Raw genomic sequence first — 115,343 nt, forward strand, 5'->3', positions numbered from 1 at the left:
GTGTCCCTATCAGCTGTCATCGAAAGTCCTGGCACCCGGCGGCAACACCCCCCGGATTATGGAAACTACAGGGCAGGCAAGCCATACCGGGACCAGCGACTATCCCCATTATCGGGGACACTCACAAGGTAACGGGGGGGCGGTGGGGAGACCGCAGTGGAGCTAACCCGAGCGCCCCAGCGGAGCCTAGAAGGTCGAAATCCGCACCGTGTCGCCCTTCTGTGCCTTCCGACCGGTGTTCGGCGACTGGCTCCACACCAGGCCGTCCTCCGAGCCCGAAATCTCGACCTCGAAGCCCGCGTCTTCCAGCTTCTCTCGGGCCTTCTCCGCCCGCATCCCCAACACGAAGGGGACCGACTCGGCGTTGGAGACCCTGAACTTCACCTGCGTGTCCCGGGACGGGTCGACGACCGTGCCCGCCTCCGGCGACTGGGAGGCGACGTCGCCGCCGGAGACGTCCTCGTCAAAAACCTCGCCATCATCGACCGGGTCCAGACCCGCATCGCGCAGCTCGGCGATGGCCTCAGACTTGCTCAGCCCCGTGATGTCCGGGACCTCCGTGGCATTGTTGACCACGATGGTGACCTCGGACTTGCTCGGCACCTCCGTGCCCTTCGAGGGCGTGGTGCGCAGGACGGTGCCCGGGTCGGCGTCGGGGTCGAACTCCTTGATCGTCTTGCCCACCTTCAGGCCGGCGGATTCCAGGGTCTTCTTCGCCCGGTCCAGCTTCTGACCCGCCACACCTGGAACCCGGACCGGCTTTGGCCCGCGGGAGACGTGGATCGTCACCGTGGACCCGGTGCGGACCTCGCTGCCGGGAGAGGGGGAGACCTCGGCGACGGTGCCCTTCTTGGCGTCGTCGGAGTAGACCTCCTCGCCGATCTCGGCGACGAGGGTGCGGGACGTCAGCTTGGCGGAATAGGTCTCCGCCGTATCCGTCTCACCAGGGATCGGGACGGTCGGCGCCCCGAGGCTGACGAGCACCGAAACCTGGCTTCCCTTCGGTGCCCGTTCACCAAAAGGGGGATCGGTCCCCATCACTTTCTTCGCCGGGTGGTCGTCGGAGAATTGCTCATCCACCTGGGAGACGAAGCCTGCGTCCTCCACCTTGACGATCGCCGCCTCCCGGTCGAGGCCGACGACCGAAGGGATCTGGCCGTAGCGGCCGGAGGTCAGCCACCAGCCGCCGAGCCCGATGGCGATCACCAGCGCGGTGATGATCGCGGTCCACAGCAAACCCTTGATCGTGGAGCGGTTGCTGAGCTTCTTTGTCGGCGCCGGTGGGGGCGCGGGGCGGTGTTCGGGCGCTGGGTAGCCTGCGGACTGCTGCGCTGGGTAACCCGCTGGAGCAGCGGGGTAGTACTGCGGCTCCGCGTAGCCCGGCGCCTGCCCATACCCCTGGGGTTGGGCTGGCTCGGCCCACTGCTCGCCGGGCTCAGCCCATTGATGGCCTGGGTCTGCCCACTGGTCATAGCCCTGATCGGCTTCGGCGGGCGAGTAATCCCCGTAGGGGTCGACCAGTGCGGTCTCCGACGTCTCGTGAGCCTGGTCCGGAGCCGCGTAGCGGGTTTCCGCCGTGTTCCCGGCCTCATCGGTACCCGCTGCGGGGTCGAGCGTGACCGCACGGGTGGACATCGCCTCGTCGTCCCAGGCCAGGCGGTCTGTGAAACTCGAGCCAGCCAGGGCGTGCTGCACGGCGGAATCCGCGGGGACGGGTACCCGGAATGCCGGAAGCTGGAGTTCCGCAGCGGTCTGGCGGACCGCGGCGAGGAACTCAGAACCGTCCGCGAAACGATCCTCCGGTGCCCGCTGGCAGGCCCGCAGCACCAGGTCGTCGATCTCCGGCGGCACGCCGTCGATGATCTCGGAGGGGGCGGGGACATCCTGGGTGAGCCGGCTCAGCGCCGTCTCGACGGGGCTGCCACCGCTGAAGGGGGTCTCGCCGGTCAGCAGCTCGTAGAGCAGCACCCCGGCGGAGTAGACATCGGAGGTCGCACCCAGGGACTGGCCCTGGACCTGCTCCGGGGAAAGGTAAGCGACGGTGCCGATGACCTGCCCGGTGGCTGAGGTGCGCGCCGCCTCGCCCGAGCCCGTCGCAACCGCGCGGACCAGCCCGAAGTCCGCGAGCTTGACCTGGTGATTGGCGCTGATCAGCACGTTATCCGGCTTGATGTCCCGGTGGATCATGCCCGTGGTGTGGGCAACCGATAGGGCGGTGAGCACCGGCTCGATGACCGAGAGCGCTGCGTGCGGCGGCATCGGGCCACGCTCCCGGAGCAGCTCCCGTAGCGAACCGCCGTCTACGAGCTCCATGACGAGGAAGACGAACGGGCCATCCTCGCCCTGGTCGAAGACGTTGACCAGATCCGGGTGCGTGAGCTTTGCGACAGCCCGGGCCTCCCGCTCGAAACGGGTGCGGAAGGTCGGATCGGTCGCGAGCTCCGGGTTCATGATTTTCACCGCGACCTCACGGTCCAGGCGAGTGTCCACGGCGTGGTAGACCGTCGACATTCCGCCCTTGGCGATCTTGGCGCCCAGGTGGTAGCGGTCGTCGAGGTAGCTGCCGGGTTGCGGTTCCATCACTTTTACTGCCGATAATCCTTGCTTATTTTTTCTTACGCTCTTCCCCGTTGTCCATCTGTGCACGCTACGAAGGCCATTGGGCAGTACGCAGGGCACCGAACGCAGGGGAGGGGCGGGCCGGGTCCACACCGTGCCGGGCCGGGTCGCAGCCCGCGCCCTAAAGTCTCAAGTGTGCCTTGAAGGTGTCAACGATTCTAGCCTGTCACAGTCGAATACAATGGCAGCCATGAGCAACTCCACACAGCCGGATCCGCAGTCTTCCCACCTAGAAGCCACCCCAGCAGCCAAAAGCCGCTCCGATCGCGGCCGCGTGACCAGTGGCGTGTTGCAGGAGGCCGCGGGCGGCCTGCCCGCGGGCGAGGTGCTGCTGAGCATCCCTGAAGCTGCCGAGCGCATGGGGGTGGGGCAGAGCAAGATCCTGGATCTGGTGCAGAAGAAAAAGATCCTCGACACCAAGATCGACGGCGTGCGCTACCTCCCCGCCCGCTTCTTCGACGACGACGGCCAGGTCACCCGCTTCCTCCCCGGGGTGGTTGCCCTCCTTCTCGACGGCGGCTACCAGCCCACGGAGATCCTGGAGTACCTCTTTACCGAGGACGACTCCCTGCCTGGTCGGCCGGTTGATGCGCTGCACGGGCACTTGGCTCGCGAGGTTCGCCGCCGGGCGCAGGCGATGGCTCTGATTTAGCGGCCTTCGGCCACGGCTCGGCCTGCTCTTCCGGCATGCCGGGCGCGAAACCCAGGGTGGCGCGCAGCGCGAACCACATCACCACGCCGATGGCGATGACCCACCACAGAACGTAGAGCCGGTTGTTGCCGCCACCGTCGAACATGAAGCACAGCACCGCGCTCAACCAGGCCACGATGAAGACCGCCCGGCGGTCACGGATGCACACACCCACGATCACCAGCGGGGCGACGTAGTACCAGGGCAGCACCACCGAGTTGAACACGCAGGTCACCGCGTAGGCCAGGGTCGCACCCAGCAGGGCGCGGCGGACGTCGTGACGGAAGAGCCACCACACCACGACCAGACCGATCAGCATGATGACCATCGAGATCGGCCGGAAGATTCCGATCAGGACGTTGAACCCGATGTCGTCGTTGATGCGGGAGATGAAGGGCTCCAGGGTGCTGGCCAGCATCGTGGGGGCGGCCAGTGGGTTGATCACCTTCGAGTTGCCGGACATTTCCGCGATCCAGCCCCAGGTCTGCCCCGAGGCCCAGGTGATGGCGAACATCACGGCCACGACCACCGCCACGGAGCTGATCCCCGTCCACAGCAAGGTGACGAAACGGGCGGCAGTTTCCTTGAACCAGCCACGGGGTGCGGGCCCAGCGATGCGGGCGACGGCGATCCAAATTAGGAAGGGCAAGGCGATCGCGGCGGTGGCCTTCAACGCCACGCCAGCGGCGATCAGCACGCTGCCCAGCAGTAGCCCGGCGACCGGTCGCAGCCGCAGGCTCGCCAGAATGCCGAGCATCACGAGCGCCATCATCATCGACTCGGTGTGCAGTCCGCCGATGAGATGCACGATCACCAGGGGATTGGCCACGCCCAGCCACACCGCCAGGTCGGGGTCACTGCCGAGTTCGGCGGCCAGGCGGCGCACCACCCAGATCAGGGCCACGAAGGCCACGAGGGTCAGAAACTTGAATACGAAGATCCCGGCGGTGACGTTATCCCCGGTGATCGTGGTGACCCCCTTGCCCAGCCACAGATGGCCGGGGCCGTAGGGGGTGGTGGTGTTACGCCAGTCGGCAGAGACCTCGTAGAGCATCGGGCCCGGGTTGGCCGCCGCACCCACCCGGTAGGCATCCAGCCCCTCCTTCGCCAGCGCCCCCTGCATCAAATAGGAGTAAATATCGCGGCTCATCAACGGTGCAGCCAGCACCATCGGCCCGACCCACGCGGCGATCGCGCGCTGTGGCAAGGAGCGCCCGCCCCGGAGCACGAGCCCGCCGACGATCGTCCAACTGAGCACCAGCAGCGCAATACCCACCCACAGTACGACGGAGAAGATCCCCGCCATGTGCCCGAAGGTCAGCCAATCCAGGCCGAGGGCTTGCATGATGCCGCCGCGTTCGCGGGTAGCGCCCACCGTGTAGGAACACAGCGTGAGAACCACCGAGCCGATCAGCCCCATGCGGATCGCGCTGCTCATACTGTGGGCCCGCAACCACGCGGTGGGGCGGGCAACGACGGGGTGCTCAGTGAAAGGTCGGCTGGTCGCCGCGGACTTATCCTGCGACTCCTGCAACTGCGTGCTCATCGGATGGAACCTCCACCAATAATTCTGCGTGCTGCCAAAGAACCAGAGAGCAGCGTGGTCGGCACACCCACACCCGGGGTGGTGGAGGAGCCAGCCAGAATCACGTTCTCCAGGCCCGCCACCGGATAATTCCGTGGCCTAAAAGGACCGGTCTGTGCGACGGTGTGGGCCAGCCCGAACGGCGAGCCCCCGCCATGGCCCTGCTGCTGCCAGAACACAGGGGTATCGATCCGGGCCACCGACAGGTGATCCCGCAGACCAGTGAAGCCGCGACCCTCCAGCACCCCCAGCAATTCCTGGACGTAGTTCTCGGCGATCGCCTCCCAATCCAGGCCCGCCCGGTCCAGGTTCGGCACCGGGGCGAGGACGCTCACCGGCTCGACCGTGAGACCATCTTCGGTGCGGACCAGCCGCTCAGGGATCGTGACCGCCGGGCGGGTCAGTAGCAGCGATGGGTCCGACATCAGCCCCGCCCGACCGCGCGAGGCGGTGAGCTCGGCGAAGGTTTCGTTCCACGCCTCGCCGAAGCTGATGTTGTGGTGATAGCCGCCTGCGTCTGCACCAGGCCATGCCGCGGTGACGTCCACCGGGATACTGCCGTGCACCACGACTGCGGAGGGGGACCAATTCGGTTTCCGTCCCGCCAGCCGTGCCGGGGAGCCCAGTAGTTCCTCCACGACGGGCAAATCCGCGGTGACGACGACGGCATCCGCGGCCAGCTGCTCGCCGTCAGCGGTTCGGATCCCCGTGGCACGCGCACCATCATGGATGATGCGCTCCACCCGGGTGTTGCAGCGCAGCACCCCGCCGGCTAGGCGGAAGGCCCTGGTCAAGACCTCAGGCACGTCCCCCATGCCGAAACGCGGGTAAAACACACCCATGGTCGTGTCCATGTGGGAGATCACCCCATAGACCGCGCGGGCCTTCGCCGGGGCCACGCCGGCGTAGAGGGCCTGGAAGCTGAACACCCGGGCCAACTCTTCGTCCCCCAGGTGGCGGGAGGCGCGCTTACCCAGACTGCCGAACGCCCCGAGCTCCACGAGATCCGCCATGTCATTGGCGGTGGCGGGGGTCGCTACGGCGTCGAGGAGGGAATCGAAATCCGCGCCGATGAAGGACTCGAAGGAAGCATCGAAGATCCCGCCGATCCACTGGCGGTGCTGGCGGTATCCCCGGGCAAGCCGGTCAACATCTCCGCTGTCGGCACCGTACTTCTCGGCGGCGAAGCGGCGCACCTCGTGCTCCATGGTGTCGCCGTCCGAGTAGACATCCAGCTCGCGGCCACTGGCGAACATCGCGTGATAGGCCGGGCGCAACTTGCGGTAACCCCAGCCAACGTCCTCGGCACTCACCCCCAGGTGCAGCAGGAGGTTATCCACCAGATCCGGCATCGTCAGCACCGTCGCCCCGGTGTCGGCGTAGAACTCGCCGTGGTCGCTGCGCAGCTGCTCCGTCCGGCAGCGGCCCCCGACCTCGGGATTCGCCTCAACCAGCGTCACCTGCTTGCCAGCAGCCTGCAGCCGGCACGCAGCCGCCAAACCGGATAACCCCGCACCCACGACAACCACGGATTCGACATCCCCGGGGACCCGATCGCGGGTCGTTGGACGGGTGGTCGGAACCACCATCCGGCGCGTGGCCGCGAGTACCTGGCGAGGGGAGGGGATCGCGCTAAAAATCGGCATGCCCTAGAACCTCCGGTCGCTCAGCAAGCGTGCGAAGGCGACGAGCTCCTCGCTGATGCTGTCCTCCAGCCAGGAGTCCTCAACCAGCGAGATTGCCCGCTCGGACAGGGCGTTGATCGTGTCCTCGATCTGCTGCGCCGCCCCGCAATCTTGAATGATCTGGCGCATCCCGTCGATCTGCTCCGCAGTGTGCTCCGCCGCGCCGGGAAGCGGACCGAAATCTTCCCGCAGTCGGGCCAGCTGCTCCGGGCTGCACTCCGCGAAAGCGGTATTCACCAACACCGTTCGCTTCCCGGTGCGCAGATCATCCCCGCTCGGCTTGCCAGTCACGGCAGGGTCGCCGAAGACGCCCAGCTGGTCGTCCCGAAGCTGGAAAGCCTGCCCCACCAGTGTCCCGTACTCCAGGAGCAGCTCGATCGTCCGCTCATCAGCGCCTGCCAGGGCCGCGCCGATGTGCAGTGGACGGGCGACCGTGTAGCTAGCGGTCTTGAAGTTGATCACCTGCATGGCATCGGCGATCGACTCGCTCCCGTTGTTCTCCAAGGCGATGTCCAGCTGCTGGCCGGCGATCACCTCAGTACGCATCGCACGCCAAGGACCCCGCACCCGCTCGACAATCGCTGGGCTCAGTCCCGCGGTGGCGAGCAGGTCATCCGCCCAGCTCAACGCGAGGTCACCAGCCAGAATGGCCTGGCTGATGCCGTAGTGTTCCGGGGATCCAAACCAGTCGCGCTCGCGGTGTTGGCTTTCAAACACTCGGTGGGTGGTGGGGTTGCCTCGGCGGGTATCGGACTCGTCGATGATGTCATCGTGGATCAGCGCACACGCCTGAACAAACTCGAGAGCACTGAGAGCCAGCAGCACGGTCGCCGGGTCGACGTCCTGAATGCTGCGGCCATCGGCCCCGCCACCTTCCAGGCCGGCGCGGAAACCAGCCCAAGCGAAGGTCGGTCGGACGCGCTTGCCACCGCCCATGACGAAGCCCCGCAACACCGCCATGGCGTCGTTGAACTCGGGCGCGATCGCGGAAAACTCCGCCGCACTGTGGTCGAAATAGGCGTCCAGGGCACGGTCGACAGCAGCCGGAACGTCCTTCAGCGGTGAGCGCAGGTCCCAACCGGCCAGCTGGTTCGCAACCGGCGGCTGGGAGATCGTCGACAGGCCATGCGGGGAGGACGGAGTGGTCACAGGGAGCACACCTTTCGGGGCTGTGGGGCAGGGCGGGGCGTGGATGCTGAGTGAGCAGCGCACGAAGCGCCCTGCTTCGAAGGTTCGATCTTGTGCCTCATAGTCTAAAGGTCGCTGCAGACACCGGCGAACAGGCGCAACCGGGGTGGGTGCCGGATAGGTCAGTGGGGGTGGGGGAACCCGACGGCACGCGAGTGTTAGCCCGGAACGCGACCTAGACAGAGATGTCTACTATGATTTTCTTCATGTCTGCATCCAACCCCCACGGTCACCACGAGAAGGCCTCACCGCTGCCGGGCACACCACCACAGCCCACGCTGCAAGTTCCAGTGAGCGAAGCTATCCGTGGCTACAGCCCCGGTAAGATCCCGTTCTCCGTTGAATTCATGCCCCCGCGCGACGATGCCGCCCAAACCCGGCTGTGGAACGCTGCGGAGGCCTTCCACGACCTCGGCGTGAGCTTCGCGTCCATCACCTACGGGGCCGGTGGCTCCACCCGGGAGCGCACGATGGAGGTCGCCCAACAGCTGGCGGCCAAGCCACTGACCACCCTCATGCACCTCACCCTGGTGGACCACTCGGCCGACGAGCTGCGCGCCATGCTCCAGGACTACGCCCGCCGCGGCATGACGAACGTGCTCGCGCTTCGCGGCGACCCGCCCGGGGACCCGCTCGGGACATGGCAGGCCACGCCCGGCGGGCTGAACTATGCCTCCGACCTCATCGAGCTGATCCGCAACACCCCGGAGTGCGAAAACTTCGATATCGGTATCGCCAGCTTCCCGGAGGGGCACTACCGGGCCGAGGACCTGGAGCAGGACACGCAGGTGACCCTGCACAAGCTCCGGCTGGGGGCGGACTACTCGATTACCCAGATGTTCTTCGACGTGGAGAACTACCTCCGGCTGCGCGATAGGCTCGCCGCCGCCGATCCGATCCACGGGGCAAAGCCCGTGATTCCGGGACTCATGCCGATCACTTCGATCCGTTCCGTGCGCCGCCAAATGGAACTGGCGGGTGGCGAGGTTCCCGTGAAGATCCTGGAGCGCCTGGAGAAGGCCGCAGCTGGCGATGAGGTTGCCAACCGTGATGCGGTCCGCGAGGTCGGCATCGACATCACCACCGAGATGAGTGAGCGTCTCATCGCCGAGGGCGCGCCGAACCTGCACTTTATGACCATGAATAACGTGCGGGCGACCCAGGACGTGCTGCACAACCTGGGGATGGCGCCAGCATGGGGGCCGGGTTACGGCCAGGACATGGTTCGTTAGCTCACCGGCGACGCCTACCGGTGCGTTCGCCCCGTGGGGTGGGGCAGCTGCTGGGCAAGTCTGCCCCGGATCGGCGCGCGGGGGCTAGCGTGCCGCCCGGTCCGCGTCTGACGCTGGTTCCCTCACCGCGGCGGGGTCACCTGCGGAGTCGCGCAGGCGCTTGCGAAGGATGCCGAAGGGGCGGGGATCGCCAGGGAAGCGGTGTTCCCGCAGTAGATCGGTGAAGCCCAAGCTGCGGTAGAGGTGCCACGCGTGATTATTCTCGCCGGGCACCTCCGGGGTGGAGAGCATTGCGTCGCGGGTGGGCAGGATGCCCAGGACCTCCGTTAATAGCCGGGTGCCGATGCCGGAGCCCTGAAATCGCGGAAGAACATGGATCTCCGAAATCTCGGTGTAGCTCGACAGAGTCTCGGTGACGTCCTCCGGCGGCATGCCCGAAGCCAACAGGCCGTAGCTGACCTGCTGGTACCACCACGTTCCTCGGCTACCTTGGAAACCAAAGCAGACACCCACGATCTTCTGCGCAGGGTTGGCTGGATCCGGTTCTTCCGCCGGTGAGTGTAAGAGCGCTACCAGGCTCGTGAAGTGTGGGTGGTTGGCGTTGCTGAGCCACAGGCTGCGCCGTTGTCGAAATGCCTCCGGCGGATACCCCATGGCCTTGAGGTGCAAAGCAACGAGTTCATCGAGGCGTCGCAGGAAGACTGCGCGGCTGATGGGTGCGAGGGAGACGAGGTGATCCTGGTCGGGTTGCGCGATGGGCTGGCTCATAGGGATATCGTCCCACGTATCAAGCGCGAGGGTGTGCAACGGGAGATGCTAAAGCGTAATTGGAACACGTGTTCGAATAGTGGGCGGGGGTGTCTGCGCCGAGTTTTAACGTCAGGGGTGCAAATTGCGAAACGGAAGTTCTCGAAAGGTGGGAGTGGCGATGGCTGTGATGTCGAAGACAAGGGGGACGCTGCGTCCCAATCCAGCGGAATTTTTGATGCGCGCGGAAGCCCAACTCGTGTTGGCGAACGAGGCTTATGGTCAAGGGGATCTGCCGCGGGCTGTTGTCTACGCCTATCGCGCCGGGCTACGTGCTGCAGGTGCTGTTATCGACGCCGAGCGGCCGGCTCGTCGCAGGCTTCCGGCCGGTTCGGCGTGGCTGCGTCTCCGGGCGGTGCGACCTGACCTCGGCGGCTGGGCTGACTCTTTTGAGCAATACGCCAGGCTGGCGGAGCGGGCAGATATCGGCCTCGAGCGTGATGTAGCAGATTCTTCGTTTCAGGAGGTGTACTCGGATTCTGTCGAACTCCTGGAGCGTGTGCGAATGGAGCTGGGCCTTGGCCTACAGGCTGCCTAGGGCTTTGGGGCTGACTTAATCCTGCTCATTGGTTAGAGTGGGGAATCGAGTAGTGACTAAAGCATGGGGAAGCCTCGCTGCGGCGGGGTGGCTTCCAGCAGACTGCGGCGTTGGCGCGATCTTCCGCCGGAGTAAATGAAGATCTGAAGCGCGCTACAGTGGGTTATCAGGTCGCGTGCTGCGTTGTTGTGGCCACGCGGAGGATCAGTAGAGGGAAACGAGGACTGTCATGGCTCTCTCGGAACAAGAAAAGCAGATGCTCGCAGAGATCGAGCGGGCTTTGATCGCGGAGGATCCGCGCTTTGCTCAGGGCGGGGATGACTCGGCGCCGTCGGGGGTGCGCTTCGATATCCGTTCGATCTCGCTGATCATGCTCGGCATCTGTCTGCTGGTCGGCGGTGTCGCTCTGGCGCAGGTCTCCCTGTGGTTCGTGATCCTGAGCGTTGCGGGCTTCCTGGTCATGCTGGGTGGCGGAATGATCGCGCTGAATAACGGCGATTCCCCGGCTCCAGCGAAGAGCGCGAAGTCTCGTCGGGTTTCCGCTGGCGGAGCTGTCCGGCAGGGGGATGGCGGTCTGGGGGACCGCATGGAGGATAAGTTCCGCAAGCGTTTCGAGCGCTAAGCCCCGCGGTGAACTAGCGGGCCCCAGCCCGAGAGCCCTCGCCACATGGCGAGGGTTTTTTCGTGCCTTCTTCCGAATCCCCACTTTCACCCACTCTCGACCCACTGAGGTTCGAATTGGCGTTATTTAGAATCAAAGCCACCATGAACGGCGTCATTTTTGGGCCTTGTGGATCGGATTTCGATGGCGGAAAGTTCGCGCTCCCCACCGGTCTCTGTCGTGAACCTGCAGGTTGTTTCGCTGGCTTGAGAAAAAACACGCCTAAACACGCCAGCTGGGTGGTTAAGGTGGCGCAAGGTGGGGTAAAGTGGGGCATGTTGGTGATTGAGGGGGCTTCCTGAATGTAGGTAGCTCGCGGGTCCAGACCGGACGCACCGCAAGAGCCACGGATAACTTCACAGCGAAAACATGGCATGGCTGCACGAGAAAACGGCGAAAGGGGTCACAAGACATGTTCTTTGGCACCTTCACGCCGAAGCTCGACGACAAAGGGCGACTCACCCTTCCTGCGAAGTTCCGCGAGGAACTCAAGGACGGCCTGATGGTCGTTAAGGGGCAGGACCACAGCCTCGCGATCTACCCCCGCGAGGAGTTCCTCCTCCGGGCCCGCAAGGCTGCGGCCGCGAGCCGTAGCAACCCGCAAGCTCGCGCTTTCGTGCGAAACCTCGCGGCAAGCGCGGATGAGCAGGATCTCGACTCGCAGGGGCGCATCTCCGTCTCCGCAGCACACCGCGAATACGCGGGACTGAAGAAGGAGTGCGTCGTCATCGGCTCGGTGGACTTCCTCGAGATCTGGGATGCCCAGGCTTGGGAGGAGTACAGCGCAGCCCACGAGGCAGATTTCGCCGCAGGCGACGACGAAGCCTTCGCGAATTTCCTCTAGCCCGCCATGCCACATCGACCGGCCACGATCACGCCGGTGATGCCCGTGATGTGTGCAGGCCCTTGCCTGAGCGGAAGACGTGACCGTTTGATGCACTTCCCCAACATCAAGCCCACGCCCGCGCAGGTAAGGCCCTGTTCATATCAACCCAAGACAAAACCCAAGCAGTTTGACGGCGCCCGACCCACAGGCAGGCGCCCACCCCAAGTAACCCACCGACGAGCCCAGAGGAGCGTGACCGTGGCAACGAACACCCCCCACGATCCGAGCAGCCCAGGCCACGTTCCCGTCATGCGGCAGCGCATGGTGGAACTCGTCGGCATCGGTGTGACCGCAGACAGCGCCCCAGCTCAGCCCATCATCGTGGACGGCACCCTGGGGGCCGGAGGCCACACCGAAGCATTCCTTGAGGCCTACCCCAATGCCATCGTCATCGGGCTGGATCGCGATCCCAACGCGCTTGCTGAGGCCCGCGCCCGCCTCGAGCGCTTCGGTCAGCGATTCTTCAGCTACCAGACTCGCTTCGATGGCATCGGTGAGGCGCTGGAGCACTTCTCCGAGGACCCTGACTTCCCGGTCGACATCCGTGAGCAGGGGATCTCCGGGTTCCTGTTCGACCTCGGGGTGTCCTCCATGCAGCTGGACCAGGAGGATCGCGGTTTCGCCTACCGTGTCGACGCCCCACTGGACATGCGCATGGACCCCAGCAGCCGGCTGACTGCGGCGGAGATCCTCAACACCTACGAGCACGGCGAGCTTGCCCGCATCCTCAAGCGCTATGGCGATGAGAAGTTCGCGGGCAAGATCGCCTCCGCTGTCATCCGCGAGCGCGAGAAGCAACCCTTCGACAACTCCGCGCGCCTCGTGGACCTGCTCTACGCAACCATCCCAGCCGCGGCACGACGAACTGGCGGGCACCCCGCCAAGCGAACCTTCCAGGCGCTGCGGATCGAGGTTAACGCGGAGCTGGAAAGCCTCGAGCTCGTCATCCCGGCAGCCTTCAGCTGGCTCCGTGTCGACGGCGCCGGGGTCTTCATGAGCTACCAGTCCCTCGAGGACAAGATCGTCAAACAACAGCTCAAGGGCATGACCGAGTCCACAACGCCGCCCGGGCTGCCAGTCGAGCTGCCCGGCACCGAACCGGAGTTCGAGCTCCTCACTCGCGGGGCGGAGAAAGCCAGCGAGCAAGAGATCGCTGAAAACTCCAGATCCGCCCCCGTGAGGGTCCGGGCAGCGCGGCGAATAGGCGCCCACACCTCCGGAACAGACGGGCCACACTACCCGCTGGCGTCGCCACAGTAAGTGGAACGAATAGCCCGACAGAAACCTCAACAACAACCGCGCACCGCACCACGAAGCCCACAACGAGCCCGAAGAACCAGGCAAAGGACAGGATATGACCACTCCCGGAATGCTGAAGGAGCACCCCAGGACTGCCACCAAGGTCGAGCGAGCAGAGCTGCGCACCAGCGCACCCCGTTCGCTCAAGCGGCAGCCGGCCAAGCCCCGTCGCAGCCTGCACCGCGCTCCGGCCTACCGTGGCCGCCTCGGCTCGCAGCAGCGCGTCTCGGAACGCGGCCGCCGCCTGCAGCCCATCAAGCAGGAAAACTCCCGGGTCTTCCGCTTCGTGGCCTTCGCCGTTGCCGCGTGCATCATCGGCACCGCCGCCGTCATGCTGCTCGCCGGCATGACGACGGAGAAGACCTTCCAGATCACGGACGCAGAGGCCAAGTCCAAGACGCTGGCCAACGAGATCACCACGCTGGAGCGAGACGTCGAAAAGGCGAAGTCCGCGCAGAACCTGTCCGCGAAGGCCGCCGAGCTGGGCATGGTTGCCCCGGGGCAGGCAGGCATTCTGGAGACCAAGGGCGACAAGGTTGACCAGCGTCGCGAGGCGGATAACTCCAAGGATCGCCGGGTCGTCGACGTCACCGGGAATAAGCGAACTCGCGAGGCAACGTCCTCCCCGGAGGAGACCCGCAACGTCCCGGGGCTGGCGCCTTCTAGCCCGGCGGGCGCGGAAGCAGCCGGCAACATGAACTCCGGGGACCTGCCATATGCCAACCAGGGCCACGGCGCCCCAGCCCCCGCACCAGCTCCGGCCCCGGCCCCGGCCAACGGCGAGCAGCCGGCACCGCCGGCGCCACCAGCAGCACAGCCCGCACCGGCGGCACCCGCCGAAGCAAATCCGGCTCCGCCCGCCGCGCCGCGACCGTAACTGGCCGCACAGCGCCTAAGATTCTAAGCGCTAAAACTTCCGGGACACCGCCGCGTCCCGGCCAGTGAAGATCTGCGTCTCCAACCCAAGAACCATGCCGATCTTGCAACTGCGAAGACAAAGATCGAGGAGGACACACACCGTTGGCTCAGCAGTGGAACCGTCGGCCGGCAGACGGCTCGCGGAATACGCGAGCGCTGCTGCTCCTCGACAACAGCCCGCAGCGCTATAACAAGCGCCTGCGGCTCTCCCTGTTTGCCATCGTTATCGTCGTCCTCGCGCTCATCCTGCGCCTGACCTGGGTCCAGCTCATCGCGGGCCCAACGCTCGCGGAACACGCCGCTGCGCAGCGCACAGCCGTCATTGCTGAACCAGCCCACCGCGGCGCCATCGTCGACCGCGAGGGCCGCAACCTCGCCTACACGATGGAAGCCAAGTCGCTGTCGGTGCTGCCGAATAAGCTGCGCGGCTACATGGACGAACGCCACAAGGCGAACCCGGATGAGGTCCCGCCAGCCGACGAGCGCATCGAGCAGATCGTCGAAGAACTGCCCAACATGATCCCGGCATCCGAAGGCCGGGTGAAGAAGGAAGACCTCCGCAAGAAACTCACCGACGAGAAGGTCACCTACACCGTCCTCGTCCGCAACGTCGCCCCAGACGTGGCACAGAAGGTCACCGAAAAGTTCCCGGAGATCACCGCGGAACGCCAGGACATCCGCCAGTACCCCAACGGTGCGGTGGCCCAGAACATCATCGGCAAGATCAGCGCCGATAACCAGGGCCAATTCGGCCTGGAGCTCTCCCAGGACAGCCGACTGCAGGGTGTCAACGGCTCCAAGACCCTGGACATCGCTGGCGGCCTCACTATCCCAGGCTCCGCCCGCGACGAACACCCGCCGGTCAACGGCGATAACTTCGAGCTCACCCTCGACCTCGACGCGCAGGCATTCATCCAGCAGCAGGTGCAGCAGGCGAAGGATAACTCCAAGGCCGAGTCCGCTTCCGCCGTCGTGCTGGACGCCAAGTCCGCTGAGGTCATCGCGATGGCCAGCTCCGACACGATCGATCCCAACGGTGACCTGCAGAAGCAGCTGCGGGCCAACAAGGCCTTCGGCGACCGCAATACCGCGGAAACCTTCGAGCCGGGCTCCATCGCCAAGATCATGACGGCCGCGGCCGCCATCGAGGAGAAGAAGACCACCCCGGACGAGGTGCTGAAGGTGCCCGGCTCAATTGAAATGGCCGGCGTCACCGTCCGCGACGCGTGGGAGCACGGCGTGGCCCCGTACACCACCACCGGCGTGTTCGGGAAGTCCTCCAACGTCGGCACCCTGATGCTCGCCGAGCGCGTCGGTCAGGAGAAGATGTACGAATACTTCCGGAAGTTCGGTGTGGGCCAGGCTGCAGACGTGGGGATGCCACACGAGGCCGCGGGCTACATGCCGGAGCTCTCTCAGTGGTCGGGCGGTACCTTCGCCAACCTCCCCATCGGGCAGGGTATGTCCATGAACCTGCTGCAGATGGCCAGCATCTACCAGACGATCGCCAACGACGGCGTCCGCGTCCAGCCGCGCCTGATCAAGTCCATCACCAACTCGGACGGGGAGGACGTCCCGCAGCCGGTCCAGAGTGAGACGCGCGCCGTGTCCGCAGAGACGGCGAAGACCGTCCGTGCGATGTTCCAGTCCGTCACCCAGGATGACCCGAACGGTGTGCAAAACGGCACCGGTGCCGCGGCCGCAGTCGAGGGCTATCAGATCGCCGGCAAGACCGGCACCGCCCAGCAGATTGATCCGGACACCGGCGCGTACTCGAATTCCAACTACTGGATCACCTTCGGCGGCATCGCCCCGGCGGATAACCCCCGTTTCGTCGTCGCGATCATGCTGGACAACCCGCAGCGCGGCACCGAGGAAGGCGGTGGCGGCGGGGGCTCGGCTGCGCCGACCTTCCACAACATTGCATCCTGGTTGATGGATCACTACAACGTTCCGCCTTCCCCGAAGGCACCACGGCTCATGCTGGAGGCTCGATAACATGGCAACCCACCAGGCCACTGACAATTCCGACCGCAACACCAGCGGGGTAACCCTCCGCGCACTCGCGGCACTGACCGGCGGCACGGTCGCCGATACCCATCAGGACGTCACCGTCGACTCCGCCGCCATCGGTTCCGCAGACGTCCAGCCCGGCGGCCTGTTCTGCGCCGTTCCAGGTAGCCGCGTCCACGGCGCGACCTTCGCAGCCGACAGTGGGGCCGCTGCCGTCCTCACGGACGCCGAGGGCGCGGAGATCCTCGCCGATGCAGACCTCCCGCTGCTGGTCGTCGACGACGTCCGGCGCTGGATGGGGCCGGTCGCAGCGGCCGTCTACGGCCATCCGAGCCGCGACCTGCGCATCATCGGCATCACCGGAACCTCGGGTAAGACCACCACGACGTACCTCATCGAGCGCGCCCTGATGGCCAAGCACAGCGTCGGCATCATCGGTACCACCGGCACCCGGATCAATGGCGAGCAGATCCCCACGAAGCTCACCACCCCCGAGGCGCCGACCATGCAGGCCCTGCTGGCGCAGATGCGCGACCGCGGGGTCACCCACGTGGTCATGGAGGTCAGTTCGCATGCGCTCGCGCTGGGCCGGGTGACCGGCATCGATTTCGACGTCGTCGGCTTCACCAACTTGAGCCAGGACCACCTGGATTTCCACCCGACGATGGAGGACTACTTCGAGACGAAGGCTCAGCTGTTCCTCCAGGCTCAGGCCGAGGGCGCGGAACTGCCCGCCGCCGTTGTCTGCGTCGATGACGACTGGGGCCAGCGCCTCGCCGGCATGATTGCGGACTCCGGTCAGCAGGCCCTCACCGTGAGCACCAAGAAGCAGTCTGGCGCGGATTGGCAGGTCACTGACGTGCACGTCACCCCGGCCGGGCGCCAGGAGATCACCGTGGCCGCCGAGGGCGAAGAATTCAGCTACGACATCGGCCTGGTCGGCTCTTTCAACGTGGCCAACAGCCTGCTGGCGATCAGCTGCGTGGCGCAACTGGGCGAGGATCCGCAGGCCGCAGCAGCGGCCATCGCGGATGTGCAGGTGCCGGGCCGTATGCAAGCCGTGGACGCCGGGCAACCCTTCCTCGCGGTGGTGGACTACGCCCACAAGCCGGGCGCCGTCGCCGCCGTCGTCCGAACCTTGAGCGACTACCTGCCGTCCCCGACGGGACGCATCGGCATTGTGCTGGGCGCCGGCGGTAACCGCGACCACGACAAGCGCCCCATGATGGGCGAGGAGGCCGCGAAGGTCGCCGACGCCGTCTTCGTCACCGACGACAACCCGCGCGATGAGGAACCCGCCCCGATCCGGGCGATGATTCTGGACGGGGTCCGCAAGGCAGCCGAGGTCCGCGGGGCGAACGGCGAGAACGTCTTTTATGACGACGTCCCGGGCCGCGCGGACGCCATCCGCGCGGCGGTCGCATGGGCTCGCCCCGGCGATGCGATCGTGGTGGCAGGTAAGGGGCACGAGACCGGCCAGGAGGTCCGCGGGGAAATCCACCCGTTTTCCGACCTCGAGGAGCTCGCCGCAGCGCTTGAGCAGCGGGCGGGCGATGACCAGCAGGCAAGCACGAAGATCCGCGACTAACGAGAGGCGACGAAGCAATGATTGAGCTTTCAGCAGGTGAAATTGCCGCCATCACGGGTGGCGAATTGATTGACGGCGCTGCCGCGGAGACTATCGTGGCTGGGCCCGTGGAGTTCGACTCGCGCAAGGTAGCGCCGGGGAGCATCTTCATGGCGCTGCCCGGGGCCACCGTGGACGGGCACGACTACGTGGCCGCCGCGGGCGAGCAGGGCGCGGCGTTGGCCATCGTGGGCCGGCCCGTCGGCTTCCCGGCGCTGCTGGCGCCGGCCAGCGAGCGGGCTGAGGGCACCGATAATTCCGCGGTCTTCGGCGCAGATGAGGAGGGCTATGGGGCGGCGGTGCTCGCCGCAGTCGATAAGCTCGCGCGCCACAACACCGACGTCCTGGCCGATGAAGAGGGCATGGTCGTCGTTGGTGTGACCGGCTCGGCCGGGAAGACCTCCACGAAGGACCTGATCGGCGCGCTGCTGGGTGACCTGGGAGAGACCGTCGCCCCGCCGGGCAGCTTCAACAACGAGATCGGCCTGCCCTACACCGCGCTGCGCGCGGGCCGAGACACGAAGTTCCTGGTCTCCGAGATGTCCGCCCGCGGTGTGGGTCATATTGCCCACCTGACCACGGTCACCCCGCCGAAGATCGGCGTCGAGCTGAACGTGGGCAGCGCACATCTCGGCGAGTTCGGCTCCCGGGAGGCGATCGCACAGGCCAAGGGAGAGCTCGTCGAAGCGCTCCCTGCGGCGGAGGATGGCGGCATCGCGATCCTCAACGCGGACGACGACGCGGTGATCGCGATGCGGCACCGCACCCGCGCGCGGGTCGTGACCTTCGCGCTTGACGAGCGTTCCAAGACAGGGGAGCGGGCCGACTACTGGGCCAGCGATATCCGCCTGGACGAGGTTGCCCGGGCGTCCTTCCGCCTGCACCACCCCTACGGTGAGCCGGTGGACATCCGCCTGGGCGTGTTCGGTGCCCACCAGGTCTCCAACGCGCTCGCCGCCGCTGCGGTTGCGATCGAATCCGGCATGCTGCCGGCGTCGGCGGCCCGAGTGCTGGGCAACCACGTCGCCGCCAGCGCCAACCGCATGGATGTGCGAACCCGGCGCGATGGTGCGACTATTATCAACGATTCCTACAACGCCAACCCGGAGTCCATGCGCGCTGGCATCGACGCCCTGGCCTACACGGCCGGTGGTCGTCCGGAGGCCAGTAGCTGGGCTGTGCTGGGGCAGATGGGCGAGCTGGGTGAGGAATCCGCCGAGGAGCACACCGAGCTAGGCAAGTTCCTCGGCACCCGGGGCATCGATCACGCCGTGATCGTTGGCACCGGGGTCAATCAGCGTGCCATCGCCGATGCGGCGCGGGAGCACGGTGTGGATACCCGCAGCGTCGAGGATGTCGACGCGGCAGTGAATTTTGTGGATCAACATGTCAAACCCAAGGATGTTGTGCTCGTGAAGGCGTCATACTCTGATGGTCTCTGGGCGGTCGCCGAAGGGCTTTTGGCGGACGAAGGAGCATAAGGAAAACCCATGATGCAGATCTTCATCGCGGGCGCCGTGGCGTTCCTCGCGGCTGTACTTTTCACCCCGGTTCTCATCCGGAAGTTCTCGGACGAAGGCCTGGGCCAAGAGATCCGCGAGGAGGGGCCGAAGTCCCACCTGAAGAAGCGCGGCACTCCCACGATGGGTGGCATCGCCATCCTCGTGGGCATCACCCTTGGCTATATTGTCGCGGTGCTGGTCGGGGTTATCTTTACCGGCTCCGGCCCCGGCGTGTCCGGCTGGCTGGTGCTGGGCCTGACCCTCGCCCTGGGCGGGGTGGGCTTCGCCGATGACTACATCAAGCTGGTCAAGGGGCGGAACCTGGGGCTCAACGCCCGGGCGAAGCTCATCTGCCAGCTGGTGATCGCCATCGCCTTCGGCGTGCTGATTCTGCAGTTCCCGGATTCCAATGACATCACCCCGGGATCCACGTACCTCTCCTTCGTCCGGGAGATGCCGACGTTCAACATCGCCGTGGGCGGCGCCGTCATCGGCATGATCCTGTTCCTGATCTTCATCAATATCGTCATCTCCGCCTGGTCGAATGCCGTGAACCTCACGGACGGCCTGGACGGGCTGGCGTCCGGCGTGACGGCCATCGTGATGGGGGCGTATGTGCTCATCACCTTCTGGCAGTTCCGCAACTCCTGCGCCGATGGGGCGGCGGCTGGGTGCTACTTCGTGCGCGATCCGCTGGACTTGGCGATGCTCGCCTCCGCCGGCTTGGGCGCCTGCCTTGGCTTCCTGTGGTGGAACGCCGCCCCGGCGAAAATCTTCATGGGGGACACCGGCTCGCTGGCCCTGGGCGGCCTTGTCGCCGGCCTGTCCATCACCTCCCACACCGAGCTGCTGATGATCATCGTGGGCGCGATCTTCGTCCTGGAGACCGTCTCCGTGGTCATCCAGGTGACCTACTTCAAGACGACCGGCAAGCGCGTGTTCCGCATGGCACCGATCCACCACCACTTTGAGAACGGCGGTTGGGCCGAGACCACCGTCGTCGTCCGCTTCTGGCTGCTCGCAGCCCTGGCCGCGATGACCGGCTTCGGCCTGTTCTATGGCGAGTGGCTGACCGCCACGAGCTTCTAAAACCGCGAAAGAGGGCCCACCATGTCCACCGATTCGATCCTCAACCCCCAGTCCGCTGTCGACATCATGCGCTCGCGGACCGTCTTCGTCGCCGGCGCCGGCGTGGCGGGCAAGGGCATCGTCACCATGCTCGAGGGCATCGGTGGACGCTTCAAGGTTGTCGACGACCGTGCCCAGGCTGCGGATCTCAACACCGCCGAGGCTATTGCCGCGGTCTCTTCGGCTGAGACCGCGCCCGCGCTGCTGATCACCTCGCCGGGGTGGCGCCCGGACTCCGAGTTGCTGCTCGCAGCCCAGGCCGCGGGCGTGCCGGTGATCGGTGATATCGAGGCCGCCTGGCTCGCGGACCAGGCCGGGGCCTTCGGAACCCCGCGCACCTGGATTGCGATCACTGGCACGAACGGCAAGACCACCGCCACCGCGATGACCACGGCGATGCTGCAGGCAGCGGGCCTGGCCGCCGTGTCCGTCGGCAACATCGGCACCCCGCCTGGGGCCGCGTTGGTGGCCGACGAGCGGGCGGACTACCTCGTCGCCGAGGTGTCCAGCTTCCAGCTGCACTGGGCGCCCACCTTCACCCCGGACACCGGCGTGGTGCTCAACCTCGCGGAGGATCACCTGGATTGGCATGGCTCCATGGCCGGCTACGCCGGGGATAAGCTACGTGCCCTTCGGGGACCGCGCCCGGTGGTTGCAGTGGACGAGCAGCTCGTCCGCGAGCTCGCTGAGGACAACGGCGTCCCGAACGTGGTGGCCTGCAGTATGCAGGATCCTGCGGAGGTGCTCGCTCAGGCGCAGTTCCCCCTCGTCGTCGGGGTCGTGGAGTCCGAGGCGGGGGCGGTCATCACCGAGGTAGCCACCACCGAGGACGGTGAGCTGCAGGTCACCCCCATCGCCTCGGCGGAGGCGATTTCGCCGCCGGGGCCGGCGGGCATCGCCGATGCCGTGGCGGCCTGCGCCCTCGTGCGAGCCTTCGACGTGTCTCCAGTAGCCATTTCGCAGGCGCTGCACGGCTTCGAAGTGCAGGCGCACCGTGGCCAAGCCGTGCACCTGGCAGAAGGGGTGATCTGGATTGATAACTCCAAGGCCACGAACCCGCACGCAGCCATTGCCGCACTCGGCGGGCTAGAGAACATCGTGTGGGTCGCCGGCGGCCAGCTCAAGGGCGCGGAGGTTCACGACCTCATCGCTACCGTCGGACCTGGGCTGCGAGGCGCGGTCGTCCTCGGCTGTGACCGGGCGGAGATCATTCGCGAACTGGCAGCGCAGTTCCCAGACCTGCCCGTCACGGACATCGTGAACACCGACCCGGAGGGGGCCATGGCCGAGGCAGTGGCCGCCGCCCGTAGCCTCGCGGAACCGGGGGACAGCGTTGTCCTCGCGCCGGCGGCGGCGTCTCTGGATATGTACACAGGCATGGCACAGCGCGGCGAACTCTTCGCCGCCTACGCTAGGGGCACAGACGCCCAGGCAAGCGCCAGCGAACGGGAGGGCGAGAGCTCATGACTATGACTTCACACCACGGCTCAGGCCGTGATCGTGCCCGGCGCCAACCCGCCCGCACCGAGTACCCCCGCCGCAGCGCGGATCAAACGCGGCCGAAGCAGAGCGGTGACGGGCAGAACTCCACCGCCAAGGGCGTGGGTGCCAAGATCAGCGCGGTGCTGGACGCCCCGCAGCTGAACTACAAGGTGATCCTGAGCATCACCCTGATGCTCACCGCCATTGGTTTGACGATGGTGCTGTCCTCCTCGATGGTCACCGCGCGCACCCCGGATACCTCCGTGTGGTCCGTATTCCTCAACCAGGCCCTGTACGTCGTCCTCGGCCTCGTGGTTGCCTGGCTTGCCCTGCGGCTCCGGCCGGACACCATCAAGGCCATCTCCCCGTGGCTGCTCGGCCTCGCACTGTTCCTGCAGGTAGCACTGTTCATCCCGGGGGTTGGTGTTGGCGCGGAAATCGGTTCCCACTCGTGGATCCGCTTCGGCTCCTTCGGTATTCAGCCTTCCGAGCTGTCCAAGGTGGCGCTGGCTGTGTGGGGTGCGGCGGAGATCAGCTCCAAGACGCGCCAGACCGACGAATTCCGCCCCGCTCTTGGTCGATTCCTGGCCGTGGGCACGGCCATGGTGCTGCTGGTTCTGCTGCAGAAGGACCTCGGCATGATGCTCACCGTGGGCATCGTGTTGATGGCGCTGTTCTTCTTCTCCGGTGTCTCGGCTCGCCTCATCGCCCTCGTCGGCGGTGTCATCGCGCTGCTGGCCACTGGCGCGACCATCGCCCAGGCCTACCGAAGCGACCGCATCACGACGTGGAAGGACACCCTGTTCCTGAACTTCCGGGAGGGCAGCACCAGCGGGCCGTCCTACCAGTCCTATCAGGGGCTGCTGAGCCTCTCGGACGGCTCCCTGACCGGCACGGGGCTGGGGCAATCTCGCGCGAAGTGGTACTACCTGCCGGAGGCGAAGAATGACTTCATCTTCGCAATCATCGGGGAGGAGCTCGGCTGGGTGGGGGCCATCATCGTGGTCGCGCTCTTCGCCTTCCTCGGCTGGTTCGGCATCCGCACCGCCCTGGCGCAGGCAGACCCGTTCCTGTCCATGCTCGCCGCAACCCTGACCCTGGGCATCGTCGTGCAGGCGTTGTACAACATCTCCTACGTCGTGGGCCTGATGCCGATGACGGGTATCCAGCTGCCACTGATCTCCGCGGGCGGTACCTCTATGGTCATCACCCTGGGCTCGCTCGGTCTCCTCGCCAATTGCGCACGCCACGAGCCCAAGGCGATCTCCTCGATGCAGCACGAGGGTCGTAGCCTCTTCGACCGGATGTTCCTGCTGCCGGAGCCGCTGCCGTACCGGGCGGGGGAGGAGCGCCGCATCGAGCGTCGCAATACGACACAGCGCTACGGCCGACCGGTGACCCGCCGGGAGTCCACCGCGGGCACCGCGGGGCAGGATGTCCGCCGGGAACGTGACCGGAACCGTCGCGCGCAGGAGCGGCTGCCGCACCGCGATCGCGTGCCGGATTACGATGGCACTAATAGCTGGCACCGGCAGGAACCACTGCCGCAACGTCGACGCCGCAGTAGCGCGAACCGCTACTCGCCAAGGAGGAAGTAGAAACCCATGGGCCACAGCACACACCGGGAGGATCATCCAGCAGGCGGGCGTACCGATGCCGCGCCGTCGGTGGTCGTCGCAGGAGGCGGAACCGCTGGCCACATCGAGCCAGCGCTCGCGGTCGCCGAGGCTGTGAAGCGCCTGGCCCCGAACGCCCGGATCACCGCACTGGGTAGCCCCAAGGGATTGGAAGCCTCGATCGTGCCTGACCGCGGCTTTGACCTGCGCATGATCCCGCCGGTTCCGGTCCCGCGGAAGGTGAATAAGGACCTATTCACCCTGCCGCTGCGTTTGAAGCAGGCCATCGACGAGACCAAGGCCCACCTCCGTGACGTCCAGGCGGACGTCCTCATCGGCTTTGGTGGCTACGTCTCCGCTCCGGCCTATCTCGCCGCCCGCTCGCTGGGAATCCCGTTCTTCGTGCACGAGGCCAACGCCCGTGCCGGCATGTCTAACAAGCTGGGCGTTCGCCTCGGTGGGACTGCACTGGCCGCCGTGCCGGGCTCGGGCCTGAAGGACGAGAAGATCGTGGGCATCCCGGTCAAGGAATCCGTGTTGAACCTGGACCGCGCAGCGTTGCGCGCCGAGGCTCGCGAGTTCTTTGGCCTTGACCCCGAAGGACCGGTCCTCCTGGTCACCGGTGGTTCCCAGGGCGCGGCCAGCATCAACCGCGGGGTTGTTGACGCCGCCGATGCCCTCCACGAGGCGGGCGTGGGCGTCCTCCACGCCTTCGGCAAGAAGAACGAGATCACCGCACCCGAATTCGACACCGCACCCCGCTACCAGGCGGTGCCGTATATTGACCGCATGGATCTCGCGCTCGCCGCAGCCGACGCCGTACTGTGCCGCGCGGGTGCGATGACCGTCGCCGAGGTCTCCGCCGTCGGCCTGCCTGGCATCTACGTCCCGCTGCCGCACGGCAACGGGGAGCAGGAGCTCAACGCCCGCCCTGTTGTCGACGCCGGTGGCGGGGTGATTGTCCCCGATGCCGAGCTCGACGGCGCGCGCGTCGCCTCGGAGGTCACCGCACTGCTCGGCGACGAGCAGCGGCTGGCCCAGGCCAGCGCGGCAGCCGAGTCCGCCGGTCACCGCGATGCGGCGGACGAGATTGCTCGAGCTCTGCTTTCAGCAGCCCGCTAGGCGCCCAGACCCGCTTCAGCCGGACGCCGGGCCACAGCACCAGCAGGTGGCCTCTCCCGGCGCGACCACTACGACACCCCTTTCAAGGCAATAGCCCTTCCCACGAAGATTGAGGATCCCATGACCACGCAGCCTGAACAGATTGATCTGAGCCGCACCCACATGGTGGGCATCGGCGGGGCCGGGATGTCCGGCATCGCTCGAATCCTGCTTGCCCGGGGCTACAGCGTCACCGGCTCCGACATGAAGGATTCCCGCAGTGTTCTGGCGCTGCGTGCAGCCGGGGCGGAGGTTGCTATCGGACACGACGCCGCCAACGTCACCGGTGGCGCGGCACTTCCGACGGTTGTCGTGACCTCCTTCGCCGCGATTCCGCAGGATAATCCTGAGCTCACCGCTGCCCGCGAGGCCGGGATCCCCGTCGTCCGCCGCTCCGACGTGCTCGCCGCCCTCATGTCCGATCGCCGGGCGTTCCTACTGGCGGGCACCCACGGGAAGACCTCCACGACCTCGATGGCGGTGGTGGGCGTGCAGGCTGCCGGCCTCGATCCTTCGTTTGCCATCGGCGGGCAGTTGAACCGCGCGGGTACGAACGCCCACCACGGCACCGGGGAGATCTTCATCGCCGAGGCCGACGAATCCGATGGTTCGTTCCTCTCCTATAGCCCGGAAGTTGCGGTGATTACGAACATCGAGCCGGATCACCTCGACTACTACGGCACGGAACAGGCCTATGTGGCGATCTTTGATGAGTTCGCCACGAAGGTCACCCCGGGTGGCTACCTGGTGTGCTGCCTCGACGACCCGGGCGCTGCCGCGCTGGCAGCCCGGGTTCGCGCCGCGGGTTCGGCGCCCACGGTGTTGGGTTACGGCACCCGCGCGGCCGTCGACCAACACCCGGATATCCCGGCCGCCGCGATTATCGAGGAGATGCGCCCCGACGCACGTGGTACGGCTGCGAAGGTTCGGTTCACCCTGCCCGGCCAGGAGGAACGCTGTGAGGACATCCGCGTGGCCATCCCGGGGGCACACATGACGCTCAACGGGGTCGCCGCGATCACCGGCGGTGCGCTCCTGGACGCGGACCTGGAGAAGGTCATCGCTGGTGTGGCCGATTTCGACGGGGTGCGCCGCCGTTTCGAGTACCACGGTGAGGCCGGTGGTGTGCGGGTCTACGACGATTATGCGCACCACCCGACCGAGGTCACCGCGGTGCTCACCGCCGCTAAGGAGCTGGTCGAGGCGACCGACGCCGGACGCATCATCGCGGTATTCCAGCCCCACCTGTACAGCCGCACCATGAACTTCGCCGCTGAATTCGCCCGTGCCCTGTCCCTGGCGGACGAGGTTGTTCTGCTGGATATTTTCGGCGCGCGTGAGCAGCCGGTGGAGGGCGTGGATTCCCGCATCATCGGTGAGAAGCTGACCTGCGACTGGCACTTCCAGCCAAACTTCTCCGCTGTTGCGGAGCAGGTCATCGGCATCGCGAAGCCGGGGGACGTGGTGCTCACCATCGGTGCTGGCACGGTCACCATGCTCGCCGATGAGATCCTGCGCTGCGGCCGGGAAGCGCAGGGGGAGTAGGAGCCATGGCGGAAGAAAAGACCACACGCGATCGGCGCGGCCCCCGCAGCGCGGGAGCGCAGGCCCGGGAACGTCGCAGGCGAAGCAAGCACGCGCGGCGCCGGTGGGCGTTTGTGGCGGTGCTGGCCGTCGTTGTCGCGTGGGCGGTGCTCTTCTTCTTCCCGGTTCTTACCGTCAAGAACGTCGACGTCCAGGGCGCCACAAACGCTGATGTGCAGCAGGTCAGCGAAGCGAGCGGGGTGGGCCAGCAGAGCAACATGCTGCGCCTGGATACCGAGCAGGTCGCCCGGAACGTCGCCCCGACGCCGTGGGTGAAGAAGGTAACCGTCTCGCGCAGCTGGCCGAGCACCGTGACAATTCAAATCACCGAACACGAGGCCGTCGGCGTGCTCGACGAGGGTGGGGAGACATCCCTGATCGACCGGGACGGCAAGGTCTTCCTCAAGGGCCCGGCCCCGGAGGGTGCGGTGCCGTTTACCAAGGTCAAGGACGGCGACACCCGGGCACTGGCTGCCGGTGCGGCGGCGGTGAATGCGCTGCAGCCGGAGAACCGCAAGCAACTGGTGGAGGTCGCGGTGCCGAACGCTGAGGCGGTCGAGATGACCTTCGAGCTGCCCGCCCCTAAGGGGGAGGCCAAGCCCCGCAAGGTCGTGTACTTCGGTGCAGCCGAGCAGCTGACGGAGAAGGCCGAGGCGGTGCGCGTGGTGCTGCAGCGCGAGCAGCCCACGTGGAACGTGTCCAATCCCGCCATGCCGACAGCCCGGGATTAAGTGGGATTTTTCCGCCGCGTTGGGGTTGGCGCGGCGCTACTGAAGCGCGTGTGACTAGTGTGACTCATGTGCCGATAATTGCAGGTCGGAACCTTAAAGTAGAACTTTAAAGATACGACACGCTCCCGAAATGTGCGCCAAATCCTTGGCCCCACGGGTCAAGATGGAAGGCAACGAAAAGGCTCCACACATTAGCGCGGACCTTTCCCCGAAGGCTCGCGCACAAGGAAGGCGGAAAACTTTATGACAACTCCTGGAAACCACCTCGCAGAAATCAAGGTGGTTGGTGTCGGCGGCGGCGGAGTCAACGCCGTCAACCGCATGATCGACGAGAAGCTGCAGGGCGTGGAGTTCATCGCGATCAACACCGACGCGCAGGCTCTCATGCTCACCGATGCTGACGTGAAGCTCGACATCGGCCGCGAGGAAACCCGTGGTCTTGGCGCCGGCGCCAACCCGGATGTCGGCCGCAAGTCCGCCGAGGACCACAAGGACCAGATCGAGGAGATCCTCGCTGGTGCGGACATGGTCTTCGTCACCGCCGGTGAGGGCGGTGGCACCGGCACCGGTGCCGCCCCGGTCGTCGCAAACATCGCGAAGAAGCAGAACGCCCTGACCGTCGGTGTCGTCACCCGCCCGTTCACCTTCGAGGGGCCGCGCCGCACCAAGCAGGCTCTGGCGGGTATCGAGGAGCTCCGCGACGTCTGCGACACCCTCATCGTCATCCCGAACGACTCCCTGCTGAAGCTCTCCGACGAGCAGCTGTCCATGATGGACGCCTTCCGCAAGGCAGACGAGGTGCTGCTGTCCGGTGTCGAGGGCATCACCAAGCTGATCACCACCCCGGGCGTGATCAACGTGGACTTCGCGGACGTCCGCTCCGTCATGACCGACGCCGGCTCCGCCCTGATGGGCATCGGCACCTCCCGCGGTGAGCAGCGCGCCGTCAAGGCCACCGAGGCCGCGATCAACTCCCCGCTGCTGGAAAACACCATGCAGGGCGCCAAGGGCGTGCTGCTCTCCTTCGCGGGTGGCTCCGACCTGGGCCTGATGGAGGTCTCCGAGGCCGCATCCCTGGTCCAGACCATGGCCGACGAGGACGCCAACATCATCTTCGGCACCATCATCGACGACCAGCTCGGCGACGAGGTTCGCGTCACCGTCATCGCCACCGGCTTCGACGACTCCCCGTCGGCATCCTCCAGCGCCCAGCGCGGCGGGGCTGCCCACGCTGCCGAGAACCGCGGCGCCAGCATCTTCGGTGACTCCGAGGCCCCGCGCGTCGAGGCTGAGCCACTGCAGGAAGCCGCACCGGCCCAGCCAGCGACCCCAGCAAGCGAGCCGCGCCAGGAGCGCCAGAGCTCCTTCGCCGCCCGCGAGGGCCGCGCAGGCCAGAACCCCGCACGCGGCGGTGGCCTGTTCACCTCTGACGAGCCGGCTCGCCCGCGCCACGAGCGCACCGACGGCCCGGACGAGGGCGACGACCTCGACCTCCCGTCCTTCCTCTAACAGCGATGGCTACGGCACACCCGACCGAGCGCCCCGTCCGGATGGTGTTTACCACCCGTGACGGTGGCGTCTCCGAGGCTCCCTACGGCAGCTTTAACCTGGGAGATCACGTCGGGGACGACCCGGCGGCGGTCGCCGCCAACCGCGGACGACTCGCCGAGATCCTGGGGCTCGACGCGGAGCGCTTCATGTTCATGGAGCAGCTGCACACCCCGACGGTCACGGAGGTCACCGCGGACATGGTGGGGTCGGGTCCCGTGCCGGCCTCCGACGCTCTCGTCACGACGCTGCGGGACGTCCCGCTGGTCGTCCTGACTGCCGACTGCGTCCCCCTCCTGCTCGCCGATCAGGACGCCCGCGTCATCGCCGCGGTCCACGCCGGGCGGATCGGGGCCCGCAACGGCATCGTTGCCCGGGCCGTGGAGCGCATGGTGGAGCTTGGCGCCAACCCCGCCGCGATCCATGCGGTGATGGGGGCTGCGGCCAGCGGCGAAAACTACGAGGTTCCGGCCGACATGGCGGCGGACGTGGAGTCCCGCCTGCCTGGGGCGAAAACCCGTACGAAGCAGGGGACCACTGGGCTCGACATCCGGGCGGGCGTCGCCCGCCAGCTCGAAAGCCTCGGCGTGGGCGCGGTGGACATCGACCCACGTTGCACCATTGCCTCCGAGAACCTGTTCAGCTACCGCCGCGAGGGAACCACCGGTCGCCAAGCTGGCGTAATCTGGATGCCATCATGACAAGCCCAGATGGAGATAAGGCCCGCGCCCAGCGGGCAGAGCAGCTGGCGGAGAACCTCCGAGCCGTGCGGCAGCGCATCGCCGTGGCCGGGGGAGCAGACCTCCTGCCGATCACGAAGTTTCACCCGGTAGAAGACATCGAGCTCCTGCGCGCCGGCGGCATCCACGCGGTCGGGGAAAACCGCGAACAGGAAGCCAAGCGCAAGGCCGCTGACCTGGCGGGAAGCGTCGAGATCCACATGGTGGGTCAGATCCAGACCAACAAGGCCAACTCTGTGGCTCGGTGGGCCGCCGCTGTCCACACCGCGGACTCGGAGCGCCTCATTAACGCCCTCGAACGCGGCGCCGGCCTGGCGCTGGAGCGCGGCGACCGGGCGGAGAAGCTGCCGGTACTGGTGCAGTTCAGCGCCGACGGTGACCCCCAGCGCGGCGGTGCCCCGGAGGACCAGATCGACCAGCTCGCGGACCTGGTTGCGGGTTCGGAGCACCTCGAGCTGCGCGGCCTCATGACCGTCCCTCCTTTGGGCAGTGACCCGGCCGAGGTCTTCGCCCGCGGCCGCGCGCTGCTGGACGGCATCAGCGACCGCGTTCTGGGCGCGCCGGTGTACTCCGCGGGCATGAGCCACGACCTGGAGATCGCTATCGGCGAGGGCTCCACGTTGGTGCGTGTCGGTACGGACATCATGGGCCCGCGACCAGTACGTTAACGAACAACGAATACCCCAATAAACAGTGATTGCAGCAAGCGAAAGGAAACCCAAGCATGGCTGAGGGCTTTGGCGATAAGTTCAAGGAGTTCTTCGGGCTCGGGGGCGTAGAAAGCTACGAGGACCCTTACTACCGCGATAACTTCGAAGAGCGCACCGAGCGCCACGAGCGTGAGGACCGTTCGGCCGGACGCTACGACTCCGATCACTATGGTTCCTACCGCTCCAGCGAGCGACGCTCCGAGGCTGGCTCCTCTCACGGCTACGGTTCCGACCGGGAGCACGCGGCCCCGGCGCGTTCCCGCTACGGTGCTACCGAGCGTGAGGCTGCCCCGGCGCAGAAGAATCCGATGGTTATCCGCCTGGCGCTGAACGAGTACAACCAGGCGCGCGAGATCTCCGAGGCGCTGAAGACCGGCGACGTCGTCGTCTTCAACCTGGGCGGGATGGAGAAGTCCGCCGCAACCCGCGTGCTGGACTTCGCCGCAGGCCTGAGCCTGGGCCTGGATGCCGAGCTGAAGAAGCTGGGTGGGGTTCGTAACTTCGTGCTGATCCCGCACGGCATTGAGCTCGAGCAGTCCCAGCTGGATCAGCTGACGGAGGGCTGATCCCGAGTGGTCAACCTCATCGGAGCACTCATCCTGCTCGTCCGCCTTTTCACGCTGCTCCTCATCGTGCGGATCATCGTGGAGATGGTGCAGTCCTTCTCCCAGAATTGGCGCCCGCAGCGCTGGTTCATCATGCTTGCCGAGCCGATCTTCGCGATCACCGATCCGCCGGTCAAGGGGCTGCGTAAGCTCATCCCGCCGCTGAATATGGGCGGGGTTGCCCTCGACGTTTCTGTCTTGGTGCTGTTCTTTGGTTTGCAGATTCTCACGATGATTCTGTACTCCCTCCTCTAGCGAGGAATCCCGGGAGCACCCGGCCAGGGCGATGGTTTTTCAGAACTGGTGAAGAAAACCACCTCTTGATAGGAACAAAGCCTTTTCGCGCTGGTATGGTGGAATACAGTCTTTCTGAAGAATAAAACCATCCTGCAGACAGGCATTGCCGAAAATAACCGAGAGCGAAGGGAAGTATTGATGGCGCTCACACCAGCTGACGTTCACAATGTTGCGTTCAGTAAGCCCCCGATTGGTAAGCGTGGCTACAACGAGGACGAGGTCGATCAGTTCCTCGACCTCGTTGAGGACACCCTCGCCGAGCTCCAGGACGAGAACGCTGAACTTCGCAGCCAGGTGGGCGACGGCAGCCAGCCGGCCGCTGCCGCAGCGGACACCAAGGTCGACGAGGAGGCACTGCGCAAGCAGATCCGCTCCGAGGTTGAGGCCGAGGTCCGCGAGGAGGCTCGCCGCGAGGCTCAGAACACCCAGTCCAAGGGTGCTGCCGAGGTCTCTGGCCTGCAGTCCAAGCTGAAGGAGGCGGAGCAGCGCGCTGAGGCCGCTGAGCGCCGCGCTCAGGAGGCTGAGGAGAAGGCCAAGAAGGCTCAGCAGGATGCCGAGGCCGCGAAGTCCCAGGCTGGCAAGGCTGCCCCGCAGGCTTCCGGTGTCGCCGGTGGTGCAGCTGCCAAGGGCGCTGCCACCGAGGACACCCACATGCAGGCCGCCCGCGTGCTGTCCCTGGCTCAGGAGATGGCCGACCGCCTCACCAACGACGCGAAGACCGAGTCCAACGCCATGCTGGATGAGGCCCGCGCCGAGGCGAAGAAGACCCTGGACAACGCGGACTCCACCGCGAAGAACCAGCTGGCGGACTCCCAGAAGCGTTCCGAGGAGCAGCTCTCCGACGCGAAGACCCGCTCCGAGAAGATGCTGGCCGACGCGAAGCAGAAGTCCGAGACCCAGCTCTCCGACGCGAAGCAGAAGTCCGAGACCCTGGTCTCCGACGCCAACGCTCAGGCAGAGGCCACCGTGCGCCAGGCGCAGGAGAAGGCCAACGCCCTGCAGCAGGACGCCGAGCGCAAGCACACCGAGATCATGACCACGGTGAAGAAGCAGCAGACCGCTCTCGAGGCCCGCATCGAGGAGCTGCGCACCTACGAGCGCGAGTACCGCACCCGCCTGAAGACCTTCCTCGAGTCCCAGCTTGAGGACCTCAACAGCCGCGGCACCGCAGCGCCGAAGGCCGTCGAGGGCGAAGGCGAGCGAAACTAGCGATCATGCTCGTGGCCTCACTGGGCCTCGCGGTCCTCGGATTTGCGGCACTCCTGGTGGCGCTCTACCTGGGCTCAGTCACCTGGGCCTGGATCTGCGTGATCATCGCAGCCATCGGAGTCCTGCTCTCCATCGCAGAGGCCATCCAGCACCGGAAGAGCAAAAAATAACTACATAGCTTTACCCCTAGGGTTGGCAGCCACACCGAGCCAACCCACCGCGAGGACCCGGCCATCACCGGTGAGCGTCTCGGAAGAACAGCCCCCACGAGGGATGCCCAGTAGAACCGAGCGGAGTCGCGTTCCGTACAACAACGCAAGATAAGAGGAAGCCTTTCCAACGGGCGGGTGGCGCCCACGGAAGGCTTCAAGCAGGGTGGTACCGCGAATCCTCGTCCCTGTGCTTGAAAGAAATTTCATTTTAAGCACCAGAGACGAGGATTTTCTTATGGCTACACCAGCTGGCGGCGTCTACCCCCGCGTGGACATGAGCGGCGGGGGCAGCAACTTCCCGGCCATGGAAGAAGAGGTACTGAAGTACTGGAAGAAGGACAATACCTTCCAGGCCAGCCTCGATAACCGCAAGGACAACGAGGAGTACGTCTTCAACGACGGCCCGCCGTTCGCCAACGGCCTGCCGCACTACGGCCACCTGCTCACCGGCTACGTCAAGGACATCGTCCCGCGCTACCGCACCATGGCCGGCTACCACGTCCCGCGCGTCTTCGGCTGGGACTGCCACGGCCTGCCTGCCGAGCTGGAGGCGGAGAAGCAACTGGGCATCAAGGACAAGGGCGAGATCGAGTCCATGGGGCTCGACCGCTTCAACGAGTACTGCGCCAAGTCCGTCATGCACTACGCCGATGAGTGGGAGAACTACGTCACCCGTCAGGCTCGCTGGGTCGACTTCGAAAACGGCTACAAGACCATGGACCAGGACTACATGGAGTCCGTCATGTGGGCTTTCAAGGAGCTCTACGACAAGGGCCTGATCTACCAGGGCTTCCGCGTGCTGCCGTACTCCTGGGCCGAGCACACCCCGCTGTCCAACCAGGAGACCCGCCTCGACGACTCCTACCGCGACCGCCAGGACCCGACGGTCACCGTGACCATGCCGTTCACCGGCGCACGCGAGGGCTACCCAGCCACCAAGACTTGGGAGGCGCACCCCGAGCTGCACGACGCCGCGGCCATCGCCTGGACGACGACCCCGTGGACGCTGCCGTCCAACCTCGCCCTGGCCGTCGGCCCGGAGATCGAGTACTCCCTGGTTAAGGTCGGCGACGACGGTGCGGAGGGCTTCGTCGGCGCGAAGCTGCTGCTGGCTAGTGCACTGCTGGGTGCCTACGCCAAGGAGCTCGGCAAGGAGCCAGAGGTGCTGGCGACCTTCACCGGCGCTGAGCTTGAGGGCCTGGAGTACACCCCGGTCTTCGATCACTTCGCTGATCAGGACAACGCCTTCATGGTGCTCGTCGCGGACTACGTCTCTACCGAGGACGGCACCGGTGTCGTCCACCAGGCCCCGGCCTTCGGTGAGGACGATATGGACGTCTGTAAGGGCTACGGCATCGACCTGGTCATCCCGGTGGACGCCGACGGCAAGTTCACCTCCCTGGTGCCCGAGTACCAGGGCACGCTCGTCTTCGACGCCAACCGCGACATCATCCGTGATCTGAAGGCCAAGCAGCACGTCCTGCGCGACCAGACGATCGTCCACTCCTACCCGCACTCCTGGCGCTCCGGCGAGCCGCTGATCTACATGGCTCTGCCCGGCTGGTTCGTGAATGTGCTCGAGATCCGCGACCGCATGGTGGAGCTCAACCAGCAGATCGAGTGGATCCCGGAGCACATCCGCGACGGCCAGTTCGGTAAGTGGCTGGAGGGTGCCCGCGATTGGAACATCTCCCGCACCCGCTACTGGGGCTCCCCGGTCCCAGCGTGGGTTTCCGATGACCCGCAGTACCCACGCGTGGACGTCTACGGCTCCATCGAGGAGCTGGAGGCCGACTTCGGCGTCCGTCCGAAGTCCCTGCACCGCCCGGACATCGACGAGCTGGTCCGCCCGAACCCGGATGACCCGACCGGCAAGTCCATGATGCGTCGCGTCCCGGACGTCCTCGACTGCTGGTTCGAGTCTGGCTCCATGCCTTTCGCCCAGTACCACTACCCGTTTGAGAACGTGGCGGCCTTCGAGGAGGAGCAGCCGGCGGATTTCATCGTCGAGTACTCCGGCCAGTCCCGCGGCTGGTTCTACGTCCAGCACGTACTCTCCACCGCGCTGTTCGACCGCCCGGCGTTCAAGAAGGTCGTCGCCCACGGCATCGTCCTGGGCTCCGACGGGCTGAAGATGTCCAAGTCCAAGGGCAACTACCCGGACGTCAACGAGGTCTTCGACCGTGACGGCTCCGACGCGATGCGCTGGTTCCTCATGTCCAGCCCGATCCTGCGTGGCGGTAACCTGATCGTCACCGAGCAGGGCATCCGCGAGGGCGTGCGCCAGGCGCTGCTGCCGATCTGGAATGCGTACAGCTTCCTGCAGCTCTACGCCTCCGAGGAGGCGCGCTGGTCCGTGGACTCCGATAACGTGCTGGACCGCTACATTCTCGCCAAGACCCACGACCTGGTGGCCAACGTGGACAAGGCTCTGGCCGATACCCGCATCGCGGACGCCTGCGACGAGGTGCGTCAGTACGCCGACATCCTCACCAACTGGTACGTGCGCCGCTCCCGTGACCGTTTCTGGGCTGGCCAGGATGCTCACCCGGAGGCCTTCGACACCCTGTACACGGTGCTCGAGGTGGCCACCCGCGTGACCGCGCCGCTGCTGCCGTACATCTCCGAGGTCATCTGGCGTGGGCTCACCGGCGAGCGTTCCGTCCACCTGGCGGACTACCCGAAGGCCGAGGACTTCCCGGCCGACGCGGAGCTCGTCGACGCGATGGATGCCACCCGTGCGGTCTGCTCCTCGGCCAGCTCGGTGCGCAAGTCCAATAAGCTGCGCAACCGTCTGCCGCTGCCGAAGCTCACGGTCGCGTTGCCGGAGTCTGCACGGCTCGCGGACTTCGCCGCCACCATCCGCGACGAGGTCAATGTCAAGGACGTGGAGTTGACGGATGACGTCGACTCCGCGGGCAGCTTCGAGGTCGTCGTCAACGCGAAGGTCGCCGGCCCGACGCTCGGCCGTGACGTCCAGCGCGCGATCAAGAACGTCAAGGCGGGTAACTACGTCCGCGACGGCGAGAACGTCGTCGTCGACGGCGATATCGTCCTGACCCCGGAGCTGTACACCGAGCGCCTGGTGGCGGAGAACCCGGACTCCACCGCGCGCGTCGCGGGCCCGGGTGGGGTCGACGGCCTGGTGGTCCTCGACACGACCGTCACCCCCGAGCTGGAGGCCGAAGGCTGGGCAGCGGATGTTATCCGTGGCCTGCAGGACGCCCGCAAGAACGAGGGCTTCGAGGTCTCCGACCGCATCAGCCTGCGCCTGTCGGTGCCGGCGGAGAAGCAGGACTGGGCTAAGCAGCACATCGGCCACATCGCCGAGGAGGTCCTTGCGGTGGAGCACGAGGTGCTCACCGGCGAGAAGCTGGGCCACGAGATCGTGGCCGGCGTGACCGCCGAGGTGGCAAAGGTGGCTCGCTAAGCCGCCATGCGCTGGGTCGCCCACATCGACATGGACGCGTTCTACGCGTCCGTGGAGCAACTGACCCGGCCGACCCTGCGTGACCGGCCCGTCCTTGTGGGCGGGATGTCCGGGCGCGGGGTTGTGGCCGGGGCGAGCTACGAGGCGCGCGTGTACGGCGCGCGCTCAGCCATGCCGATGCACCAGGCGATCCGGCTGTGCCGCAACCGGGCGATCGTGGTCCAGCCCCGGTCGGTGCTGTATAAGACCATTTCCCGGCGAATCTTCCAGGTCATCGCCGAGCGCGCGGGCGTGGTCGAGCAGCTCTCGGTCGACGAGGGCTTCGCCGAACCACAGGGGTTGGCCGATGCCGCGGCCGCCCGGCGGTGGGCCGAGGGCCTCCAGCGCGCGGTGGAGGAGGCCACGGAGCTGCCATGCTCCATCGGGATTGCGAGCACCAAGCTGGACGCGAAGATGGCCAGCGACCTGGCCAAGCCCCACGGCATCTTCGTGGTGGAGGACCGGATGGCCACCTTCGGGCCGCGCCCCGTGGGCGACCTGTGGGGGATCGGTCGGGTCGCTCAGGCCAAGCTCGCCGACGTGGGCGTGTACACGATTCAGCAGTTCGTGGACATGGACCCCACCGACGTGAAATCACTGCTCGGCAAGGTCGGCCTGGAGGTTCAGGTCATGGCCGGCGGTGACGACCCCCGGCCCGTGGCCCCACGGGCGGAGGCGAAGCAGATCAGTGCCGAACAGACCCTGCCGGTGGACGCGCGGACCTACCGGGACGTGCTGAACATCATGGAACTCTCCGCCCGGCAGGCCTATCGGCGGCTGCGCAAGGACGGTCGGGCCGCACGCACTGTCACGGTGAAGATCCGTACCAGCGACTTCGCGTTGCACACCCGGTCAACCACGCTGCCCGCACCAACCGATGACTTCGAGCAGTTGTTGCGCGCCGCCCGCGCGGTACTGCCGCGCCCGGAGGACTCCGGCGCAGTGCGGCTGGTGGGCGTGGGATTTTCCGGACTCAGCCACGACCGGCAGGAGATGCTCTTCCCAGAGCTCAGCCACCCCGCGGTGCCGCACCTGAGTGCTACGACCGTTAGCGGCCCGGGGGTGATCCCGGCGGAGGCCGACGCAGCTGGCGAGTCACACCCCGGGGGTGCGGGGGAGCAGTCGGAAAACCGGTGGAAACAGACCCAGGACGTCTGGCATCCGGATTACGGGCATGGCTGGGTGCAGGGAAGTGGGGTGGGCGTGGTGACGGTGCGCTTTGAGACCCGCGAAACCGGTCCGGGACGCATCGCCACCTTCGGCACCGACGACCCGAAGCTCCAGCCCGCGGACCCGCTGGACAGCCTGGCCTGGGATACGGCTGCGGATGATGACGGCGGGCAGCTGGAGCTCGGTGGGGAAGACCCGACTGAGCCCCGCCCGGAATGAGATCCGGCGCACACCAACGCCTGCGGAAGCGGGCTTTGACACCCAGGCGAGTAGGATCAGGGCTTTGACACCCCCGCGTCGAAGGAGAATGTTGACCGTGAAGATCTGGAAGTCCGTGGCCGTGGCAACCGCTGCCGTCGCCGGCCTCACGCTGACCGCCTGCGGCTCGGAGGATGCGGATAACGCAGCCACCACCGAGCAGACCGCCGCCAGCAGCGCACCGTCCTCCACCGCACCGGAGGAGAAGTTGCCGACCCCGCAGGAACTGCAGGAGGTCCTCCTCAAGGCCGTTGACCCGCGCGTCCCAGCCGAGGAGAAGGTCAATTCCGTCGTGGATGGTGACCAGGCTCCGGAAATCTTCGAGGCGCTGACCCGCAGTCAGAACGAGGCTCAGGCGAAGCTCGAGGTCGTGGACCCGGTGCTGCCGGGCGTGCTGCCGGATATGGCCGAGGCCACCATCAAGCTGCAGGCGCCGGAGCGGGACCCGCAGGTCATCAGTGGAGTGGAGTTCGTCCACGAGGATGGCAAGTGGAAGCTGGACACCCGCTGGGCGTGCACCCTCGTCGAGACGGTTCTGCCGGAGCAGGTCCCGCCGATGTGTAAGGAGCTCTAAGCTCCCCATGCCCTGGGCTCTGCTCCCTGGGCCTTAGGCTGTCAACGGCCTACTTCCATTCGCTGCGCGACGTGATGGTCTGCAGTACGCGCAGCGGGGCGTCGTCCTTGCCGTAAGTGACGGTCGTTTCCACGCTGACCTTGCCCTCGGCGGGCAGCGGGCGGGTGAGGTCGACGGTGATCCGTCCCTCGGAGGTTGAATCCGCCTCCAGCACCTTCAGGTCCGTATCCGCCAGGCTCGCGACCGCCGGTCGGCGCTTGGCCGCGACGTCGAGGATGACCTTGTCGCCGTCCCGCTCCACGAGCGTGTACGTCAGCTCCTGGCGCAGCGAGACCCCCTCGTCCACGCGTCCGCTGACCGTCCACGTCGCGCCCGGGCCTACTTCCTCCTCAGGGAAGACGATCGGCAGGTCCGTCATCTGCGTTAGCGCCTGCTCCACGCTGGCCCGGGCCCCGTCCGTGGCACCTTCGGGAGCGCCGAAGGAGCGGGTCTTCACCCGGCCGCTGGGCTCCATCGTCTGGTGCATCTCGAAGCCCTCGGCGGAGGCCATGTCCTCGTTCAGCTCCGCGTTCGTCCCGTCCGGGCGCCCCACCACGACGGTCGTGGCGATCTCCTCGTCCGTTGCGCTCGCCGTGGCGTTCAGCGGCAGGTCCATCGTGACATCGCCGTAGGGGACGTCCTCGCCCTCGCCGTGGGCGGTTTTCTGCTCCAACCCCTGGGTCGCCGAATAGGTCAGCTCCTGGGATGTTTCCTCCTCGCCGATGCGGTAGGCGAGGGTCGCGCGGGGGCTGCTGCCGGGTTTAAGTAGTTGCACGCGCACACCCTCGACCGGCGCCTCGACGGCCTCTGGGCTCGACGAATCAGCAGAGCACGCGGCCGTGCCGAGGAGTCCGAGTGAGCACATCAGCGCGGCGATCGCGCGCCGACCGGTGCGGTGGGAACGGGTGCGTGAGGGAGTAAACACGGTCATAACCGTAGCAGTTTGGGCCTCAAGCTAGACTTGCTGGAGTGAAGCAGCAGAGTAACCGAGGAACCGTGACCGCCGTGGCCCTGGCGACCCTGGCGGTTGTGGTGATCATCGACCAGCTGAGCAAGTGGCTGGCCGTGGCCACCCTGCCACCGCGCGAACCCGTGCCGGTGCTGGGCGATTGGTTCCGCTTCTTGTTGGTCCGCAACCCGGGGGCGGCATTTTCGATGGGCACGGACGCCACCATCGTGCTGGCATTCATCCAGCTCATCGCGGTGGGCGTTGCGGTATTCCTGGCGTTTCGGGCCCGCACCGGGCTCAGTGCCCTGACCATCGGCCTGATCGGGGGAGGGGCGGCCGGCAACCTGATCGACCGCATCTTCCGGGAGCCGGGCGGCATGCACGGCCACGTCGTGGACTTCTTCAGCTTCTGGAACTTCGCGATCTTCAACGTGGCGGATATCGCTATTACCGTCGGGGTGGTCCTCTACCTCGCCATCGTTTTCATCGCCGAGCCCCGGGCAGAAAGGAAGGCAGCGCAATGACCGAACGTGAACAGCGGATGATGCCCGTGCCGGATGGCCTGGCGGGGATGCGCGTCGACGCAGGCCTATCCAAGCTGCTGGGTTTGTCCCGGACGGTGGTGGCCGACCTCGCGGCGGCGGGGGACATCACCTCCGAGGGCAAGGCGCTGGGCAAGTCCGACCGGCTTGTTGCCGGCCAGTGGCTGGACGTCACCCTTCCCGCCCCGGAACGCGACCTGGCTGCCGAACCACCCCAGCTCGTCGAGGGCATGGACATTCTCTATTCCGACGACGACGTCATCGCCGTGAATAAACCCGTCGGTGTGGCAGCACACCCGACCTTGGGCTGGGAGGGCCCCACCGTGACCGCGGGCCTGGCGGCCGCGGGTTTCCGCATCTCTACCTCCGGGCCCCCGGAGCGCAAGGGCATTGTCCAGCGGCTCGACGTGGGCACCTCCGGGGTGATGATCGTCGCCGCCAGCGAGCGGGCCTATACCCACTTGAAGCGCGCCTTCCGCAACCGCGAGGTGGAGAAGATCTACCACGCGCTGGTGCAGGGCCACCCCGACCCGACCTCCGGGACCATCGATGCCCCGATCGGGCGCCATCCCTCGGCGGGTTGGCGCTTCGCCGTGCGCGACGATGGCAAGCACGCGGTGACGCACTACGACACCCTGGAGGCCCACCGGCAGGCCAGCCTGCTGCGGGTGAACCTGGAGACCGGCCGGACCCACCAGATCCGCGTGCACTTTTCCTCCCTGCACCACCCGTTGTGCGGCGACCCCATGTATGGCTCGGACCCGGAGCTTGCCGAGAAGCTGGGGCTGATCCGCCAGTGGCTGCACGCGGTCTCCCTACGCTTCGAGCACCCCACGGGCCGAATGATGCAGATCGATAGCCCGTACCCGGCGGACCTCCAGCAGGCCCTGGATAGGCTGCGGGAGGCCAACGATGGAATCTAGGTCTCCGCAGGTGGTCAAGCCCAACCGCGCCCGCCAGCGGGAGCTGGACTGGGAGGATACCCGCCGACCCGCGTGGGTCGCGTGGCTCGGCGGGCTCTGCGCCATAGCCCTGCTCGTGGGGATCATGGTGATGGCCCAGTCGGACCGCACCAGTAAGCCGATGCACATTAATGGTGACCAGCTGGGGCCGTTCTACATGTCCGACCAGGCATACGAGGAACACTCCCGCCAGCTCCTTGACGAGGCCGAGGGGAACGAGCCGCGCTGGGCACTGGTCTCACCCGCCACGGCGATGGCGCCAAAGGACTTCGCCAAGGTCTTCGACATCCCGCACGCGGACCGGGTGCGTGTGTCCACGCTGCTGATCGGCCCGGTGGTCCAACGCCCAATCCCGGAGCCGGCCGCCGGGCTGCGCCGCGAGGACGTCTTCACCATCGCCACCGAAGGGCTGGAGGGGGAGAAGGTCGCCATCAACGGCGCCCTTGTCTACGCCGCGCCCGCCGAGCTCAAGGCGATCGCGGAGAACCCGAAAGTCATGGCCGTCGAACCGGCCCCGGTGGACGCAGCCTATGGTCGTATGGGTATCCGCGCCGTGACGCACGAGGAGGAGTAGCCCATGCTGTGGGGTTTTGCCGCGTACATCATGTGGGGATTCTTCCCCGCATTCTTCCCGCTGCTGGAACCGGCCGCGCCTGTGGAGATCCTGGCGCACCGCTTCATCTGGACCCTGGTCTTCGTGCTGCTGCTCCTGCTGGCGCTGCGCCGCATCAAGCTGCTGCGCGAGATCACGCCCCGCGAATGGATCCGGGTCGCGGTGGCTTCGCTGCTGATCTCCGTGAACTGGGGACTCTACATCTACGCGGTCAACAGCGGCCACGTCGCGGACGCCGCGTTGGGCTACTTCATTAACCCGCTGGTCTCCGTCGTGCTGGGCGTGCTCCTGCTGCGCGAGAGCCTGCGCCCGATGCAGAAGCTCTCGGTAGCCATCGCCGCCGTGGCGGTCGTGATCCTCACCATCGCGCTGGGCCAGCCGCCGATCATCTCCCTGGGCCTGGCCCTGAGCTTCGGCTTCTACGGTCTGGCGAAGAAGCGCATGCGGTTGGAACCACTGCAATCCCTGGCTGCCGAGACGATGGTGCTTGCCCCCATTGCCGTGATCTACCTGCTGTGGCTGGGGCCGGAATCGACCTTCACCACCGAGGGTGGCGGACACACGGCTCTGCTGATGGTCGCGGGTGTGGTCACCGCCCTGCCGCTGCTGGCCTTCGCCCGCGCCGCCCAGGAGATGTCCCTGACTTCGCTGGGCATGATCCAGTACCTCACCCCGGTCATGCAGATGCTCTGGGCCGTGTTCGTCACCAAGGAACATATCGAGCCGATGCGTTGGGTGGGCTTCTCCATCATCTGGGTGGCCGTGGTGATCTTCATCATCGACATGGTCATCCAGACCCGCGCCACCCGGCGCAACGCCTCCCTGGAGAAGATCGGCAAGGTCACTCCAGCAGCTGAGGAAGACTAGACGAAGGCCTGCCCCTCGCCCCGGTAGGTCGGCCACCGGTCCACGATCTGACCACCGGACACGACGATCACCTCGTCGAACCACTCCGCCTGCTCGCCGGCCTTCGCGTGGCGGAACCACACGTGATCTCCCAACTGCAGGCTTTTAGCCGCAGGCCCCCGCAGCGGGGTCTGTACCTCGCCAGGGCCCTCCAGTGGGGCCATGCGCAGGCCAGCGGGGTAGTCCACCGTCGGCAGCCGGTCCGACCCCGGCGGCCCGGAGGCCACCCGGCCACCACCCGCCACCGTCACCACATCGGCGGCGGGGCGGCGCACCACCGGCACCACAAACCACTGCGCCGGATCCGGTTGGAAGCTCTTATAACGGTCGAATAACCCGGGGGCCAGCACTCCCGAGCCCGCACCGATCTCCGTGATCACTGTTTCCGCCGAAGTGGTCTCGATCGACCCAGTGCCCCCGCCGTTGACGAACTCCAGCGGCGGTTGCCCCGCGCTCGCCAGGAGCTGCTCCACGGCTCGGACAATCTTCCCGCGCCGGGTGGCCAGCTCCCGGGTGGAGATCCCCTTCATCACCGAGATCGCCGGGGAACTATCCGTGGTCCCGGCGATCTGCCCCTCGTAAGCCATGAGACCCACCAGCCGGAACCCCGGCCGGGCGATGACGACCTCCGCCAGCCGCCGGACCTGCTCCACGGAGTGGGCCGGGGAACGCAGTGCCCCCACGTGCACCGGCCCCATGGCCAGGCTGGCGTCGACGTCGATGCACACCCGAATCTCCCCGCGTTCGGCACCGGAACCAACCTCCTCGGCCACTGCCTCGTCGATGAAGTCCAGGTGGGCCGGAGAATCCACCATCACGGTGATGGACTCCCGGAGCGTGCGGGACGCGGCGAGTGTGCGCAGCGCCTCGCGGTGGGTGGTGGGGTAGGCGACCAGGACGTCGTCGCTGACCCCGGTCTCGACCAACCAGATGGCCTCGGAGAGGTGGAAACCCAGCACCCCGGCGTAGCCGGGCAGCTCCAGCACGCGGCGCAGCATCTCGCGGATGCGCACCGACTTGCTCGCAAGCCGGATCGGGGTGCCATTCGCACGGCGGACCATATCGCGGGCGTTGGCGAGCGCGGCGTCGAGATCCATGACAGCGAACGGGGCGTCCAGATGGGCAACGGCAGACCTGGTTAAATACTTCACGGGGCAAAAGCTTAGCGCCCGAGTTTCGTGGTGTCCGGAAAACGATAGGATATCCAGTTATGAGCCGCTCGTCTTTCGTCCACCTGCATAATCACACGGAATACTCCATGCTCGACGGCATGGCGAAGGTAGACATGCTCGCCGAGGAGGTTTCCCGCCAGGGGATGCCCGCGGTGGGCATGACCGACCACGGCAACATGTTCGGCGCGGATGCCTTTTACCGCACCATGACGGCGGCCGGGATCAAACCGATCATCGGCATCGAGGCCTACATGGCCCCTGACTCCCGCTTCAACATGAACCGCGTGCGATGGGGTAACCCGGAGCAGAAGAAGGACGACGTCTCGGCTTCCGGCGCGTACCTGCACCAGACAATGCTCGCCGAGAACGCCACCGGCCTGCGCAACCTCTTCTACCTCTCCTCCATGGCCTCCTACGAGGGCCAGCTGGGCAAGTGGCCGCGCATGGACGCCGAGCTCATTGCCGAGCACGCCGAGGGCGTCATCGCGACCACCGGCTGTCCCTCCGGCGACGTGCAGACCCGCCTCCGCCTTGGCCAGTTCAACGAGGCCCTCGAGGCCGCGGCGATGTGGCAGGACATCTACGGCAAGGACAACTTCTTCCTCGAGCTCATGGACCACGGGCTGGAGATCGAGAAGCGCGTCCGCGACGAGCTGCTGGAGATCGGCCGCAAGCTGGACCTGCCGCCGCTGGTCACCAACGACTGCCACTACGTGCTGGAGAACCAGGCCGCCGCCCACGAGGTCATGCTGTGCGTGCAGACCGGCTCCACCATGGACGAACCCACCATCGACGAGGGCGGTAAGCGCTTCGCCTTCAGCGGTTCCTCCTACTACATCCGTACCGCGGAAGACATCCGCAACCAGTGGGACCATGTCGTCCCGGATGGCTGCGATAACACCCTGTGGATCGCCGAGCGCGTCCAGGACTACGGCGAGATCTGGGAAGAGCACCCCTACGACCGCATGCCGGTCGCCGAGGTGCCGGAGGGGCACACGCCGACGTCTTGGCTGACCCACGAGGTCATGCGGGGCCTGGAGGAGCGATTCAACGGCGGCCCGGTGCCACAGGAATACATTGACCGCGCTGAATACGAGATCAGCGTCATCGACATGAAGGGATACCCCTCCTACTTCCTCATCGTCGCCGAGCTGATCAAGTACGCCCGCTCCGTGGGCATCCGCGTCGGCCCCGGCCGTGGCTCCGCCGCCGGCGCCCTGGTGGCATACGCGCTGACGATCACGAACATCGACCCCATCGAGCACGGGCTGCTCTTCGAGCGCTTCCTCAACCCGGAGCGCCCGTCCGCACCCGATATCGATATCGACTTCGACGACCGCCGCCGTGGCGAGATGATCCGCTACGCCTCCGACCGCTGGGGCGAGGACAAGATCGCCCAGGTCATCACCTTCGGCACGGTGAAGACCAAGCAAGCGATTAAGGACTCCGCCCGAGCCTGGTACGGCCAGGCCGGCTTCCAGATGGCCGACCGGATCACCAAGGCCCTGCCGCCGGCAATCATGGCCAAGGACATCGAGCTCAAGGGCATCAAGGACCCGGAGCACCCGCGCTACGCGGAGGCCGCCGAAGTCCGCCAGCTCATCAACACCGACCCGCAAGTCAACAAGATCTACGAGGACGCCCTCGGCCTGGAGGGCGTGGTGCGCCAGGCGGGTGTGCACGCGTGTGCCGTGATTATGTCCAGCGTGCCACTGCTGGACTGCATCCCGATGTGGAAGCGCAAGCAGGACGGCGCGCTGATCACCGGCTGGCCGTACCCGGCCTGTGAGGCCATCGGCCTGCTGAAGATGGACTTCCTGGGGCTGCGCAACCTCACCGTCATCGGTGATGCGATCGACAACATCAAGAAGAACCGGGGCGAGGACTTCGACCTCGAGGGCCTGGCCACCGAGGACAAGTCCACCTACGAGCTGCTCGCCCGCGGCGACACCCTGGGCGTGTTCCAGCTGGACTCCGGCGGCATGCAGGAGCTGCTGAAGCGCATGCAGCCTACCGGCTTCAACGACATCGTCGCCGCACTCGCGCTCTACCGCCCGGGCCCGATGGGCGTGAAGGCGCACTGGGAGTACGCGGACCGCAAGAACGGGCGCAAGCCCATCACCCCGATCCACCCGGAGCTGGAGGAACCACTCCAGGAGATCCTGGAGGAGACCTACGGCCTCATCGTGTACCAGGAGCAGATCATGAGGATCTCGCAGAAGGTCGCGAACTACACCGCTGGCCAGGCAGATGGTTTCCGCAAGGCCATGGGTAAGAAGAAGCGTGAGGTGCTGGACCAGGAGTACGAGACCTTCTCCGGCGGCATGATCGACAATGGCTACTCCAAGGACGCCATCGACACGCTATGGAACACGATCCTGCCGTTCGCGGACTACGCGTTCAATAAGTCCCACGCCGCGGGCTACGGCCTGGTCTCCTTCTGGACGGCCTACCTCAAGGCCAACTACACCGCCGAGTACATGGCCGCCCTGCTGACCTCGGTGTCCAACCAGAAGGACAAGTCCGCGATCTACCTCGCCGACTGCCGCCACCTGGGCATCAAGGTGCTCTCCCCGGACGTCAACGAGTCCGCCTTCACCTTCCAGTCCGTCGGCGAGGACATCCGCTTCGGCCTGGGCGCGGTCCGCAACGTCGGCGAGGACGTCGTCGAGTCCATCATCGCCAGCCGCGAAGAGAAGGGCGACTTCAAGGACTTCTCCGACTACCTGGACAAGATCGACGCCGTCGCCGCCTCCAAGCGCGTCACCGAATCCCTGATCAAGGCCGGTGCCTTCGACTCCCTCGGGCACCCGCGCAAGGGCCTCGTCCTTGTCCACGAGGATGCCGTTGACGCCGTCGTCGCGACGAAGAAGGCCGCCGCCAAGGGACAGTTCGACCTCTTCGCCGGCCTGGGTGCCGAGGAGGCCGGGGACGTCTTCAAGGTCGAGGTCCCGGACCAGGAGTGGGAGCGCAAGCACGAGCTCGCCCTGGAGCGCGACATGCTGGGCCTGTACGTGTCCGGCCACCCCTTGGACGGCTTCGAGGACGCCCTGGACGCCCAGATCGACACCCCGCTGCCCACCGTGCTCTCCGGCGAGCTGCCGAATAACAAGGACGTTAAGATCGGCGGCATCATCTCCAGCGTCGAGCGGCGCGTGGACCGCAACGGTGCGCCCTGGGTCATCGCCACCCTGGAGGACCAGCACGGCGCACAGGTGGAACTGCTCGTCTTCGCGAAGACCTACCAGATGGTCGCCCCGCAGATCGTGGAGGACAACATCGTCCTCGCGAAGGCGAAGATCCGCTACCGCGACGACCGCATGAGCATCTTCTGCGAGGACCTGAAGTCCGCCGAGCTCTCCATCGGTGCTGGCACCGGCGTTCCGCTGCGGCTGAACATCCGCGTCGACCAGGCCACCCCGGAGAACATGCAGCGACTCAAGCAGGTGCTGAGCAACAACAAGGGCGACTCGGACGTCTACCTCACCCTCATCGACGGTGAGCAGGAGGTGCAGTTCCTCCTCGGCCCAGAGATGCGGGTGACCAAATCCCCGGCGCTGATGGGGGACCTGAAGGCCAGCACCTGGGAGGGTATCTTCGCCTAAACGCCCAGGTGGTCCCGGCCCTCACGGCTGCCCAACCACGAGCACACCACGAGCAGGAAAACAACACCCAGTGAGCAAGAAGAAGCAGACCCCCGAGTCGGAAGGCGCAGAAGAGTTCACCCGGCTTGCGCCCTACCGCCGCCCGACGGATAACGAGTGGCAGGCCGAGCTCGAGATCAAGCGCTCCACCTTCATCGGCCTGGTGCGGCAGACCCCCACCGAGGCCGAGGCACGGGTATTCATCGACGAGGTCCGGGAACGCTACCCGGATGCCCGCCACCACTGCAGCGCCTACCTCGTCCACCAGGACGGAGCCCAACCCATCGAGCGCTCCAGTGACGACGGCGAGCCCGCCGGCACCGCCGGCCAACCCATGCTCGAGGTGCTGCGCGGCAGCGGGGCCCTCGACGTCACCGCAGTGGTCGTCCGCTACTTCGGCGGCGTCCTGCTGGGTACCGGCGGCCTGGTCCGCGCCTACCACGACGCCACCAAGGCCGCGCTCGATAAGGTCACCTGGGTCACACGCACCCAGCTGGAGCTCTACCGCGTGGAGCTCAACCACGACGAGGCCGGGCGCGTGGAATCCGACATCCGCAATGCCGGCTACCAGATCCTGGAGACCGACTACGCCGCCCAGGTCGGCTTCCTCATCGCCGGGGACGATGCGCTAGCCACCCATCTGGCCAGCTGGACCCAAGGCCGCGTGGAACCCACCCGCGCGGGCCAACGTTGGGTAGATTTACCCACCGGAAGCTAAAACTTTTCCCAGGCACCCTGGCGACCCGGTGAACACCCGGGCCACAACACCAAGAACGTGATAGAGGAAGAAGCACCATGACCCTCAGCCCCTACGGAGACAACCCGATTGCCCAGCGCAAGGCCGCCGTGCGCAAGCACTCCAAGGCTATCCAGATCACCGCTGGCGTCGGCGGCGGACTCATCGTCCTGGGCGCCCTCACCGGCGCTGGCATGGGCTTCATCATCACCGTCCTGGTGATCTCCCTAATCGTGGCCGGATACAACGGCTGGCAGATCAACAAGATCATCAACCAGAAGGACAACTGGTAAACCATGGTCCGCGTCGACGCCTGGGTTTGGGCCGTCCGCCTCACCAAGACCCGCGCGCAGGCCGCGGCCGCATGCCGCGCCGGGCATGTGAAAATCAACGGCGAATCGGTCAAACCCGCCCAGCACGTGGCGGTGGGGGACCAGGTGCGGGTGTGGATCAATCACCGCGAACGCATCGTTGAGGTCACGGAGCTGCTGCGCAAGCGGGTGGGGGCGCCCGTGGCGCAGAAAGCCTATATCGACCACTCTCCGCCACCGCCGCCCAAGGAGATCATCGCCTCCATGCCACGGCGTGACCCCGGGGCCGGCCGGCCCACGAAGAAGGAGCGCCGCCAGCTGGATAAGTTCATGCGCAACCAGCGGCGCCGCTGAATGCGGTAGCACCGCGTTGGTGCGCCGCGGCGCTAAAGCTAGCGGCGATCACCGCTGGGCGTAGACGCCCAGCGGCAACAACTGGGAACCAGTGCGTTCAGTCGCGTGTGCCGGGGGAGTAGACCTTTTGGCCCAGCTGCTGCCAACGGTTGCCGAGGCGCCCCGGGCGGGTCTCGATATTCTCCCCGATGTGCACGGTGCGCCGAATATGATCCCGGCCGTAGGTAAACAGCAACAGGTCGTCGATGAGGCGCACCTGCCCGGGCTCGAAGGGATAGGCCATCGCCTCGTTGAGCGCGGCGATGCGCTCCGGGTCCAGCAGCTCCTTGAGCTCCGCGACGGTGGTGATGCCGTGGGCAGCCAGCATCGCGATCGCCCAGCCGTAATAATCCGCCCGCGAGGTGGGGTAGGAGTTGCCCAGCAGGCGGGTGAGCAGGCCCGGCAGCGAGCGGGTGTCGAGCTCGGTGGCGTCCTGTTCCTGCGTGCGGGCGTCGACGATGCGGGCGATCTTGTCGAACTGCTCGTCGGCGAGTTCGATGAGACCTGCGGCCAGCGTGAAGGCCCGGTCCACCTCCGGGTTGCCGGACATCTCCGGGTTCTTGTAGCGCATATCGTGCTCGAACTCGGCCCACGCGTGCTGCAGCACGGTGCGCAGCTGCACCTCCACTCGCCGGCCGAGTTGCTCTGAGTAGCCGATCACGTGGTGGGAGGCGTAACCGAAGCGCCCGCTCTTGGCGGTTTCGGCGGCCTTATCGACCACGGTGTCGATGGCGAAGATGGTGCTCACCGCCGCGAGCAGCTGCTCGATCTCACCGGAGTGGAAGGTGGTCACCCGGATGCCGACGATGTCGTGGGCGCTCGCGAAGTCCTGATATTCCGGGTAGTTGGGGTTCTTCAGCTTCGCGACGAAGCTGGAGCGGTCCTTCAGCCTCACCGAGACCTGGTCGAAGCTGATGCCCGCGTCGTCGAGCGCGGCGGCAACGAGCTCTTTCGTTTCGCGCTCGGCGGCGGGGTGCTCATCGAGCCAGGTGTCGTAGTCCTTCAGCGCCTGGGCGATGGTGCTGGCGGTTGGTGAGGTGGAGTTTCCCATGACCCAGAGTCTAAGCCACGGTTCGCGAGGCCGCGGAGAGCGGTTTCTAGAGGAAGTCGAAGGCCACGCAGAAACCGGTGCGCAGGTCGAAGGGGCCGTGCCAGTCTTGGCGATCGATAGCCAATGGCAGCGGGCAGACCTGCACGCGCTCGCCGGCGACGTAGAACGCCGCCACCCCGTCCAAGACCCTTTCCATCCGTTCCGCGAGCCCCTGAGCCAGCTTCGGGTGGGTCAGCATCGCGGTCGGCGGCGGGGCGCCCGCGGAACCGGTGAGCTCCACCCAGCCATAATCCCGGGAGTCGAGGCGGTGGACACGGTAGGCCTCGCCGGATTCGCCCACCACCTCGCTGATGCTGTCTGCAGTCTCACCCCACAGCTGCAGGAGCGTGTGATAATCCTTCTCCGAGAACTCCGGGAGCTCCGCGGTGAAGCCGGACCCCACCGGCACCCGCACCGGGCGGCTATAGCAGGCCTCCGGCAGGCGGGTCAGCCGAGCCACCCCGGGCAGGCTTTTGCTCGCAGGGCCCGCCGGCCCGGCCGTGCACTGCGTGGCCACCTCCGCGGCAGCCGTGATCGTGGTCCTGGTTCTGTGCGTTGTTCTACGCGTTGTCACTGTGCTCGTCATGACAGTGTTAGACAACGCGGGAGCCCATTTGGTTCCCGGAAACGGCGAAAACCCCAAAAATTCTTGGGGGAGTCGCACACCGCGCCGGGGAGCTAGCCCTGCACTCCCAGCTTGTGAAGCAGTTCCTCGAAGGTCCAGATCGCCAGCTCCTGGCCCTGTTCCTGCAGCTCCCGGGCGCGCTTTTCCTTGCTGGTCACCGTCGCCCATTCGCCGAGAATCAGCAGTGTGGTCTTCTTCGTCACGTTCTTCGCGACGATCGCACCAGCATCGGCCAGCATGTCCCAGACCTCGCCCTTGGAGTAGGGATCCACGTCCCCGGTGATGACGACCGTCTCGCCGAACACGGGGCCGTCCACGTCCGCTTCAGTGTTTTGCTCCGGCACCTTGTCTGGTGTGGCCACCCGGTCCCAGGGGGCGCGCCGGTTGCCGCTCTTCTTCGGTGTCTTCTTTGTCGACGACGACGTCGGCGCGGCCGCTGGTGCTGCGGAGCTGCCCGCCGCTGGGGCGTCCGACTCGAAGGAGGCCGACCACTCTGCGGCATCGATGGTCGCGACGTCGAGGTCGAAACCGGCCTGTAGGCGGGAAAGTTGCTCGTCGATCTCGGTCAGCATCTCCGCCTCGCCGGGGAAGAAGTGCACGGTGGCCGGGTTCAGGCGTGCCTCATCGAAGCTGCGGATGAAGCCGTTGGTGCTGGCCCCAGCAAGCAGGAAGTGCAACCACCCCGGCGAGCTGGCCGTCGGCGCCGAGACGCGCCAACCCAGCAGTTGCTCCGGTGCGATGGCCAGATCGGGGGAGAGGGAGCGGGCGAGCAGCGAACGGTGGACCTGAATGCCGTCGCTGGTGATGGTGATCGAGGAGTCCGTCATGGCTTCGACGCTACCCGATGGAGCTAGGCACAGGACACGCGAGCGACTAGGCTTCTAAAGCTATGAAGATCTCAGCAGTTTCCAGCTCTGGACGGCGCGCCCTCGCGGTGTGCCTGGCAGCAGGGCTCGCCCTGTCCGCTTGCTCGAAGGAAGAGGAAGCGTCGAAGGATGAGAAGTCCACCTCGACCACCGCCTCGCAGGCCGACGCGAAGAAGTCCGAGGACAAGGACAAGAAGAAGGCCGAAGAAAAGAAGGCTGAGGAGAAGAAGGCCGCCGAAAAGAAGAAGGCGGAGGAAAAAAAGAAGGCAGAAGCCGAGAAGAAGCGGGCTGAGGCCAAGAAGGAAGAGGCCAAGAAGGCAGAGGCCGCCAAGCAGGCCCAGCAGGAGCAGGCGAAGGAGCAGCCCAAGGCGCCGGGTGGTGCCCCGGCGCAGGGCAACGCGGGGAACGACGAGAAGGAGATCCGCGACCTCGTCATGGGCATGAACGCCCACGTCAACAACCCGCACGCCTACATGAACTACCGCCGTGACAACGCCTGCCAGCGCGTCCGCAACGAGGTTGGCGACGGCGCCTTCGACGAGGCAGCGAACAACCTCGCCGGGACCGGCCTGAACCTGATCCCGCGCATCGATAACATCAACAGCGTGCAGGTCAACGGCAACACCGCGCGCGTCGAGACCACCGCCAGCGCACAGGGGCAGTCCCAGCCAGCGCCGATTGACCTGGTCAAGGAAGACGGGCGCTGGAAGTTTTGCGGCTAGCTAGCATCGCACGCAAGGCGCAGCCGGTCTCGGCGGTATTCCTCTTCGCGATGCTGGCCTACGGCGTTGTCGGTGTGCTGTGGGGGCTGTGGCACCCGACCGTCGACGTCGAGGTGACCGCCAACGGTGCGCTCGACCCCGTGCCCGGTACCGAGGATGCCAGCTTCGTGGGCTTTGCGTGCTTCGTCATCGTCACCGGCCTGCTGGCCTTCGCCGTCGCCGGGTGGTCTTTCCTCACCACACCGCGCGGACCGGCCATGATGATCTGGACCACGCTCGTGGTGTTCTCCGGCACCTGGTGGGCCTACGCGATCGGTGCGCGAGTCACCAGCTGGATGAATACCCTGCCCGAGGGGCACCCCGCCCCGGGGGACGTTCTCCACTTGGCCAGCGCCGATATTTCGCTGACCGCGCTGCTGCTGCCGATGACCATCGCCCTGGTCTTCTACTGGTGCGCGTCCGTGATGAGCGACAGTGAGACCTTCAGCGATAGTGCGGCTTCGGCAGAGAACTAGCCGCCGAGCTCCTCTTTGACCTGCGTGAATACCGCGTCGAGCTCTGCGGGGCGCGCGAATTCCGCGGGCATGGCCACGTTCGCCTGGGCGTAGGCCTGCCGCGCCAGGTCAGTTTCCCCCATCGCCAGCTGGGCGCGAGCCTCCGCCAGTAGCGCGAAGGCTTCCTTGACCGGGTGCCCCAACCGCTCGAAGGCGCTAGTCGCCCGGCGCGCGAAGTCCACGGCCGCCCCGCCCTCGGCGAACTGGGCCATCGTGAGCAGCCACTCGGCGACGTGCCACTCCTTGCCCTCCTCCTGGCTGGCCTCGATGAGCTCCCAGGAGCGGCGGAGATACGCGGTCGCGGCGTCCTCGTCGAGGTAGGCCAGGGTCTGGAAGACCTCGGCGGCATCCAGCAGCCGGCCGGATGCCTTCAACAACTCCGCCCGGCGGTGCTGCAGGTCGAAGACCTCTTCGGCTAGCCCCAGGCGCAGGCCCGCGAAGGTGGCGATCGCGTAGCAGGAGGCGGTGCGCTGGTCATTGGGGGTCATCTCCGACCAGTGGATCACCGACCTCGCGGTGTCCCAGGCCTCCTCGAAGAGGTTGTTTTCGAAGGCGGACTGGGCGATGACCTCCTGCAAATCCAGCAGGATGGGGCCGACGGGGACGCCGTCGACCCAGGTGACCATGTCGTGTGAGAGCTGCCAGGCCTCTCCCGCGCGGTCCTGGGAGAAGTACACGCGGGCGGTGAGCTCCGCGTGACGCATCGCGATGACCGGGGCATCCATGATGCGAGCCAGCTCCACGCAGCGTGCCCAGTGCTCAGCCACGCCTGCCTCGTCGCCTTCCAGCAGGGCGAAGTGCCCCAGCATGTCGTGGGCGTCGAAGCGGGAGACCGAGGTGGTGTCTGAGCTGCTCAGCACCTCGCTGGCCAGGGCATAGGCCTGCTGTTTGCGGCCGGAGAACCAGTGCCGCTGGGCGTACCAGAGCAATCGGTCTGCCTCGGTGGGGTAGGTGGTGCCGAAGCGGCGCACCAGCCCAGCGAAGACCTCTGCCAGCTGCTCGCTGACATTCACGGCCACCGAGTATGCGGTCGTGGCGGCGGTGGCGAGCTTTACCGCATCGGGGCGGTCGATGCTCTCACCGCGAATGGTCGGTTCCTCGCCGACAGTGGGGGAATCCGGGGTGGGGCGCCAGGCATGGAAGTCCTCGAGCAGAGCGCGCAGCCGGTCCTCGGGTTCGCCGAGCGGGTACACAGAGGGCTCATCCTGGTTGAGCGCGTGGAAGGCCAGGTGAGCCTTGCCGACGAGCGTGAGCGCATCGTCCCCGCGACTGTCCGCCCAGGTGTTGAGCTCGCCGAGCGCGGCGATGGCCTCGTCGGTCATCCCCATCACATCTGCGGCCCCGGCCCGCAGGAAGTAGAACTCGCCGACGAGCTCGGGGCTGACGTCCTCGGCGGTGGCGAGCCAGTGGAAGCGGGCGAATTCGCTCATCTGCCGCCAGGCCGTGCGCCCCTGAGCGACATCGTGGGCGCTATCGGCCAACAATGCGTTCAAAGTCAGTGGCATGCCCCATGAACCTCCGGAAAACCTGGCTTGATTAGAATAAGGATCACCCTAGCAACCCACCATTTTTAGCCCCTTTAAGGGAGAGGATCTGGCATGCTCCAGCGCATTGATCTTCGAGGCACCACACCCACCACCGCGCAGCTTCGGCGGGCGCTGCCCCGCGGCGGCACGGATATTGATGCGGTGCTGCCGACCGTCTCGCCCGTCGTTGAGGACGTCAAGGCCCACGGCGTGGCGGCGGCAAATAAGTACTCCCAGCAGTTCGATGGCTGCGTACCGGCGAGCCTCCGGGTGCCGGCCGAGGTCATCGATCAGAGCCTTGACACCCTGGAGCCGAGGGTGCTGGACGCGCTCAAGGAGGCGATCCGCCGGGTGCGGGCTTTCCACGAGGCACAGCGGCCGGAGGACCAGGACGTCGAGATCGCCGAAGGTGGCGTGGTCTCCGAGCGATGGATCCCGGTGGAGCGCGTGGGCCTGTACGTCCCGGGTGGCAAGGCCGTGTACCCGTCCAGCGTGATCATGAACGCAGTTCCCGCGCAGGCCGCCGGCGTCGGCAGCCTCGTGGTGGCCTCCCCGCCGCAGGCGGATAATGGCGGCTGGCCGCACCCGACGATCCTCGCGGCCTGCAAGCTGCTGGGCGTGGACGAGGTCTGGGCCGTGGGCGGCGCGCAGGCCATCGCGCTGCTGGCCTACGGCGACGAGGATCTGGAGCCGGTGGACATGATCACCGGTCCGGGCAATATCTTCGTCACCGCCGCCAAGCGCCTGTGCCGCTCCGTCGTTGGTATCGACGCGGAGGCAGGCCCCACTGAGATCGCGGTCCTGGCCGACGAGTCCGCCGACCCGGTGCAGGTGGCTTATGACCTGATCAGCCAGGCCGAGCACGACCCGATGGCGGCCTCCGTGCTGATCACGAACTCCGAGCAGCTCGCCGACGCGGTCGACCGCGAGATCGCCGAGCGTTACCAGGTGACCCACAACTCCGAGCGCGTCGCCGAGGCCCTGCAGGGCCAGCAGAGCGGCATCGTGCTCGTCGGCGATGAAGAAGAGGCGATCCGCGTGGCCAACGCCTACGCCGCCGAGCACCTGGAGATCCACACGAAGGACGACACCGGCACTGCGAAGAAGATCATCAACGCCGGTGCGATCTTCATCGGGCCGTACAGCCCGGTGCCGTTGGGCGACTACGCCGCGGGCAGCAACCACGTCCTGCCGACCAGCGGCAGCGCCCGGCACTCCTCGGGCCTGTCCACCCACACCTTCCTCAAGTCCGTGCACGTCGTGAACTACAACGAGCAGGCCCTGCAGGACGTCTCGGAGACCGTGATCGCCCTCGCGGACGCCGAGCGCCTCCCCGCCCACGGGGAAGCAATCAAGGCCCGCACCAACCCAGATTGGACCAACCGTGGTTAATCTCCCGATCCGTGAAGAATTCCAAGGCAAGTCCGCCTATGGCGCGCCCCAGCTGACCGTCAAGAACCAGCTGAACACGAACGAAAACCCCTACCCGCCGAGCGAGGCCATCGTTGAGGACCTCGTCGCCGAGGTCCGCGCGCTCGGTGCTGGGCTAAACCGTTACCCGGAACGCGACGCCGTCGAGCTGCGCGAGGACCTGGCTGAGTACATCACCGCCCAGACAGGCGTGGCGGTCACCAAGGACAATCTGTGGGCGGCCAACGGCTCCAACGAGATCCTGCAGCAGCTCCTTCAGGTCTTCGGCGGGCCGGGCCGCAGCGTGCTGGGTTTCGTACCCAGCTACTCCATGCACCCGATCCTCGCGGCAGGCACCCAGACCGAGTTCATCGCCATCGACCGCGACCCGGCCCAGGGCTTCGCGATTGACGTCGACAAGGCTGTGGCGGCCATTGAGGAGCACCAGCCGAACATCGTTTTCGTCACGACGCCGAATAACCCGACCGGTGGGATCACCCCGCTGGCGGACATCCGCCGCATCCTCGACGCCGCACCGGGGATCGTCATCATCGACGAGGCCTACGCCGAGTTTTCCGACGAGCCGAGCGCTTGCACGCTGCTGGCGGACTACCCGGCCAAGCTCGTGGTCTCCCGCACGATGAGCAAGGCCTTCGACTTTGCTGGTGGTCGCCTGGGCTACTTCGTGGCCGACCCGGCGTTCATCGAGGCAGTCATGCTGGTGCGCCTGCCATACCACCTCTCGACGCTGAGCCAGGCCGCCGCGCGCGTGGCGCTGCGCCACCGGGAGGATACGTTGGCCACCGTCGCCACCCTCAGCGAGCAGCGGGATCGCGTTGCCGCTGAGCTGAAGGAACTCGGCTACGAGGTCGTCGACTCGCACTCCAACTTCATCTTCTTCGGCGGGCTGCAGGACAGTCACCGCACGTGGGAGGCATTCTTGGACCAGGACGTCCTCATCCGCGACGTCGGTATCCCCGGCTGGCTGCGCGTGACGATCGGCCTGCCGGAAGAAAACGACGCCTTCTTGGCCGCAGCGGCAGCAGTGAAAGGAAAGAACTAACTATGAGCAACACCTTCGAGGACCGGATCGGACGCGCCCAGCGGAAGACCAGCGAGTCCGACATCTCGGTGAGCATCAACCTGGACGGCAGCGGTAAGACCGACATTTCCACCGGACTGCCCTTCTTCGACCACATGCTCACCGCACTCGGTGCCCACGGCTCCTTCGACCTCGAGGTCAAGGCAGTCGGCGACGTCGAGATCGACGCCCACCACACCGTCGAGGACACCGGCATCGTTCTGGGCCAGGCACTGGGCGAGGCGCTCGGGAACAAGGCCGGCATCCGCCGCTTCGGTGATGCGTTCATCCCGATGGACGAGTGCCTGGCTCATGCGGCCGTCGACGTCTCGGGTCGCCCGTACTACGTTGGCACCGGTGAGCCAGATGCCATGGTGCACACGGTCATCGGCGGCCACTATGCCACCGTGATCAACCAGCACTTCTTCGAAACCTTGGCCCTGAACGCCCGGATCGCCCTGCACGTGCGTTGCCTCTATGGCCGCGATCCGCACCACATCACCGAGGCGGAGTACAAGGCCGTGGCCCGCGCACTGCGTGCCGCCGTGGAGCGCGACGAGCGCGTCACCGGCATCCCGTCGACCAAGGGTGCCTTGTAGGATTTAAGCCGCACGCGCCCCAGCCGTGCGGCCTGGGCGGGTGAGAGACCCGTCGCCGATAGAGACCAGCAGATTTTCAACCCCGTGCGCACCACGTACGGAGGAAGGAAGGATGACCTTGCCTATTCGCCCGAAGGCACTCCCGGCGGCAGAGCTCGCCAAGATCGAATCCGTGTGGCAGGCCCCGGGGCTCAAAGCCACGTTGATCTCGGTGTTCTGTGCCTTCGGCGGGTGGGCGATCCTCCTGCCGGTGATCCCGCTGGCCATCATTGAAGCTGGGGGATCCGAGACGATGGCCGGTGCTAGTACCGGCATCTTCATGGGGGCCACCGTGGCGACCCAGTACTTCACCCCAAGGATCCTGCGGAAAGTAGGCTATTTCCCCGTCATGGCCACGGCCGGCTTATTGCTCGGCCTTCCCGCGCTGCTGCACATCGGCTCGTTGTCCAATGCGGCCGTGATCGCCGTGGCTATCATCCGCGGCATCGGCTTCGGTGCCGTCACGGTGACGGAAGCCGCGCTGATCGCCGACCTCGTGCCGCTGCACCTGCTGGGCCGGTCCAGCGGTGTCTTCGGGGTCTTCGTGGGAAGCGGCCAGCTCATCGGCTTCCCGCTGGGCATGTGGGTTTATGACAACTACGGCTCCGCGGTCTACGTCCTGGCCGCCGTCTACGCCGTGGTCGGCGCGGCCGCCGCGCTGGGGCTCCCGGTGGAATCCAAGGAGGTCACCGAGGCCACCCACGAAACCACCGAGGTTGAAAAGCCCGCCACCCAGATGGTTGCCACCTGGAAGCTGGCGACCGTGCCCGGGCTGCTCATCGGTGTCGCCGCCGTGGGGTTTGCAGCGTTCAGTAACTTCCTGGCGCCCGCCGCCGCCAAGATCGATCCAGCCATCGCCGCCACAGTCGCCGGCCTCACCCTGGCGGTGATGGGCGCGGCGCAGACGATCGCGCGTGCGTTCTCCGGCTGGTGGTCCGACCGCAAAGGCGAGCCCGGCACCCTGGCCGTTGCCTCGCTGATCTTCGCCCTCGCCGGTGTGCTGGGAGCAGCCCTGACCATCAATATGGAACCCACCGGCCGGCTGCTGGTGGCCTGCGCCCTGCTGACCGCCGCGATCTTCGGCGCCGGTTTTGGCTTGGCGCAGTCTGAAGCGCTGCTGCTGCTCTTCTACCGCCTGCCGCGCGACCGCTCCGCCGAGGCTTCCGCCCTGTGGAACATGTCCTTCGACTCCGGCACCGGTGTCGGCTCGATCCTGCTGGGCATCGTGGCCTCCAGCTTCGCCTTCCAGGGAGCCTTCATCGGTGCGGGCATCGTCATCCTCGTCGGCCTGGGGCTGGTCATCCTGGACCGCTTCATGGGCCAGCACCGCGTCGTGGACACCGGAAACGTCCGTACCCGTCTGCGCCGCGTGACCGACCGGGTGCGCGTTCGTCGCCGGTAGGCGCCCGGGTACAATGCGGGCTATGGAAACACAGTCCACAGAAGCGAATTCCAGCACAGCCGCCCCTGCTGAAGAGGGCACCCTTAAGGCCACCGGTGGGCGGCGGCCCAGCGTCGCGCTGTTGGACTACGGCAGTGGCAACATCCGCTCCGCGCAGCGCGCCATCGAGCGGGCCGGGGCCGAAGTCACCGTCACCAACGATCCGAAGACGGTGCTGAACGCCGATGGCCTACTCGTGCCCGGGGTGGGGGCGTTCGCCAGCTGCATGACGGGCCTGCGCAAGGTCCAGGGGGCTCGACTGATCGGGGAGCGGCTCGCCGGCGGCCGCCCGGTACTCGGCATCTGCGTGGGCATGCAGATCCTCTTCGAGCACGGTGTGGAGTTCGCCGACGGCGCCCACGGCAGCTCGGAGATTGAGGGCGCAGGAGAGTGGCCGGGTACTGTCCGTCGCCTCGACGCCAAGATCCTGCCGCACATGGGCTGGAACACCGTGGACGTCGATCCCGCGGGCAGCCAGATGTTCGACGGTCTCTCCGCCGACGAGCGCTTCTACTTCGTCCACTCCTATGGGGTCCAGGAGTGGGAGCTGCACACCGACGGCCGGACCCGCGCGCCCCTGGTCCACTGGACCCAGCATGAGGACTGCCGCTTCGTCGCAGCCGTGGAAAACGGCCCGCTGTGGGCCACCCAGTTCCACCCGGAGAAGTCCGGTGACGCGGGCGCGCACCTGCTGCGCAACTGGGTCACAACCCTCTAGTTGCACGGTCCCGGCACTGCGCCGGCAGGCCGGGGCTACACTGATCCTTTAATAGCTAAATCCACCCCGTGGCGAGAAAGTGAAAAACATGTCCCACAACAACACCACCGCTTTGACTCTCCTTCCCGCCGTCGACGTCTCCGAGGGCCAGGCCGTCCGCCTCGTCCAGGGCGAGGCCGGCACGGAGACCAGCTACGGCGCGCCGATCGAGGCCGCCATGGCCTGGCAGAACGCCGGGGCCGAGTGGATTCACCTCGTCGACCTCGATGCTGCCTTCGGCCGGGGCAGCAACTTCGAGATCATCCGCGAGGTCACCCTGGCGATGGACCTGAAGGTCGAGCTCTCCGGCGGCATCCGCGACGACGCCTCCCTCGAGCGCGCGTTGTCCACCGGCTGCGAGCGCGTCAACATCGGCACCGCCGCGCTGGAGAACCCGGAGTGGTGCAAGAAGATCATCCAGGAGCACGGGGACAAGGTCGCCATCGGCCTGGACACCCGCGAGGTCGATGGCGAGTGGCGCCTGCGCGGCCGTGGCTGGACCAGCGACGGCGGCAACCTGTGGGAGGTTCTCGAGCGCCTCGACGCCGAGGGTGTGTCCCGCCTTGTCGTCACCGATGTCTCCCGTGACGGCATGCTCAACGGACCGAACGTCGAGCTGCTGCGCGAGGTTTCGGCGGCAACGTCCGCGCCGGTCGTCGCGTCGGGCGGTATCTCCAGCCTGGACGACATCCGAGCACTCGCCGCCGTCGTCGACGAGGGCGTGGACTCGGCCATCGTTGGTAAGGCACTGTATGCAGGCAAGTTCACGCTCGAGGAGGCGCTGCGGGTCGCCCGCGGTCAGGAGGACTGATGACAGAATCTCTCGACACCCGCGCGCTGCTGGCCATCGCCGAAGCCGCGGTCGACGAAGCCGAGGCCACCTTCACGGCCGCCGTCGGTGCGGATCCCGAGGTCATCAAGAGCCCCGGCGATTTCGCCACCGAGGCCGACCTCAAGGTGGAACGGCAGCTGCGCAACCTGCTGAGCCAGTACACCGGCTTCCCGGTTCACGGCGAGGAGTATGGGACCGTCATGCCGGGCGAGCTGCCGGGCGAAGTGCCGGAATACAATCCCGGTGACAAGAGCGCGGACGCCCTCGACGGCCCGCGTCGGCGTCGTCGGGAACTCATCGACGAGGAGCCGGAGACCTTCTGGGTCGTTGACCCGATCGACGGCACCGCGAACTACGCGGTGGGCAACCCGTTCTGCTGCATCCTCGTGTCCCTGATCCACCAGGGTGAGACCCTGCTGTCGGTGACCGAGATGCCGTTGCTGGGTCGCCGCATCACCGCGCACAAGGGCCACGGCCTGTTCGTGGACGGCAACCCCGCCCGGCCGATGCCACCCTCGGACGCGGGCGTGACACAGATCAGCTTCGGCTCGATCCTGTCCCAGCGCCGCGGCAACCTGCCGATTTCCTACCGCCAGGACATGCTCAACGAAATCGGCAAGTCCTATCCGCGCATGCGCGTCACCGGCTCGGTGGGCATCGACCTGGCCTTCACCGCCGCCGGTGTGTTCGGCGGCACGGTGACCTTCAGCCCGAACCTGTGGGATAACGCGGCAGGCATCCTGGCCGTGGAGGCCAACGGTGGGGTGGCGACCGACTTCGCGGGCAACCCGTGGCGGCCGGGTGTCTCCGGCCTGGTGGCCGGGGAACCGGACGTGCACGCCACCCTGCTGGAACACATTCAAAACGTGCCGATCGGCACCGCTGCGCGCACCGCGCAGGAGATCATGGACCGAGGTGGAATTCAATGAGCGTCAGTGTGCGCGTCATTCCATGCCTGGACGTGGCGAACGGCCGCGTCGTCAAGGGCGTGAACTTTAAGAACCTGCGCGACGCCGGCGACCCGGTGGAACTCGCGAAGCGCTACGACGAAGAGGGCGCCGACGAGCTGACCTTCCTGGATGTCTCCGCGTCCAAGGAGGGCCGCGGCACGATGCTGGACGTCGTCCGCCGCACCGCGGATCAGATCTTCATCCCGCTCACCGTCGGCGGCGGGGTTCGTTCCGTCGAGGACGCCGACGCCCTGCTGCGGGCGGGCGCCGATAAGGTCTCCGTGAATTCCTCTGCGGTGGCGAACCCGGAGCTGCTCCGCGAGCTGTCCACCCGCTTCGGCGCCCAGTGCGTCGTGCTCTCCGTGGACGCCCGCCGCTGCGATGACCAGCCCTCCGGCTACGAGGTCACCACGCACGGCGGCACCAAGTCCGCCGGCCTGGACGCCGTGGCCTGGGCCAAGAAGGGCGAGGAACTGGGCGTGGGGGAGATCCTGCTCAACTCCATGGACGCCGATGGCACCAAGGACGGCTTCGATACCGAGATGCTTGCCGCGGTGCGCGAGGTCGTGTCCATCCCCGTCATCGCCTCCGGTGGCGCGGGTGCAGCCAGCCACTTCCCGCCAGCCGTTGCGGCCGGTGCGAACGCGGTCCTGGCGGCCAGTATCTTCCACTTCGGCGAGGTCAGCATTCGCGAAGTCAAGGACGCTCTCGCGGAGGATTACGAGGTGCGCCGTTGAGTTCTGCAGCCCTCGACCCCGCCCTCGCCGGGCGGCTGAAGCGCAACGTTGACGGGCTCGTCGCCGCCGTCGTCCAGGACGCGACCTCCGGCGACGTCCTGATGCAGGCCTGGATGAACGACGAGGCCCTGGCTCTGACCCTGGCCACCCGCAAGGGCACGTATTGGTCCCGGTCCCGGCAGCAGCTGTGGGTCAAGGGGGAGACCAGTGGGCACACGCAGGAAGTCGTGGAGGCGCGGCTCGACTGCGATGGCGACACGGTGCTGCTGAAGGTTAATCAGACCGGTGCGGCGTGCCACACCGGAACCACCACCTGCTTCGATTCGGATAGGTTGCTCTAGAACATGGCTACAGCACAGGGCAGTTTTCAGGAGATGACGACCCGCGAGGAATTCCGCGCCCTGGCGGCGGAACACCGCGTGGTTCCGGTGGTGTGCAAGGTGCTGGCCGATGGGCTGTCCACCCTGAACACTTATCGCGTCCTCGCGGAGGACCGGCCGGGCACGTTCCTCTTCGAGTCCGCCCCGAGCGGGAAGTCCTGGAGCCGCTGGTCGATCATCGGCACCGGGGCGCGCGCTGCCTTGGTGGCCAAGGGTAAGGACGCCCGCTGGATCGGCCAGGCCCCGGAGGATCTGCCGGCTGCTGCGGACCCGCTCGCGGCGATCAGCGCCACCCTCGAGGCCCTGCACACTGCCCCCATGCCAGACCTGCCGCCGCTGACCAGTGGGTTGGTTGGCTACCTGGGCTACGACATGGTGCGTTATATCGAGCAGCTACCGGATACCTGCGAGGACGACCTGGACGTCCCTGACCTGGTGCAGATGCTCGTCGACACCCTGGCGGTCGTGGACCACCACGAGGGCAGCATCTGGCTCATCGCCAATGCCGTGAACTGGAATAACTCACCGGAGCGCGTGGACGCCGCCTACGACGACGCCGTGGCCCGCATCGAGGACATGCTCGGCAAGCTCTCCGGCGCGACCGCGGGCGGGGTTCACACTTACGACGCCACAGCCGAGCCGCAGGTCCGTCGCCAGCAGACTTCTGAGGTGTACCGGGAGCGCGTGTTGCAGTGCCAGGAGCACATCCGGGCAGGGAACGCGTTCCAGATCGTGCTGAGCCAGCGATTCGAGATTGATACGGACGTGCCCGCCCTGGACATCTACCGGATGTTGCGACGCACCAACCCGAGCCCGTACATGTTCCTGATGAACATCCCGAACGAGGACTTCACGCAGACCGCGTTCCGGATCGTCGGCTCCTCGCCGGAGTCCCTTGTCCGCGTGCAAGATGGGCACATCAGCACCCATCCGATCGCCGGTTCCCGGCCCCGCGGGGCCACCCCGGAGGAGGACCTGGCCAACGAGCGGGAGCTGCTGGCCGATGAGAAGGAGAACTCCGAGCACTTGATGCTCGTGGACCTCGGCCGCAACGACGTTGGCAAGATCTCGAAGCCTGGCTCGGTGGCGGTACACGACTTCCGCCACATCGAGCGCTACAGCGCCATCATGCACCTGGTTTCCGGCGTGACGGGCGAGCTCGCGGAGGGTAAGACGGCCGTGGACGCTGCGGCCGCGACCTTCCCGGCGGGCACGTTGTCTGGCTCCCCGAAGCCATCCGCGATGAGCATCATCGACCGCCTCGAGGACACCCGCCGCGGTATCTACGGCGGCACGGTCGGCTACTTCGATTTTTCCGGCAACACCGACCAGGCGATCGCGATCCGCTCCGGGCTCTACAAGGACGGCACCGTGTACGTGCAGGCCGGTGCGGGTATCGTTGCGGATTCCGACCCGGCGGCGGAAGACCGCGAGTGCCAGCACAAGGCCGCGGCCGTGCTGCGCGCCGTGGCAGCAGCGGAGACGCTGCGCAAGCTCTAGGTTGCGACCGGCCAACGACGTTGACGAAAAAGGTAAGAAGGGCATGACGAAGACTGAGAAGCGCATTCGTGGGCTGGCCCAACTGCTGGTGATCCTGGCAGCGGCCGGCGTGTGGGGTTTCGGCCGCATGAACTGGCTGACCGCGGAGGTCTTCGACGACAAGTCCGGCGAGTCCACCCACGAGCTCGTGGGTGCAGTGTGGGACCCGGCTGGCACACCGTTGGCCCTGGCGATGATGGCCGCGTTGATCGCGACGATGGCAGTCCCGCCAGTGGTCCGCCGTATCATCGGCGTGCTCATCGCACTGCTGTCTGCCGGCGCGAGCTTCCGGGCCGTGCAGCTCGTGGGTGCGGAGCCGGATCTCTACCGAGCCCAGCAGCTGCTGCGCTCTGGCGTGGCCACCCAGAATTCCAGCAATCCCGAGCAGATCTCCGCCTGGGCCCAGGTGCTGTCCGCGGAGGTGCACAACCTGCCCGTCCTGCTCACCGTCATCGTCGCGATTCTCGGCGTGTGTGGCGGAGTGATCCTCGCGATGAAGCCTGGGGCCTCGGACAGTGGCTATAGCCGCTATGAGACCCCGGAACGCCGCCGCGAAGGGGCCAAGCAGGACCTGACGGAAAACCCGGATTCCGGCCGGGTGCTGTGGGATGCCCTCGACGCGGGAGTGGACCCCACGGACGAGGAACGGGCGTAACCAGCGTCAGCGGGGGCGGCAGGATTTCGTGCCAGCGCGACGCGTAGATAATGTTGTGACCATCGACACAGCGATCGTGAAAGGTTAGGCCGACATGGCAACAGTGTTGGATGAGATCATCGCCGGAGTTCTCGAGGATCAGGCTCGCCGTGAAGCGGAGGTGCCGCTGGCGGAGATCAAGGCCCGTGCACTGGACGCCTCGCCCGCGCTCGACGCGCTGGCTGCTCTCTCCGGTCCGGATGTGAGCGTTATCGCTGAGGTCAAGCGCTCCAGCCCCTCGAAGGGAGCGCTGGCCGCGATCCCAGAGCCGGAGGTGCTGGCCAAGGCCTATGCCAAGAACGGTGCCGCCGTCATCAGCTGCCTGACCGAGGAACGCCGCTTCAACGGCTCCCTGGCCGACTTCGACGCTGTGCGCGCAAACGTGGATATCCCGCTGCTGCGCAAGGACTTCATCGTCAACCCGTACCAGATCTACGAGGCACGGGCCCACGGCGCGGACGTCATCCTCCTCATCGTTGCCGCCCTCGAGCAGGAGCGGCTGACCGGGCTCCTGGAGTGCGCCGAGTCGCTGGGGATGACCGCCCTCGTCGAGGTCCACACGGAGGACGAGGTCGAGCGTGCGGTCGCTGCCGGCGCCAAGGTTATTGGCGTCAACGCCCGTAACCTCAAGACCCTCGAGGTCGATATGTCCGTCTTCGGGCGCATCGCCCCGCTGATCCCGGATCACATCGTGAAGATCGCGGAATCCGGTGTGCGCGATAAGCACGACCTGATCGAGTACGCCCGCCACGGCGCAAACGCTGTCCTCGTGGGCGAGGGGCTCGTGACCGCCGACGACCCGGGTGCGGCCGCCAAGGCCCTCGTGGTGGCGGGCCAGCACCCGGCGTGCCCGACCGGCTCCAAGCAAAACGCATAACCTCAGCCAGGTAAGTTGGAATTCGTGAGTAATAACAAGAAAAGCCCAGCACAAGCACTTCCCACCGCCGGCGAAGTGATCGGCACCGCTACCCACCACGAGCCCGATAATCTCGGGCAGTGGGGCGACTTCGGTGGCCGTTATATCCCAGAGGCCCTCATGGCCGTGATCGATGAGATCACCGACGCCTGGGGCAAGGCGAAGACCGATCCGGAGTACCTGGAAACGCTCGACGATCTGCACCGCAACTACTCGGGCCGACCGTCCCCGCTGTACTACGCAGAGCGGTTCTCCAAGCACGTGGGTGCAGAGGTGTGGCTCAAGCGTGAAGACCTCAACCACACGGGTTCCCACAAGATCAATAACGTGCTCGGCCAGGCCCTGCTGGCCAAGCGCATGGGCAAGACCCGCGTGATCGCTGAGACGGGCGCCGGCCAGCACGGCGTCGCAACCGCCACCGCGTGTGCCCTGCTCGGCCTGGAATGTCGCATCTACATGGGTGCAGTGGACGCCCAGCGCCAGGCGATGAACGTCGCCCGGATGAAGCTGCTGGGAGCGGAAGTCGTGGAGATCGAGCTCGGCTCCGCCACGCTGAAGGACGCGATTAACGAGGCCATGCGCTACTGGGTGGCCAACGCGGACGACACTTATTACTGCTTCGGCACCGCCGCCGGCCCACACCCATTCCCGCAGATGGTGCGCGACCTGCAGCGCATCATCGGCACCGAGGCCCGCGAGCAGATCCTTCAGGGCGCTGGTCGCCTCCCAGACGCCGTCGTGGCCTGCGTGGGCGGTGGCTCGAACGCCATCGGTCTGTTCCACCGGTTCATCGAGGACGAGTCCGTCGCGCTGATCGGCGCCGAGGCCGCGGGCGACGGCATGGACACCGGCCGTCACGCCGCACCCATCAACATGGGTCGCCAGGGCGTGTTCCAGGGCTCCTACTCCGACCTGATGGAGGATGAGGACGGCCAGATCATCCCGTCGCACTCCATCTCCGCCGGGCTCGATTACCCGGGTGTGGGCCCTGAGCACTCCGCACTGCACGCCGAGGGGCGCGCGGAATACTTCGCCATCACCGATGCCGAGGCCATGGAGGCCTTCCGCCTGCTGACCCGCTTGGAGGGCATCCTGCCGGCCATCGAGTCCGCCCACGGTGTGGCCGCTGCTATCAAGTACGCCGAACGCGAGGATAACCCGTTGATCATCGTCAACGTCTCCGGCCGCGGCGATAAGGACGTCGCGACCGCCGCGAAGTGGTTCGCGAAGGAGGGTAACTAAATGAGCCGTTTGGAGCAGATTTTTAAGGACGCCAAGGCCGAGGGGAGGGCGGCGTTCGTCGCCTACTACCCGGCAGGTTTCCCGACGGTGGAGGAGTCCGTCGAGAACATCATCGAGCTGTCCAAGCACGCGGATCTCATCGAGGTGGGCATCCCGTTCACGGACCCGATGATGGATGGCCCGACGATCCAGCACGCCGCGGATATCGCCCTGGAGAATGGCTTCAAGGTCAAGGACACCATCGAGGTCGTTCGCCGGGCCACCGAAGCCGGCGCGAACTGCGTGGTGATGACCTACTGGAACCCGGTGCTGCAGTACGGCCCGGAGCGCTTCGCCGCCGAGTTCGCTGAGGCCGGTGGCCTGGGCAGCATCATCCCGGACCTGCTTCCGGAGATGGCTGGCCGCTGGAAGGCCGCCTGCGATGAGCACGACCTGGACCCGGTCTACCTGGCGGCCCAGTCGACCACGATGGAGCGGTTGGAGATGACCGCGAACGCCGGTGGCGGGTTCATCTACGCGGCTTCCCACATGGGTGTCACCGGCGCCCAGGACGAGGTCGACAAGGGGGCCCAGGAGCTCGTGGAGCGCTGCCGGAAGGTCACTGATCTGCCGGTGGCCGTGGGCCTGGGTGTTCGAGACGGTAAGCAGGCCGCGCAGATCGCGGCCTTCGCCGACGGCGTGATCGTGGGCTCCGCCCTGATCAACGCCACGGAGCAGGGCACCCTGGTGGAGGTCGCAGCAGACCTGGCCGCCGGCGTGCGCGCCAAGGCGTAGGGGAGTAGCCACGCATGATGGGTGCGACGGACACCATGCTGCTCGCCGCGATTCCTTCGCCCCCGCAGGGCGTGTGGTACCTGGGCAGCTTCCCGCTGCGTGCCTACGCCCTGTGCATCCTCACGGGCATCGTCGTGGCGTACTTCTGGTCGCGGAAGCGCTACGCCGATCGTGGCGGTGACCCGGAAGTCGTGGTCGACGCGCTGCTCGTCGCCGTACCCGCGGGCATCATCGGCGGGCGGATTTATCACGTCATCACCGACCACGATAAGTATTTCGGGCCGGGGAAGAACCCCGTTGACGCGCTGAAGATCACCAACGGTGGCCTCGGCATCTGGGGCGCGGTGATCCTGGGTGGGGTGGCCGTGGCGCTGCTGTTTAAGTTCAAACGTCTCCCACTGATGCCCTTCGCGGACGCCATCGCGCCCACCATCCTGCTGGCACAGGCCATCGGCCGGTTGGGCAACTGGTTCAACCAGGAGCTCTACGGCGGTCCCGCTGACGGCCCGCTGGCTTTGGAGATCTACCGCCGCGTCGACGAATCCGGCTACCTCGCGCCCGTCACGGGGCGTTCCACCGGGGAGGTCATCGCCACCGTCCAGCCCACCTTCCTCTACGAGATGGTGTGGAACATCCTCATCGTCTGCCTGCTGGTCTACATCGACCGCACCCGCCGGCTGGGTGGCGGCAGGGTGTTCATGCTCTACGTGGCTGGCTACACCCTGGGTCGCTTCTTCATCGAGATGCTGCGCACCGATCCGGCGACGACGGTCTTCGGGGACGTCCGCATCAACGTGGTGGTCTCTGCCGTGGCGTTTGTGTCGGCTGCCATCCTGTTCTGGGCGACCCGGAACCGACGTCGGGAAACTCCCGAGTACGTCCGCGGCGATGCGGAACTAAGCACCGCGTCGGAGTAAAAAACACGCCCCAATTACCCCTTATGTAGCGGGGGTCGGCTGCTCCTGGCTATTCTGGGGAGCTGTGAGCAGAAGAACAAAAATCGTGTGTACGCTCGGCCCAGCTGTGGCCGATAAGGATTCGATTCGCGGGCTGATCGACGCGGGCATGAATGTCGCGCGCCTGAACTTTTCCCACGGGGAACACGCTGATCATCAGCAGAATTACCAGTGGGTCCGCGACGCCTCGGCGGAGACCGGCAAGCCGGTCGGCATCCTGGCCGACCTGCAGGGACCGAAGATCCGCCTCGGCCGCTTCGCCGAGGATAAGACCTACTGGGCGACCGGCGAGACCGTCCGCATCACCGTGGAGGACATCGAAGGCACCCACGACCGCGTCTCCACCACGTACAAGGGCCTTGCGCGGGACGCCCAGCCGGGCGACCGCCTGCTCGTCGATGACGGCAAGGTCGCGCTGATCTGCAAGGCTGTCGAGGACGACGACGTGGTTTGCGAGGTCGTCGAGGGCGGCCCGGTCTCCAACAACAAGGGCGTGTCCCTGCCGGGGATGAACATCTCCGTCCCGGCGCTCAGCGAGAAGGACCGCGAGGACCTTCGCTTCGCCCTGAAGATGGGCGTGGACTTCATCGCCCTGTCCTTCGTGCGCTCCCCGGCGGACGTTGAGCTCGTCCACGAGATCATGGACGAGGTCGGCCGCCGCGTGCCGGTCATCGCGAAGCTGGAGAAGCCGGAGGCCGTCGACGCACTGGAGCCGATCATCCTGGCCTTCGATGCGATCATGGTTGCCCGCGGTGACCTGGGTGTGGAGGTGCCGCTGGAGGACGTCCCGCTGGTGCAGAAGCGCGCCATCCAGATCGCCCGCGAGAACGCCAAGCCGGTGATCGTGGCGACCCAGATGCTGGACTCCATGATCGAGAACTCCCGCCCGACCCGCGCCGAGGCCTCCGACGTGGCCAACGCCGTGCTGGATGGTGCGGATGCGGTCATGCTGTCCGGCGAGACCTCCGTGGGTAAGCACCCGATCGCGACGGTGGAGACGATGTCCCGCATCGTCGTTGCCGCCGAGGACGACGGCGAGGCCCCACCGCTGACGCACCGCCCGCGTACCCGCCGCGGCGTGATCTCCTATGCGGCGAAGGACATCGGCGAGCGTCTCAACGCGCGCGCCCTGGTGGCCTTCACCTCCTCGGGGGATACTGCCAAGCGCGTGGCACGCCTGCGCAGCTACCTGCCGCTGCTGGTGTTCACGCCTTCGCAGGACGTGCGCAACCAGCTGTCGCTGACCTGGGGTACCGAGACGCTGCTCACCAATGACGTCGACTCCACTGATGACATGATGCGCGTGGTGGACGAGTCCCTGCTCAGCAAGAAGAACTACAACTACGATGACCTCGTCGTGGTCACCGCGGGCTCCCCGCCGGGGATCCCGGGCAACACCAATATGATCCAGGTGCACATGCTGGGTCAGGAGCGTCGCCGCTAGGCAGAGCGCGCGAGCGTGAAAAAGGGGCCGGGCTCCTCGCTAAAGAAGCGAGCCCCGGCCCCTTTCGCTGTACTTAGCGCGGGTGGGGCAAAGCAGGTGGAGCGAATACTGTGGTGCGGGCGCCGCAGGAGGGGGGCAACCCCAGGCGGGCTAGACCCCCAGGTAGCCCAGCACCGCTGCGGCGGCGGCCTTGATGCCGGTGTGCACGGAGCCTTTCGCCGGGGCGAAGTCGCTGGCGTGGTTCCCCGGCGCCGGGGTGGCTGCGTCCCACTGTTCGGTGGGGGTCACCCCGACCGTCCAGAACAGGTACGGGCAGCCGAAGTGGCGAGGGATCTCGGAGAAATCCTCGGAGGCGGTCCACCGCTCTGAGTCCTGCGACTGGCCGCCGAAGACCTCGTCGAAATAGGGGCGGACCGTGCGGAAGAGCTCCGGATCGTTATCGGTCAGCTCGCCGCGGGCGGAGTACTCGATGGTGGGCTCGCCGGTGACCCCGGAGGCCAGGCACTCGCCGCGGATGACCCGCTCAATGGCCTCGTAGGTGCGGTCGCGCACCTCGGTGTTGTAGAAGCGGCAGTTCAGCACCAGCTTCGCCTCGCTGGGGATGGTGTTATTCGTGTGCCCGGCGATGAGCGAGCCCACGGAGATCACTGCGAAGTCGTTCGGGTCCACCTCGCGGCCCACGATGCCCTGCAGGCGCACGACGATCATCGCCGCGACGTAGCTGGGGTCCAGGCCCAGGTGCGGGGAGGAGGCGTGCGCGGATAGGCCGGGGATCGTCACGGTGATGGTGTCGCACGCCGCGAGCACGGGGCCTGCGGCGGTGTAGACCGTCCCCTGCGGGCCCGCGACCACGTGCTGGCCGAAGCAGACATCGGGGCGGGGGATCGCATCGGCAAGCCCGTCCTTGATCATGTTGTTCGCGCCCTGAGTGACCTCCTCGGCGGGCTGGAACAGGGCGATGAAGGTGCCCGACCACGCCTCGCGGTGGGCGTCCATGACGGCGCACAGCCCCAGCAGGGAGGAGGTGTGGACGTCGTGCCCGCAGGCGTGCATCACGCCGTCCACGGTGGAGGCGTAGGGCAGCCCGGTGGTCTCGCGGACCGGCAGGGCGTCGAAGTCGGCGCGCATCAGGGCGGTGGGCCCCTCACCGTTGCGGAAGATGGCGACGATGCCGTGGCCGCCGATCCCGGTGGTGACCTCGCAGTCGAAGTGGGCGAGCTTCTCCGCGATCGCGTGTGCCGTGTGCTCCTCCTGGAGGGAGAGCTCCGGGTGGGCGTGCATCCACTCGTAGAACTCCTGGGTCCACCCCAGGTCACTCCCGGGGCCGGAGCCCAGGGAGTTGATCAGCTCCGCGACCGCCTCTGGTGCGGCCTGGGCGGGGGAGGTGGAGTCGGATGCAGACATGCGAAAACTTCCTTTCTTCAGCGTTCAGCCTTCAGCCGTGCGTGACTGCGGCGCGGCACCTGCGAGGTAGCGGTGCTGCGCGCTGCTAGCGGATCGCCGGGTTGTACTTCAGCTTGTTGGGGGCGTGCTCGATGTCCTCGCCGAGCTTGATTCCCGGCGCCAGGCGCCCCGCGGCCTGCGCGGCTTCCAGGCGGTGCAACACCAGCTCGCAAAGCTCCTGCGGGGTGATGGTGTTGATGTAGATCTTCGTGCCGCCCTCGAAGCCGGCGAGGGTGGAGACACGCCACTTAATGACGATGCGCCACGGCATCGGCACGTCTACGTCCATCGGCCGGTGCAGCCACTCCTCGTTGCAGGGGATGGAAGGGCCGCTGGCGATGTGGCAGGCGTGCACGAGATCCGCGACACCCGCGCGTTCCTCCGGAGTCATCAGCCACGGCTCGGTGGTGGCGGACTTGGAGAAGACCTCCAGGGTCGGCCAGCGGTGCCCGAAGCCGGCGAAGGCGATGGCGTGCTCGTTTTCGGCGAAGACGAGGTTGTGGCGGGCGGCATAGTCCACGGCCCACTCGTTGTACATATTCGGGTTGTTGCGGACCAGGGAGATCTCCCAGTCGTTCTGCAGCCCGTGCTCGTCAATGGCCACGAGCTGCTTGTGCAGGTGCTCCATCGTGGCACCGGAGGGTTCCAGCCAGTTCTGGAAGGCCGCGACGTAGCGGACGTAGCGGTTCGCGCGGTAGAGCTGGTCCATCCCGTCGACCGTGAACTCGATGAACAGGCGGTGGTCCTCCCAGCTCATCTCGCCGGAGGACGCCAGCTGGTCCGTCGTTGTCGCCCCGGGGACGTAGTGGTCGCGCGCGATGACGACGTCGTGGCCACCGGCGAAGAGTGCCGCACCCATCTCGTGGAGCGTTTGGTAGCGGCGCTCCTCGGTGAACAGCTCGTCGATCTCCGCCTTCGGGGTGCCTGCCGCGGCGAGTTTGACGCGCAGGATGTTCTCGACGTGGTCACAGCCGGCTTCCTCTCTGAGGTAGTCGGTCATGTGCTTCGCCGCGGCGGGGTTCATGCGGTAGCCGTAGTTCAGCGCCCAGTAGTCGTAGGTGAGGATCTCGTAGAGGTTCGCCACGCGACGGAAGAGCGGTTCGCTGTCCTCCAGCTTGCTGGCGACGACGCCGCGGTCGATGCGGACCTCGCCGTTGATGTCCCGGACCATGCGGGCCTTTTCCGGGGGAGTGTCGAGCTTGCGGGCGATGCCGAAGTCGCTGGCCCGGTCGCGGTCAGCGATGGGCTCCTTGGCCAGCTGATAGGGCTCCATGGGGCGGTGACCACGGCCGGGGACAGTCCACACCTCGGTGCCGGAGAAAGGATTGACCTGCTTGATCGTCCCGTCGGGGAGCGTCGTCAGCGGGGGAACCGGGGCCGGGATGCGTCCTGAATTAGCAATCACACCTGCCGATCCTAGCTAATCAATCAGCAAAGCTGCCATACTTGGGCGCATGCCAAAGATTAGTTTTAGGATCTTGTCCACCGCTGCCCAGCGCGACGAGATCGAGCAGGATTTCCGCACCCTCATCGACTCTTTCGGGCCCCGCCTCGACGCGGAACTGGCGGTGAAGACCGGCCTGACCCCCGACCCCGAGCTGGAGACCACCTGGGTGGAGCTCTTCGGGGAGACCTCGGAGGACGACCCGACTTCCGGGACCACCCTGGACGTCGCCGTCGCGAACTACGAGGGCGGGTCGATTTCCGGGCTGGCGATGCAGTTCGCACACCTGCTCACCGTGATTGAGGATGAGCCCGCCGAGCCGCTGCTGCGCGAGGTGAAGGACGACCCGGGCACCCCGCGGGTGCCGTGGCACCTCGAGGTCGCCCCGTAGCGGCCAGGCTGTAGAAAACCATGTTTGGAGCGCTCACCCCGTCGCCCAAGAAGGCTAGAGCGCTCACCCGCGGGGAGCACACCCCGAAAGCGAATGAGCGCTCGTGCCTAGCGAAGCCTCTAGCTCCTAGAGCAGGCTGGAGAGGAACTCCTGGGTGCGGGGGTGCTGGGGGTTATTGATGAGATCCTCGGCAGGACCCTTCTCCACGATCACGCCGCCGTCCATGAAGGCCACCTCGTCGGCGACCTCGCGGGCAAAACCCATCTCGTGGGTGACGACCAGCATCGTCATCCCGTCGTCAGCCAGGGAGCGCATGACACCCAGCACCTCGCCGACGAGCTCCGGGTCCAGGGCGGAAGTCGGCTCGTCGAAGAGCATCAACTTCGGGCGCATCGCCAGGGCACGCGCGATGGCCACGCGCTGCTGCTGGCCACCGGAGAGCTGCACCGGGTACGCGTCCCGCTTGTTGGCCAGCCCGACCTGCTCCAACAGGGTCATGGCGTAACCGGTGGCGGTTTCCTTGTCCTCGCCGTTGACCAGCACCGGAGCCTCGATGATGTTCTCGAGCACCGTGCGGTGGGGGAAGAGATTGAAGTGCTGGAAGACCATCCCGATGCCGCGGCGCTGCTTGGCGGCCGCTGCTTCCGAGATCTCGTACAGGGTGCCGTTTTTTTCCTGGTAGCCGATGAGCTCGCCATCGACCTCGATCCGGCCAGCGGTGACCTTCTCCAGGTGGTTGACGCAACGCAGCAGGGTGGACTTACCGGAACCGGATGGCCCGATCAGGCAGGTCACCGACCCCTTAGGGATCTCAAGGTCGATGCCCTTGAGCACGTCGAGGCGGCCGTAGTTCTTCCACACATCGCGGAAAGCAATCATGGGGACGTTCATCGATCATTCTCCGTAACGCTGTCGTCGTCCTTGATGGAAATATTGCGCGGCGGCACGCCTTCCGCATCGGTGAAGGCGGCGAGCTGGCGGGAAGTCAGCTGGCGGGAGGACCCGCGCGAGAAGTAGCGCTCCAGGTAGTGCTGTCCCACCATCAGCACGCTGGTGATCACCAGGTACCAGCTGGCCGCCACCAGCAGCAGCGGCACCGGCTGGAAGATGCTGTTGGAAATGTCCGTCGCCTTGCCGAAGAGCTCGCCGGAGTACGGCACCACAATGACCAGGGAGGTCGTCTTCAGCATGCTGATCAGCTCGTTGCCGGTCGGCGGGATAATGATGCGCATCGCCTGGGGCAGCACGGTGCGTCGCATGTTCTGCCACCAGGTCATGCCGAGTGCCTTGGACGCCTCGGACTGGCCTTCTGGGACGGCCTGGATGCCCGCGCGGACGATCTCGGCCATGTAGGCGGCCTCGTTGAGGCCCAGGCCGATGACAGCGAGCCAGAACATGTTGGACAGGAAGTCCTGCATGTCGATTTCCGCGATGCCGATGTTGACCACCTGGTAGATCGAGCCCAGCAGGCCCCAGAACATCAGCTGCACGTAGACCGGGGTGCCACGGAAGACCCACAGGAACAGCCAGGACACGCCGCGCAGCACGCCGTTGGGGGACATGCGCAGCACGGCGATGATGGAGCCCAGCACCACGCCGAGGATCATGGCTAGTACCGTCAGCAAGATGGTGTGGCCTGCGGCGACGGCGATGCGCGTGTCGAAGATGTACTGCCGGTAGGTGTCCCAGCCATAAGCTTCGTTGCCCGCGGCGCTGATGAGGAACCACGCCAGCAGGATCACGAGCACGGCGGCGGTGATCCAGCGGCCGGGGTGGCGCAGCGGGACTGCCTTATTGGACGACGGCCGGCGGCGTGGCTCGTCGGAAATCACGGTTGTCCGGGAGCTGTTGTTAGCGGTGCTCACGGCGCCTCCTGTTCATCGTGCGGTTGGTGCCCCGGCGCTTGCGGTTGCCGGTGGCGGCGGGCAGCTGGTTGTGTCGCTGGCGGGCCTGGGGCAGTGGCTTCAGGTTGAAGGTCACCTCGTCGAGGGCGCCTTCCTCCAGCCCCCAGGGCTCGAGGATCTTCTCATAGGTGCCATCGTCCATCATGTCCTGCAGGGCCGCGGCGAAGGCGTGGCCCAGCTCGGAACCCTTCGGGAAGGCCCAGCCAAATGGGGCGGTGTCGAAGGCGTCGCCGATCTGGACGAGCTTGTCCTCCGAGCGCTGGATCGCGTAGGCGATGACGGAGGAATCCGAGCTATAGGCATCGGCGCGCTTGAGGATCGTGGCGGTCGCGGCGGCATCGGCGGTGGGGTAGACCAGCTTGTCGATTTCTGGCTTTCCATCCTCGACGCAGGCCTGGCTCTTCTCCTCGACCTCGTCCGTGTCCGAGTAGGTGCCCTTCTGCACCGCGACGGTCAAGCCGCAGGCATTGTCCGGGTCAATGCTCTTTTCCCGGCCTGGCTGGGTTGCCCAGGCGATACCGGCGCTGAAGAAGTCCACGAAATCGTAGTTCTTCTGGCGTTCCTCGGTATCGGTGAAGGCCGACGCGCCGACGTCGATGGTGCCGGCGGAGACTGCGGGCAGAATGAGGTTGAAGTCCATCTGGCGCGGAACGACATCGAGGCCCAGCTTCGAACCAGCTGCCCTGACCAGATCCATCTCGAATCCGATGATCTTGCCCTGCGAGTCCTTGAACTCATTGGGGGCGTACGGGGCGTTCGCGGCTGCCGACAGGGTGCCCTTGTCCTGGAACTTCTGGGGCACCATGGCGACCAGCTCCGGTTTGGCCGGGGGGAGGATCTCCTCCCAACCATCGGGGTTGCCGAGCTCTTCATTAGTTACGCACCCGGTGAGGACGAGGGCTGCCGTGGCGAGGATCGCCGCCACAGCAGACCGGTGTTTCGGGTGATTGTTCATGCGGGCAATATTAACGGATGACCAGCTGGCGCTTAATATCGGATGCTATGGATGCCAGCTTTTCTTCCGGTGGGGCCGATGCGGGTCGCCGTTACGCTGTCCTGGCCTCCCCGGTGGGCAGGCTGTGGCTCATCGCTGAGGGGGAGTTCCTCGTCGGTTGTTGGTTCGATCAGCCGGACAGGATTCCTGACCTCACCGGGGTGATGGAGGTTCCTGCTGAGTCCGACGCGGTTCTCGGCAGCGCGGCGAGTATTCTGTCCCGCTTCTTCGACGGCGACGTCGCGGCCCTGGACGAGGCCCGGGACCTGCCGCTGGCGCCGTCTGGTACCGCGATGCAGCAGGCCGTGTGGCAGGAGCTGCGGCGCATTCCGGTGGGGCAGACGCGTAGTTATCAGGAGGTAGCGCGTAGCATTGGGCGGCCGAAGGCGGCACGGCCAGTGGGTCAGGCCGTGGGCCGCAACCCCATCAGCATTCTCGTGCCGTGCCACCGCGTGGTGGGGGCCGACGGGTCCCTCACAGGTTTCGGCGGTGGCCTGGAGCGCAAGATCGAATTATTGACCCGCGAAGGAGTAAGTCTATGAAACGCCACATGGTGCATGGGTACCTGCAGGAAATCCTGGAGGACCTGAAGGACTCCGACGGTGGCGAGGTCGCGGACTACATCCCGGAGCTGGCGACCGCCGACCCGGAGCCGTTCGCGGTCGCGCTGGCCACCACCGACGGCGCCGTCTATAGCGCGGGTCTCAACGAAGGCGACGACGAGCTGGAGTTCACGATCCAGTCCGCGTCCAAGCCCTTCGTCTATGCCGCGGCGATCCAGGAGCGGGGGCTGAAGAAGGTGCGCGCCACAGTGGGCATGGAGCCCTCGGGTGAGGCCTTCAACGAGCTCAGCCTCGACCCGGGCAGCAACCGGCCAATGAACCCGATGATCAACGCGGGCGCCATCGCGGTTAACCAGCTCATCAACGGCGAGGACTCTACTGTCGAGGAGCGCACCGAGGTTATCCGGCAGTTCCTGAGCGAGCTGGCGGGCCGGGACCTGGAGATCGACTACGTCGTCTGCGACTCCGAGCTGGAGGTCGCGGACCGCAACCTCTCCATTGCGCACATGCTCCGCAGCCACGGAATCATCGAGGACATGGCTCACGACGCGGTGGAGAGCTATACCCAACAGTGCTCCGTCAAGGTCACGGTGCGGGACCTGGCGGTGATGGCCGCGACGTTGGCGAGCGGGGGAATCCAGCCGCTGACGGGCAAGCGCGTGGTCTCCTCGCTGGTCTCCCGACAGGTGCAGGCGGTGATGTCTTCTGCCGGGATGTACAACCTCGCGGGCCGGTGGATGTCCGTGGTCGGCATCCCCGCGAAGTCCGGTGTCTCCGGTGGCATCATGGGCACGCTGCCCGGAGTGATGGGGCTGGCCACGTTCTCGCCGCGATTGGATAAGACGGGAAACTCGGTGCGCGGTGTAAAAACTTTCCACCGTCTCTCGGAAGACATGAGCCTGCACCTGATGGGCCTGCGCCAGCGCGGCGATACGGCGGTGCGCGACATCATCACCCGCGAGGACGGGCCGGATGGTCGCACCACCACTATCGAACTCCAAGGAATCATTGATTTTGCGGCTGCGGAGAACGCGTGGCGTACTATTCTTCAAGAAGAAAAACTCGCCGACCGGGTGGTGTTCGATCTCTCCGAGGTCGCTTCGGTTAATGACATTGGCCGACGCATGGTCGTCCAGGGCTTCCAGGGCCTGCGCACCGCGGGCCGCAACGTTATCCTCAAAGACCCCCGAAAGCTTTTCCCTGAATTGTCATGACTCCGCAGCCCACGGCCCAGCCCGTGCAACACCAGTCCAAGCGCTTACCCGGTAAGCCGTGGGCCTACCTCGCCGTCATCGCCGCGATTTTCGTCGTGGCTCGTGCCGAGCTCAGCCAGCAGATGCTCAGCTCGAAAGCCTCTCTCTTCCGCGTCCCCATCGACTTCATCGTCTACCGACGAGGCGGAGCACTGGTGCAGCAGGGTCAGGACGTCTACACCGGCGGGCTCGTGGGCAAGCTGCCTTTTACCTATCCGCCGTTCTCGGCGTGGTTGTTTAGCGCATTCTCGCACGTCCCCGCAGTAGTGGGGGCAGTGTTATGGCAGTTCGGTGCCTTCCTGCTGTTGCTCATCATCCTCGTGGCGATCATTGCCGAGCGTGGCTACCGCGTGAGCGGGGCGACAGTGGGATTTGCCACCCTGCTCGGTATCGCGAGTTTCGCGCTCGTCCCGATCCGGGAGGGCTTCTTCTTCGGCCAGATCAACCTGCTGCTCATGGCATTGGTAGCAGCGGACGTGCTGCGGTCCCCAGCCAATCGGTGGCGCAGCGATATCGGGATTGCGACGGGGATCGCGGCGGGCATCAAGCTCGTGCCCGCGTTCTTCTGGCTGGTATTCATCGTCCGGCGGCAGTGGTGGGCGCTCGCCCGCTCGGTCGCCGCTTTCTTCGTGACGGTGGGCATCGGCTTTCTCTTCGTCAAGGACGCCGGCACGTACTGGGCCGAGAAGATGCTCGACTCCTCACGGGTTGGTGAGGCGATCAACCCCGGCGCCCAGTCTCTGGGAGTGGTGCTGGAGCGCTCCTTCCACACGGAGAGCAAGCTCTTCTGGGCGCTGGGCTGTGTACTCATCCTCGGCGTGACCGTCGCCGTGCTGTGGCAGGCGCACCGGCAGGATCACCGCACCGCCGAGCTGGGTTTTGCTGGTGTCGCGTTGGTGATGGTCTCGCCGTTTTCCTGGATGCACCACTGGGTCTGGGTGATCCCGGTGCTGCTCTGCGTGGCCGATCAGGTGATCACATGGGTGCCCCGGTGGTGGGGGACGCTGCTGGCGATTCTGGCAGTGGGGGTGTGCGCGGTACCTTTCATCACCCGCCATATCGTCCCGGCGATGGGGCTGTGGCACCAGGTGCGCTGGCCCGGGCCCTTCGCCATGGGTTATGTGCTGTGGGGCATGGTGCTGCTGGTGCTGGCCGCGGCCGTGCTCTGGTGGCCGGTCGTCATGGCGCGTGCGCACCGGGGTGGGGAGAGCGAGCCCAGCGTTACTGAAGGGGAGCGGGCCGCCGCGCCGGGCAGTGAGACACCGGATACAGGAACGCCGAGCGCTGAGGCCCCGGGCGCTGAGGCCCCGGGTGCTGGGGCGGCGACGTCCTAGCTGGCAGTAGACTGCCTACACATGGAACTGACCATCGTGGCTTTCGTGTGCATCCTCGCGGCGATCTTCGTCGGCGCGATGATGCAGCGGATCTCCGGGATGGGGCTGGGGCTACTCGGCGCGCCCGTTGTGGCGTTGGTCGCAGGCCCCGTGGCGGGAGTGCTCGTCATCAACGTGGTCGCAACCGTCAACGCCGTCATGCAATCCGCCTCCGTGTGGGAGAACATCGATTGGCGGAAATTCTGGCTCATCGGACCCGTGATGGCGCTCGGGGCGTTGCCCGGCACCTGGGTGGTGCACAATACGCCACTGGGGCCGCTCCAGATGATCGTCGGTGCCCTGGTGCTCCTCGCCCTGTTGGTGACCTCGTGGCTGCCGGAAGGGGCGCAGGTTGATGGGCCTCAATACGCCGTCGCAGCCGGGGTGGCCGGTGGCTTCATGAACACCCTGGCGGGGATCGCCGGGCCCGCGATCACGGTCTACGCTCAAGTCTCCCGGTGGCCGACGCGTACCTTCGCCGCCACGCTGCAGCCGCTGTTCTTCGTTTCCGGGGCTCTCTCGCTGTTGTTTAAGGAGCTGGGGGCTGAGCAGTCGATCTTCGCCACAGCACCCGTAGTGCTCTGGCCGCTGTGCCTCGTGGCTCTGGTGGTCGGAATTGCCACGGGATCGAAACTCTCCCGCTACATCCCCCTGGACCGGGCTCACAAGCTCTCGCTGCTCATGGCGACACTGGGGGCAGGCGTTGTGATGCTTCGCGGGGCGATGCAGACCTTCGGCGCTTAGCCACGTGAGGGGCAAGGTTTCTGGCGTCGTCCCCACGGACGAGCAAAAGCAGCGTTGCTAGCGCTCGGACGCGTACCGTGGGCGGAACAACGGCAGCACAGAGAGGACAACGTGCAATGGTTACCGCGAAACAATGGGTTCTCGCCTCCCGCCCGACAGGAACCCCGACGATGGAGAACTTCCGCCTCGAGCAGGTCGAACTCCCAGACTTGGTTGAGGGGCAGGTCCTCGTCGAGAACACAGTCAACACGGTCGATCCGTACATGCGCGGCCGGATGAACGACGTGAAGTCCTACATCCCGCGCTTCGAACTCGACAGGCCGATGACTGGTGGGGCGGTGGGTGTGGTCCGCGAGTCCCGGTCGGAGAAATTCCAGGTCGGCGATGCCGTTTCCCATCCGCTGGGCTGGCAGGATATCGCCATCGTCGATGAGGGGCAGGCTAAGCCGGTCGATCTGAATGTCGCTCCAGCTGCGGCCTATCTTGGCATCCTTGGCCTCACTGGACTGACCGCCTATGTGGGGCTGACCCGCATCGCGGAGATCAAGGAGGGGGACGTCGTCTTCGTCTCCGGTGCGGCCGGTGCCGTGGGGTCTGCGGTGGGGCAGTTCGCCCGCCACCTGGGCGCCTCCCGCGTGATCGGATCGGCAGGCAGTGAGGAAAAGGTTGCCCGACTCAAAGAGCTGGGCTTCGACGCGGCCATCAACTACCGGGAGGGTGACCTCGTGGGCCAGCTGCGCCAGGCCGCGCCCGAGGGGATCGACGTCTACTTCGATAACGTCGGCGGCGACCACCTGGAGGCAGCCATTGCTCGCATGAATATCTTCGGCCGTGTTGCGATGTGTGGTGCGATTGCCCAGTACAACGACACACAGCCGCCGACCGCGCCGCGAAACCTTGCTCTCGCGATCGGCAAGTGCCTCACCCTGCGCGGCTTCGTGCTGGGGCAGTATCTCGACGTAGCAGGGGAGTTCCGGGAGCGGATGGCGCCGCTGATCGCCAGCGGAGAGGTTCGGTACGACGTCACGACCCGTCACGGAATCGAGTCCATGCCCGAGGCTTTCCTGGAGCTGTTTACCGGCGGTAATACCGGGAAGATGGTCGTGGAAATGTAGCGGTACGAGGGGCGAAGCTGCGATACCCCCTGTGAGGGCGGAGTGCGTCGCGGCGGGGTATGACGAAGGGGGGCACAGCAGCAGAAGTGGCATTAATGGAAAATGATGCCATTATGCTGGGTGTTTGACTAACTCTTCGCGAGCGTTTTAGGGTTACCTTGCTTAGATGTGGCTGCCTGGTGACAGGGAGCCAAAACCTCGTCGGGAAGGAACTCATACCCATGTCCCCAGCTTCAACACCCTCCGCCGAAAGCCCAGCCGCGCGCCTCCGCCGCCCATTCGCGCGTGCGCTAACCGCAGGCATCGGGCTCGCTCTTGCTGGCGCCAGCCTGGTGGCCTGCAGCAGTGAAGGCGAGCCGTCCGGCAGCGATGACCAGATCAAGGTCGTCGCGTCTACCACCCAGATTTGCGATTACGTCAAGCAGATGGACCTCTCCGAGGTTGATCTCACCTGCCTGCTGGCGCCCAATGCGAGCGCTCACGAGCTCGAGATGACCCACGAGCAGCTCAAGGCGACCTCGGAAGCAGAACTCCTGCTCGTCAACGGCGTCGACTTGGAACACTTCCTCTCCAACGCGATCGAATCCTCCGGCTTCAAGGGAAACATGCTGGTCACCACCGGCGTGCTCACCGCTTCCGACGTGAAGGAGAAGCCGAAGCAGATCGAGGACGCTGCCAACGGTGACTACAAGATCGACCGCGGGATCGAGCAGGTGGACGTCGCGCCCTGGCCGTTCCCGCCGGAGGAACCAGGCGAGGAGGCGGAGTTCACCTACGACCCGCACGTCTGGACCTCCCCGAAGAACGCGAAGGTCCAGGTGGCGAACATCGGCTACGCGCTGGAGAAGATTGCCGATGAGCGCGGCGACGAAGCGATGAAGAAGGCGATCTCCGAGGGTGTGAAGAGCTACCAGGATAAGCTCGACGACCTGGACGAGTGGACGCGCGAGTCCTTCGCGACGGTGAAGGACCCGGTCCTGTTCACCAGCCACGATGCATTTGGCTACCTCTCCAAGGAGTACGGTATCGACTTCATCGGCGCCGCGCTCTCCGACTTCAGCGACCAGCAGGACGCCACCGCCGACCACATTCGCAAGGCAGCTGAGACCGTGCGGAAGTCCGGAGCTACCGCCCTGTTCGCGGAGAATTCCAATAACTCGAAGTCCATCGAAGCCATCGCCAAGGCAGCCGGCGTGAAGGCGGTCGTCGGCGACGATGCCCTCTACGGTGACTCCCTGGGCCCCGCAGGCTCCGCTGGCGAGACCTACATTTCCTCGATCATTCACAACGTCACCACCCTCGTGGAGGCCTGGGATGGCAAGCTCGCCGACCTTCCTGAGAGCCTGAAGTAATGCCCACTCCATCTTCCGGACAGCCCATCGTTGAGCTTTCGGACGCCGCGTTCAGTTACGGTGGCCCGCCCGTCGTCCAGCACCTCGACGCCCGGCTCCACGCTGGTCAGGGGCTCGCGCTGATCGGGGCGAACGGCTCCGGGAAGACCACCGTGCTGCGCGGCATTCTGGGGGCGGTACGCCTTGTCGGTGGGAAGTTGGACGTCAACGCCACCCGCCTGTCCTACGTGCCCCAGGTCGCCGACCTGGATCGTAGCTTCCCCGTCACTGCCTTCGACGTCGTCGCGATGGGTGTGCTCCGGGAACTTCGTCCCTTCCAACCGCTGGGAGGGAAGAAGAAGCGCGTCTACCAGGCCCTGGAAAAGGTCGGACTCGCGGAACGTGCGCACGTGCGCTTTGGCAGCCTCTCCGGTGGGCAACAGCAGCGGGTTCTGCTTGCCCGCGCCGTCGTTGCGCGCACCGAACTCATTCTGCTCGATGAACCATTCAACGGACTGGACTCCCAGAACCGAGAGATGCTGCTGGACCTGCTAGAAGAGCTGAAGGAAGAAGGCACCGCGATCATCGCCTCTACCCACGATCTCGTCCTGGCAGAACGGGCCTGTGACTACACGCTCATTGTCGCTGAGCAGTCGGTCTTCGGGCCGAGTGCCGAGGTGGTGCCGCTGTATGTGGGTTGATCTAGCACTCGCGCTGGGGATATCGCCCTTCATGTTTCGCCCGCTGGTGCTGCTGCTCGCATTAGGACTGGTCTCCGGCTTGGTGGGGGTGATCGTGAATTTGCGCAGCCTCGAGTTCAACGCTGAGGCGATGGTGCATTCGATCTTCCCCGGCATCGTCGCCGGTGCGGTGTTCGGCGGGATCGACATGATCATTCCGGCCGCCTCGGCGCTGGCCCTGGTGGTGGCTGTCATCCTGGCGGTGGTGTCCCGCTCGAGGCTATCCGAACCAGGGGTGGCCGTGGTGCTCACCAGTTTCTTCTCCCTAGGGGTGGTGCTTTCCCTGAAGAAGGGTGACCAATCGGGGCAGCTGGAGGCGCTGATGTTCGGCCGACTCCTCGAGGTCACGGATTCCCGACTCAACAGCGCGCTGATGGTGTGCGCCGTAGCGCTCGTGGTGATCGCGGTGACGTGGCGGCGGCAAGTCTTTGTTGCCTTCGACCGTGTCGCGGCGGCCGCCAGCGGAATCAACTTGTGGGTCATTGACATCGCGATCAACGTCGCCGTCGCGGCCATCGTCGTGTCCTCCGCCAGTGCGGTCGGAGTACTCCTGGTGGTTGGCTACCTCATCGTGCCCGGTGCGGCAGCCCGGTTAGTGGCGACGAAGGTGCGCACGATGGTTCCGATCTCGGTGCTCATCGGCTGCATGAGTGGGGTGGTGGGCCTCGCCCTCGTCCCACTGGGACCGGTGTCCCCGCAGGCAGTGGTCGCACTCACCGCCGTCGGCTTCTACTTCTTAGCCCTTGGGGTGCGGTGGCTGCAGGTAGGGGTGGGCCGCGATGCTTGATATTCTTCTGCTCCCCATCATCGAGGTCATCGCCGTCGGAATGCTCGCCGGGCTGGTGGGTGTGTTCGCCGTACTCAATAAGCAGGTCTTCTTCGCCGAAGCCATCACCCACGCCACCTTCCCCGGGGCAGTCCTCGGAGTGGTCGTGGCTGCTGGACTCGGTCTGAACTTCGCGGGGATCTCGGCGCTGCTTTTCCTCGGCGCATTACTCATGTGCATCCCCATCGGAGCCCTGTTCGGACTCTCGAAATTTGGAACACCCTCTGCCGCTGCCGGCATCGTGCTGACGTCCGGATTCGCGCTGGGGTATTTCCTCAACAAGTTTTTCGCACCACTGCCCGTCAAGGTCGAGAGCTTCCTGGTTGGTAGCGTGCTCAACGTTGATTGGGTGGACATCGGAATTTCCCTCGGGCTGCTCGCAGTCACTCTGCTCATCCTGTGGGGTGGCTGGCGGAAGCTGGTGTTCTTCGCCTTCGACCCTGAAGCATTCGGGGTGTCCCACAATCGAAGGTTTGCGCAAGGGATCATCAGTGCGCTTATTGTGGCCACCCTGGTGGCGCTCATCCCTGCCGTCGGGACGATCCTTTCGATCGCTCTGCTCGTGGCGCCCGCCGCCGGCTTGGTGGGAGTGTGCTCCAATACTCGAACCCTCCTCATCGCCGCGCCACTGGTTGGGGTTGCGATGGGACTCGTCGGCCTCGGTGTTGGTGTCTGGGCGGATCTTTCGGTTGGCGGCTGCATCGGGGTGAGTGCAGGTGTCGGATATCTGCTGTTGAAGCTGTTCCGCTAACCACCCTGGCCTTGCCCGGCGGAAGTGGCGGAAAAGAAGAACCCCGCTGCGACCTGGCGCTCATGCTGGTCGCAGCGGGGTTAAAACGTGCCCCCGGTGAGACTCGAACTCACACTGGACGGGTTTTGAATCCGTTGCCTCTGCCAATTGGGCTACGGGGGCGCAATAGGTCAAAGCATACGGCAGCGCCCAGGTGGGCACAAAACAGCGGGCGGGGTGCGGTTCAGTAGGATGGCGGGCATGACAACCGGTGGTAAATCTGAAGAAACCCTGCTCCTCCTCGACGGGCATTCGCTTGCCTTCCGGGCGTTCTACGCCCTCCCGGCGGCGAACTTCTCGACGACCGGCGGGCAGCACACCAACGCCGTCTACGGATTCCTGGGGATGTTCCTGGGCCTGGTGGAACAGGAAAAGCCCACCCACATCGCCGCCGCCTTTGACCTTTCGGGCCCGACCTTCCGGGAGGCGGAATTCCCCGAGTACAAGGCGCAGCGCCCATCCACACCGCCGGAGTTCAAGGGCCAGATCGAGCTGATCCGCGAGACCTTGAAGGCCCTCGGCATCACCACCCTGGATAAGGAGAGCTACGAGGCGGACGACATCATCGCCTCACTGGCCACCCAGGGCCATGACGCGGGCATGAACACCCTCATCTGCACCGGTGACCGTGACTCCCTGCAGCTCGTCGAGGACGACGTCACCGTCCTCTACACCCTGCGCGGGGTCTCCGAGCTCCACCGCTTCACTCCGGAAGCTGTGGAAGAGAAGTACGGCGTGACCCCGAAGCAGTACCCGGATCTCGCGGCACTTCGCGGCGATACCTCGGACAACATGCCGGGCGTGCCGGGCGTGGGCCCGAAGACCGCCCAGAAGTGGATCCAGAAGTACGGTTCCCTGGACGGCGTCATCGACAACATGGACGACATCCGCGGCAAGGTGGGCGAGAACCTGCGCGCCTATGTCGCCGACGTCCAGCTGGCTCGGAAGATCACCGAAATGGTCCGGGACCTGGACATGGTGGACAGCCTGGACACGCTGAAGCCGGCGGAGATCGACCCGAACGACGCCCTGGCGATCTTCGAGAAGCTGCAGTTCGGCACCACGCTGCGCAACCGCACCTTCCGCACCCTCGGGGTGGAATTCGAGGACACCGCGAGCATCCCCATCACCGAGGAAGATCTGACCCCCGGCAAACTTGCCAACTGGCTGAAGAAGAACGCCGCCTACCAGGAGGGGCGTGACGCGGTCGCCGAGGCTCTCGCCGTGGACATCGAGGACGAGACACTCGGGCTGCTCAGCGCTGAAAATAAAGGCCTAAAGCTTGACCTCGCCGCCCTGGATGCGAAGGACGAGCAGGTGCTGCGCACCTGGCTTGCCGACCGTGGCGCGCCGAAGTGGTTCCACGATTCCAAGCAGAGCTTCCACGCACTGCGCCAGCAAGGCTTCGCCCTCGACGGGGTGGAGCATGACACCTCCGTGGCCGCCTACCTCGTCCGCCCGGACCTGCGCAGCTGGTCGCTGGGAGACGTGCTGCAGCGCCACGCGGGCCGCGACCTGCCCGAAAACTCGGGCAGCCTGGAGCGTGCCCAGGCGGTCCGCGAGCTCGTCGGGATCATGAACCAGGAGCTCACGGAAGCCGGCCAGGCCGAGCTCTACTTCTCCATGGAGGTGCCCCTGACCCACATCCTGGCGGAGATGGAGGCCCACGGCATCGAGGTGGATAAGGCCGCCCTCGAGGAGCTCGCCGCCGAATACGAAGCCCAGATCGCCGACGAGGTCACCGCCGCCCGCGAACTCGCCGAGGACGATCAGCTCAACCTCTCCAGCCCCAAGCAGCTGCAGAAGGTACTTTTCGAGGACTTTGGCCTGCCGAAGACCAAGAAGACGAAGACCGGGTACTCCACGGCCGCCGCGGAGCTGGAGAAGCTGCAGCAGCAGACCGAACACCCGTTCCTCAACCACCTCATGGCGCACCGTGAGTACCAGAAGATGAAGAGCACCATCGACGGTCTCATCAACGCCATCGACGGCGACGGCCGCATCCGCACCACCTTCAACCAGAAGGGAGCGGCGACCGGCCGACTGTCGTCCTCGGAACCGAACCTGCAGAACATCCCCGTGCGCACGGAAGCGGGCCGCAAGATCCGTTCCGCGTTCCGCGTCGGAGAGGGCTACGAGATGCTGCTGACCGCCGACTACTCGCAGATCGAGATGCGCGTCATGGCGCACCTTTCCGAGGACGCAGGCCTGATCGAGGCTTACCGGGCGGGGGAGGACCTGCACAACTACGTCGGCTCCCGAGTCTTCGACGTCCCCGTGGACGAGGTCACCCCGGAGCTGCGCCGTCGCGTCAAGGCTCTCAGCTATGGCCTGGTCTACGGGCTCTCCGCGTTCGGTCTCAGCCAGCAGCTGGACATCAGCCCGGGCGAGGCCAAGGGGATCATGGAGAACTACTTCGACCGTTTCGGTGGCGTGAAGCGCTACCTGGATAAGGTCGTCGAGGCGGCGAAGGAGACCGGTTACACGGAGACGCTCTACGGTCGCCGCCGCTACCTGCCTGAGCTGGCCAGCTCGAACCGGGTGGCTCGGGAGAACGCCGAGCGCGCCGCTCTCAATGCGCCGATTCAGGGTACGGCTGCGGACATCATCAAGCTCGCGATGCTGCGGGTGGATCGTGCGCTGCGCAATGCGAATCTCAAGTCCCGGGTTCTGCTGCAGGTCCACGATGAGCTCGTCCTGGAGATCGCGCCCGGTGAACTCGAGCAGATCCAGCAGCTGTTGGAGGAGAACATGGATTCGGCAGCCAGCCTGCGGGTCCCCCTGGATGTCTCCGCAGGCCACGGCGAGAACTGGGATCTCGCCGGGCACTAGCCTTCGCCCCAGCGTTGTAGCATCGCCGCCACAGCGCCGCCGCGACGTGCGTGTGGCGCCAACCCCGTGCGTGTGGCGCTATCCCCACAGCAATGCGAAACCCCACGGTGATCAGTTCAATCATTCACCGTGGGGTTTCTCGTCTTGTTGCAGACGCCTTCTAGGACGTTGCGGTGGCTTCGGTTTTGTCGCCCCCGAAGCGCCGTTCCGCGACAACCATCGCAGCCACGATCGCTGCCCCCAGCACGAACAGAACAATGGCACCACCGACATTCTCGCCCGGGGCGAGCAGACCAGCGGCGTCGTCCTGCCATGGCCACAGCGCGCGCAGGCTTCCCAACAGCAGACCGGCCATCGCAGCCAGCGTGACGGTGCGGTGCTCGTTGAGCATCTTCTCCAGCAGGCGGACGAAGAGCACGATGCCCGTCAGCGCGCCGAGGGCGAACACACCCAGGTAGGTGAAGTTGCGCTCGTCCACCGCGCCGAGCGTGGCCTCGTAAAGGCCGACGGCCAGCAGGAAGAAGGAGCCTGACACGCCGGGCAGCACCAGCGCACAGATCGCGACCGCTGCAGCGAGGAACACGATGATCAGGTGTGGTTCACGCTGCGTGCTGCTGGTGAACCCGGTGGCCCAGAACGTCAGCACCGCGAAGATGCCCATCACCGGCAGCACCTTCGCCCAGCTCGCCGAAGAGCTCTTCCAGTCGATCATCAGCAGCGGAACGGCGATAGAGACCATCACCATGCCGAGGAATAGGGCACGCGCTGCGACTGGCTGGTTGGTGACGAAGTCCTTCATAGGCCCCGCCATGAGGACCACGATCAGTCCCATGCCGATGAGCATCGGGATCAGCAGCCACCAGTCCACGTCGCGGAAACGCTGGCCGGCCTTCGCCCGACCCTTCGGCAGGGTCTTCACCCCGTCGAGGAAGACGTTGGCGTTATAGATCACGCGCTCGTACACGCCGGTCACCAGCGCGATCGTGCCGCCGGACACACCTGGCACGAGCTCGGCCAGGCCAATCAGGCCGCCGCGAATCGCGTTGAGGATGATCGTGAGCGCGGAGGGCTTGGTCTTGTCAAAGCTCACGCCGCTGGAGCTGTCGGCCGTGTCGGCCGGGGCTTGCTCCGATGCTGCGGAGTGCGAAGAGTAATCAGTCACCCGAGGTACTTTACGGCCGAATCCTTGCAAAAGACACCAGGCACGCTGGGTTTATTTCAGGACGTCGGGTTCGGGCAGCACGCAAAAATAATGTGAACACCCTGTGCTCGGCCGGTCTGCGAGCCCTAGGGTGGAGGGCATGACAAACACAGAAACTTGTCGTCTCGGAGTATGGCAGGGCGAGGGCATCGGCCCGGAGATCGTTGCACCTACGGTGCAGGCGGTGGAGCTCGCGCTACAGGTCAGTGGGGAGGCGGTACCGGAGTTCGTGCCGCTGCTGCTGGGCCGCGAGGCGATCGACGCCACCGGAAGAGTCGTGCCGGAAGAGACGTGGGAGACCATCACTGGCTTGGACGGCTGGATCTTGGGTCCCCATGACAATGTGTCTTATCCGCCGAGCGTGGCGGGCCAGCTCAATCCTTCTGCTCATCTGCGCAAGCAGGCGGACCTGTGGGCGAATATTCGCCCGGTGCGTGGCGTGCCAGGGGCGGTGCACCCGGATCTGGATGTGGTGATCGTCCGGGAGAACACCGAGGGCATGTACGCCGACCGCAACATGCTGGTGGGCAGCGGCGATGTCACGGTCAACGGTGAAGTCTCCCTCGCGATCGGCGTTTTCACCCAGACTAAGATCCGCCGCATCGTCCGTCGCGCCGCCGCCATCGCCGCCGCCCGCGACGGGGTGCTCACGGTGGCGCACAAGTCCAACGTGCTGACCGAGACCTCGGGGCGCTACGTCGCCGAGGCGAAGGCTTGCGTGGAAGAGTTCGGGGTCGAGGTTCAGCCCGTTCATATCGACGCCCTGTGCGCGGAGCTGGTGACCCGCCCGGAGCGCTATGCAACGATCGTGGCCGAGAACATGTTCGGCGATATCTTGAGCGACCTGGCCGGTGGGCTGGGTGGTTCGCTGGGGATTGCGGGCAGTATCAACGCCAGCGAGTCGCAGGTCATGGCACAGGCGGCGCACGGTTCCGCCCCGGATATCGCGGGGCAGGGCATCGCCAACCCGGCGGGCATCATGAACTCCGCCGCGCAGATGCTCGACTCCTTGGGTTATCCGCAAGCTGCGGAGCTTCTGGAAGGCGCGGTACGCGAGGCAGTAATCAAGGCACCGACTGCTGATCTGCTCCGCGAGGCTGCCGCAGCAGACCCCGAGACCGCAACGCCTGTGACTGATGAGCCTGCTGTGGCGAGTGAGGCGCAAGGGGCGCGTCGTCCTGCCACGACCGAGGAATTTGCAAAACAGGTGTTTGTGCAGCTAAAGCCTCTCGTGTAACCTTCAGTACGTTACGCGTCGAAAGGCGCAGTTTGACCCTGTCCATTTCTATTTGATTTCCGTTTCGGAGAACACTTCCATATGCCAACCAACAACGTCCCTCAGGTAGCCATCAACGACATTGGCTCCGCTGAGGATTTCCTCGCCGCCGTCGATGAGACCATCAAGTACTTCAATGATGGCGATATCGTCGAGGGCACCATCGTCAAGGTCGATCACGACGAGGTCCTGCTGGACATCGGCTACAAGACCGAGGGCGTAATCCCGTCCCGTGAGCTGTCCATCAAGCACGACGTCGACCCGAATGAGGTTGTCGAGGTTGGCGACGAGATCGACGCTCTGGTCCTCACCAAGGAGGACAAGGAGGGGCGCCTGATCCTGTCCAAGAAGCGTGCCCAGTACGAGCGCGCTTGGGGCGCCATCGAGCAGCTCAAGGAGAACGACGAGCCGGTCACCGGTACCGTCATCGAGGTCGTCAAGGGCGGCCTGATCCTGGACATCGGTCTGCGTGGCTTCCTGCCGGCTTCCCTCGTCGAGATGCGCCGCGTCCGCGACCTGCAGCCGTACATCGGCCAGGAGATCGAGGCCAAGATCATCGAGCTGGACAAGCACCGCAACAACGTCGTGCTGTCCCGCCGTGCATACCTGGAGGAGACCCAGTCCGCGGTCCGCTCCGAGTTCCTGCACCAGCTGCAGAAGGGCCAGGTCCGCAAGGGCGTCGTGTCCTCCATCGTCAACTTCGGTGCATTCGTTGACCTCGGCGGCGTTGACGGCCTGGTCCATGTTTCCGAGCTGTCCTGGAAGCACATCGACCACCCGTCTGAGGTCGTCACCGTCGGCGACGAGGTCACCGTCGAGGTTCTGGACGTCGACCTGGACCGCGAGCGCGTCTCCCTGTCCCTGAAGGCAACGCAGGAAGACCCATGGCGCGTCTTCGCCCGCACCCACGCGATCGGCCAGATCGTTCCGGGCAAGGTCACCAAGCTGGTTCCGTTCGGCGCATTCGTCCGCGTCGAGGAGGGTATCGAGGGCCTGGTTCACATCTCCGAGCTGGCCGAGCGCCACGTCGAGGTTCCGGACCAGATCGTCAACGTTGGCGAAGAGGTCATGGTCAAGGTCATCGACATCGACCTCGAGCGTCGTCGTATCTCCCTGTCCCTGAAGCAGGCTGACGAGGACTTCACCGAGGAGTTCGACCCGTCCAAGTACGGCATGGCCGACTCCTACGACGAGCAGGGCAACTACATCTTCCCAGAGGGCTTCGACCCGGAGACCAACGAGTGGCTCGAGGGCTTCGACGAGCAGCGTGAGGCTTGGGAGGCTCGCTACGCTGAGTCCGAGCGTCGCCACCGTCTGCACGCAGCTCAGATCGAGCGCCACCGCGCCGCAGCTGCAGAGGCTGCTGCCAACGGCGAGGGCGGCTATTCCTCCGAGTCCGGCGCCGAGACCAAGGCTGCCGAGGCTCCGGCTGAGGACGCTGGCACCCTGGCTTCCGACGAGCAGCTGGCTGCTCTGCGCGAGAAGCTGGCCGGCGGCGAGTAAATCGCACTACCTGGCTCCGGCGGAGTTGAGATCACCCCGCTAGAGCGCTGAAAGTAAGGGCCCGCACCACACGGTGCGGGCCCTTCTTTGTGCATAGAAGCTGCTGGATAGGACCAACGGCATGTTCGGATCGCTTTCTCACCAGGGCTCTTCCCGCGTACTGCTGACCGTGGCGCCCCTGGTGGGTGCGGTGGCGCTGAAGCAGTGGATCAGCCTCACGGAGTTGGCCGGTATCGCCCTAGTGATTCTCGCGATCGTGCTGCGTAAACCCTGAGGGGAGCCCCGCAACCCCGCGCAGCATCTCCGGGTCGATCACGATGCCGACTTTGTAGACGGTCATCTCGCCGGTGGGCTCCAGAATGATGAGCTGGACGTCCGCTGGCGTTGCCACTCCGGCGCGGCGCATGACCATCCGCAGGTCGTCGCGGGAGACGTGGGTGCGGCGCAGCTGCCGGTCCAGGTACTGGCCGTGCGCGAAGACGGCCTGGGGGTCCTCGTCGAAGACGCGGCTCACGGCGGTGGATTTGCGCGCTGCTCCGAAGATCGCCTCCAGCAGCATGAGTGTGAACAGTCCGATCGCCCCCGCGGCAAGGGTCGGCGGGTGCCCGATGACCACGCGGCCCGAGACCGCGCCGAACATGACCAGGACGACCGCGTCGAAGGCATTCATCTTCGTCATGATGCGGACGCCGAACAGTCGCACGAGGATCAGGAAAAAGAGGTAGATCGCCAGCGCCGAGAGGATGACGATGGGGATGCGGGCTGGGTCGATCGTGATTTGCTCGTAGAAGGCCTGCTGTACCTGCTCCATGATTCTCATGGTAGTTCGCGGCCAACAAAAGGCTTTCGGCCAGCCCGCGGAGAACGCGAACCGGCCGAAAGGGGGAGTGTTACAGCGAGTGGCTTAGAGTTGCTCGATCTTCGCCACTGCGTGGACCGTGTCCAGCTTGGATGCCTTGCGTAGCTGGACGTCCCAGTCGCCGTTGGCAGCCTTCTCGGTAAAGACCGCGACATTGGCCGGCAGGGTCACCGGCTTAGCAAACTGCACCGTGTAGCGCGCCGCGGACGGGATCTCTCCCTCCAGCGTGGCCAGTAGGCGAGCGGCGGACCACATGCCGTGCGCGATGACCGCCGGGAAGCCGAAGGCCTTCGCACCCACGCCGGAGACGTGGATCGGGTTCTTATCTCCCGAAGCCTCCGCGTAGTCCTTGATCTGGGACGGGGTGACCCGCACGTTCGCGGTCGGGCGCGGATCCGCCAGCTCGGTGATCGGCAGGATCACGCCATCGGTCTTCTCACCACCTGCCAGCGGGGAGGAGCTCGATAGCTTCGCACCCTTGGCCAGGAAGCCGGAGACCTGGCGCCACACGACCTCGCCGCCCGAGGTGATCTCGGTGACGAGGTCGATGAGCAGGCCCTTGTTGTGCTCGCGCAGGTTCTCGGCGTGGACCTTGATGTCCAGGACGTCGTCGACCGTCAGCGCCCGCTTCTGTTCGATGACGTTATTCAGGTGCACCGCACCCACAGCGCCGAACGGGAAGTCCGGAGCCGTGAGGACCTTCATCACGATGGGGAAGGAGAGCACGTACGGGTAGGTCAGCGGCAGCTCGTTGCTCAGTCGCAGGTCCGTCGCGCTGCAGTACGCCGCGAGGTGCGGAACGTCGATCTTCACGCCACGGACCTCGAAGGCGGTCTTCGGGTTGTCCTTCGCGGAGCGCGTGGACCCGACGACCGGCAGAATGTCCTTGACTGCGTTCCGGTACTCGTCCATGAGAGCCGGAATCTTGGGCAGTTCCTTGTAGGAAACCTCAGCCACAGGAACCTCCTTTAAGAAGTTGAAAAGATGTCAGCGGGGCAGTGCTTTGTTTACGCGCCCAGCAGGGACTGGCCACAGACGCGGACCACGTTGCCGGTCACGGCGTTGGAAGCCGGTGCCGCGAAGTAGGCGATGGTCTCTGCAACGTCGATGGTCTGGCCACCCTGCTGCAGGGAGTTCATGCGGCGGCCGGCCTCGCGGGTCGCGAACGGGATGGCGGCGGTCATCTGGGTCTCGATGAAGCCCGGTGCCACGGCGTTGACGGTGATGTTCTTGTCCGCCAGCTTCTCGCTGAAGGTGTTGACCAGGCCGATGACGGAGGCCTTCGTGGTGCCGTAGTTGGTCTGGCCACGGTTACCGGCGATGCCCGCGATGGAGGACACGCCAATGACGCGGCCGTTGTCGTTGAGGCCACCGTTGGCGATCAGGCCCTCGGTGATGCGGACCGGGGCGATGAGGTTCACGGCCATGACGGCGTTCCAGCGTGCGTCGTCCATGTTGGCGAGCAGCTTGTCGCGGGTGATACCTGCGTTGTGGACGATGATGTCGATGCCCTGGCCGAAGCGCGCCTCGGCGTGCTCCTTGAGCTTGTCGGCAGCGTCCGGGGCGGTGACGTCCAGCGGCAGGGAGGTGCCCTTGACGCGGTTGGCAGTCTCGGCCAGGCCGTCGCCGGCCTGCGGGACGTCCACGCAGATGACCTTCGCGCCGTCGCGAGCCAGGACCTCGGCGATCGTGGCTCCGATGCCGCGCGCAGCACCGGTGACGACGGCGACCTTGCCCTCAGAAGGCTGATCCCAGTTGGCCGGTGCGGTGGCTGCGGTGTCGTCGACGCGGATGACCTGGGCGTCAACGTAGGCGGATTTGCCGGAGAGCAGGAAGCGCAGGGTGGACTCCAGGCCGGTGAAGTCGCCGGAGAGCTTCGGGCTGACGTAGACCAGCTGGGCGGTCGCGCCGCGGCGCAGCTCCTTGGCCACGGAGCGGCTGAAGCCCTCGAGGCCGCGCTGGGCGATGGCCTCGTCGGTGGACTCGGCAAGCTCCGGGGTGGTGCCGAGCACGACGATGCGGCCGTTCGGGGCGAGCTTGCGCATCACCGGGTTGAAGAAGTCGAAGAGCTGGTGAAGCTCCTCCGGCTTGGTGATGCCGGTCGCGTCGAAAACGAAGGCGGCGTACTTGCTGTCACCGGAGTCGCGGGTCAGGTCGTAGTCCGCATCCAGCAGGGAGGTGACCGGGTCGATCAGGCGGCCCTGGCCACCGACGAGCACGAGGCCCGGCAGTGCTGGCTCGCCGGCCTTGTAGCGGCGCAGCTTCTCAGGCTTCGGCAGGCCGACCTTGTCAGCCAGGAAGTTGCCGAACGGGGACTCGATGAACTCGCCGTAACGGTCGGAGTGCTGGGAGGAAGTCTTAGACACTTATTCTCCTTCGGGTTGTCGCTTTCCGGTCTTCACGTCACGTTAACTTGCTGCGCGCTGGATGCGCCCCTTCAGATAAGGCGCGGGCTAGCGGGCACAGCGCGCTGACCGGAGAAGATTTTTAAGAACGTGATCTCAACTCTACGGTGTCGGGGGTCACACTGAGGGTGAAATCTAGTGAAATTATTTTTATATTTTCGTTTTCTAACCCTCGCCCCAGCACGTCTCTATAGTCGGTTGGGAGACGCACAACTTTGGTGCACATTCTAGAGACGGAGTGAAAACCATCATGACGAACGGTAACCAGAAGAAGGTCGCCATCCTCGGCGGCAACCGCATTCCTTTCGCCCGCTCCAACAAGGAGTACGCGGACGCATCCAACCAGGACATGCTCACCGCGGCCATCGAGGGCCTCGTCGCCCGCTACGGCCTCCAGGACGAAGAGCTCGGCCTGGTCACCGGCGGTGCGGTCCTGAAGCACTCCCGCGACTTCAATATGGTTCGCGAGGTCGTGCTGGGCTCCTCCCTGTCCAACACCACCCCGGCCATGGACATGCAGATGGCCTGTGGCACCGGCCTGGCCGCCATCGTCGCCGTCGGCGACGCCATCCGCGCGGGCCGCATCGAGTCCGGCATCGGCTCCGGCGTGGACACCACTTCCGACGCCCCGCTGGCGGTCGGCGACCAGCTGCGCAAGACCCTCATCAAGCTGACCCAGGCCAAGACCACCCAGCAGCGCCTGAAGCTGGTCGGCTCCATCCGCCCGGCCCAGCTGGCACCGGATCAGCCGAGCAACGGCGAGCCGCGCACCGGCCTGTCCATGGGTGACCACGCTGCGATCACCGCCCGCGAGATGAACATCACCCGCGAGGAGCAGGACGAGTTCGCTGCGACCTCCCACCAGAATCTCGCGAAGGCTTATGACGAGGGCTTCTTCGAGGACCTCATCACCCCGTACCTCGGCGTGCAGCGTGACACCAACCTGCGCCCGGACTCCACCCCGGAGAAGCTGGCCAAGCTCAAGCCGGTCTTCGGTAAGCGCGACGCCGCGCAGCACGGCACCACCGCCACCATGACCGCCGGTAACTCCACCCCGCTGACCGACGGGGCATCCGCCGTCCTGCTCTCCTCCGAGGAGTGGGCCAAGGAGCGCAACCTCCCGGTCCGTGCCTACCTGGTGGACTCCGAGGTCGCTTCCGTGGACTTCCTGCACGGCCACGACGGCAAGACCCCGGACGGCCTGCTGATGAGCCCGACCTACGCCGTCCCGCGCATGCTGGAGCGCAACGGCCTGACCCTCCAGGACTTCGACTTCTACGAGATCCACGAGGCCTTCGCCTCCCAGACCCTGGCCACCCTGAAGGCCTGGGAATCCGAGGAGTACTGCCGCGAGCGCCTGGGCCTGGACAAGCCGCTGGGTGCGATCGACCGCTCCAAGCTCAACGTCAAGGGCTCCTCGCTGGCCGCTGGCCACCCATTCGCCGCAACCGGTGGCCGCATCATCGCCACCACCGCGAAGCTGCTCGAGGAGAACGGCGGCGGCCGCGCACTGGTCTCCATCTGTGCAGCAGGTGGCCAGGGCATCGTCGCCATCGTCGAGCGCTAAACCAGCTGCGCCGATAGCGAAAGAGAAGGCGCCCCGCGGCGGAGGATTCTCCTCGCCCGCGGGGCGCCTTCGGCGTGCTCAGACCATGAGCGTTAATAGGTGCTTCTACTGGAACACGCGACCCAGGTCGGTCTTGTACACGACCGGGTTGTAGTCCTTCCACGTCGTGGCCACCCAGTAGAGGTTTTTATCGACCTGGTGGGGGAACATGAATGCGCCGTAGAGGTCACCGATCTGAGCGCGAGAGACCAGGGTCGTCGGCGTGCTCCACGGCCCCTCCGGAGAGGCAGCCTTCCTAATCACCACGCCCTGCGGCGCCTCGTAGAGTGCGAGCCAAGCATCCTGTTCCGGGTGGTACATCACCGATAGCTCGGAGACCTTACCGTCGAGTACGGGTGCGGCATCCGACATGGCGGGGCTCCAGCCGCTGCCGGTGTAGAACTCGGCGTCGGAGTGAGCCGCAGCACCGGGGAAGAGGGCGAAGCTGTCCTTCGGGAAGCGGGCGAGCCGAGCCTGCCCCGAACGCCCGTTGGGGGTGCCGTAGACGTAGACGTAGGGGTCGTTGCTCTCGGCTGGTGGGGCGGCGAAGGCCGTCATCTGGAAGTTCTCCGCGCCGCGAACGTGGGCGGGCAGCGCGGGCAACTTATCACTGGTGGAGGGGTTGGTGTTGGTTCGCTTGGAGCCCTCCATCACGGTCCAGGTCTTTCCGCCGTCGGTGGACTTGGCGGTGGCCGCGTAGTTGGTGGTCCAGTTTCCGGGCGTTCCCCACTTTTTCACGGACATGAAGTCCACATACTGCACGCCGTCGATCGCGATGCCGGAGGTCGGGATGACCGTCATCTCCACGCCGTCGATCTTCAGCGAACGCGGGAGGAACTCGTCCGAACGGTCCCCGTTGGCCGGTCGGGTGATGTGAATGCCGTTGGACGGGTCGCGGTCGTCCGATTCGAAGATCGCATTCGAATGCCAGCCGTCCCCGCGGGGGCCGCAGCTGAAGGAGTCCCCAAACACAGCGAGCGTGCGTCCGTCGCCGGCGTCCCACATGAAGCCCAGGTCCGTGCTGGCCAAGCCGAACTTGGAGAGCTGATCGGGGCCGTTGGGACCGGTGAGGATGTGCATGGCCGTGGTGTTACCGGTCAAGGAAGGCATGCCGCCGGGGATGCCCTTCAACCACGAGGGGGCCGAGGAGCCCGAGGAGCTGCCGCTGGAGCCCAACGCTGCCGCTGTGTCGGAGCTGCCGGGGGACCAGGCCGAGCACGGCCCAGCGGCGTGCGCGGTGCCAGCGGAGCCGATCATCACCGAGAAGGAGGACGTGGCGAGGGCGGCGGCCAGCAACGCCGTCCTGGTTCCACGGCGGGCGAAAGGGGAAGGGCTGCGATGCCCGGAGAGAACAGTCATGGTGTTAATTCAATCACAACGGGGATCTTCAAGTGATGTAGCTTTAGGGGCATGAATCTTTTTCGGAAACGCGCCACCGTTGCGCTGGCTGCAGCTCTCGCTCTCTCGGCAGGTATCGCCGGCGGGGCAGCACCGGCACAGGCTGAGGAAGCCCAACCACTCCCAGACATCGAACGCCCCACTGCGGGTTCGGGCGGATCGTTGATGCTCAACCCGAAGAACTGCAAGAAGCTCAAGGCCCAATCGGACGAGATTGCTGGCCAGTGGCAGCAGGCAGTGACCGACGGTGATTTTTATACGGCAAATCAGCTGCGCGTGGACTACACCAACGTGACCGTCTCGTGGGCACAGTGCCTGCAGTCGGCTAATCGCCTGCTGCTGAGCTCTTAGGATTGAAGCAATGTTTCTCATCGGACTCACCGGTGGCATCGGATCCGGGAAAACGACCGTCGCCAGTCGGCTGAAGACCCTCGGTGCCCGGATTGTCGACGCCGATAAGATCGCCCGCGAGATCGTCGAACCCGGCGAACCAGCTCTTGCGGAGCTGGCCGAGGCCTTCGACGGGGTGCTCAACGCGGACGGCACCCTCAACCGTGCCGAGCTCGCCCGCCAGGCCTTCGCCACCCCGGAGGCCACCGAGAAGCTGAACTCCATCACCCACCCCCGCATCCGGGAGCGCACCCTCGAACGTTTCGCCCAGGCCCGCACCGAGGACGTGCCGGTGCTGGTCTACGACATGCCGCTGCTCATCGAAAACGGCGAGTACAAGAAGATGGACCACGTGCTCGTCGTCGACGCGGAAGACGAGATCCGCATCGACCGCCTCGTCAACTCCCGCGGCCTGGACGAGGACGACGCCCGCCGGCGCATCGCGGCCCAGATCAGCCGTGAAGAGCGGCTTGCCGCCGCGGACTCCGTGGTGGATAACTCCGGAACCCGGGATCAGCTCCTGCAACAGGTCGATACCTTCTGGGAGCAGGTCGTCGCCCCGCGACTCGCAGCGCAGTAGCCCCGCGGCGAGGCCGGCAATGACCCGCGCCTAGACCAGCTCTAGCGCTGCGGCCAGGTCGCCCGGTGGCTGCCCACCGCGCGGGCTGCCTAGGATAGACACATGGCTTTTGCAGCAGAGCGTCCCGAGCTGTCCTACTCCGAATTCCGCCCCGTGGGGGAGGTCGAGCGCAGCGATGCCAAATTCGAGGTCATCAGCGAGTACGAACCCGCGGGCGACCAGCCAGCCGCCATCGCGGAACTCGACGAACGGCTGAACCGCGGCGAACGCGACGTCGTCCTCATGGGCGCGACCGGTACCGGTAAGTCGGCGACCGCAGCCTGGCTGATCGAGCAGCAGCAGCGCCCCACCCTGGTCATGGCGCCGAACAAGACCCTCGCCGCGCAGCTGGCCAACGAGCTGCGCTCCTTGCTGCCGAATAACGCGGTGGAGTACTTCGTTTCCTACTACGACTACTACCAACCCGAGGCCTATATCGCGCAGACCGATACCTATATCGAGAAAGACTCCTCGATCAACGATGACGTCGAGCGCCTGCGCCACTCCGCGACCTCCGCGCTGCTGTCCCGCCGCGACGTGGTCGTCGTCAGCTCCGTGTCCTGCATCTACGGCCTGGGCACCCCGCAGTCCTACCTGGACCGCTCCGTCGTCCTGCGGGTGGACGAGGAAGTCGACCGCGACCAGTTCCTCCGCCTGCTCGTCGACATCCAGTACGACCGCAACGACGTCTCCTTCACCCGCGGTGCCTTCCGCGTGAAGGGCGACACGGTGGACATCATCCCGGCCTACGAGGAGCTCGCCGTCCGCGTCGAGTTCTTCGGGGACGACGTCGACGCGCTCTACTACATCCACCCGCTGACCGGCGACGTGATCCGCGAAGTGGATGAACTGCGCATCTTCCCGGCCACCCACTACGTCGCTGGGCCGGAGCGGATGGAAAAAGCGATGCAGGCCATCCGGGAGGAGCTGGCAGAGCGCCTGGAGGACCTGGAGAACCGCGGCAAGCTGCTGGAGGCGCAGCGGCTGCGGATGCGCACGGAATACGACCTCGAAATGATCCAGCAGGTGGGCTTCACCAGCGGCATCGAGAACTACTCCCGGCACATCGACGGCCGACCCGCCGGCAGTGCCCCGGCGACGCTGATCGACTACTTCCCGGAGGACTTCCTCACGATCATCGACGAGTCCCACGTGACGGTGCCGCAAATCGGCGGCATGTTCGAGGGCGACATGTCCCGCAAACGCAACCTGGTCGAGCACGGCTTCCGCCTGCCGAGTGCGCTGGATAACCGGCCGCTGACCTGGGAAGAATTCGACGACCGCAAGGGCCAGTGCGTGTACATGTCCGCCACCCCGGGGGATTACGAGATCGCCGCGGCCCAGGGCGAGTTCGTGGAGCAGGTGATTCGCCCAACCGGCCTGGTGGACCCGAAGGTGGAGGTGCGCCCCACGGAGGGGCAGATCGACGACCTCATCGAGGAGATCCGCAAGCGCACGGACAAGGACGAGCGCGTGCTCGTCACCACACTCACCAAGCGCATGGCCGAGGACCTCACCGACTACCTGCTGGAACACGGCGTGCGGGTGCGCTACATGCACTCGGATATCGATACCCTCAAGCGCGTGGAGCTGCTGCGGCAGCTACGCCTCGGGGAGTTCGACGTGCTGGTGGGCATCAACCTGCTGCGCGAGGGCCTCGACCTGCCGGAGGTCTCCCTGGTCGCGATCCTGGATGCGGATAAGGAAGGCTTCCTGCGCTCCACCCGCTCACTGATCCAGACGATCGGCCGTGCCGCCCGAAACGTCTCCGGTGAGGTCATCATGTACGCCGATAACATCACCGAGTCGATGAGCAACGCGATCGACGAGACAGAGCGGCGCCGGGCGAAGCAGATCGCCTATAACGAGGAACACGGCATCGACCCCCAGCCACTGCGCAAGAAGATCGCCGACATCCTGGACCAGGTCGAGGAATTCTCCGAAGGCTACGGCGAGCCGGGCAGCGAGGTCGCTGGGTCCACATCGACCGGCGTGGAAGGGGACATGGCCACCTTCGGCCGAGCGGAAGACCGCGGCGACATGGCCCGCCCACAGCTGGAAAAGCTCATCGAAGACCTCACCGCGCAGATGAAGGAAGCCGCACGAGAGCTGAAATTCGAGCTGGCCGGTCGGCTGCGTGATGAAATTGCGGACCTGAATAAGGAACTTCGGGGCATGAAGGAAGCTGGCCTATAGAATGAAGAGCATGTTCTCAAAAATCGTCGTTGGCACTGATGGCTCCAAATCCTCCCACCTCGCCGTCCGGCGTGCGGCGGGAATCGCAGCGGCTTTTAGCTCGGAGCTGGTGCTCGCGTCGGCGTACTTCGCCAAGGAGGCTGACGCCCAGGCCTCGCGCCGGGATGAGTCCTCGCCGGTCGTGGGGGACGGGCACGCTGAGGAGGTACTGGGCTCCGCGATGGAGGTCGCCCGCGAGGAAGGGGCAGAGAAGGTGCGCGCCGTACTCCGGGAGGGCGCCCCGGTGGACGCGCTCATGGCCGTGGTGACGGAGGAGAAAGCCGACCTGCTCGTGGTGGGTAACCGGGGGATTAACTCCCTCACCGGCCGCCTGCTGGGTTCCGTGCCGGCCGATGTGGCCCGCCAGTCCGACTGCGACGTGATGATCGTCCACACCGTCGGCTAGGCGCGCAACCGGATCCTTAGACGCGCCGTGCCAGCGCTCGCATCGGACTCGCCGCCAGCGCGCGGACGCTAGGGGCAAGGTAGCGAAGAACCCCGCGGAAAATTTTCCGCGGGGTTCACGCTTATGCAGAGGCTGCCAGCTTAGCGCGGCAGGAACTGCTGGATCGCCATCCAGATGCTGCCCAGGATCGAGACGACACCGAGGATGATGCCGATGATCTTCCCGATATCGGATCCCGAGGAGCTATCCATTGCTGGGGGGTTGTTCGGGTTGTTGTTGCCCGTATTTGTGTAGTTTTTGCCGAATCCGTCGGCGTCCTGGAGCGCCATGTCGGCGTGCACGGCGGTGCTGTAGACGCGGTATTTGCTACCGGGGACAGTCACCTGGCCGAAGCCCCAGACCTTGTGCCTTGGGTGGAGGATGTGAATCGCGTGACCAGTCCCTCCAGCCCACACGCCGCCATTGTTATTCAGCTTCTTCACCTCGCTTTTGCCCCAGCCGTTGATGATGGCGTCGCGCAGCGGTGTTCCTGCGGAAAGGGACTCGATGGCAGGGGTTACCCCGTTGCGCGTCGCCGTTCTAGGGGAGCTGCCGTCTGGACGAACATGGTCGAATTTGGTGCTGGTCTCCATCGCGCGCTGCACTGCGATCCAGTGAAGGTCGCTATGAGTGGCGATGTTGAGGTACTCATCCTTCGTGGTGATGCCGTTTGCTCGGGCTACGTCCTGCAGGCGAGTGCCTTTTCCGAATCCCTCGTGGTCATAACCGCGGAAGAGTGGGTTCTGGTCCCATGCCCAACTGCGCAGTTCCTTCAACGCCGGGAGGCCGACCGTGTTGCCCTCGTTGATATTAAATTTTGCCCGGGTGTTGCCGAACTGGTCCTTCCCGTTGACTAGCTCCACGCCGGTGGTCGGGCTCGGCGCCGCGTTGGCGATGGCGGTGGGGAAGGCGAGGGAGAGGACCGTGGCGGTGGCGACGGCGAGCTTGCGCTTCATGCTCATTCCTTAAAGTGCTGGCTCCGGTGAGAGGAGCGGGTGAGTGGATTGAATGAGATTATAGCCAGTTGAGAGCCTTTTAAGAAATTGTTGAGCGAGTGGGCGCGCCGCCGCGCTAAAAAGAACCTGACCTGCGCGCTTAACCCTGATCCCAGGGCAGTGGCTGGTCCGCGAACACGCTCAAACCCTGGGTCGCACGGGTGATTGCCACGTAGAGGTCCTGCAGTCCCTGTGGGGAGGCAGCGACGATCGCGGCGGGCTCGATGAGCACGACCTCGTCGAACTCCAGGCCCTTCGCCTCGGCGGTGCTGACCACCAGCACCTCCGCGTCGATGCCGACCAGGTCAGAGCCCAGCGCATCGCCCAAGGCCGCAGTCACCTTCCCGCGTGCCCACTCAAGGTCCGCATCGCTGGTGATGATCCCCACCAGGCCCTCGCCGGCCCGCCGCGCGATCTCGGGCAGCGCGCCCGCCAGCTCCGCCCGCGCCGCATAAGCCACACCCGTGCCGGTGCCGCGCAGCGCGATCGCGGGCTCCTGATCCGCGGCGATCTCGGGGAGCAACTGATTGGCCACGTCCGCGATGTCCTGCGGCGTGCGGTAGTTCACGCTGAGCTCCTTCAGCTCCCAGCGATCCGACACATAAGGAGCCAGGGTCTCGCCCCAGGAGGTCACACCCGCCGGGTTTCCCGTTTGTGCCGGATCACCAACCACGGTCATCCACCGGTTGGGGGAGCGGCGGAAGATCATCCGCCAGTCCATCTCCGAAAGCTCCTGGGCTTCGTCCACGATGACGTGGCCGAAGGCCCAGCGCAGGTCCTGGGCGGCACGCTGCGCCGTGCTGCGCGCGTCGCGTACTCGCTGGCGACCCGCTAGCTGCTCGGCGTCGATGACGTCATAGGCCATGAGGATCTCCGGGGCGAAGCCATCGTCCAAGTCCTGGGTCGCCGAGCCCGTGAGGATGTCCAGCGCGTCCTGGGCCTCCGCGATCTTCGCCAGCCACTCCTCACGCTCCGCCTTCTCGGCCGCCTCGTCGTCGATGATGCCCAGCATGTCCGCCAGTTCGTCGAGCAGCGGCGCATCTGCGGCAGTCCACAGGATCTGGCCACCGTCCAGCTCCACCGGCGGGGTGGCCTGCAGCCCGCGGATCGTGTCCTCGTCGTACTCCGAGGCGATCTCCTCGGCATGCTCGTACAGGTCGGCCAGCACCTGCTCCGGCGTGAGTTCCGGCCAGAACTCGTCCAACGCTGCCATCACCGCGGGCTCCTCGCGCAGGTCATCGCGCAGGCTGGTGCGGTCTTCCGCGGTCAGCAAGTTCTCTCCGCCGAGGGGGTCGCGCCCGATCGTCTGCGCCAACGCATCCGCCAGGGAACTGATCGCATGATCCACGAACAGTGGCCGGGCCTGGTTGTGGGGCTTGCGGCTACGTCGCGCCCGGGTGCGGGCGGCGCGGACCATCTTCGGGCTCAACTCCACGGCCACGCCATCTACCATGAAATCGCGCGGCTGCTCCGGCACCTGCTGCCAGGACTGCACCGCCAGCTTCAGGATATGAAGCATCTCCGCGCTGCCCTTGACCTCACGGGCCAGCAGGCTCGGTTCGGGCCGCGTCTTCACCCCCGGCAGGAGCGTGCCCGGGGTCGCCAGCACCACGCCGGTCTCACCCAGGGAGGGCAGCACCTGCGAGATGTAGTCCAGGAAGCGCGCATTCGGGCCGACGATGAGCACGCCCGTCTTCGCGAGCTGCTCGCGCCACGTGTACAGCAGGTAGGCCGCCCGGTGCAGCGCGACAGCGGTCTTCCCGGTCCCCGGCGCCCCCTGGACGACGGTGACGGAGCGGTGCTCGCTGCGGATGATGGCGTCCTGCTCCGCGGCGATGGTCTCCACGATGTCGCCCATCCGCGTGCTGCGGGCCGCGTTCACCGCGTCCAGCAGCGCGGCCTCCTGAGCCACCCCTCCCGCCGCGGACGTCGTCTTTTCAGTTAAGGACGTCTGGTCCTCGCCGCGGGTGGTGAGCCGCTCATCGGCGACGTGGGTCACCTTCCGCCCGCGAGTCTTGATGTGGCGGCGCAGGTGCACCCCATCTGGGTGCAGGGTGGTGGCGAGGTAGAAGGGGCGGGCCATCGGTGCGCGCCAGTCCATCAGGAGGGTGCGCATTTCATCGTCGCGGGTGTGCAGTCCCAGCCGCCCGATATAGCGGCGGTCCAGATCGGGGGAGCCGGGCACCGGATTCTCTGGCTCCTCATCGGCCACGTCGATGCGGCCGAACATCAGTCCGATCTCCGCGATGGACAGGTTATCCAGTCGCTGCGAGATGTCCTGGATCTCGCGGTCGCGGCGCATCAGCCCCTGCGGGTCATCGATATCTGCTGTGGCTCGGACACTGGCCAGTCGCTTCTTCAGCGTGGCGGTTGTGGCGTCCACCTCAGCCAGCAGGTCATCGAGATGGTCCTGCTCGCTCGCGATGGCCTCTGCGAGCGAGCGGTCGGCATTATTCGTGGTGCCGCGAGATGCGGGGCTGGTCAATCTACCTCCGGTGCAACGGGCTTACTTGAGCTTCTTTGCCTTTTTCTTGGCCTTCTTTGCCTTCTTGGACAGGCCCTTCGTGCTGTCCTGCAGCTCCTCAGCAAAGGTCTCAGCATACGCGCTCGCCTGGTCGCGCACCTGGTAGGCGGTGTCGCGCCACTCGTCGGAGTGCTCGTCGACGTAGTCGCTCACAGCGCTCGCTGCAGAGGAGATGCTGTCCGAGGCCTCAGAAGCCAGCTCGCGGGCCTTCTCGGAGAAGTCGCTGGCGTAGTCCTGCGCGGTGGCGAGCATCTCCTGCTGCTGGGACTTGCCCGGCAGCGCCTGCTGCGCGCGCCATGCCAGGCCCGGCTTGCCGGCAGTGTCCTCGGCGGCGATCAACAGGCCACCCAGCAGGCCGACGTCCGCCAGGAGGGTGGTCAGCTGGGTGTTCTGGCCGCCCTTGCCGGCGACGTTCTTGATGTCGTGGCGGGTCAGGATCGCAGGCAGGTGTGCGGCTGCGAGCGCTGCGGCGGCCAGGCGCGGCGCCTTACCGCGGGCCAGCAGGGCAGCGGCGGCGATCTTGGTGCCACCCGCGATGCGCACGTTGGTTTCCGGGTCACGTGGCAGCAGGCCAGCGGCCTGCGGCGGCAGAACCTTGCGCAGGGTGCCGGTCACAACCTCGGCGTTCTTCGCGTGATTCTGCGGGCTTTTCACCATCTGGACACCATCGGCGATGAATGCCGAAGCCATCAGGGGACGGGCGATCTTGCGAAGCATGAAGACTCCTTCGGTGTGGGTAGCAAGATAGCTGGAGTTTTATCCAGCGTTAGGGGATCAAGTCTACGCGAGTGGCCGGGCGCCAGCTGCGCGTTTCGCGGGATTACCAGCCCCGCTCGGCCCACTCCTCGACGTGCGGGGCCTCGTCTCCGACGGTGGTGCTGTCGCCGTGGCCGGGGTGCAGCCGCGTACCGTCGGGCAGGCTGAACACCCGCTGCGTGACGTCCGAGAGCAGCTGCTGGAACTCCTCCGGGGAGTTCGTTTTGCCGACCCCGCCTGGGAATACGCTATCCCCGACGAACACGCGTGGGGCGTCTTCCGGCAGTTCCACGTGCACGGCGATGCCGCCCGGGGTGTGGCCCCGCAGCTCCACCGCAGTCATCTTCAACTCCGAGCAGTTACCCTTCAAACGCAGCAGCTCCGGGGTCCCTTCGTCGTTGCCGTAGACCTCATCGGCCGGGGCTGGCAGGTTAGCGGCCTCCTTGCGTGGTGCGTGGTGACGCGCACCCGTTGCCGCCAGAACCTCCTCCAGCGCCTGCACGTGGTCGCCATGCTGGTGGGTGGTGAGGACGTCGGTGATGGTCACCCGCAGCTGATCCGCCAGGGCCAGGATGTGCTCAGCGTCCGTAGCCGCGTCAATGAGCAGCGCATTGCCGCCGCTGGCGATGAGGTAGACGTTGTTATCCATCTCGCCAACTGAGGTGCGCGCCACGATCGTGGCATCCGTGGAAATAATCTCGACATCTCGGGGGTTGGAAAGATGTCCGAACTCACTGACCTGTGACATATGCATGAACTCGAGCATATCTACTTGTCGTACAGTGGGAATGAACTCATCCTGAGCCCGCGCCACCCAGGCGCGGCTCAGGGACAAAGCCAAACAGGAGGACGAGTGGCAGAGAAGCTTTTGGTCCGCGGTGCACGCGAGCACAACCTCAAGGGGGTGGACCTCGAGCTGCCGAGGGACAAAATGATCGTCTTCACGGGACTGTCCGGTTCCGGGAAGTCGTCGCTGGCCTTCGACACCATCTTCGCTGAGGGGCAACGGCGCTACGTCGAGTCCCTCAGCTCCTATGCCCGCATGTTCCTCGGTCGCCTCGACAAGCCGGATGTCGACTTCATCGAAGGCCTCTCGCCGGCGGTCTCCATCGACCAGAAGTCGACGAACCACAACCCGCGGTCCACGGTCGGCACCGTGACCGAGATCTTCGACTACCTGCGCCTGCTCTTCGCCCGCACCGGAACCCCGCACTGCCCGAAGTGCGGCGAGGTGATCCAGCGGCAGACCCCGCAGGAAATCGTGGACCAGATCATGGCCATGGAGGCCGGCACCAAGTTCCAGGTCCTCGCGCCGGTCGTGCGCACCCGCAAGGGCGAATTCGTCGACCTCTTCGAGGAACTCGCTGCGGAAGGTTACGCCCGCGTCCGGGTCGACGGCGAGGTCCACCGCCTGACTGACCCACCGCAGCTGGAGAAGCAGGTCAAGCACGACATCGACGTCGTCATCGACCGCCTCCAGGTGAAGGAAAGTCAGAAGCAGCGACTCACCGACTCCGTCGAGACGGCACTGCGCCGCGCGGACGGCGTCGTCGTCATCGAATTCGTCGGCCTCGACGAGGATGACCCGAACCGGCAGCGCCGCTTCTCCGAGAAGATGGCCTGCCCCAACGGCCACGCCCTGCAGCTCGACGAGCTCGAGCCGCGCGCCTTCTCCTTCAACTCCCCGTTCGGTGCGTGCCCGGCCTGCGACGGCCTGGGCACCAAGCTCGAGGTCGACGAGATGCTCGTCATCCCGGACGAGGATGCCCCGCTGAACAAGGCCATCGCGCCGTGGACCTCCAGCCCGAACGCGCGCTACTTCGACAAGCTCATCACCGCGCTGTCCAAGGAGCTGGACATCGACCCGAGCACCCCGTGGTCGGAGCTGACGAAGGCCGAGCAGAAGGCCGTCTTGAAGGGGCACCCCACCCCGATCAGCGTGAGCTACAAGAACCGCTACGGGCGTCAGCGTCGGTACAACGCACCTTTCGAGGGCGTGATGCCCTTCCTGAAGCGCAAGCTCGACCAGACCGACTCCGATTGGTCGAAGGAACGTTACCGCAGCTACATGCGCGAGGTGGCGTGCCCGACGTGTAAGGGGGCGCGACTGAAGCCGGAGGTGTTGGCCGTGACCATCGCCTCGGGGGAGAAGGAGCTGTCCATTGCGGGCGTATCCGACCTCTCCATCGCCGAGGCGAGCGAGTTCCTGGATAACCTCACGCTGAACAAGCGACAGGAGATGATCGCCGGTGCGGTGCTGCGCGAGACACAGGCGCGGCTGAAGTTCCTGCTGGACGTCGGCCTGGACTATCTGGCCCTGTCCCGTTCGGCGGGCACACTCTCCGGTGGCGAGGCGCAGCGCATCCGCCTGGCGACCCAGATCGGTGCGGGTCTGGCAGGCGTGCTCTACGTGTTGGACGAGCCGTCGATTGGCCTGCACCAGCGGGATAATGCCCGGCTGATTACGACCCTGGAGAACCTCCGCGACCTGGGTAACACCCTGATCGTCGTCGAGCACGACGAGGACACGATCCGTGCGGCGGACTGGCTGGTGGATATCGGCCCGAATGCCGGCGAGTACGGCGGGCATATCGTGTATTCCGGCGAACCGAAGGGCATCACTGATGCCGAGGATTCGCTGACCGGCGATTACCTCGCCGGACGCCGGGTACTGGCGGTACCGGAGTCCCGCCGCGAGATCGATAGTGAGCGGATGCTGACGATCCACGGGGCGCAGGAAAATAATCTCAAGAAGGTGGACGTGTCGATCCCGCTCGGTGTGATGACCTGCATCACCGGTGTGTCGGGTTCGGGCAAATCTTCCCTCGTCAACGGCATTCTGGCGCGGTCGCTGGCTAATCAGCTCAACGGTGCCCGCCTGGTGCCGGGGCGCCACAAGAAGGTCAGCGGACTCGACCAGCTGGACAAGCTCGTGCAGGTCGACCAGAGCCCGATCGGGCGCACCCCGCGCTCCAACCCGGCGACGTACACCGGTGTCTTTGACCGGGTGCGCAAGCTCTTCGCGGAGACCACCGAGGCGAAGGTGCGCGGCTACACGGCCGGGCGCTTCAGCTTCAACGTGAAGGGCGGGCGCTGCGAGGCCTGCCGCGGCGACGGCACGCTGAAGATCGAGATGAACTTCCTGCCGGATGTGTACGTGCCCTGCGAGGTCTGCGACGGCGCCCGGTACAACCGTGAGACGCTCGAGGTGAAGTACAAGGGCAAGAACATCGCCGAGGTGCTCGACATGCCGATCTCCGAGGCCGCGGAGTTCTTCGAGCCGATCACCGCGATCGCGCGTTACCTGAACACGCTCGTGGATGTTGGTCTGGGTTACGTGCGCCTCGGCCAGGCGGCCACCACGCTGTCTGGCGGGGAGGCGCAGCGCGTGAAGCTCGCAGCCGAGCTGCAGAAGCGCTCCAACGGGCGGACGATCTACATCCTCGACGAGCCGACCACTGGCCTGCACTTTGAGGACATTCGCAAGCTCATGCTGGTCCTGCAGGGACTGGTGGACAAGGGCAATACGGTGCTGATCATCGAGCACAACCTGGATGTCATCAAGTCCGCGGACTGGATCATCGACATGGGTCCGGAGGGTGGCTCGGGTGGCGGCACGGTCGTGGCCCAGGGGACCCCGGAGGATGTGGCGAAGGTCGACGGCTCCCATACCGCGACATACCTCGCGCCCATGTTGCCCGCCTAAGATCTGCGTGCTATATTCATGAGCACTACCGCTTGTCGTGTGTCGACAAGCTGCAAGTGGAGTTCTTTTTCTCCCACCTTAGACCGCCGTCACTGGCTGGGCTCGGGTCCAAAGCGAAGCTTTATGCTCGCAGCCTCTTCCACATGATTGAAGGGGCTTTCATTTGGGCGCTCCGGCGCGGGGGATTTTTCAGGGCTTCACAAGCAGTTGCGGTAAAGATCACTTACTACTGCTACTGAGGAGTTCACATCAGCGCTGAAGCTCGCATCAACGACCGAATTCGAGTCCCCGAGGTCCGACTCGTCGGTCCCAACGGAGAACAGGTCGGCATTGTCAAGACGGACGATGCTCGCAAGCTGGCCTATGAAGCAGACCTCGATCTTGTAGAGGTCGCGCCGAACGCCAAGCCGCCCGTGGCCAAGATCATGGACTACGGCAAGTTCAAGTACGAACAGGCTCAGAAGGCCCGCGAGGCTCGACGTAATCAGCAGCAGACTGTGGTCAAGGAACAGAAGTTCCGCCCGAAGATCGATGACCACGACTACGAGACTAAGAAGGGTAACGTCGTTCGTTTCCTGGAGAAGGGCTCGAAGGTCAAGGTCACGATCATGTTCCGTGGTCGCGAGCAGTCCCGCCCTGAGCTGGGCTTCCGCCTCCTGGAGCGTCTTGCCGCTGACGTTGAGGAATTCGGTCAGGTTGAGTCCCGTCCGAAGCAGGACGGTCGCAACATGACGATGGTTCTCGGCCCCGTCCGCAACAAGGGCAAGAAGTAGTCTCAGTAGTTCACAAACGTTGCTAGAGGATTTTCACCAATGAAGCAGAAGACGCACAAGGGTACCGCTAAGCGCATCAAGGTCACCGGTTCCGGCAAGCTCCGTCGCGAGCGCGCCTACCGCCGCCACCTCCTTGAGGGCAAGCCGTCCACCCGCACCCGCCGCCTGAAGGGCACCACCGACGTGTCCGCAGCCGACAACAAGCGCATGAAGCGCCTGCTGGGCAAGGCTTAATCACCTTAAGCCTCCCCCTTTTCTCGAAATACTAAAGAACAACCTGAAGTAAAGGACGTATCACCGTGGCACGTGTCAAGCGCTCTGTGAACGCAAAGAAGAAGCGTCGCGAAGTACTGAATTCCGCGAAGGGCTACCGGGGCCAGCGCTCCCGCCTGTACCGCAAGGCGAAGGAGCAGATGCTCCACTCCAAGACCTACGCCTTCCGCGACCGTCGCGCCCGCAAGGGTGAGTTCCGCAAGCTGTGGATCCAGCGCATCAACGCCGCTGCTCGTCAGAACGACATGACCTACAACCGCCTGATCCAGGGCCTGAAGCTGGCCGAGATCGAGGTCGACCGCAAGGTCCTGGCCGAGCTGGCTGTCTCCGACGCTGCTGCCTTCACCGCACTGTGCGAGGCTGCTAAGGCTGCTCTGCCGGAGGACGTCAACGCACCGGCAGCTTCCTAAAGCTCCCCGAGGCGTGAAGCCTCCCACCGCCTTCGATGCACACCGCATCGGGGGCGGTTTTTTCATGCTTGCACCCCGCACCCCGCGTGGCGAGAAGGCCGGGTACGCAGCGGTGGAGACCCAGGAAAGGCAGCCAGTGGGGAGGCGGGCAGTAAAATTAGCGCCGGTAGCGGGGCACCACAATCTTTGCCCTGCTGCGACCCGACTAGGCTGTGAAGCCATGGAGATGTTCACCGAACGCACGCCCCGCATCGTCAACGCCGCCAAGCTGCACCGCGCCGCCACCCGGCGCAAGACCGGCCGCTTCCTCGCCGAGGGGGAGAACGCGGTCACCGCAGCGCTCGCGCGCGGCAAGGTTCTCGACCTGTACGTCACCGAGGCTGCGTGGGAGCGCTTTCCTTTCCTCCAGGACGTCACGGGCACCCACGTCCACCTCATCACCGAGCGCGCCGCCGACCACCTCTCTGAGACGGTCACCCACACCGGCCTGTTCGCCCTCTGCGCGAACCAAATGGTTGACGACGGCGCCCTCATCGCCAGTGCCGTCAAGAACAGCCCGCTGATTGCCGTGCCCGTCGAGACGAACGAACCGGGCAACGCGGGAACCATCATCCGCGTGGCGGATGCCTTCGGCGCCGGGGGAGTTCTCTTCGCCGGAAACACCGTGGACCCGCAGGGCGGCAAGGCGGTGCGTGCCTCCGCGGGAAGCCTGTTCAACCTCCCGGTCGCGCGCAACACCTCGGTGGTGGAGGTCGTCGAGAAGCTCCACGAGGCGGAGTTCCAGATCCTCGCCACCGCAGCGGACGGAGACGTCACCCTCCACGAGGCGGCCGACCCCGACAATGGCATGCTCGCCCAACCCACCGCGTGGCTCTTCGGCAACGAAGCACACGGGCTCGGGGACTGGCTGGACCTCGCTGATATCCGCGTGAGTATCCCAATGCGCGGGCAGGCCGAATCGCTGAACCTCGCCACGGCGGCAAGTGTGTGCCTTTACGAATCCTCTAAAGCACAGATTGCTAAGCTGTAGCCTGAAATAGTCGTTTTTACGTGTTGTGTTGCGAGGAGCCCACGTTGTCGGAATCGCCAGTGTCGCCTGAGGCTGCTGTAGAAATCTCTGAAGAGTCGATGGGGGCGGCGGCCGAAGCCGCCGAGAAGGCCTTTACCTCCGCCACGAACCTCGAGGAACTCGCTGAGGCCCGCCGCGCGCACCTCGGCGACGACGCTCCGATCCCCGCTGCTCGTCGCTCTCTCGGCTCCCTGCCGAAGGATCAGCGCAAGGACGCCGGCCGCATCGTCAACATGGCACGTGGTCGCGTCGAGAAGCTCTTCGGCCAGGTGAAGGCCGAGCTGGAGGAGAAGCGCAACCAGGAAGCACTCCGCGCCGAGCGCATCGACGTCACCCAGCCCACCACCCGCGGCCAGGTTGGGGCCCAGCACCCGATCACCATCCTCAACGAGCAGATCGCGGACATCTTCGTCGGCATGGGTTGGGAGATCGCCGACGGCCCGGAGGTCGAGGCGGAGTACTTCAACTTCGACTCCCTGAACTTCATCCCGGACCACCCGGCCCGCACCCTGCAGGACACCTTCCACATCGCACCGCAGGGCTCCCGCCAGGTGCTGCGCACCCACACCTCCCCGGTGCAGATGCGCACCATGCTCTCCCGCGAGGTGCCGATCTACATCGCCTGCCCGGGCCGTGTGTTCCGCACCGACGAGCTGGACGCCACCCACACTCCGGTCTTCCACCAGGTCGAGGGGCTGGCCGTGGACAAGGGCCTGACCATGGCCCACCTCAAGGGCACCCTGGACCACCTCGCGAAGTCTCTGTTCGGCCCGAACACGAAGACCCGTATCCGCCCGAACTACTTCCCATTCACGGAGCCTTCCGCCGAGGTTGACGTCTGGTTCGAGGACAAGAAGGGCGGCGCCGGCTGGATCGAGTGGGGTGGCTGCGGCATGGTCAACCCCAACGTCCTCATCGCCGCGGGAATCGACCCGGAGGAGTACTCGGGCTTCGCCTTCGGTATGGGTATCGAGCGCACCCTGCAGTTCCGCAACGGGCTGCCTGACATGCGCGACATGGTCGAAGGCGACGTCCGCTTCACCCTGCCATTCGGGGTCCGCGGCTAAGCCCCGCCGCGCCCCGCGCCACAACAAACTCCGCTCCACAACTCTTCTGGCAAAAGGACCTTTTCAAGCACATGTTGATTTCTCAGAACTGGCTCACCCGGATCCTGCAGACCGCGAACCCCAGCTGGTCTGTGGACTCCGAAGATCTCGACGCGGGTTTCGTCCGCGTCGGCTTCGAGACGGAGGGCTACGAACGCCTCCCGAAGACCGAGGGGCCACTCGTCATCGGCAAGGTGAGCAACATCGAGGAGCTGGAGGGCTTCAAGAAGCCGATCCGCTACTGCGAGGTCGCTGTCGGCGAGGCCAACGGCACCGGTGAGCCGCAGAACATCATCTGTGGTGCCCGCAATTTCACCGAGGGTGACTACGTGATCGTCGCTCTGCCGGGCACCGTGCTGCCTGGCCCATTCGAGATCTCCGCCCGCAAGACCTACGGCAAGATCTCCGAGGGCATGATGTGCTCCGCCTCCGAGCTCGGCCTCTACGACGGCACCAGCCCCGGCATCATCACCGTCTCCGAGGAGGAGATCAAGGCCAACGGTCTCGCCGTCGGCGACGACGCCCGCAGCCTGCTGGGCCTGGATGACACGGTCTTTGAGGTCAACGTCACCCCGGACCGCGGCTACGCGCTGTCCGCCCGCGGCCTGGCCCGCGAGCTGGCGTCCTCCTTCGAGCTGCAGTACCGCGACCCGGCGCTCGATCCAGCGGCTGCCGCTCTCGACGACGACCTCTTCGCCGGCATCCCGGGCATCAAGGAAGACATCCTTTCCCTGGAGGTCGAGGAGGATGCGAAGTGCTCCCTCTTCGGTATCCGCAAGGTCGAGGGCATTGACCCGACCGCCGAATCCCCGCTGTGGCTGCAGCGCGAGCTGATGCTCTGCGGCCAGCGCCCGGTCAATGCCGCCACGGACGTCACGAATTACGTCATGATGCTGCTCGGCCAGCCGATGCACGCCTTCGACGCTGGCAAGATCACCGGCAACCTGCGGGTGCACCGCGCCTCCGAGGGCGACACTCTGACCACCCTGGACGGTGTGGAGCGGACCCTGTCCAGCGAGGACGTCGTCATCTCCGACGACTCTGGCATCCAGTCCCTGGCCGGTGTGATGGGCGGCAGCACCTCCGAGATCTCCGATGAGACCGTCGATGTGCTCTTCGAGGCCGCTCACTGGGATGAGCTCACCGTGGCCCGCACCTGCCGCCGCCACAAGCTCTCCTCTGAGTCCTCCCGCCGCTTCGAGCGCGGCACCGACGCCGCGATCATCGGCAATGCCCTGGACTTCGCGGTCTCGCTGCTGGTCCGCATCGCTGGCGGCAAGGTGGTGCACGGCCGCACCATGGTCGGCGAGGTGCCGAGCATGCCGACGATCCAGATGCACACCAACCGTCCGGGCAAGGTTGCGGGCATGATCTACCCGGACGGCACCACGATCGGTCGCCTCCGCGAGGTAGGCTGCACCGTCCGCGAGACCGGCCTGCGCGATGGCCAGGGTGCCCGCCAGATCGAGGTCACCCCGCCGACCTGGCGCCCGGACCTGACCATCCCGGCCGACCTGGTGGAGGAGGTTCTCCGTCTCGAGGGGCTGGAGAACATCCCATCGGTCCTGCCGCACGCACCGGTCGGCCGCGGCCTGACGCCACGCCAGCGCCTGCGCCGCCGCATCGGCCACGCGATGGCCTGGAATGGCTTCGCGGAGATCCTGCCGACGCCGTTCATCGCCAACGATGTTTTCGACGAGTGGGGCCTGGCGGAGGATGATCCGCGCCGCAACGTGGTGAAGGTCCAGAACCCGCTGGAGTCTGATCACGCTTCTCTGGGCACCACGCTGCTGCCGTCCATGATCGACGCCCTGCGCCGCAACTCCGCGCGTGGTCAGAAGGACGTCGCCCTGTTCGGCGTGGAGCAGGTTTCCCTGCCCCGCCTGCCGGAAAGCGGGCGCAAGCCGACCCCGATGCCCGCTGTGACCCAGCGCCCGTCCGAGGCGGAGCTGGACGAGCTGGCTCAGACCCTGCCGGAGCAGCCGCTCTACGTGGCGATGGTCGCCGCCGGCCAGCGCGCTCTGCAGGGCCCGTGGGGTGGCGCGGAGAACTTCGAGGCTCAGGACGCCTTCGAGGCAGCCCGCCTGATCGGGCGTGCGGCTGGTGTGGACGTGGAGTTCCGCAACGCCGAGTTCCTGCCGTGGCACCCGGGCCGCTGTGCGGAGATCCTGGTCGACGGCACCGTGGTGGGGCACGCGGGCGAGCTGCACCCGCAGGTCTGCGAGCGCGCCAACATCCCGGCCCGGAGCATCGCGCTCGAGATCGACCTGGACGCGCTCCCGGTGGAGGAGCGCTTCCCGCAGCCCAAGGTGTCTGCCTTCCCGCCGGTCTACCAGGACGTGGCCCTCGTGGTTGACGAGGATCTGCCGGTTGCCGAGGTGCAGAAGGTGCTGCAGGAGGGGGCCGGCGAGCTGCTGGAGAGCATCCGCCTGTTCGACATTTACGAGTCGGATTCGCTGGCCCAGGGCAAGCGTTCGCTGACCTTCTCCCTGAGCTTCCGTGCGACGGACCGCACGCTGACCGAGGATGAGGCATCGGAGGGTCGCCGTGCGGCCATCGACGCCGCCACGGCGAAACTGGGTGCTGAGCTTCGCTCCTAGGGCACAGCTTCGCTGCTAGGACACAGCTTCGCTCCTAATGTGCAGCTGCGTTCTTAGGGCGCGGCCGTGCTCTGAGGGGAGCGGACCTCTAGAACATACCCCTTATGCAGCCCGCGAGGACCACCATCGCGGGCTGCATATTTTGCATAAGCGTGTATATATTGCATTTTTCTGTGATCGGGCGCATAATTAAAGAATGAAGAAGATTGCAGTCGCAGGAGCCAGCGGTTACGCAGGCGGGGAAGCTCTCCGCTTGCTGCTCAAC

The 115,343-nt window shown here is 65.9% G+C and carries 104 protein-coding genes and 1 tRNA gene (1 of these 105 running past the window's edge); 79 read left to right on the forward strand and 26 right to left on the reverse strand.

The window, feature by feature from the left end; genetic code table 11:
• Positions 1-186: 186 nt before the first annotated feature.
• Positions 187-2,580 carry a PASTA domain-containing protein gene (locus QP997_RS05685; protein WP_284846580.1) on the reverse strand — a complete coding sequence of 798 codons (2,394 nt, stop codon included), beginning with the start codon at positions 2,578-2,580 and terminating at the stop codon, positions 187-189.
• 229 nt (positions 2,581-2,809) lie between these two features.
• On the opposite strand from QP997_RS05685, the gene QP997_RS05690 reads away from it, so the two are divergent.
• The gene (locus tag QP997_RS05690) at positions 2,810-3,271 is read left to right on the forward strand and encodes an Rv2175c family DNA-binding protein (RefSeq protein WP_246817994.1); all 462 of its coding nucleotides are present in this window, start codon (positions 2,810-2,812) and stop codon (positions 3,269-3,271) included.
• On the opposite strand, the gene QP997_RS05695 is transcribed toward QP997_RS05690, so the two are convergent.
• The 3 genes from QP997_RS05695 to QP997_RS05705 are packed head-to-tail and all read right to left on the reverse strand — an operon-like array spanning position 3,171 to position 7,729.
• A complete protein-coding gene (locus QP997_RS05695; RefSeq protein WP_284846515.1) occupies positions 3,171-4,856 on the reverse strand; it encodes an alpha-(1->6)-mannopyranosyltransferase A in 1,686 nt (561 codons plus the stop codon). The two genes, QP997_RS05690 and QP997_RS05695, sit on opposite strands and share 101 nt — an antisense overlap.
• Positions 4,853-6,541: a phytoene desaturase family protein gene (gene crtI / locus QP997_RS05700; RefSeq protein WP_284846516.1), complete on the reverse strand. Its 1,689-nt coding sequence runs from the start codon at positions 6,539-6,541 to the stop codon at positions 4,853-4,855. Before crtI ends, QP997_RS05695 begins: the two co-directional genes overlap by 4 nt.
• 3 nt (positions 6,542-6,544) lie before the next feature.
• Entirely contained in the window at positions 6,545-7,729 is a 1,185-nt protein-coding gene (locus QP997_RS05705; protein ID WP_284846517.1) for a polyprenyl synthetase family protein, read from the reverse strand.
• Positions 7,730-7,974: 245 nt separating this feature from the next.
• Here QP997_RS05705 and QP997_RS05710 point away from each other — a divergent pair, with 245 nt between their 5' ends.
• Positions 7,975-9,000: a methylenetetrahydrofolate reductase gene (locus QP997_RS05710; RefSeq protein ID WP_284846518.1), complete on the forward strand. Its 1,026-nt coding sequence runs from the start codon at positions 7,975-7,977 to the stop codon at positions 8,998-9,000.
• A gap of 84 nt (positions 9,001-9,084) precedes the next feature.
• On the opposite strand, the gene QP997_RS05715 is transcribed toward QP997_RS05710, so the two are convergent.
• Positions 9,085-9,768, reverse strand: a complete 684-nt coding sequence (locus QP997_RS05715; protein ID WP_284846519.1) for a GNAT family N-acetyltransferase — start codon at positions 9,766-9,768, stop codon at positions 9,085-9,087.
• A gap of 169 nt (positions 9,769-9,937) precedes the next feature.
• On the opposite strand from QP997_RS05715, the gene QP997_RS05720 reads away from it, so the two are divergent.
• The 24 genes from QP997_RS05720 (at position 9,938) to QP997_RS05835 (ending at position 37,745) form a co-directional block, all read left to right on the forward strand.
• Positions 9,938-10,345, forward strand: a complete 408-nt coding sequence (locus tag QP997_RS05720; protein ID WP_284846520.1) for an SAV_6107 family HEPN domain-containing protein — start codon at positions 9,938-9,940, stop codon at positions 10,343-10,345.
• A 229-nt stretch (positions 10,346-10,574) separates the two neighbouring features.
• On the forward strand, positions 10,575-10,967 hold the full coding sequence (locus QP997_RS05725; RefSeq protein WP_070757996.1) for a DUF3040 domain-containing protein: 393 nt from the start codon (positions 10,575-10,577) through the stop codon (positions 10,965-10,967).
• Between the two features lie 451 nt (positions 10,968-11,418).
• On the forward strand, positions 11,419-11,850 hold the full coding sequence (mraZ, locus tag QP997_RS05730) for a division/cell wall cluster transcriptional repressor MraZ (protein WP_012360462.1): 432 nt from the start codon (positions 11,419-11,421) through the stop codon (positions 11,848-11,850).
• A gap of 240 nt (positions 11,851-12,090) precedes the next feature.
• Positions 12,091-13,152, forward strand: a complete 1,062-nt coding sequence (gene rsmH / locus QP997_RS05735; protein ID WP_148812081.1) for a 16S rRNA (cytosine(1402)-N(4))-methyltransferase RsmH — start codon at positions 12,091-12,093, stop codon at positions 13,150-13,152.
• Between the two features lie 94 nt (positions 13,153-13,246).
• The gene (ftsL, locus tag QP997_RS05740) at positions 13,247-14,068 is read left to right on the forward strand and encodes a cell division protein FtsL (RefSeq protein WP_070761877.1); all 822 of its coding nucleotides are present in this window, start codon (positions 13,247-13,249) and stop codon (positions 14,066-14,068) included.
• Between the two features lie 143 nt (positions 14,069-14,211).
• Positions 14,212-16,107, forward strand: coding sequence for a peptidoglycan D,D-transpeptidase FtsI family protein (locus QP997_RS05745; RefSeq protein WP_284846521.1), 1,896 nt, complete (start codon positions 14,212-14,214; stop codon positions 16,105-16,107).
• 1 nt (position 16,108) lies between these two features.
• Positions 16,109-17,710, forward strand: coding sequence for a UDP-N-acetylmuramoyl-L-alanyl-D-glutamate--2,6-diaminopimelate ligase (locus tag QP997_RS05750; RefSeq protein ID WP_284846522.1), 1,602 nt, complete (start codon positions 16,109-16,111; stop codon positions 17,708-17,710).
• A 17-nt stretch (positions 17,711-17,727) separates the two neighbouring features.
• Positions 17,728-19,230 (forward strand): UDP-N-acetylmuramoyl-tripeptide--D-alanyl-D-alanine ligase, encoded by a 1,503-nt coding sequence (locus tag QP997_RS05755; RefSeq protein WP_284846523.1) that lies wholly within the window; start codon positions 17,728-17,730, stop codon positions 19,228-19,230.
• A gap of 9 nt (positions 19,231-19,239) precedes the next feature.
• Complete coding sequence (gene mraY, locus QP997_RS05760) at positions 19,240-20,340, forward strand: phospho-N-acetylmuramoyl-pentapeptide-transferase (protein ID WP_149121623.1); 1,101 nt, start codon at positions 19,240-19,242, stop codon at positions 20,338-20,340.
• A 21-nt stretch (positions 20,341-20,361) separates the two neighbouring features.
• Positions 20,362-21,846: a UDP-N-acetylmuramoyl-L-alanine--D-glutamate ligase gene (gene murD, locus QP997_RS05765; protein WP_284846524.1), complete on the forward strand. Its 1,485-nt coding sequence runs from the start codon at positions 20,362-20,364 to the stop codon at positions 21,844-21,846.
• The gene (locus QP997_RS05770; protein ID WP_284846525.1) at positions 21,843-23,459 is read left to right on the forward strand and encodes a peptidoglycan glycosyltransferase FtsW; all 1,617 of its coding nucleotides are present in this window, start codon (positions 21,843-21,845) and stop codon (positions 23,457-23,459) included. The genes murD and QP997_RS05770 overlap by 4 nt, the downstream gene beginning before the upstream one ends.
• Before the next feature lie 6 nt (positions 23,460-23,465).
• On the forward strand, positions 23,466-24,599 hold the full coding sequence (murG, locus tag QP997_RS05775; protein ID WP_070761884.1) for an undecaprenyldiphospho-muramoylpentapeptide beta-N-acetylglucosaminyltransferase: 1,134 nt from the start codon (positions 23,466-23,468) through the stop codon (positions 24,597-24,599).
• A gap of 120 nt (positions 24,600-24,719) precedes the next feature.
• Positions 24,720-26,183 (forward strand): UDP-N-acetylmuramate--L-alanine ligase, encoded by a 1,464-nt coding sequence (murC, locus tag QP997_RS05780; RefSeq protein ID WP_284846526.1) that lies wholly within the window; start codon positions 24,720-24,722, stop codon positions 26,181-26,183.
• 5 nt (positions 26,184-26,188) lie between these two features.
• Complete coding sequence (locus QP997_RS05785) at positions 26,189-26,953, forward strand: cell division protein FtsQ/DivIB (protein ID WP_284846527.1); 765 nt, start codon at positions 26,189-26,191, stop codon at positions 26,951-26,953.
• A 243-nt stretch (positions 26,954-27,196) separates the two neighbouring features.
• Complete coding sequence (gene ftsZ / locus QP997_RS05790; protein ID WP_070758015.1) at positions 27,197-28,462, forward strand: cell division protein FtsZ; 1,266 nt, start codon at positions 27,197-27,199, stop codon at positions 28,460-28,462.
• Between the two features lie 5 nt (positions 28,463-28,467).
• Entirely contained in the window at positions 28,468-29,202 is a 735-nt protein-coding gene (gene pgeF / locus QP997_RS05795; protein ID WP_284846528.1) for a peptidoglycan editing factor PgeF, read from the forward strand.
• Complete coding sequence (locus tag QP997_RS05800; protein WP_148812059.1) at positions 29,199-29,909, forward strand: YggS family pyridoxal phosphate enzyme; 711 nt, start codon at positions 29,199-29,201, stop codon at positions 29,907-29,909. Before pgeF ends, QP997_RS05800 begins: the two co-directional genes overlap by 4 nt.
• Positions 29,910-29,965: 56 nt before the next feature.
• Positions 29,966-30,517: a cell division protein SepF gene (locus QP997_RS05805; RefSeq protein WP_284846529.1), complete on the forward strand. Its 552-nt coding sequence runs from the start codon at positions 29,966-29,968 to the stop codon at positions 30,515-30,517.
• 6 nt (positions 30,518-30,523) lie between these two features.
• Positions 30,524-30,811 carry a YggT family protein gene (locus tag QP997_RS05810; protein WP_070758022.1) on the forward strand — a complete coding sequence of 96 codons (288 nt, stop codon included), beginning with the start codon at positions 30,524-30,526 and terminating at the stop codon, positions 30,809-30,811.
• Positions 30,812-30,991: 180 nt separating this feature from the next.
• Positions 30,992-32,062: a DivIVA domain-containing protein gene (locus tag QP997_RS05815; RefSeq protein WP_284846530.1), complete on the forward strand. Its 1,071-nt coding sequence runs from the start codon at positions 30,992-30,994 to the stop codon at positions 32,060-32,062.
• Positions 32,063-32,067: 5 nt separating this feature from the next.
• Positions 32,068-32,232 (forward strand): hypothetical protein, encoded by a 165-nt coding sequence (locus QP997_RS05820; protein ID WP_168167033.1) that lies wholly within the window; start codon positions 32,068-32,070, stop codon positions 32,230-32,232.
• 277 nt (positions 32,233-32,509) lie between these two features.
• Complete coding sequence (ileS, locus tag QP997_RS05825) at positions 32,510-35,704, forward strand: isoleucine--tRNA ligase (RefSeq protein WP_284846531.1); 3,195 nt, start codon at positions 32,510-32,512, stop codon at positions 35,702-35,704.
• Positions 35,705-35,710: 6 nt separating this feature from the next.
• Positions 35,711-37,132 carry a DNA polymerase IV gene (locus QP997_RS05830; RefSeq protein WP_284757788.1) on the forward strand — a complete coding sequence of 474 codons (1,422 nt, stop codon included), beginning with the start codon at positions 35,711-35,713 and terminating at the stop codon, positions 37,130-37,132.
• 88 nt (positions 37,133-37,220) lie between these two features.
• Positions 37,221-37,745, forward strand: a complete 525-nt coding sequence (locus tag QP997_RS05835; protein ID WP_284846532.1) for a WKL family lipoprotein — start codon at positions 37,221-37,223, stop codon at positions 37,743-37,745.
• A 49-nt stretch (positions 37,746-37,794) separates the two neighbouring features.
• On the opposite strand, the gene QP997_RS05840 is transcribed toward QP997_RS05835, so the two are convergent.
• Positions 37,795-38,715, reverse strand: a complete 921-nt coding sequence (locus tag QP997_RS05840) for a DUF6263 family protein (protein WP_284846533.1) — start codon at positions 38,713-38,715, stop codon at positions 37,795-37,797.
• A gap of 38 nt (positions 38,716-38,753) precedes the next feature.
• Between QP997_RS05840 and lspA the strand changes: the two genes are divergently transcribed.
• From lspA to rarD, 4 genes are read left to right on the forward strand one after another with little or no spacing between them, the layout of a single operon-like run.
• A complete protein-coding gene (gene lspA / locus QP997_RS05845) occupies positions 38,754-39,257 on the forward strand; it encodes a signal peptidase II (RefSeq protein ID WP_284846534.1) in 504 nt (167 codons plus the stop codon).
• Positions 39,254-40,198 carry an RluA family pseudouridine synthase gene (locus tag QP997_RS05850; RefSeq protein WP_284757782.1) on the forward strand — a complete coding sequence of 315 codons (945 nt, stop codon included), beginning with the start codon at positions 39,254-39,256 and terminating at the stop codon, positions 40,196-40,198. Before lspA ends, QP997_RS05850 begins: the two co-directional genes overlap by 4 nt.
• The gene (locus QP997_RS05855) at positions 40,188-40,811 is read left to right on the forward strand and encodes a hypothetical protein (protein WP_148812049.1); all 624 of its coding nucleotides are present in this window, start codon (positions 40,188-40,190) and stop codon (positions 40,809-40,811) included. The genes QP997_RS05850 and QP997_RS05855 overlap by 11 nt, the downstream gene beginning before the upstream one ends.
• 3 nt (positions 40,812-40,814) lie before the next feature.
• On the forward strand, positions 40,815-41,717 hold the full coding sequence (gene rarD / locus QP997_RS05860; protein ID WP_284757779.1) for an EamA family transporter RarD: 903 nt from the start codon (positions 40,815-40,817) through the stop codon (positions 41,715-41,717).
• Here rarD and QP997_RS05865 read toward each other — a convergent pair.
• The gene (locus tag QP997_RS05865) at positions 41,714-42,853 is read right to left on the reverse strand and encodes an amino acid deaminase/aldolase (RefSeq protein WP_502870436.1); all 1,140 of its coding nucleotides are present in this window, start codon (positions 42,851-42,853) and stop codon (positions 41,714-41,716) included. The genes rarD and QP997_RS05865 overlap by 4 nt on opposite strands.
• A 113-nt stretch (positions 42,854-42,966) precedes the next feature.
• Here QP997_RS05865 and dnaE point away from each other — a divergent pair, with 113 nt between their 5' ends.
• From dnaE to QP997_RS05885, 4 genes are all read left to right on the forward strand, one after another.
• Complete coding sequence (gene dnaE, locus QP997_RS05870; RefSeq protein WP_284846536.1) at positions 42,967-46,533, forward strand: DNA polymerase III subunit alpha; 3,567 nt, start codon at positions 42,967-42,969, stop codon at positions 46,531-46,533.
• A 70-nt stretch (positions 46,534-46,603) separates the two neighbouring features.
• Positions 46,604-47,290 (forward strand): IMPACT family protein, encoded by a 687-nt coding sequence (locus tag QP997_RS05875; protein WP_148812042.1) that lies wholly within the window; start codon positions 46,604-46,606, stop codon positions 47,288-47,290.
• A 77-nt stretch (positions 47,291-47,367) separates the two neighbouring features.
• Complete coding sequence (locus QP997_RS05880; protein WP_148812040.1) at positions 47,368-47,601, forward strand: hypothetical protein; 234 nt, start codon at positions 47,368-47,370, stop codon at positions 47,599-47,601.
• A 3-nt stretch (positions 47,602-47,604) separates the two neighbouring features.
• A complete protein-coding gene (locus QP997_RS05885; RefSeq protein WP_284846537.1) occupies positions 47,605-47,973 on the forward strand; it encodes an RNA-binding S4 domain-containing protein in 369 nt (122 codons plus the stop codon).
• Positions 47,974-48,070: 97 nt separating this feature from the next.
• Here QP997_RS05885 and QP997_RS05890 read toward each other — a convergent pair whose 3' ends face one another.
• The 3 genes from QP997_RS05890 to QP997_RS05900 all read right to left on the reverse strand — a co-directional run bounded on the left by QP997_RS05890 (position 48,071) and on the right by QP997_RS05900 (position 50,554).
• The gene (locus QP997_RS05890; RefSeq protein ID WP_284780082.1) at positions 48,071-49,063 is read right to left on the reverse strand and encodes a GTP pyrophosphokinase; all 993 of its coding nucleotides are present in this window, start codon (positions 49,061-49,063) and stop codon (positions 48,071-48,073) included.
• 46 nt (positions 49,064-49,109) lie between these two features.
• Positions 49,110-49,562: a hypothetical protein gene (locus QP997_RS05895; RefSeq protein ID WP_284757771.1), complete on the reverse strand. Its 453-nt coding sequence runs from the start codon at positions 49,560-49,562 to the stop codon at positions 49,110-49,112.
• Between the two features lie 218 nt (positions 49,563-49,780).
• Positions 49,781-50,554, reverse strand: a complete 774-nt coding sequence (locus QP997_RS05900; protein ID WP_284846538.1) for a BRCT domain-containing protein — start codon at positions 50,552-50,554, stop codon at positions 49,781-49,783.
• Between the two features lie 62 nt (positions 50,555-50,616).
• On the opposite strand from QP997_RS05900, the gene QP997_RS05905 reads away from it, so the two are divergent.
• Positions 50,617-51,315: an Rv0361 family membrane protein gene (locus tag QP997_RS05905; protein ID WP_284846539.1), complete on the forward strand. Its 699-nt coding sequence runs from the start codon at positions 50,617-50,619 to the stop codon at positions 51,313-51,315.
• Positions 51,306-51,830: a hypothetical protein gene (locus tag QP997_RS05910; RefSeq protein WP_284846540.1), complete on the forward strand. Its 525-nt coding sequence runs from the start codon at positions 51,306-51,308 to the stop codon at positions 51,828-51,830. The genes QP997_RS05905 and QP997_RS05910 overlap by 10 nt, the downstream gene beginning before the upstream one ends.
• On the opposite strand, the gene QP997_RS05915 is transcribed toward QP997_RS05910, so the two are convergent.
• The gene (locus QP997_RS05915; protein ID WP_284846541.1) at positions 51,827-53,374 is read right to left on the reverse strand and encodes a hypothetical protein; all 1,548 of its coding nucleotides are present in this window, start codon (positions 53,372-53,374) and stop codon (positions 51,827-51,829) included. The genes QP997_RS05910 and QP997_RS05915 overlap by 4 nt on opposite strands.
• Positions 53,375-53,467: 93 nt before the next feature.
• On the opposite strand from QP997_RS05915, the gene hisD reads away from it, so the two are divergent.
• From hisD to pyk, 16 genes are all read left to right on the forward strand, one after another.
• The gene (gene hisD, locus QP997_RS05920) at positions 53,468-54,787 is read left to right on the forward strand and encodes a histidinol dehydrogenase (protein ID WP_284846542.1); all 1,320 of its coding nucleotides are present in this window, start codon (positions 53,468-53,470) and stop codon (positions 54,785-54,787) included.
• Positions 54,768-55,868 carry a histidinol-phosphate transaminase gene (locus QP997_RS05925; protein ID WP_284780155.1) on the forward strand — a complete coding sequence of 367 codons (1,101 nt, stop codon included), beginning with the start codon at positions 54,768-54,770 and terminating at the stop codon, positions 55,866-55,868. The genes hisD and QP997_RS05925 overlap by 20 nt, the downstream gene beginning before the upstream one ends.
• A 2-nt stretch (positions 55,869-55,870) precedes the next feature.
• Complete coding sequence (gene hisB / locus QP997_RS05930) at positions 55,871-56,485, forward strand: imidazoleglycerol-phosphate dehydratase HisB (protein ID WP_070758062.1); 615 nt, start codon at positions 55,871-55,873, stop codon at positions 56,483-56,485.
• A gap of 112 nt (positions 56,486-56,597) precedes the next feature.
• Positions 56,598-57,926, forward strand: coding sequence for an MFS transporter (locus tag QP997_RS05935; RefSeq protein ID WP_148812023.1), 1,329 nt, complete (start codon positions 56,598-56,600; stop codon positions 57,924-57,926).
• A 13-nt stretch (positions 57,927-57,939) separates the two neighbouring features.
• Positions 57,940-58,683 carry an imidazole glycerol phosphate synthase subunit HisH gene (gene hisH / locus QP997_RS05940; RefSeq protein ID WP_284846543.1) on the forward strand — a complete coding sequence of 248 codons (744 nt, stop codon included), beginning with the start codon at positions 57,940-57,942 and terminating at the stop codon, positions 58,681-58,683.
• A gap of 88 nt (positions 58,684-58,771) precedes the next feature.
• Positions 58,772-59,533: a bifunctional 1-(5-phosphoribosyl)-5-((5-phosphoribosylamino)methylideneamino)imidazole-4-carboxamide isomerase/phosphoribosylanthranilate isomerase PriA gene (gene priA / locus QP997_RS05945; RefSeq protein ID WP_284846544.1), complete on the forward strand. Its 762-nt coding sequence runs from the start codon at positions 58,772-58,774 to the stop codon at positions 59,531-59,533.
• On the forward strand, positions 59,533-60,483 hold the full coding sequence (locus tag QP997_RS05950) for an inositol monophosphatase family protein (RefSeq protein ID WP_070758069.1): 951 nt from the start codon (positions 59,533-59,535) through the stop codon (positions 60,481-60,483). The genes priA and QP997_RS05950 overlap by 1 nt, the downstream gene beginning before the upstream one ends.
• The gene (hisF, locus tag QP997_RS05955) at positions 60,480-61,241 is read left to right on the forward strand and encodes an imidazole glycerol phosphate synthase subunit HisF (RefSeq protein ID WP_070758071.1); all 762 of its coding nucleotides are present in this window, start codon (positions 60,480-60,482) and stop codon (positions 61,239-61,241) included. The genes QP997_RS05950 and hisF overlap by 4 nt, the downstream gene beginning before the upstream one ends.
• Entirely contained in the window at positions 61,238-61,582 is a 345-nt protein-coding gene (hisI, locus tag QP997_RS05960) for a phosphoribosyl-AMP cyclohydrolase (RefSeq protein WP_284846545.1), read from the forward strand. Before hisF ends, hisI begins: the two co-directional genes overlap by 4 nt.
• 3 nt (positions 61,583-61,585) lie before the next feature.
• Entirely contained in the window at positions 61,586-63,121 is a 1,536-nt protein-coding gene (locus QP997_RS05965) for an anthranilate synthase component I (protein ID WP_284846546.1), read from the forward strand.
• Between the two features lie 43 nt (positions 63,122-63,164).
• Entirely contained in the window at positions 63,165-63,815 is a 651-nt protein-coding gene (locus QP997_RS05970; protein WP_284846547.1) for a TIGR02234 family membrane protein, read from the forward strand.
• Positions 63,816-63,909: 94 nt separating this feature from the next.
• Positions 63,910-64,731 (forward strand): indole-3-glycerol phosphate synthase TrpC, encoded by an 822-nt coding sequence (gene trpC / locus QP997_RS05975; RefSeq protein ID WP_284846548.1) that lies wholly within the window; start codon positions 63,910-63,912, stop codon positions 64,729-64,731.
• Between the two features lie 24 nt (positions 64,732-64,755).
• Positions 64,756-66,012: a tryptophan synthase subunit beta gene (gene trpB / locus QP997_RS05980; protein WP_284846549.1), complete on the forward strand. Its 1,257-nt coding sequence runs from the start codon at positions 64,756-64,758 to the stop codon at positions 66,010-66,012.
• Positions 66,013-66,786, forward strand: coding sequence for a tryptophan synthase subunit alpha (gene trpA / locus QP997_RS05985; RefSeq protein ID WP_148812013.1), 774 nt, complete (start codon positions 66,013-66,015; stop codon positions 66,784-66,786).
• Positions 66,787-66,800: 14 nt separating this feature from the next.
• Positions 66,801-67,703, forward strand: a complete 903-nt coding sequence (lgt, locus tag QP997_RS05990) for a prolipoprotein diacylglyceryl transferase (protein ID WP_284846550.1) — start codon at positions 66,801-66,803, stop codon at positions 67,701-67,703.
• Between the two features lie 64 nt (positions 67,704-67,767).
• Complete coding sequence (gene pyk / locus QP997_RS05995) at positions 67,768-69,186, forward strand: pyruvate kinase (protein ID WP_070758086.1); 1,419 nt, start codon at positions 67,768-67,770, stop codon at positions 69,184-69,186.
• A gap of 150 nt (positions 69,187-69,336) precedes the next feature.
• Here pyk and QP997_RS06000 read toward each other — a convergent pair whose 3' ends face one another.
• Both QP997_RS06000 and QP997_RS06005 read right to left on the reverse strand, forming a co-directional pair.
• Complete coding sequence (locus tag QP997_RS06000; RefSeq protein WP_284846551.1) at positions 69,337-70,590, reverse strand: amidohydrolase; 1,254 nt, start codon at positions 70,588-70,590, stop codon at positions 69,337-69,339.
• Between the two features lie 85 nt (positions 70,591-70,675).
• On the reverse strand, positions 70,676-72,034 hold the full coding sequence (locus QP997_RS06005; protein WP_148812007.1) for a DUF4921 family protein: 1,359 nt from the start codon (positions 72,032-72,034) through the stop codon (positions 70,676-70,678).
• A gap of 49 nt (positions 72,035-72,083) precedes the next feature.
• Here QP997_RS06005 and QP997_RS06010 point away from each other — a divergent pair, with 49 nt between their 5' ends.
• Complete coding sequence (locus QP997_RS06010; RefSeq protein ID WP_148812005.1) at positions 72,084-72,464, forward strand: hypothetical protein; 381 nt, start codon at positions 72,084-72,086, stop codon at positions 72,462-72,464.
• Positions 72,465-72,590: 126 nt separating this feature from the next.
• Here the strand turns inward: QP997_RS06010 and QP997_RS06015 are convergent, their stop codons facing one another.
• The 3 genes from QP997_RS06015 to QP997_RS06025 are packed head-to-tail and all read right to left on the reverse strand — an operon-like array spanning position 72,591 to position 75,323.
• On the reverse strand, positions 72,591-73,355 hold the full coding sequence (locus QP997_RS06015; RefSeq protein ID WP_070758094.1) for an amino acid ABC transporter ATP-binding protein: 765 nt from the start codon (positions 73,353-73,355) through the stop codon (positions 72,591-72,593).
• On the reverse strand, positions 73,352-74,296 hold the full coding sequence (locus tag QP997_RS06020) for an amino acid ABC transporter permease (RefSeq protein ID WP_284780157.1): 945 nt from the start codon (positions 74,294-74,296) through the stop codon (positions 73,352-73,354). The genes QP997_RS06015 and QP997_RS06020 overlap by 4 nt, the downstream gene beginning before the upstream one ends.
• Before the next feature lie 19 nt (positions 74,297-74,315).
• On the reverse strand, positions 74,316-75,323 hold the full coding sequence (locus QP997_RS06025) for an ABC transporter substrate-binding protein (protein ID WP_284846552.1): 1,008 nt from the start codon (positions 75,321-75,323) through the stop codon (positions 74,316-74,318).
• A 47-nt stretch (positions 75,324-75,370) separates the two neighbouring features.
• On the opposite strand from QP997_RS06025, the gene QP997_RS06030 reads away from it, so the two are divergent.
• The 9 genes from QP997_RS06030 (at position 75,371) to QP997_RS06070 (ending at position 84,058) form a co-directional block, all read left to right on the forward strand.
• Positions 75,371-75,904: a methylated-DNA--[protein]-cysteine S-methyltransferase gene (locus tag QP997_RS06030; protein WP_284846553.1), complete on the forward strand. Its 534-nt coding sequence runs from the start codon at positions 75,371-75,373 to the stop codon at positions 75,902-75,904.
• Entirely contained in the window at positions 75,901-77,139 is a 1,239-nt protein-coding gene (locus tag QP997_RS06035) for a glutaminase (protein WP_070761925.1), read from the forward strand. Before QP997_RS06030 ends, QP997_RS06035 begins: the two co-directional genes overlap by 4 nt.
• Positions 77,136-78,512, forward strand: coding sequence for a glycosyltransferase 87 family protein (locus tag QP997_RS06040; protein WP_284846554.1), 1,377 nt, complete (start codon positions 77,136-77,138; stop codon positions 78,510-78,512). The genes QP997_RS06035 and QP997_RS06040 overlap by 4 nt, the downstream gene beginning before the upstream one ends.
• Before the next feature lie 21 nt (positions 78,513-78,533).
• Positions 78,534-79,295 carry a sulfite exporter TauE/SafE family protein gene (locus tag QP997_RS06045; protein ID WP_284846555.1) on the forward strand — a complete coding sequence of 254 codons (762 nt, stop codon included), beginning with the start codon at positions 78,534-78,536 and terminating at the stop codon, positions 79,293-79,295.
• Positions 79,296-79,411: 116 nt separating this feature from the next.
• Positions 79,412-80,410 (forward strand): NADP-dependent oxidoreductase, encoded by a 999-nt coding sequence (locus tag QP997_RS06050; RefSeq protein WP_284846556.1) that lies wholly within the window; start codon positions 79,412-79,414, stop codon positions 80,408-80,410.
• Between the two features lie 221 nt (positions 80,411-80,631).
• Positions 80,632-81,762, forward strand: a complete 1,131-nt coding sequence (locus tag QP997_RS06055) for a metal ABC transporter substrate-binding protein (RefSeq protein ID WP_284846557.1) — start codon at positions 80,632-80,634, stop codon at positions 81,760-81,762.
• Entirely contained in the window at positions 81,762-82,442 is a 681-nt protein-coding gene (locus QP997_RS06060; RefSeq protein WP_070761930.1) for a metal ABC transporter ATP-binding protein, read from the forward strand. Before QP997_RS06055 ends, QP997_RS06060 begins: the two co-directional genes overlap by 1 nt.
• On the forward strand, positions 82,432-83,268 hold the full coding sequence (locus tag QP997_RS06065) for a metal ABC transporter permease (RefSeq protein ID WP_284846558.1): 837 nt from the start codon (positions 82,432-82,434) through the stop codon (positions 83,266-83,268). The genes QP997_RS06060 and QP997_RS06065 overlap by 11 nt, the downstream gene beginning before the upstream one ends.
• Positions 83,261-84,058: a metal ABC transporter permease gene (locus QP997_RS06070; RefSeq protein ID WP_284846559.1), complete on the forward strand. Its 798-nt coding sequence runs from the start codon at positions 83,261-83,263 to the stop codon at positions 84,056-84,058. The genes QP997_RS06065 and QP997_RS06070 overlap by 8 nt, the downstream gene beginning before the upstream one ends.
• Before the next feature lie 88 nt (positions 84,059-84,146).
• On the opposite strand, the gene QP997_RS06075 is transcribed toward QP997_RS06070, so the two are convergent.
• Positions 84,147-84,220, reverse strand: a tRNA-Leu gene (locus tag QP997_RS06075).
• A gap of 69 nt (positions 84,221-84,289) precedes the next feature.
• Between QP997_RS06075 and polA the strand changes: the two genes are divergently transcribed.
• On the forward strand, positions 84,290-86,929 hold the full coding sequence (gene polA / locus QP997_RS06080; RefSeq protein WP_284846560.1) for a DNA polymerase I: 2,640 nt from the start codon (positions 84,290-84,292) through the stop codon (positions 86,927-86,929).
• A gap of 160 nt (positions 86,930-87,089) precedes the next feature.
• On the opposite strand, the gene QP997_RS06085 is transcribed toward polA, so the two are convergent.
• Positions 87,090-88,121, reverse strand: a complete 1,032-nt coding sequence (locus QP997_RS06085; protein WP_284846561.1) for a DUF368 domain-containing protein — start codon at positions 88,119-88,121, stop codon at positions 87,090-87,092.
• A gap of 109 nt (positions 88,122-88,230) precedes the next feature.
• Between QP997_RS06085 and QP997_RS06090 the strand changes: the two genes are divergently transcribed.
• The 3 genes from QP997_RS06090 (at position 88,231) to QP997_RS06100 (ending at position 91,183) form a co-directional block, all read left to right on the forward strand.
• A complete protein-coding gene (locus QP997_RS06090) occupies positions 88,231-89,367 on the forward strand; it encodes an isocitrate/isopropylmalate family dehydrogenase (protein WP_284846562.1) in 1,137 nt (378 codons plus the stop codon).
• An 81-nt stretch (positions 89,368-89,448) separates the two neighbouring features.
• Positions 89,449-90,909, forward strand: coding sequence for a 30S ribosomal protein S1 (gene rpsA, locus QP997_RS06095; protein WP_012360388.1), 1,461 nt, complete (start codon positions 89,449-89,451; stop codon positions 90,907-90,909).
• Between the two features lie 121 nt (positions 90,910-91,030).
• Entirely contained in the window at positions 91,031-91,183 is a 153-nt protein-coding gene (locus QP997_RS06100) for a hypothetical protein (RefSeq protein ID WP_284846563.1), read from the forward strand.
• Here QP997_RS06100 and QP997_RS06105 read toward each other — a convergent pair.
• The 3 genes from QP997_RS06105 to QP997_RS06115 form a co-directional block, all read right to left on the reverse strand.
• Entirely contained in the window at positions 91,148-91,729 is a 582-nt protein-coding gene (locus QP997_RS06105) for a DUF421 domain-containing protein (protein ID WP_284759345.1), read from the reverse strand. The genes QP997_RS06100 and QP997_RS06105 overlap by 36 nt on opposite strands.
• Positions 91,730-91,813: 84 nt before the next feature.
• Positions 91,814-92,725, reverse strand: a complete 912-nt coding sequence (locus QP997_RS06110) for a MaoC family dehydratase (protein WP_284846564.1) — start codon at positions 92,723-92,725, stop codon at positions 91,814-91,816.
• Positions 92,726-92,775: 50 nt separating this feature from the next.
• Positions 92,776-94,134 carry a 3-oxoacyl-ACP reductase gene (locus QP997_RS06115; protein WP_070758125.1) on the reverse strand — a complete coding sequence of 453 codons (1,359 nt, stop codon included), beginning with the start codon at positions 94,132-94,134 and terminating at the stop codon, positions 92,776-92,778.
• A gap of 289 nt (positions 94,135-94,423) precedes the next feature.
• On the opposite strand from QP997_RS06115, the gene QP997_RS06120 reads away from it, so the two are divergent.
• Positions 94,424-95,740, forward strand: coding sequence for an acetyl-CoA C-acetyltransferase (locus QP997_RS06120; RefSeq protein WP_012360383.1), 1,317 nt, complete (start codon positions 94,424-94,426; stop codon positions 95,738-95,740).
• Positions 95,741-95,845: 105 nt separating this feature from the next.
• Here the strand turns inward: QP997_RS06120 and QP997_RS06125 are convergent, their stop codons facing one another.
• Positions 95,846-97,138 carry a glycoside hydrolase family 183 protein gene (locus tag QP997_RS06125; protein ID WP_284846565.1) on the reverse strand — a complete coding sequence of 431 codons (1,293 nt, stop codon included), beginning with the start codon at positions 97,136-97,138 and terminating at the stop codon, positions 95,846-95,848.
• A gap of 51 nt (positions 97,139-97,189) precedes the next feature.
• Between QP997_RS06125 and QP997_RS06130 the strand changes: the two genes are divergently transcribed.
• From QP997_RS06130 to QP997_RS06145, 4 genes are all read left to right on the forward strand, one after another.
• A complete protein-coding gene (locus QP997_RS06130; protein WP_284846566.1) occupies positions 97,190-97,528 on the forward strand; it encodes a hypothetical protein in 339 nt (112 codons plus the stop codon).
• A 10-nt stretch (positions 97,529-97,538) separates the two neighbouring features.
• Positions 97,539-98,147, forward strand: a complete 609-nt coding sequence (gene coaE, locus QP997_RS06135) for a dephospho-CoA kinase (protein WP_284846567.1) — start codon at positions 97,539-97,541, stop codon at positions 98,145-98,147.
• A 102-nt stretch (positions 98,148-98,249) separates the two neighbouring features.
• Positions 98,250-100,382, forward strand: coding sequence for an excinuclease ABC subunit UvrB (gene uvrB / locus QP997_RS06140; protein ID WP_284846568.1), 2,133 nt, complete (start codon positions 98,250-98,252; stop codon positions 100,380-100,382).
• A gap of 1 nt (position 100,383) precedes the next feature.
• Positions 100,384-100,827 carry a universal stress protein gene (locus tag QP997_RS06145; protein WP_070761942.1) on the forward strand — a complete coding sequence of 148 codons (444 nt, stop codon included), beginning with the start codon at positions 100,384-100,386 and terminating at the stop codon, positions 100,825-100,827.
• A 140-nt stretch (positions 100,828-100,967) separates the two neighbouring features.
• On the opposite strand, the gene QP997_RS06150 is transcribed toward QP997_RS06145, so the two are convergent.
• The 4 genes from QP997_RS06150 to QP997_RS06165 form a co-directional block, all read right to left on the reverse strand.
• Positions 100,968-101,822, reverse strand: coding sequence for a CAP domain-containing protein (locus tag QP997_RS06150; RefSeq protein WP_284846569.1), 855 nt, complete (start codon positions 101,820-101,822; stop codon positions 100,968-100,970).
• Positions 101,823-101,961: 139 nt separating this feature from the next.
• Positions 101,962-104,346, reverse strand: coding sequence for a HelD family protein (locus QP997_RS06155; protein ID WP_284846570.1), 2,385 nt, complete (start codon positions 104,344-104,346; stop codon positions 101,962-101,964).
• Between the two features lie 21 nt (positions 104,347-104,367).
• Positions 104,368-105,102: a DoxX family membrane protein gene (locus QP997_RS06160; protein WP_284846571.1), complete on the reverse strand. Its 735-nt coding sequence runs from the start codon at positions 105,100-105,102 to the stop codon at positions 104,368-104,370.
• Between the two features lie 103 nt (positions 105,103-105,205).
• On the reverse strand, positions 105,206-105,889 hold the full coding sequence (locus tag QP997_RS06165) for an MBL fold metallo-hydrolase (RefSeq protein WP_284846572.1): 684 nt from the start codon (positions 105,887-105,889) through the stop codon (positions 105,206-105,208).
• A gap of 105 nt (positions 105,890-105,994) precedes the next feature.
• Between QP997_RS06165 and uvrA the strand changes: the two genes are divergently transcribed.
• The 8 genes from uvrA to argC form a co-directional block, all read left to right on the forward strand.
• A complete protein-coding gene (uvrA, locus tag QP997_RS06170) occupies positions 105,995-108,847 on the forward strand; it encodes an excinuclease ABC subunit UvrA (protein ID WP_284846573.1) in 2,853 nt (950 codons plus the stop codon).
• 248 nt (positions 108,848-109,095) lie between these two features.
• Entirely contained in the window at positions 109,096-109,620 is a 525-nt protein-coding gene (infC, locus tag QP997_RS06175) for a translation initiation factor IF-3 (RefSeq protein WP_148820535.1), read from the forward strand.
• A gap of 39 nt (positions 109,621-109,659) precedes the next feature.
• A complete protein-coding gene (gene rpmI / locus QP997_RS06180) occupies positions 109,660-109,854 on the forward strand; it encodes a 50S ribosomal protein L35 (RefSeq protein WP_012360370.1) in 195 nt (64 codons plus the stop codon).
• 65 nt (positions 109,855-109,919) lie between these two features.
• The gene (rplT, locus tag QP997_RS06185) at positions 109,920-110,303 is read left to right on the forward strand and encodes a 50S ribosomal protein L20 (protein WP_012360369.1); all 384 of its coding nucleotides are present in this window, start codon (positions 109,920-109,922) and stop codon (positions 110,301-110,303) included.
• A 220-nt stretch (positions 110,304-110,523) separates the two neighbouring features.
• Positions 110,524-111,333, forward strand: a complete 810-nt coding sequence (locus QP997_RS06190) for a TrmH family RNA methyltransferase (protein WP_284846574.1) — start codon at positions 110,524-110,526, stop codon at positions 111,331-111,333.
• A 98-nt stretch (positions 111,334-111,431) separates the two neighbouring features.
• On the forward strand, positions 111,432-112,439 hold the full coding sequence (pheS, locus tag QP997_RS06195; RefSeq protein ID WP_284846581.1) for a phenylalanine--tRNA ligase subunit alpha: 1,008 nt from the start codon (positions 111,432-111,434) through the stop codon (positions 112,437-112,439).
• Positions 112,440-112,510: 71 nt separating this feature from the next.
• Positions 112,511-115,078 (forward strand): phenylalanine--tRNA ligase subunit beta, encoded by a 2,568-nt coding sequence (pheT, locus tag QP997_RS06200; protein WP_284846575.1) that lies wholly within the window; start codon positions 112,511-112,513, stop codon positions 115,076-115,078.
• A gap of 196 nt (positions 115,079-115,274) precedes the next feature.
• Positions 115,275-115,343: the beginning of an N-acetyl-gamma-glutamyl-phosphate reductase gene (gene argC, locus QP997_RS06205; RefSeq protein WP_070761948.1), read on the forward strand. Its footprint extends 969 nt past the window's final position; only the first 69 of its 1,038 coding nucleotides appear in the window; it begins with the start codon at positions 115,275-115,277; its stop codon lies off the right edge, out of view.

The organism is Corynebacterium sp. MSK039, from assembly GCF_030232315.1.
GTDB lineage: Bacteria > Actinomycetota > Actinomycetes > Mycobacteriales > Mycobacteriaceae > Corynebacterium.

Coding starts and splice junctions, on each gene's coding strand:
- QP997_RS05685 (WP_284846580.1), bottom strand. CDS start 2,580: ATGGAACCGCAACCCGGCAGCTACCTCGACGACCGCTACCACCTGGGC.
- QP997_RS05690 (WP_246817994.1), top strand. CDS start 2,810: ATGAGCAACTCCACACAGCCGGATCCGCAGTCTTCCCACCTAGAAGCC.
- QP997_RS05695 (WP_284846515.1), bottom strand. CDS start 4,856: ATGAGCACGCAGTTGCAGGAGTCGCAGGATAAGTCCGCGGCGACCAGC.
- crtI (WP_284846516.1), bottom strand. CDS start 6,541: ATGCCGATTTTTAGCGCGATCCCCTCCCCTCGCCAGGTACTCGCGGCC.
- QP997_RS05710 (WP_284846518.1), top strand. CDS start 7,975: ATGTCTGCATCCAACCCCCACGGTCACCACGAGAAGGCCTCACCGCTG.
- QP997_RS05715 (WP_284846519.1), bottom strand. CDS start 9,768: ATGAGCCAGCCCATCGCGCAACCCGACCAGGATCACCTCGTCTCCCTC.
- QP997_RS05720 (WP_284846520.1), top strand. CDS start 9,938: ATGTCGAAGACAAGGGGGACGCTGCGTCCCAATCCAGCGGAATTTTTG.
- QP997_RS05725 (WP_070757996.1), top strand. CDS start 10,575: ATGGCTCTCTCGGAACAAGAAAAGCAGATGCTCGCAGAGATCGAGCGG.
- mraZ (WP_012360462.1), top strand. CDS start 11,419: ATGTTCTTTGGCACCTTCACGCCGAAGCTCGACGACAAAGGGCGACTC.
- ftsL (WP_070761877.1), top strand. CDS start 13,247: ATGACCACTCCCGGAATGCTGAAGGAGCACCCCAGGACTGCCACCAAG.
- QP997_RS05750 (WP_284846522.1), top strand. CDS start 16,109: ATGGCAACCCACCAGGCCACTGACAATTCCGACCGCAACACCAGCGGG.
- QP997_RS05755 (WP_284846523.1), top strand. CDS start 17,728: ATGATTGAGCTTTCAGCAGGTGAAATTGCCGCCATCACGGGTGGCGAA.
- mraY (WP_149121623.1), top strand. CDS start 19,240: ATGATGCAGATCTTCATCGCGGGCGCCGTGGCGTTCCTCGCGGCTGTA.
- murD (WP_284846524.1), top strand. CDS start 20,362: ATGTCCACCGATTCGATCCTCAACCCCCAGTCCGCTGTCGACATCATG.
- QP997_RS05770 (WP_284846525.1), top strand. CDS start 21,843: ATGACTATGACTTCACACCACGGCTCAGGCCGTGATCGTGCCCGGCGC.
- murG (WP_070761884.1), top strand. CDS start 23,466: ATGGGCCACAGCACACACCGGGAGGATCATCCAGCAGGCGGGCGTACC.
- murC (WP_284846526.1), top strand. CDS start 24,720: ATGACCACGCAGCCTGAACAGATTGATCTGAGCCGCACCCACATGGTG.
- QP997_RS05785 (WP_284846527.1), top strand. CDS start 26,189: ATGGCGGAAGAAAAGACCACACGCGATCGGCGCGGCCCCCGCAGCGCG.
- ftsZ (WP_070758015.1), top strand. CDS start 27,197: ATGACAACTCCTGGAAACCACCTCGCAGAAATCAAGGTGGTTGGTGTC.
- pgeF (WP_284846528.1), top strand. CDS start 28,468: ATGGCTACGGCACACCCGACCGAGCGCCCCGTCCGGATGGTGTTTACC.
- QP997_RS05800 (WP_148812059.1), top strand. CDS start 29,199: ATGACAAGCCCAGATGGAGATAAGGCCCGCGCCCAGCGGGCAGAGCAG.
- QP997_RS05805 (WP_284846529.1), top strand. CDS start 29,966: ATGGCTGAGGGCTTTGGCGATAAGTTCAAGGAGTTCTTCGGGCTCGGG.
- QP997_RS05815 (WP_284846530.1), top strand. CDS start 30,992: ATGGCGCTCACACCAGCTGACGTTCACAATGTTGCGTTCAGTAAGCCC.
- QP997_RS05820 (WP_168167033.1), top strand. CDS start 32,068: ATGCTCGTGGCCTCACTGGGCCTCGCGGTCCTCGGATTTGCGGCACTC.
- ileS (WP_284846531.1), top strand. CDS start 32,510: ATGGCTACACCAGCTGGCGGCGTCTACCCCCGCGTGGACATGAGCGGC.
- QP997_RS05830 (WP_284757788.1), top strand. CDS start 35,711: ATGCGCTGGGTCGCCCACATCGACATGGACGCGTTCTACGCGTCCGTG.
- QP997_RS05835 (WP_284846532.1), top strand. CDS start 37,221: ATGTTGACCGTGAAGATCTGGAAGTCCGTGGCCGTGGCAACCGCTGCC.
- QP997_RS05840 (WP_284846533.1), bottom strand. CDS start 38,715: ATGACCGTGTTTACTCCCTCACGCACCCGTTCCCACCGCACCGGTCGG.
- QP997_RS05850 (WP_284757782.1), top strand. CDS start 39,254: ATGACCGAACGTGAACAGCGGATGATGCCCGTGCCGGATGGCCTGGCG.
- QP997_RS05855 (WP_148812049.1), top strand. CDS start 40,188: ATGGAATCTAGGTCTCCGCAGGTGGTCAAGCCCAACCGCGCCCGCCAG.
- rarD (WP_284757779.1), top strand. CDS start 40,815: ATGCTGTGGGGTTTTGCCGCGTACATCATGTGGGGATTCTTCCCCGCA.
- QP997_RS05865 (WP_502870436.1), bottom strand. CDS start 42,853: ATGGATCTCGACGCCGCGCTCGCCAACGCCCGCGATATGGTCCGCCGT.
- dnaE (WP_284846536.1), top strand. CDS start 42,967: ATGAGCCGCTCGTCTTTCGTCCACCTGCATAATCACACGGAATACTCC.
- QP997_RS05880 (WP_148812040.1), top strand. CDS start 47,368: ATGACCCTCAGCCCCTACGGAGACAACCCGATTGCCCAGCGCAAGGCC.
- QP997_RS05885 (WP_284846537.1), top strand. CDS start 47,605: ATGGTCCGCGTCGACGCCTGGGTTTGGGCCGTCCGCCTCACCAAGACC.
- QP997_RS05890 (WP_284780082.1), bottom strand. CDS start 49,063: ATGGGAAACTCCACCTCACCAACCGCCAGCACCATCGCCCAGGCGCTG.
- QP997_RS05900 (WP_284846538.1), bottom strand. CDS start 50,554: ATGACGGACTCCTCGATCACCATCACCAGCGACGGCATTCAGGTCCAC.
- QP997_RS05905 (WP_284846539.1), top strand. CDS start 50,617: ATGAAGATCTCAGCAGTTTCCAGCTCTGGACGGCGCGCCCTCGCGGTG.
- QP997_RS05915 (WP_284846541.1), bottom strand. CDS start 53,374: ATGCCACTGACTTTGAACGCATTGTTGGCCGATAGCGCCCACGATGTC.
- hisD (WP_284846542.1), top strand. CDS start 53,468: ATGCTCCAGCGCATTGATCTTCGAGGCACCACACCCACCACCGCGCAG.
- hisB (WP_070758062.1), top strand. CDS start 55,871: ATGAGCAACACCTTCGAGGACCGGATCGGACGCGCCCAGCGGAAGACC.
- QP997_RS05935 (WP_148812023.1), top strand. CDS start 56,598: ATGACCTTGCCTATTCGCCCGAAGGCACTCCCGGCGGCAGAGCTCGCC.
- hisH (WP_284846543.1), top strand. CDS start 57,940: ATGCGGGCTATGGAAACACAGTCCACAGAAGCGAATTCCAGCACAGCC.
- priA (WP_284846544.1), top strand. CDS start 58,772: ATGTCCCACAACAACACCACCGCTTTGACTCTCCTTCCCGCCGTCGAC.
- QP997_RS05950 (WP_070758069.1), top strand. CDS start 59,533: ATGACAGAATCTCTCGACACCCGCGCGCTGCTGGCCATCGCCGAAGCC.
- hisF (WP_070758071.1), top strand. CDS start 60,480: ATGAGCGTCAGTGTGCGCGTCATTCCATGCCTGGACGTGGCGAACGGC.
- QP997_RS05965 (WP_284846546.1), top strand. CDS start 61,586: ATGGCTACAGCACAGGGCAGTTTTCAGGAGATGACGACCCGCGAGGAA.
- QP997_RS05970 (WP_284846547.1), top strand. CDS start 63,165: ATGACGAAGACTGAGAAGCGCATTCGTGGGCTGGCCCAACTGCTGGTG.
- trpC (WP_284846548.1), top strand. CDS start 63,910: ATGGCAACAGTGTTGGATGAGATCATCGCCGGAGTTCTCGAGGATCAG.
- trpA (WP_148812013.1), top strand. CDS start 66,013: ATGAGCCGTTTGGAGCAGATTTTTAAGGACGCCAAGGCCGAGGGGAGG.
- lgt (WP_284846550.1), top strand. CDS start 66,801: ATGATGGGTGCGACGGACACCATGCTGCTCGCCGCGATTCCTTCGCCC.
- QP997_RS06000 (WP_284846551.1), bottom strand. CDS start 70,590: ATGTCTGCATCCGACTCCACCTCCCCCGCCCAGGCCGCACCAGAGGCG.
- QP997_RS06010 (WP_148812005.1), top strand. CDS start 72,084: ATGCCAAAGATTAGTTTTAGGATCTTGTCCACCGCTGCCCAGCGCGAC.
- QP997_RS06015 (WP_070758094.1), bottom strand. CDS start 73,355: ATGAACGTCCCCATGATTGCTTTCCGCGATGTGTGGAAGAACTACGGC.
- QP997_RS06025 (WP_284846552.1), bottom strand. CDS start 75,323: ATGAACAATCACCCGAAACACCGGTCTGCTGTGGCGGCGATCCTCGCC.
- QP997_RS06030 (WP_284846553.1), top strand. CDS start 75,371: ATGGATGCCAGCTTTTCTTCCGGTGGGGCCGATGCGGGTCGCCGTTAC.
- QP997_RS06035 (WP_070761925.1), top strand. CDS start 75,901: ATGAAACGCCACATGGTGCATGGGTACCTGCAGGAAATCCTGGAGGAC.
- QP997_RS06040 (WP_284846554.1), top strand. CDS start 77,136: ATGACTCCGCAGCCCACGGCCCAGCCCGTGCAACACCAGTCCAAGCGC.
- QP997_RS06045 (WP_284846555.1), top strand. CDS start 78,534: ATGGAACTGACCATCGTGGCTTTCGTGTGCATCCTCGCGGCGATCTTC.
- QP997_RS06050 (WP_284846556.1), top strand. CDS start 79,412: ATGGTTACCGCGAAACAATGGGTTCTCGCCTCCCGCCCGACAGGAACC.
- QP997_RS06055 (WP_284846557.1), top strand. CDS start 80,632: ATGTCCCCAGCTTCAACACCCTCCGCCGAAAGCCCAGCCGCGCGCCTC.
- QP997_RS06060 (WP_070761930.1), top strand. CDS start 81,762: ATGCCCACTCCATCTTCCGGACAGCCCATCGTTGAGCTTTCGGACGCC.
- QP997_RS06065 (WP_284846558.1), top strand. CDS start 82,432: ATGTGGGTTGATCTAGCACTCGCGCTGGGGATATCGCCCTTCATGTTT.
- QP997_RS06070 (WP_284846559.1), top strand. CDS start 83,261: ATGCTTGATATTCTTCTGCTCCCCATCATCGAGGTCATCGCCGTCGGA.
- polA (WP_284846560.1), top strand. CDS start 84,290: ATGGCGGGCATGACAACCGGTGGTAAATCTGAAGAAACCCTGCTCCTC.
- QP997_RS06090 (WP_284846562.1), top strand. CDS start 88,231: ATGACAAACACAGAAACTTGTCGTCTCGGAGTATGGCAGGGCGAGGGC.
- rpsA (WP_012360388.1), top strand. CDS start 89,449: ATGCCAACCAACAACGTCCCTCAGGTAGCCATCAACGACATTGGCTCC.
- QP997_RS06100 (WP_284846563.1), top strand. CDS start 91,031: ATGTTCGGATCGCTTTCTCACCAGGGCTCTTCCCGCGTACTGCTGACC.
- QP997_RS06105 (WP_284759345.1), bottom strand. CDS start 91,729: ATGAGAATCATGGAGCAGGTACAGCAGGCCTTCTACGAGCAAATCACG.
- QP997_RS06120 (WP_012360383.1), top strand. CDS start 94,424: ATGACGAACGGTAACCAGAAGAAGGTCGCCATCCTCGGCGGCAACCGC.
- QP997_RS06125 (WP_284846565.1), bottom strand. CDS start 97,138: ATGACTGTTCTCTCCGGGCATCGCAGCCCTTCCCCTTTCGCCCGCCGT.
- QP997_RS06130 (WP_284846566.1), top strand. CDS start 97,190: ATGAATCTTTTTCGGAAACGCGCCACCGTTGCGCTGGCTGCAGCTCTC.
- coaE (WP_284846567.1), top strand. CDS start 97,539: ATGTTTCTCATCGGACTCACCGGTGGCATCGGATCCGGGAAAACGACC.
- uvrB (WP_284846568.1), top strand. CDS start 98,250: ATGGCTTTTGCAGCAGAGCGTCCCGAGCTGTCCTACTCCGAATTCCGC.
- QP997_RS06145 (WP_070761942.1), top strand. CDS start 100,384: ATGAAGAGCATGTTCTCAAAAATCGTCGTTGGCACTGATGGCTCCAAA.
- QP997_RS06150 (WP_284846569.1), bottom strand. CDS start 101,822: ATGAAGCGCAAGCTCGCCGTCGCCACCGCCACGGTCCTCTCCCTCGCC.
- QP997_RS06160 (WP_284846571.1), bottom strand. CDS start 105,102: ATGCTTCGCAAGATCGCCCGTCCCCTGATGGCTTCGGCATTCATCGCC.
- QP997_RS06165 (WP_284846572.1), bottom strand. CDS start 105,889: ATGTCACAGGTCAGTGAGTTCGGACATCTTTCCAACCCCCGAGATGTC.
- rpmI (WP_012360370.1), top strand. CDS start 109,660: ATGAAGCAGAAGACGCACAAGGGTACCGCTAAGCGCATCAAGGTCACC.
- QP997_RS06190 (WP_284846574.1), top strand. CDS start 110,524: ATGGAGATGTTCACCGAACGCACGCCCCGCATCGTCAACGCCGCCAAG.
- pheS (WP_284846581.1), top strand. CDS start 111,432: ATGGGGGCGGCGGCCGAAGCCGCCGAGAAGGCCTTTACCTCCGCCACG.
- pheT (WP_284846575.1), top strand. CDS start 112,511: ATGTTGATTTCTCAGAACTGGCTCACCCGGATCCTGCAGACCGCGAAC.